This is a genomic window from Mycolicibacterium flavescens, from assembly GCF_001722335.1.
GTDB classification, from domain to species: Bacteria; Actinomycetota; Actinomycetes; order Mycobacteriales; family Mycobacteriaceae; genus Mycobacterium; species Mycobacterium flavescens.
Genome location: NZ_MIHA01000012.1, coordinates 57672 through 170598 on the forward strand (window position 1 = coordinate 57672; position 112927 = coordinate 170598).

105 protein-coding genes (2 of these 105 only partly in view) are annotated in these 112927 nt (G+C 69.4%); 52 read left to right on the forward strand and 53 right to left on the reverse strand.

Going from position 1 to position 112927, the window contains the following annotated elements; genetic code table 11:
• The 4 genes in view from BHQ18_RS16845 to BHQ18_RS16860 are tightly spaced (at most 55 nt apart) and all read right to left on the reverse strand, a layout consistent with a single transcriptional unit that may run on beyond the window.
• Positions 1-70: the 5' end (the start) of a bifunctional glycosyltransferase family 2/GtrA family protein gene (locus tag BHQ18_RS16845; RefSeq protein ID WP_069414898.1), read on the reverse strand. 1184 nt of this gene lie to the left of the window's left edge; only the first 70 of its 1254 coding nucleotides appear in the window; its start codon is at positions 68-70; its stop codon lies off the left edge, out of view.
• 55 nt (positions 71-125) lie between these two features.
• On the reverse strand, positions 126-1985 hold the full coding sequence (locus BHQ18_RS16850; RefSeq protein WP_069414787.1) for an ArnT family glycosyltransferase: 1860 nt from the start codon (positions 1983-1985) through the stop codon (positions 126-128).
• Entirely contained in the window at positions 1982-3556 is a 1575-nt protein-coding gene (locus tag BHQ18_RS16855) for a sensor histidine kinase (RefSeq protein WP_069414788.1), read from the reverse strand. The genes BHQ18_RS16850 and BHQ18_RS16855 overlap by 4 nt, the downstream gene beginning before the upstream one ends.
• Positions 3534-4238, reverse strand: coding sequence for a response regulator transcription factor (locus tag BHQ18_RS16860; RefSeq protein ID WP_069414899.1), 705 nt, complete (start codon positions 4236-4238; stop codon positions 3534-3536). Before BHQ18_RS16860 ends, BHQ18_RS16855 begins: the two co-directional genes overlap by 23 nt.
• Before the next feature lie 185 nt (positions 4239-4423).
• On the opposite strand from BHQ18_RS16860, the gene BHQ18_RS16865 reads away from it, so the two are divergent.
• Positions 4424-4888: a hypothetical protein gene (locus BHQ18_RS16865; protein WP_069414900.1), complete on the forward strand. Its 465-nt coding sequence runs from the start codon at positions 4424-4426 to the stop codon at positions 4886-4888.
• Positions 4889-4890: 2 nt separating this feature from the next.
• On the opposite strand, the gene BHQ18_RS16870 is transcribed toward BHQ18_RS16865, so the two are convergent.
• The 3 genes from BHQ18_RS16870 to BHQ18_RS16880 all read right to left on the reverse strand — a co-directional run bounded on the left by BHQ18_RS16870 (position 4891) and on the right by BHQ18_RS16880 (position 5800).
• The gene (locus BHQ18_RS16870) at positions 4891-5127 is read right to left on the reverse strand and encodes a hypothetical protein (RefSeq protein WP_069414789.1); all 237 of its coding nucleotides are present in this window, start codon (positions 5125-5127) and stop codon (positions 4891-4893) included.
• 14 nt (positions 5128-5141) lie between these two features.
• Positions 5142-5402, reverse strand: coding sequence for a hypothetical protein (locus BHQ18_RS16875; RefSeq protein WP_234794208.1), 261 nt, complete (start codon positions 5400-5402; stop codon positions 5142-5144).
• 131 nt (positions 5403-5533) lie between these two features.
• Positions 5534-5800: a hypothetical protein gene (locus BHQ18_RS16880; RefSeq protein ID WP_069414902.1), complete on the reverse strand. Its 267-nt coding sequence runs from the start codon at positions 5798-5800 to the stop codon at positions 5534-5536.
• Positions 5801-5977: 177 nt separating this feature from the next.
• Here BHQ18_RS16880 and BHQ18_RS16885 point away from each other — a divergent pair, with 177 nt between their 5' ends.
• From BHQ18_RS16885 to BHQ18_RS16915, 7 genes are all read left to right on the forward strand, one after another.
• Entirely contained in the window at positions 5978-6955 is a 978-nt protein-coding gene (locus tag BHQ18_RS16885; RefSeq protein WP_069414790.1) for an oligopeptide ABC transporter permease OppB, read from the forward strand.
• Positions 6952-7875: an oligopeptide ABC transporter permease OppC gene (locus tag BHQ18_RS16890; RefSeq protein WP_069414791.1), complete on the forward strand. Its 924-nt coding sequence runs from the start codon at positions 6952-6954 to the stop codon at positions 7873-7875. Before BHQ18_RS16885 ends, BHQ18_RS16890 begins: the two co-directional genes overlap by 4 nt.
• On the forward strand, positions 7872-9707 hold the full coding sequence (locus BHQ18_RS16895) for an oligopeptide ABC transporter ATP-binding protein OppD (protein WP_069414792.1): 1836 nt from the start codon (positions 7872-7874) through the stop codon (positions 9705-9707). The genes BHQ18_RS16890 and BHQ18_RS16895 overlap by 4 nt, the downstream gene beginning before the upstream one ends.
• A gap of 11 nt (positions 9708-9718) precedes the next feature.
• A complete protein-coding gene (locus BHQ18_RS16900) occupies positions 9719-11386 on the forward strand; it encodes an oligopeptide ABC transporter substrate-binding protein OppA (RefSeq protein ID WP_069414793.1) in 1668 nt (555 codons plus the stop codon).
• Positions 11387-11485: 99 nt separating this feature from the next.
• Complete coding sequence (locus tag BHQ18_RS16905) at positions 11486-12835, forward strand: wax ester/triacylglycerol synthase domain-containing protein (protein ID WP_069414794.1); 1350 nt, start codon at positions 11486-11488, stop codon at positions 12833-12835.
• Between the two features lie 64 nt (positions 12836-12899).
• Positions 12900-14114, forward strand: a complete 1215-nt coding sequence (locus BHQ18_RS16910; RefSeq protein WP_069414795.1) for an acyl-CoA dehydrogenase family protein — start codon at positions 12900-12902, stop codon at positions 14112-14114.
• Positions 14115-14196: 82 nt separating this feature from the next.
• On the forward strand, positions 14197-15552 hold the full coding sequence (locus BHQ18_RS16915) for an LLM class flavin-dependent oxidoreductase (protein WP_069414796.1): 1356 nt from the start codon (positions 14197-14199) through the stop codon (positions 15550-15552).
• On the opposite strand, the gene BHQ18_RS16920 is transcribed toward BHQ18_RS16915, so the two are convergent.
• From BHQ18_RS16920 to BHQ18_RS16935, 4 genes are all read right to left on the reverse strand, one after another.
• On the reverse strand, positions 15549-16016 hold the full coding sequence (locus tag BHQ18_RS16920) for a DUF309 domain-containing protein (RefSeq protein ID WP_069414903.1): 468 nt from the start codon (positions 16014-16016) through the stop codon (positions 15549-15551). The genes BHQ18_RS16915 and BHQ18_RS16920 overlap by 4 nt on opposite strands.
• Positions 16017-16089: 73 nt before the next feature.
• Positions 16090-17637 carry a GMC family oxidoreductase gene (locus tag BHQ18_RS16925; RefSeq protein WP_069414797.1) on the reverse strand — a complete coding sequence of 516 codons (1548 nt, stop codon included), beginning with the start codon at positions 17635-17637 and terminating at the stop codon, positions 16090-16092.
• A gap of 106 nt (positions 17638-17743) precedes the next feature.
• On the reverse strand, positions 17744-20365 hold the full coding sequence (locus BHQ18_RS16930; RefSeq protein WP_069414798.1) for an AAA family ATPase: 2622 nt from the start codon (positions 20363-20365) through the stop codon (positions 17744-17746).
• A complete protein-coding gene (locus tag BHQ18_RS16935) occupies positions 20362-21510 on the reverse strand; it encodes a metallophosphoesterase family protein (RefSeq protein ID WP_069414799.1) in 1149 nt (382 codons plus the stop codon). Before BHQ18_RS16935 ends, BHQ18_RS16930 begins: the two co-directional genes overlap by 4 nt.
• A 127-nt stretch (positions 21511-21637) precedes the next feature.
• Here BHQ18_RS16935 and BHQ18_RS16940 point away from each other — a divergent pair, with 127 nt between their 5' ends.
• Positions 21638-22126, forward strand: coding sequence for a SixA phosphatase family protein (locus BHQ18_RS16940; RefSeq protein WP_069414904.1), 489 nt, complete (start codon positions 21638-21640; stop codon positions 22124-22126).
• Positions 22127-22149: 23 nt separating this feature from the next.
• Here the strand turns inward: BHQ18_RS16940 and BHQ18_RS16945 are convergent, their stop codons facing one another.
• Both BHQ18_RS16945 and BHQ18_RS16950 read right to left on the reverse strand, forming a co-directional pair.
• Positions 22150-22710: a DUF3558 domain-containing protein gene (locus tag BHQ18_RS16945; RefSeq protein WP_069414800.1), complete on the reverse strand. Its 561-nt coding sequence runs from the start codon at positions 22708-22710 to the stop codon at positions 22150-22152.
• Positions 22707-23270, reverse strand: coding sequence for a DUF3558 domain-containing protein (locus tag BHQ18_RS16950; protein ID WP_069414801.1), 564 nt, complete (start codon positions 23268-23270; stop codon positions 22707-22709). Before BHQ18_RS16950 ends, BHQ18_RS16945 begins: the two co-directional genes overlap by 4 nt.
• Positions 23271-23384: 114 nt before the next feature.
• Here BHQ18_RS16950 and BHQ18_RS16955 point away from each other — a divergent pair, with 114 nt between their 5' ends.
• From BHQ18_RS16955 to BHQ18_RS16965, 3 genes are read left to right on the forward strand one after another with little or no spacing between them, the layout of a single operon-like run.
• The gene (locus BHQ18_RS16955; RefSeq protein ID WP_069414905.1) at positions 23385-25115 is read left to right on the forward strand and encodes an ABC transporter ATP-binding protein; all 1731 of its coding nucleotides are present in this window, start codon (positions 23385-23387) and stop codon (positions 25113-25115) included.
• 29 nt (positions 25116-25144) lie between these two features.
• Positions 25145-27022, forward strand: coding sequence for an ABC transporter ATP-binding protein (locus BHQ18_RS16960; protein WP_069414906.1), 1878 nt, complete (start codon positions 25145-25147; stop codon positions 27020-27022).
• Positions 27023-27040: 18 nt separating this feature from the next.
• Positions 27041-29230 (forward strand): molybdopterin-containing oxidoreductase family protein, encoded by a 2190-nt coding sequence (locus BHQ18_RS16965; protein WP_069414802.1) that lies wholly within the window; start codon positions 27041-27043, stop codon positions 29228-29230.
• Here BHQ18_RS16965 and BHQ18_RS16970 read toward each other — a convergent pair.
• Both BHQ18_RS16970 and BHQ18_RS16975 read right to left on the reverse strand, forming a co-directional pair.
• Positions 29227-29790 (reverse strand): ATP-binding transcription factor AbmR, encoded by a 564-nt coding sequence (locus BHQ18_RS16970; RefSeq protein WP_069414803.1) that lies wholly within the window; start codon positions 29788-29790, stop codon positions 29227-29229. The two genes, BHQ18_RS16965 and BHQ18_RS16970, sit on opposite strands and share 4 nt — an antisense overlap.
• Positions 29791-29808: 18 nt before the next feature.
• Positions 29809-30858 carry an aldo/keto reductase gene (locus BHQ18_RS16975; RefSeq protein WP_069414907.1) on the reverse strand — a complete coding sequence of 350 codons (1050 nt, stop codon included), beginning with the start codon at positions 30856-30858 and terminating at the stop codon, positions 29809-29811.
• Between the two features lie 79 nt (positions 30859-30937).
• Between BHQ18_RS16975 and BHQ18_RS16980 the strand changes: the two genes are divergently transcribed.
• Together BHQ18_RS16980 and BHQ18_RS16985 are read left to right on the forward strand one after the other, a co-directional pair.
• Positions 30938-31555: a TetR-like C-terminal domain-containing protein gene (locus BHQ18_RS16980; RefSeq protein WP_069414804.1), complete on the forward strand. Its 618-nt coding sequence runs from the start codon at positions 30938-30940 to the stop codon at positions 31553-31555.
• Positions 31556-31589: 34 nt separating this feature from the next.
• Positions 31590-32042, forward strand: a complete 453-nt coding sequence (locus BHQ18_RS16985) for an SgcJ/EcaC family oxidoreductase (protein WP_069414805.1) — start codon at positions 31590-31592, stop codon at positions 32040-32042.
• Here the strand turns inward: BHQ18_RS16985 and BHQ18_RS16990 are convergent.
• The gene (locus tag BHQ18_RS16990; RefSeq protein WP_069414806.1) at positions 32039-32239 is read right to left on the reverse strand and encodes a hypothetical protein; all 201 of its coding nucleotides are present in this window, start codon (positions 32237-32239) and stop codon (positions 32039-32041) included. The genes BHQ18_RS16985 and BHQ18_RS16990 overlap by 4 nt on opposite strands.
• A 38-nt stretch (positions 32240-32277) precedes the next feature.
• Here BHQ18_RS16990 and BHQ18_RS16995 point away from each other — a divergent pair, with 38 nt between their 5' ends.
• Positions 32278-33126: an AIM24 family protein gene (locus BHQ18_RS16995; RefSeq protein WP_069414807.1), complete on the forward strand. Its 849-nt coding sequence runs from the start codon at positions 32278-32280 to the stop codon at positions 33124-33126.
• Here the strand turns inward: BHQ18_RS16995 and dtd are convergent, their stop codons facing one another.
• Positions 33127-33558, reverse strand: coding sequence for a D-aminoacyl-tRNA deacylase (gene dtd, locus BHQ18_RS17000; protein WP_069414908.1), 432 nt, complete (start codon positions 33556-33558; stop codon positions 33127-33129).
• 90 nt (positions 33559-33648) lie between these two features.
• On the opposite strand from dtd, the gene BHQ18_RS17005 reads away from it, so the two are divergent.
• Genes BHQ18_RS17005 through BHQ18_RS17015 form a run of 3 tightly spaced genes read left to right on the forward strand, consistent with a single transcriptional unit; the run spans position 33649 to position 36969 of the window.
• On the forward strand, positions 33649-33855 hold the full coding sequence (locus BHQ18_RS17005; protein ID WP_069414808.1) for a heavy-metal-associated domain-containing protein: 207 nt from the start codon (positions 33649-33651) through the stop codon (positions 33853-33855).
• Entirely contained in the window at positions 33855-34757 is a 903-nt protein-coding gene (locus tag BHQ18_RS17010; RefSeq protein ID WP_069414809.1) for a DUF8832 domain-containing protein, read from the forward strand. The genes BHQ18_RS17005 and BHQ18_RS17010 overlap by 1 nt, the downstream gene beginning before the upstream one ends.
• Complete coding sequence (locus BHQ18_RS17015) at positions 34747-36969, forward strand: heavy metal translocating P-type ATPase (RefSeq protein ID WP_069414810.1); 2223 nt, start codon at positions 34747-34749, stop codon at positions 36967-36969. Before BHQ18_RS17010 ends, BHQ18_RS17015 begins: the two co-directional genes overlap by 11 nt.
• Here the strand turns inward: BHQ18_RS17015 and BHQ18_RS17020 are convergent.
• Positions 36953-37363: a hypothetical protein gene (locus tag BHQ18_RS17020; RefSeq protein ID WP_069414811.1), complete on the reverse strand. Its 411-nt coding sequence runs from the start codon at positions 37361-37363 to the stop codon at positions 36953-36955. The genes BHQ18_RS17015 and BHQ18_RS17020 overlap by 17 nt on opposite strands.
• A gap of 14 nt (positions 37364-37377) precedes the next feature.
• Positions 37378-38529, reverse strand: coding sequence for an adenylate/guanylate cyclase domain-containing protein (locus tag BHQ18_RS17025; protein WP_084294116.1), 1152 nt, complete (start codon positions 38527-38529; stop codon positions 37378-37380).
• A gap of 1 nt (position 38530) precedes the next feature.
• Between BHQ18_RS17025 and BHQ18_RS17030 the strand changes: the two genes are divergently transcribed.
• On the forward strand, positions 38531-39019 hold the full coding sequence (locus BHQ18_RS17030; protein ID WP_069414812.1) for a DNA-deoxyinosine glycosylase: 489 nt from the start codon (positions 38531-38533) through the stop codon (positions 39017-39019).
• Here the strand turns inward: BHQ18_RS17030 and BHQ18_RS17035 are convergent.
• Positions 39016-39870, reverse strand: a complete 855-nt coding sequence (locus BHQ18_RS17035; protein WP_069414813.1) for a helix-turn-helix domain-containing protein — start codon at positions 39868-39870, stop codon at positions 39016-39018. The genes BHQ18_RS17030 and BHQ18_RS17035 overlap by 4 nt on opposite strands.
• 653 nt (positions 39871-40523) lie before the next feature.
• Here BHQ18_RS17035 and BHQ18_RS17040 point away from each other — a divergent pair.
• The 5 genes from BHQ18_RS17040 (at position 40524) to BHQ18_RS17060 (ending at position 44506) form a co-directional block, all read left to right on the forward strand.
• Entirely contained in the window at positions 40524-41930 is a 1407-nt protein-coding gene (locus BHQ18_RS17040) for a hypothetical protein (protein WP_131815703.1), read from the forward strand.
• Positions 41931-42075: 145 nt separating this feature from the next.
• Positions 42076-43032 (forward strand): hypothetical protein, encoded by a 957-nt coding sequence (locus BHQ18_RS17045; RefSeq protein WP_069414815.1) that lies wholly within the window; start codon positions 42076-42078, stop codon positions 43030-43032.
• 89 nt (positions 43033-43121) lie between these two features.
• Positions 43122-43595, forward strand: coding sequence for a VOC family protein (locus BHQ18_RS17050; RefSeq protein WP_069414816.1), 474 nt, complete (start codon positions 43122-43124; stop codon positions 43593-43595).
• Positions 43596-43611: 16 nt separating this feature from the next.
• On the forward strand, positions 43612-44049 hold the full coding sequence (locus BHQ18_RS17055; RefSeq protein WP_069414817.1) for an HIT family protein: 438 nt from the start codon (positions 43612-43614) through the stop codon (positions 44047-44049).
• A gap of 10 nt (positions 44050-44059) precedes the next feature.
• On the forward strand, positions 44060-44506 hold the full coding sequence (locus tag BHQ18_RS17060) for a nitroreductase family deazaflavin-dependent oxidoreductase (RefSeq protein WP_084294117.1): 447 nt from the start codon (positions 44060-44062) through the stop codon (positions 44504-44506).
• On the opposite strand, the gene BHQ18_RS17065 is transcribed toward BHQ18_RS17060, so the two are convergent.
• Positions 44503-45540, reverse strand: coding sequence for an LLM class flavin-dependent oxidoreductase (locus tag BHQ18_RS17065; protein ID WP_069414819.1), 1038 nt, complete (start codon positions 45538-45540; stop codon positions 44503-44505). The two genes, BHQ18_RS17060 and BHQ18_RS17065, sit on opposite strands and share 4 nt — an antisense overlap.
• Positions 45541-45545: 5 nt before the next feature.
• The gene (locus BHQ18_RS17070; protein ID WP_069414820.1) at positions 45546-46778 is read right to left on the reverse strand and encodes an FAD-dependent oxidoreductase; all 1233 of its coding nucleotides are present in this window, start codon (positions 46776-46778) and stop codon (positions 45546-45548) included.
• Between the two features lie 52 nt (positions 46779-46830).
• Between BHQ18_RS17070 and BHQ18_RS17075 the strand changes: the two genes are divergently transcribed.
• On the forward strand, positions 46831-47442 hold the full coding sequence (locus BHQ18_RS17075) for a TetR/AcrR family transcriptional regulator (protein ID WP_131815704.1): 612 nt from the start codon (positions 46831-46833) through the stop codon (positions 47440-47442).
• Here BHQ18_RS17075 and BHQ18_RS17080 read toward each other — a convergent pair.
• Positions 47372-48250 carry a uracil-DNA glycosylase gene (locus tag BHQ18_RS17080; RefSeq protein ID WP_069414822.1) on the reverse strand — a complete coding sequence of 293 codons (879 nt, stop codon included), beginning with the start codon at positions 48248-48250 and terminating at the stop codon, positions 47372-47374. The genes BHQ18_RS17075 and BHQ18_RS17080 overlap by 71 nt on opposite strands.
• A 75-nt stretch (positions 48251-48325) precedes the next feature.
• Here BHQ18_RS17080 and tap point away from each other — a divergent pair, with 75 nt between their 5' ends.
• Positions 48326-49561, forward strand: a complete 1236-nt coding sequence (gene tap, locus BHQ18_RS17085) for a multidrug efflux MFS transporter Tap (protein WP_069414823.1) — start codon at positions 48326-48328, stop codon at positions 49559-49561.
• On the opposite strand, the gene BHQ18_RS17090 is transcribed toward tap, so the two are convergent.
• Positions 49555-52164: an AAA family ATPase gene (locus BHQ18_RS17090; RefSeq protein WP_069414824.1), complete on the reverse strand. Its 2610-nt coding sequence runs from the start codon at positions 52162-52164 to the stop codon at positions 49555-49557. The genes tap and BHQ18_RS17090 overlap by 7 nt on opposite strands.
• Before the next feature lie 87 nt (positions 52165-52251).
• On the opposite strand from BHQ18_RS17090, the gene BHQ18_RS17095 reads away from it, so the two are divergent.
• The 3 genes from BHQ18_RS17095 (at position 52252) to BHQ18_RS17105 (ending at position 55563) form a co-directional block, all read left to right on the forward strand.
• Positions 52252-53616: an FAD-binding oxidoreductase gene (locus BHQ18_RS17095; RefSeq protein WP_069414825.1), complete on the forward strand. Its 1365-nt coding sequence runs from the start codon at positions 52252-52254 to the stop codon at positions 53614-53616.
• Positions 53617-53725: 109 nt separating this feature from the next.
• A complete protein-coding gene (locus BHQ18_RS17100; protein WP_069414826.1) occupies positions 53726-54979 on the forward strand; it encodes a cytochrome P450 in 1254 nt (417 codons plus the stop codon).
• Positions 54979-55563 carry a TetR/AcrR family transcriptional regulator gene (locus BHQ18_RS17105; protein WP_069414827.1) on the forward strand — a complete coding sequence of 195 codons (585 nt, stop codon included), beginning with the start codon at positions 54979-54981 and terminating at the stop codon, positions 55561-55563. Before BHQ18_RS17100 ends, BHQ18_RS17105 begins: the two co-directional genes overlap by 1 nt.
• On the opposite strand, the gene BHQ18_RS17110 is transcribed toward BHQ18_RS17105, so the two are convergent.
• Together BHQ18_RS17110 and tcuA are read right to left on the reverse strand one after the other, a co-directional pair.
• Complete coding sequence (locus tag BHQ18_RS17110; RefSeq protein WP_205866128.1) at positions 55560-56195, reverse strand: GntR family transcriptional regulator; 636 nt, start codon at positions 56193-56195, stop codon at positions 55560-55562. The genes BHQ18_RS17105 and BHQ18_RS17110 overlap by 4 nt on opposite strands.
• Before the next feature lie 16 nt (positions 56196-56211).
• Complete coding sequence (gene tcuA, locus BHQ18_RS17115) at positions 56212-57678, reverse strand: FAD-dependent tricarballylate dehydrogenase TcuA (protein ID WP_069414828.1); 1467 nt, start codon at positions 57676-57678, stop codon at positions 56212-56214.
• 80 nt (positions 57679-57758) lie between these two features.
• On the opposite strand from tcuA, the gene BHQ18_RS17120 reads away from it, so the two are divergent.
• From BHQ18_RS17120 to BHQ18_RS17130, 3 genes are read left to right on the forward strand one after another with little or no spacing between them, the layout of a single operon-like run.
• Entirely contained in the window at positions 57759-58745 is a 987-nt protein-coding gene (locus tag BHQ18_RS17120) for a Bug family tripartite tricarboxylate transporter substrate binding protein (protein WP_069414829.1), read from the forward strand.
• Positions 58746-58751: 6 nt separating this feature from the next.
• Positions 58752-59261, forward strand: coding sequence for a tripartite tricarboxylate transporter TctB family protein (locus BHQ18_RS17125; protein ID WP_069414830.1), 510 nt, complete (start codon positions 58752-58754; stop codon positions 59259-59261).
• 1 nt (position 59262) lies between these two features.
• Entirely contained in the window at positions 59263-60783 is a 1521-nt protein-coding gene (locus BHQ18_RS17130; RefSeq protein ID WP_069414831.1) for a tripartite tricarboxylate transporter permease, read from the forward strand.
• A gap of 6 nt (positions 60784-60789) precedes the next feature.
• Here BHQ18_RS17130 and BHQ18_RS17135 read toward each other — a convergent pair whose 3' ends face one another.
• From BHQ18_RS17135 to BHQ18_RS17145, 3 genes are all read right to left on the reverse strand, one after another.
• Complete coding sequence (locus tag BHQ18_RS17135) at positions 60790-61506, reverse strand: siderophore-interacting protein (protein ID WP_069414832.1); 717 nt, start codon at positions 61504-61506, stop codon at positions 60790-60792.
• Positions 61507-61582: 76 nt separating this feature from the next.
• Entirely contained in the window at positions 61583-62728 is a 1146-nt protein-coding gene (locus tag BHQ18_RS17140; protein WP_069414833.1) for an acyltransferase family protein, read from the reverse strand.
• Positions 62725-64416: a DEAD/DEAH box helicase gene (locus BHQ18_RS17145; protein ID WP_069414834.1), complete on the reverse strand. Its 1692-nt coding sequence runs from the start codon at positions 64414-64416 to the stop codon at positions 62725-62727. Before BHQ18_RS17145 ends, BHQ18_RS17140 begins: the two co-directional genes overlap by 4 nt.
• Before the next feature lie 121 nt (positions 64417-64537).
• Here BHQ18_RS17145 and BHQ18_RS17150 point away from each other — a divergent pair, with 121 nt between their 5' ends.
• Positions 64538-65092 carry an LppP/LprE family lipoprotein gene (locus BHQ18_RS17150; RefSeq protein WP_069414911.1) on the forward strand — a complete coding sequence of 185 codons (555 nt, stop codon included), beginning with the start codon at positions 64538-64540 and terminating at the stop codon, positions 65090-65092.
• Positions 65093-65164: 72 nt separating this feature from the next.
• On the opposite strand, the gene BHQ18_RS17155 is transcribed toward BHQ18_RS17150, so the two are convergent.
• The gene (locus tag BHQ18_RS17155) at positions 65165-66073 is read right to left on the reverse strand and encodes a type IV toxin-antitoxin system AbiEi family antitoxin (protein ID WP_069414835.1); all 909 of its coding nucleotides are present in this window, start codon (positions 66071-66073) and stop codon (positions 65165-65167) included.
• Between the two features lie 212 nt (positions 66074-66285).
• Here BHQ18_RS17155 and BHQ18_RS17160 point away from each other — a divergent pair, with 212 nt between their 5' ends.
• Both BHQ18_RS17160 and BHQ18_RS17165 read left to right on the forward strand, forming a co-directional pair.
• Complete coding sequence (locus BHQ18_RS17160) at positions 66286-69696, forward strand: TM0106 family RecB-like putative nuclease (protein WP_069414836.1); 3411 nt, start codon at positions 66286-66288, stop codon at positions 69694-69696.
• Entirely contained in the window at positions 69693-71045 is a 1353-nt protein-coding gene (locus BHQ18_RS17165; protein ID WP_069414837.1) for an FAD-binding oxidoreductase, read from the forward strand. Before BHQ18_RS17160 ends, BHQ18_RS17165 begins: the two co-directional genes overlap by 4 nt.
• A gap of 3 nt (positions 71046-71048) precedes the next feature.
• Here BHQ18_RS17165 and BHQ18_RS17170 read toward each other — a convergent pair whose 3' ends face one another.
• The gene (locus BHQ18_RS17170) at positions 71049-72914 is read right to left on the reverse strand and encodes an MFS transporter (RefSeq protein WP_069414838.1); all 1866 of its coding nucleotides are present in this window, start codon (positions 72912-72914) and stop codon (positions 71049-71051) included.
• Positions 72915-72992: 78 nt separating this feature from the next.
• The gene (locus tag BHQ18_RS17175; RefSeq protein ID WP_069414839.1) at positions 72993-74273 is read right to left on the reverse strand and encodes a multidrug effflux MFS transporter; all 1281 of its coding nucleotides are present in this window, start codon (positions 74271-74273) and stop codon (positions 72993-72995) included.
• A gap of 142 nt (positions 74274-74415) precedes the next feature.
• Here BHQ18_RS17175 and BHQ18_RS17180 point away from each other — a divergent pair, with 142 nt between their 5' ends.
• The 3 genes from BHQ18_RS17180 (at position 74416) to BHQ18_RS17190 (ending at position 80171) form a co-directional block, all read left to right on the forward strand.
• Positions 74416-75162 (forward strand): hypothetical protein, encoded by a 747-nt coding sequence (locus tag BHQ18_RS17180; protein ID WP_069414840.1) that lies wholly within the window; start codon positions 74416-74418, stop codon positions 75160-75162.
• A gap of 220 nt (positions 75163-75382) precedes the next feature.
• Positions 75383-79135, forward strand: a complete 3753-nt coding sequence (locus tag BHQ18_RS17185) for a multifunctional oxoglutarate decarboxylase/oxoglutarate dehydrogenase thiamine pyrophosphate-binding subunit/dihydrolipoyllysine-residue succinyltransferase subunit (RefSeq protein WP_234794212.1) — start codon at positions 75383-75385, stop codon at positions 79133-79135.
• A gap of 205 nt (positions 79136-79340) precedes the next feature.
• Positions 79341-80171: an SDR family NAD(P)-dependent oxidoreductase gene (locus tag BHQ18_RS17190; protein ID WP_069414842.1), complete on the forward strand. Its 831-nt coding sequence runs from the start codon at positions 79341-79343 to the stop codon at positions 80169-80171.
• On the opposite strand, the gene BHQ18_RS17195 is transcribed toward BHQ18_RS17190, so the two are convergent.
• The 3 genes from BHQ18_RS17195 to BHQ18_RS17205 are packed head-to-tail and all read right to left on the reverse strand — an operon-like array spanning position 80168 to position 83244.
• Complete coding sequence (locus BHQ18_RS17195) at positions 80168-81007, reverse strand: glycine betaine ABC transporter substrate-binding protein (protein WP_069414843.1); 840 nt, start codon at positions 81005-81007, stop codon at positions 80168-80170. The genes BHQ18_RS17190 and BHQ18_RS17195 overlap by 4 nt on opposite strands.
• A 7-nt stretch (positions 81008-81014) precedes the next feature.
• On the reverse strand, positions 81015-82199 hold the full coding sequence (locus BHQ18_RS17200; protein ID WP_372516623.1) for an NAD(P)-dependent malic enzyme: 1185 nt from the start codon (positions 82197-82199) through the stop codon (positions 81015-81017).
• A gap of 55 nt (positions 82200-82254) precedes the next feature.
• Positions 82255-83244, reverse strand: coding sequence for a malate dehydrogenase (locus BHQ18_RS17205; protein ID WP_069414844.1), 990 nt, complete (start codon positions 83242-83244; stop codon positions 82255-82257).
• 151 nt (positions 83245-83395) lie between these two features.
• On the opposite strand from BHQ18_RS17205, the gene corA reads away from it, so the two are divergent.
• Positions 83396-84463, forward strand: a complete 1068-nt coding sequence (corA, locus tag BHQ18_RS17210; RefSeq protein WP_069414845.1) for a magnesium/cobalt transporter CorA — start codon at positions 83396-83398, stop codon at positions 84461-84463.
• A 19-nt stretch (positions 84464-84482) separates the two neighbouring features.
• Here the strand turns inward: corA and BHQ18_RS17215 are convergent, their stop codons facing one another.
• From BHQ18_RS17215 to BHQ18_RS17240, 6 genes are all read right to left on the reverse strand, one after another.
• Positions 84483-85076 (reverse strand): suppressor of fused domain protein, encoded by a 594-nt coding sequence (locus tag BHQ18_RS17215; RefSeq protein ID WP_069414846.1) that lies wholly within the window; start codon positions 85074-85076, stop codon positions 84483-84485.
• Positions 85073-86263 (reverse strand): ABC transporter ATP-binding protein, encoded by a 1191-nt coding sequence (locus BHQ18_RS17220; protein ID WP_069414847.1) that lies wholly within the window; start codon positions 86261-86263, stop codon positions 85073-85075. The genes BHQ18_RS17215 and BHQ18_RS17220 overlap by 4 nt, the downstream gene beginning before the upstream one ends.
• A gap of 4 nt (positions 86264-86267) precedes the next feature.
• Positions 86268-87104 (reverse strand): carbohydrate ABC transporter permease, encoded by an 837-nt coding sequence (locus tag BHQ18_RS17225; RefSeq protein ID WP_069414848.1) that lies wholly within the window; start codon positions 87102-87104, stop codon positions 86268-86270.
• Positions 87104-88030 carry a carbohydrate ABC transporter permease gene (locus BHQ18_RS17230; RefSeq protein ID WP_069414849.1) on the reverse strand — a complete coding sequence of 309 codons (927 nt, stop codon included), beginning with the start codon at positions 88028-88030 and terminating at the stop codon, positions 87104-87106. The genes BHQ18_RS17225 and BHQ18_RS17230 overlap by 1 nt, the downstream gene beginning before the upstream one ends.
• Complete coding sequence (locus BHQ18_RS17235; protein ID WP_069414913.1) at positions 88027-89424, reverse strand: ABC transporter substrate-binding protein; 1398 nt, start codon at positions 89422-89424, stop codon at positions 88027-88029. Before BHQ18_RS17235 ends, BHQ18_RS17230 begins: the two co-directional genes overlap by 4 nt.
• 218 nt (positions 89425-89642) lie before the next feature.
• A complete protein-coding gene (locus BHQ18_RS17240; RefSeq protein ID WP_069414850.1) occupies positions 89643-90167 on the reverse strand; it encodes a YflT domain-containing protein in 525 nt (174 codons plus the stop codon).
• 106 nt (positions 90168-90273) lie between these two features.
• Here BHQ18_RS17240 and BHQ18_RS17245 point away from each other — a divergent pair, with 106 nt between their 5' ends.
• Complete coding sequence (locus BHQ18_RS17245) at positions 90274-91008, forward strand: DUF4190 domain-containing protein (protein WP_069414851.1); 735 nt, start codon at positions 90274-90276, stop codon at positions 91006-91008.
• 4 nt (positions 91009-91012) lie between these two features.
• A complete protein-coding gene (locus BHQ18_RS17250; protein ID WP_069414852.1) occupies positions 91013-91417 on the forward strand; it encodes a DUF4190 domain-containing protein in 405 nt (134 codons plus the stop codon).
• Positions 91418-91424: 7 nt separating this feature from the next.
• On the opposite strand, the gene BHQ18_RS17255 is transcribed toward BHQ18_RS17250, so the two are convergent.
• Positions 91425-92381, reverse strand: coding sequence for an HpcH/HpaI aldolase/citrate lyase family protein (locus BHQ18_RS17255; protein WP_109789325.1), 957 nt, complete (start codon positions 92379-92381; stop codon positions 91425-91427).
• A 25-nt stretch (positions 92382-92406) separates the two neighbouring features.
• On the opposite strand from BHQ18_RS17255, the gene BHQ18_RS17260 reads away from it, so the two are divergent.
• The 5 genes from BHQ18_RS17260 to BHQ18_RS17280 all read left to right on the forward strand — a co-directional run bounded on the left by BHQ18_RS17260 (position 92407) and on the right by BHQ18_RS17280 (position 97640).
• The gene (locus tag BHQ18_RS17260; RefSeq protein ID WP_069414853.1) at positions 92407-93699 is read left to right on the forward strand and encodes a magnesium transporter MgtE N-terminal domain-containing protein; all 1293 of its coding nucleotides are present in this window, start codon (positions 92407-92409) and stop codon (positions 93697-93699) included.
• Complete coding sequence (locus BHQ18_RS17265) at positions 93696-94232, forward strand: DUF1003 domain-containing protein (RefSeq protein ID WP_069414854.1); 537 nt, start codon at positions 93696-93698, stop codon at positions 94230-94232. The genes BHQ18_RS17260 and BHQ18_RS17265 overlap by 4 nt, the downstream gene beginning before the upstream one ends.
• A gap of 104 nt (positions 94233-94336) precedes the next feature.
• Positions 94337-95749 (forward strand): lytic transglycosylase domain-containing protein, encoded by a 1413-nt coding sequence (locus BHQ18_RS17270; protein WP_069414855.1) that lies wholly within the window; start codon positions 94337-94339, stop codon positions 95747-95749.
• Between the two features lie 45 nt (positions 95750-95794).
• Positions 95795-96937 carry an Mrp/NBP35 family ATP-binding protein gene (locus BHQ18_RS17275; protein WP_069414856.1) on the forward strand — a complete coding sequence of 381 codons (1143 nt, stop codon included), beginning with the start codon at positions 95795-95797 and terminating at the stop codon, positions 96935-96937.
• Positions 96938-97001: 64 nt separating this feature from the next.
• A complete protein-coding gene (locus BHQ18_RS17280; RefSeq protein ID WP_069414915.1) occupies positions 97002-97640 on the forward strand; it encodes a VldE C-terminal domain-containing protein in 639 nt (212 codons plus the stop codon).
• A gap of 12 nt (positions 97641-97652) precedes the next feature.
• On the opposite strand, the gene tatB is transcribed toward BHQ18_RS17280, so the two are convergent.
• The 4 genes from tatB to sigE all read right to left on the reverse strand — a co-directional run bounded on the left by tatB (position 97653) and on the right by sigE (position 100875).
• Positions 97653-98054 (reverse strand): Sec-independent protein translocase protein TatB, encoded by a 402-nt coding sequence (gene tatB, locus BHQ18_RS17285; protein ID WP_069414857.1) that lies wholly within the window; start codon positions 98052-98054, stop codon positions 97653-97655.
• A gap of 3 nt (positions 98055-98057) precedes the next feature.
• Positions 98058-99548, reverse strand: a complete 1491-nt coding sequence (gene htrA / locus BHQ18_RS17290; protein ID WP_069414858.1) for a serine protease HtrA — start codon at positions 99546-99548, stop codon at positions 98058-98060.
• Between the two features lie 63 nt (positions 99549-99611).
• On the reverse strand, positions 99612-100007 hold the full coding sequence (gene rseA / locus BHQ18_RS17295; RefSeq protein ID WP_069414859.1) for an anti-sigma E factor RseA: 396 nt from the start codon (positions 100005-100007) through the stop codon (positions 99612-99614).
• A gap of 94 nt (positions 100008-100101) precedes the next feature.
• The gene (sigE, locus tag BHQ18_RS17300; protein WP_109789326.1) at positions 100102-100875 is read right to left on the reverse strand and encodes an RNA polymerase sigma factor SigE; all 774 of its coding nucleotides are present in this window, start codon (positions 100873-100875) and stop codon (positions 100102-100104) included.
• 146 nt (positions 100876-101021) lie between these two features.
• On the opposite strand from sigE, the gene BHQ18_RS17305 reads away from it, so the two are divergent.
• The 5 genes from BHQ18_RS17305 (at position 101022) to BHQ18_RS17325 (ending at position 105650) form a co-directional block, all read left to right on the forward strand.
• The gene (locus tag BHQ18_RS17305) at positions 101022-101681 is read left to right on the forward strand and encodes an O-methyltransferase (RefSeq protein ID WP_069414860.1); all 660 of its coding nucleotides are present in this window, start codon (positions 101022-101024) and stop codon (positions 101679-101681) included.
• 115 nt (positions 101682-101796) lie between these two features.
• Complete coding sequence (locus BHQ18_RS17310; protein WP_069414861.1) at positions 101797-102483, forward strand: TetR/AcrR family transcriptional regulator; 687 nt, start codon at positions 101797-101799, stop codon at positions 102481-102483.
• On the forward strand, positions 102455-103378 hold the full coding sequence (locus BHQ18_RS17315; RefSeq protein WP_069414862.1) for an ABC transporter ATP-binding protein: 924 nt from the start codon (positions 102455-102457) through the stop codon (positions 103376-103378). The genes BHQ18_RS17310 and BHQ18_RS17315 overlap by 29 nt, the downstream gene beginning before the upstream one ends.
• Positions 103375-104964 (forward strand): ABC transporter permease, encoded by a 1590-nt coding sequence (locus BHQ18_RS17320; RefSeq protein ID WP_069414863.1) that lies wholly within the window; start codon positions 103375-103377, stop codon positions 104962-104964. The genes BHQ18_RS17315 and BHQ18_RS17320 overlap by 4 nt, the downstream gene beginning before the upstream one ends.
• Positions 104965-104975: 11 nt before the next feature.
• Complete coding sequence (locus tag BHQ18_RS17325; RefSeq protein ID WP_069414864.1) at positions 104976-105650, forward strand: methyltransferase family protein; 675 nt, start codon at positions 104976-104978, stop codon at positions 105648-105650.
• A 115-nt stretch (positions 105651-105765) separates the two neighbouring features.
• Here the strand turns inward: BHQ18_RS17325 and glgC are convergent, their stop codons facing one another.
• Positions 105766-106980 carry a glucose-1-phosphate adenylyltransferase gene (gene glgC / locus BHQ18_RS17330; protein WP_069414865.1) on the reverse strand — a complete coding sequence of 405 codons (1215 nt, stop codon included), beginning with the start codon at positions 106978-106980 and terminating at the stop codon, positions 105766-105768.
• 140 nt (positions 106981-107120) lie between these two features.
• Here glgC and glgA point away from each other — a divergent pair, with 140 nt between their 5' ends.
• Positions 107121-108284, forward strand: coding sequence for a glycogen synthase (gene glgA, locus BHQ18_RS17335; RefSeq protein ID WP_069414866.1), 1164 nt, complete (start codon positions 107121-107123; stop codon positions 108282-108284).
• An 18-nt stretch (positions 108285-108302) separates the two neighbouring features.
• Here the strand turns inward: glgA and BHQ18_RS17340 are convergent, their stop codons facing one another.
• The 6 genes from BHQ18_RS17340 to fadD6 form a co-directional block, all read right to left on the reverse strand.
• Entirely contained in the window at positions 108303-108470 is a 168-nt protein-coding gene (locus tag BHQ18_RS17340; protein ID WP_066857137.1) for a DUF3117 domain-containing protein, read from the reverse strand.
• A 148-nt stretch (positions 108471-108618) separates the two neighbouring features.
• Positions 108619-109224 (reverse strand): DNA-3-methyladenine glycosylase I, encoded by a 606-nt coding sequence (locus BHQ18_RS17345; protein ID WP_069414867.1) that lies wholly within the window; start codon positions 109222-109224, stop codon positions 108619-108621.
• Positions 109221-109601, reverse strand: coding sequence for a DivIVA domain-containing protein (locus BHQ18_RS17350; RefSeq protein WP_069414868.1), 381 nt, complete (start codon positions 109599-109601; stop codon positions 109221-109223). Before BHQ18_RS17350 ends, BHQ18_RS17345 begins: the two co-directional genes overlap by 4 nt.
• Before the next feature lie 49 nt (positions 109602-109650).
• On the reverse strand, positions 109651-110598 hold the full coding sequence (locus BHQ18_RS17355; RefSeq protein ID WP_069414869.1) for a glucosyl-3-phosphoglycerate synthase: 948 nt from the start codon (positions 110596-110598) through the stop codon (positions 109651-109653).
• On the reverse strand, positions 110595-111425 hold the full coding sequence (gene folP, locus BHQ18_RS17360; protein ID WP_234794215.1) for a dihydropteroate synthase: 831 nt from the start codon (positions 111423-111425) through the stop codon (positions 110595-110597). The genes BHQ18_RS17355 and folP overlap by 4 nt, the downstream gene beginning before the upstream one ends.
• Positions 111426-111498: 73 nt before the next feature.
• Positions 111499-112927, reverse strand: partial view of a long-chain-acyl-CoA synthetase FadD6 gene (fadD6, locus tag BHQ18_RS17365; protein ID WP_069414871.1) — the 3' portion only. It continues 383 nt past the right edge of the window; 1429 of the gene's 1812 nt are visible here — the last part of the coding sequence; its start codon lies beyond the right edge, outside the window; it ends in the stop codon at positions 111499-111501.

Below are 112927 nucleotides of genomic sequence, written 5' to 3' on the forward strand. Positions count from 1 at the left end.
CCGCGGCGTTGGGCCGGGATTCGAAGCGCGCCCGCTCGGGGGCCCCTCGGTCGAGGGCGATGTCTGTCATGAACACATCGTCGAGCTGCACGTTGTGCGCCCCGTTGGCCCAACCTGTGTCTGGGCTATGAGTTTGTCGGCGGCCGTGTGAGGTCGTACACAACGACGTCGTCGATGACCGAAGGCGCGAAGTGGGTCTCGACGTAGTCGGCGATGTCGGCGTCGGCACGGCTGCCGCTGGACTGCGCGACCCAACGGCCGGTCATCATGTGCGAGCGGATGAAGTAGTGGATGCGGTGCTGTGCGACCAGCTCCTGGAACTGCGCGAGTGTCGGCGCTGGATCGGTCCCGTTGAATCCGCCGACCGCCATCACCGGCACCCCGCCTGCCAGTTGATAGCCCGCGGCGTTGTTGGACCCGACCACCGCCGCCGCCCAGGTGTAGCGGTCGGCGTCGTGGGCGAGTGCGGCCGACAGCGCAGGGCCCGGTTCCGGAGAGTCGAGCAATCCGCCCGGACCGGTGAAACCGCTGTGGCGCGACGGGCCCACCGACGGGATGGCGCCACGGTGGGGTGCGGCCGCGGTCGCGATCGCGTACGCCGTCGGTGCCGCCAGACACGCGGTGAGCGCGAGCACCGCGACAGCGCCGACGACGGGGCGGGTCAGCCGGTGCACAACGAGCAGGAGCACCGTGGCGCCCACTCCCCCGACTCCCACCACCGCCCGCAGCCACGGCTGCCAGTCGGGGTTGCGTGCCAGCAACACCGCCGCGAGGGTCACCGTGACCAGCACCGTCGCGGCCATCGCTGTGCGGGAACGGACATCAAAGCGGTTCTGCCACAACAGGTTCGCGCCGACGCCGAGGCAGGCCCCGAGAGCGGGGGCCAGCGCGACCGTGTAGTAGGAGTGCACGATTCCGTTGGCGAAGCTGAACACCAGCGCGGTCACGACGAGCCAGCCGCCCCACAGGATCAGCGCCGCCCGCGTGGGATCGGTCCGCGGCCTGCGCGCGGTGATGACCAGACCCGCCGCCAGGAAGATCAGGGCGGCGAGCAGGAGCCAGGCAATGTCGAGGCCCATGCCGGCGCCGAACAGCCTGCCCCAGCCGACGTCGTGGTTGAGGTTGCCGAGGCCGCCGGGTTCGTCACCGGTGAGTCGGCCGAACCCGTTGTAGCCCAAAGTCAGTTCGAGGATGCTGTCGTGCTGCGAGCCGCCGATGTAGGGGCGCGACGACGGCGGCCACAGCTCGACGAGCAGCAGATACCAGCCACCCGAGACGACGACGGCCGCGGCGGCGCCCAGCAGGTCCAGCACCCGTCGCCGCCACGGTCGGTGCCCGGCGATCCCGTAGGCAGCGACAAATCCGGGCAGCACCAGGAACGCCTGCATCATCTTGGCCAGGAAACCGAAGCCGACCGCGACGCCCGCGCCGATCAGCCACCACCGGCTCGCGTCCGCCTCACAGGCCCGTTGCACACAATAGGCTGCAACGACCAGCAGCAGGACGAGCAGCGCGTCCGGGTTGTTGAAGCGAAAGATCAACGCCGCCACCGGAGTCAGGGCCAGGACGGCACCGGCCAGCAGCGCGGCACCGGATCCGCTGACCCGCCGGACCGCCGCATAGAGAAGCGCCACCGCCGCGACGCCCTCGAGCGCCTGCGGGACCAGCACGCTCCACGGGTTGAGCCCGAACAATCGCACCGAGACATCCATCACCCACAGCGCCGCCGGCGTCTTGTCGACGGTGATCGCGTTGGCCGCGTCGCTGGACCCGAACAGCATCGCCGTCCAGTCACTCGCCCCGGCTTGCGCCGCGGCCGAGTAAAAAGCGTTGGCCCATCCGCTCGCCGACAGGTTCCACACGTACAGCACCGCGGTCGCCGCGAGCAGGACCACCAATCCCGCCCGCGAGCAGACGCGAACTGTCCACATTTCGCGGGTTTTCGGGCCAGTTTGCGTCTGCTCGCCGGAAATGGCGACGGTCATCGCGGCAATGTCACCACGAAGCGGGTGTCGCCGGGACCGCTGTGCACCTCGATGGTCCCGGCGTGCGCCCGCACCACGGCAGCGACGATCGCCAGACCCAGACCGGTGCTGCCGCCGCGGCGGGACCGCGACGAGTCGCCGCGCGCGAACCTCTCGAAGATCTCGGGCTGCAGCCAGGCCGGGATGCCGGGTCCGTCGTCGGCGACGGTCAGCACCACCGCCCCGTCAGCGCCGACGGCCAACGACGTCGTCACCGTCGTGCCGGGCGGGGTGTGCGTGCGCGCGTTGGCGAGCAGGTTGCCGAGCACCTGGTGTAGCCGCGCCTCGTCGCCGATCACGACGACCGGCTCCTCGGGCAGGTCCAGCGACCACTTGTACTCGGGACCCGCGATATGGGCGTCGCTGACGGTGTCGACGATCAACCGCGACAGATCGACCGGCTCGCGCTCCAGCGGCCGCCCCGTGTCGAGACGGGCCAACAGCAACATGTCCTCCACCAGCTGCGTCATCCGTTCGGTCTCCGACTCGACCCGGCTCATCGCATGCGCCACGTCCTCGGGTACGTCGTCGCGTTTCCGTTGCGCCAGTTCGGTATAGCCGCGGATCGCGGCCAGCGGCGTGCGCAGCTCATGGCTGGCATCAGCGACGAACTGGCGGACCCGCGTCTCGCTGGCGTGGCGGGCCGACAGCGCCGACGCGATCCGGTCGAGCATCCGGTTCAACGCTGACCCCAGCTGTCCCACCTCGGTGTGCGCGCCGGCCGGGTCGACCTTGACGATCGGGGTGGGCAGCCGCACCTCACCGCGGTCCAGTTCCAGGTCGGCCACCTGGCGCGCCGCGTCGGAAACCCTTGACAGCGGCGCGAGTTGACGACGAATGATGAACAGGCCGGCCGTCGTCGCGGCGATCAGCGCCGTCGCGCCCACGACGCAGAAGATGACTGCGACGGTGAGCAGCGTGTCGTCGACGTCGGAGGTGGGCAGCCCCGTCACGATCACGTCGCCCTGGGACCGCCGCGTAGGCAGAGCGATCACCCGGTAATCGCCGAGCCCGTCGAGATCCACGGTGACCGGCGTGTCGGTCGGTTCGACGCGAGCCAGCTGTTCGGCTGCGGCCGCGCCGATCTCGCTACGCGTGCCGTCGGCGGTGATCACCCCGGCGTCCACCGTCCTGCCGCGCGAGACCACCGCGCCGACCGTGCGCGCCGCCTGCCCCGGCGCGTTGAGGAACGCCGGACCCGGCCCGAGGTCGTCGCGGATGATCACGCGGCGCGGCGGCCGACGCTCGAAACCGGGCGGCGTCATCTGGTCGAAACCGGGCGGCGGATCGAAATCCGGCGGCAGCGGCGGCGGCCCGAACTCGAACAGGCCCGCCGACCGTTTGACCGTCTCGGCCAACCGGTCATCGAGCTGGTGCATCAAAAAGTGTTGCAGCGCAAGCTCCGTACCGACCCCGACGGCCGCGCATACCAGTGCCAACAGCACGATCTGCGACGTCAACAGCCTCGCCCGCAGTGACCAGGTCCGAGGCGACCGGATCCGCGGGCCGTCAGCGCGCGGGTTTGAGGACATATCCGGCGCCGCGCAACGTGTGGATCATCGGCTCGCGGCCACTGTCGATCTTCTTGCGCAGATACGAGACGTACAGCTCGACGATGTTGGACCGGCCGCCGAAGTCGTAGCTCCACACCCGGTCGAGGATCTGCGCCTTGCTCAGCACCCGCTTGGAGTTGCGCATCATGAACCGCAGCAACTCGAACTCGGTGGCGGTCAACGTGATCAGGTCTCCCCCGCGGGTCACCTCGTGGCTGTCCTCGTCGAGCACCAGATCACCGACGACGATCTTGGTGCCACCCGATTCGCTGGCCACCCCGGTCCGCCGCAGCAGTGCCCGCAGGCGCAGCACCACCTCTTCGATGCTGAACGGTTTGGTGACGTAGTCGTCGCCGCCGGCGGTCAACCCGGCGATCCGGTCCTCCACCGAGTCCTTGGCGGTCAGCAGCAGCAGGGGCAGACCGGGGATCTGTTCGCGCAGCCGGCGCAGCACGTCGAGCCCGCTCATGTCCGGCAACATGACGTCGAGCACGACGACGTCGGGCGGAGTCTCCCGAGCCGACGCGATGGCGCTTGCCCCGTCGCCCGCGGTAGCGATCTCCCAGCCTTCGTACCGCAGCGCCATCGATACCAGTTCGGCGAGCACGGGTTCGTCGTCGACGACGAGCACGTGGATCGGCTTGCCGTCGGCGCGGCGCATCACCACACGCGCGGAGTCCTGCTCGCTCACGCCGGGAGATTGGGAGGGAGCCACGACTCCATTATTGGCGGAGCGATGGGCCGGACCTGTGCGCTTCCTATGCGCAGGCTGTGAAAGGGTCGCGCACATCGAGCGCTGACCGGTCGCACAGCCCGCACACATCTACCCGGTTCACAGTGGACGCCATGACGTCGACCTGGGGAGCACCTGTTCCGGACCAGCCCCGCTGGGGTTGGCGCGAAACCGTCGTCGCCGTCGGTGTCGCGGCGGTGATCGCCGGCGCCGGTGGCGCCGCGATTCACGCCGCCACCGACAGCAGCGCGGCATTTCACCCGGGTGGACCCGGTTCCGGCGGCCCGCCTGGCGCGTTCGGCGGCGGTCCACCGCCCGGGATGTGCGCCCCGGGGTTGCACGGCGAGTTCGTCACCGGCGAGGCGGCGACCGGCTTCGTCACCGCACTGAGCCAGACGGGAACGGTCACCGCGGCCTCGCCGACGTCGATCACGATCCGCAGCGCCGACGGCTTCACGCAGACCTACACGCTGCCCGCGGACCACGCACCCGTCGCGGTCAACGACGAGGTGCAAGTCCGCGGTATCCGCACCGGCGACACGGCGCAGGCCAGCAGCGTCAGTATCGAACGGCGCTGACGCTACGGCGTCGGCGCGGGTTCGGCGGTCACCTCGGGGGTGGCCACCGGCGTCTCGACCTCCGTCGCCGCCGTGGTCGACGTGGTGGTCTCGGGCAACGTCATCGTCGGTTCCTCGTCCTGGCTGAGGACCTGCGCCGGTGCCGGCTGCGGCGCCTCGGCCAGAACGGCGCCCAGCGCGCCCATCGCGACCACGGCGCCGACACCGACGCCACCGGCGACCAGTTTCATGTTCAGCATCGTCTCTGCCCCGTTCAGCCGACTTCGGCGGTCGTGATCGTGGACGGCGGCGTGGTGATCGGCGGCGTCGCGGCCGTCGTCTCCGGTGCCTCCGGCGCCACCGTCTCGGTGACCGTCTCTCCGGTGGTGATCTCCGAGGTCGTCACCGGGCCCGGGGGCACCGGCTCTTCCTCCTCCTGCGCGGCGGTCGTCGACGCGACCGAGAACGCGCCCATCGCCAGCAGGGCGCTCGCGCCGACGGACGCCGACAACAGCTTCATCCGCTTCGAATTCACGTTGACCACTCCATTCGGTCTCTGCTGGCCGGCACCGAGCAAAGGCGTCGACCGTCAAACAGCGCTTCGGGGGTCCTCGTCGACCCTTACCGGTGCTGGATAACCGGACGGGCAGCAGCCGAAACGGACGGCTACTTGGCGGCTTGTTCCTCCGACGGCAGCGCCGCCGGGCCCTTCCTGCCCGGTACCGCTACGCCGACCGCGGGCGCGTTCGGCGGCGTGGTCTGGGTGCTGGTGGCGCCGACGGTCATGTCCGACCTAGCGACCGGTGCACTCCCGGGGCTTTCGGCGCCGGCCGCGCCCACTGCGGCCAACACGATCAGACCCGATCCGCCGATTACTGCCGCGGCCGTCCTGACCGGATTTTTCGGGGTGGGTTCTGCCCTGTGACGTGCCATGTTCTCGCATCCCATCCGTCGGTTCTCGTCGATCTCTTCACAAAACGCGACGAACCCGGCGGCCCGCTGAGCAGCGGCTGCGAGTTCGCCAGAGCCGTCGCCCACGCGCGTCGAGCAACCCGGCGGAACCGACATCTCCTAACCTGAGCGCATGCAGCCGAGGCGCGGACCCATCGCATGACGCGGTTCCTGATACGCCGGCTGGCGAACTATCTCGTGCTGCTGGCGCTGGCGTCGTTCCTGGTGTTCCTGCTGGCGTCGTCGCAGTTCAACCCGCTGGAAACCCTGGAGAGCCGCAACCCGCGCCCGCCGCAGGCCGTCATCGACGCCAAGCGCGTCGAACTCGGCCTGGACAAGCCGGTGCTGCAGCAGTACCTGAGCTGGGCCGGCGGAGCGGTGCGCGGTGACTTCGGGGTCACCATCGGCGGGCAACCGGTCAGCGAGGAACTGTGGCGCCGGGTCGGGGTGAGCCTGCGGCTGCTGGTGATCGGCTCGGTCCTCGGCACCGTGATCGGCGTGGTGGCCGGCGCGTGGGGCGCGGTCCGGCAGTACCGGCTCAGCGACCGGGTGGTCACCGTGCTGTCGCTGCTGGTGATCAGCACGCCGACGTTCGTGCTGGCCAACCTGTTCATCCTGGCCGCGCTGGGGGTCAACAACGTGCTCGGCGTGCGGCTGTTCGAGTACACCGGCGAGACCTCGCCCGACGCGATCGGCGGCGCGTGGAACCAGTTCGTCGACCGCATCCAGCATCTGGTGCTGCCGTCGATGACGCTGGCGCTGGGTTCGATCGCGATCTACAGCCGCTACCAGCGCAACGCGATGCTCGACGTGCTCGGCCAGGACTTCATCCGCACCGCGCGGGCCAAGGGCCTGACCCGCCGTCAGGCGCTGTTCAAACACGGGCTGCGCACCGCGCTGATCCCGATGGCGACGCTGTTCGCCTACAGCGTCGCCGGTCTGGTCACCGGGGCGGTGTTCACCGAGAAGATCTTCGGCTGGCACGGCGTCGGCGAATGGATCATCACCGGCATCGGCACCCAGGACATCAACATCGTCGCCGCGATCACCGTGCTGTCGGCGGTGATGATCCTGCTGGCGGGGCTGCTGTCGGACGTGGTGTATGCCGCCCTGGACCCGAGAGTGCGGGTGTCATGACCGAAACCGGGCAGACCCAGTCGGCGACCAGCGCCCAGTCCGGCGTCAGCACCGCGGGCTTCGCCTCGCGGCGCACCCTGGTGTTCCGCCGGTTCCTGCGCAACAAAGCGGCGGTGATCTCGCTGGCCCTGCTGCTGGCCATGTTCATCGGCTGCTACGTGCTGCCGCCGTTGTTGCCGTACAGCTACAGCGATCTCGACTTCTACGCGCTGCAGCAGCCGCCCAGCCCGAAGCACTGGTTCGGCACCAACGCCCTCGGCCAGGATCTGCTCGCCCAGACGCTGCGGGGCATGCAGAAATCCCTGTTGATCGGCGTCTGCGTCGCGTTCATCTCGACGATCATCGCCGCGACCGTCGGCACCATCGCCGGCTACTTCCTGGACTGGCGCGACCCGGTTCTGATGTGGCTGGTCGACCTGATGCTGGTGGTGCCGAGCTTTCTGCTGATCTCAATCGTGGTGCAGCGCACCAAAGGTGACATCGTCTGGATGATCGTGCTGCTGTCGCTGTTCAGCTGGATGGTCAGCTCCCGCATCGTGCGCGGGATGACGATGAGCCTGCGCGACCGCGAATTCGTCGCCGCCGCACGGTATATGGGGGTGCGCGACGGGCGCATCATCGTGCGCCACATCCTGCCCAACGTCGCGTCGATCATCATCATCGACACCGCGCTCAACGTGGGGGTCGCGGTGCTGGCCGAAACCGGGCTCAGCTTCCTGGGATTCGGCATCCAGCCGCCCGACGTGTCACTGGGCACGCTGATCGCCGACGGCACCAAATCGGCGACGACGTTCCCGTGGCTGTTCCTGTTCCCGGCGGGGGTGCTGGTGCTGATCATCCTGTGCGCCAACCTCGTCGGCGACGGCCTGCGCGACGCGCTGGACCCGAGCGCGCGCGGCCTTCGGAGGCGGGCCCGATGAGCCTGCTCGACGTGCGCGACCTGACCGTCGCGTTCCCGACCGACACCGTGCCGGTCAACGCGGTGCGCGGGATGAACTTCACCGTCGACAAAGGTGAGGTCGTCGCGTTGGTCGGCGAGTCGGGGGCGGGCAAGTCGGCCAGCGCGATGGCCGTCGTCGGCCTGCTGCCCGAGTACGCGGAGGTGAGCGGGTCGATCCGGCTGCACGGCGACGAGCTGATCGGGCTGTCGGATCAGCGGATGTCGGCGATCCGCGGCAGGGCGATCGGCACCGTGTTCCAGGACCCGATGTCGGCGCTGACGCCGGTCTACACCGTCGGCGACCAGATCGCCGAGGCGATCGAGATCCATCAGCGCGGCATCGGCAAGCAGGCGGCCGCCAAGCGCGCGGTCGAACTGCTCGAACTGGTCGGCATCGCCCAGCCCGAGCGCCGCGCCAAATCCTTCCCGCACGAACTGTCCGGCGGCGAACGCCAACGCGTGGTGATCGCGATCGCGATCGCCAACGACCCCGATCTGCTGATCTGCGACGAGCCGACCACCGCGCTGGACGTCACCGTGCAGGCGCAGATCCTCGAGGTGCTCAAGACGGCGCGCGACGTGACGGGCGCCGGCGTGCTGATCATCACCCACGACCTCGGTGTCGTCGCCGAGTTCGCCGACCGCGCACTGGTGATGTACGCCGGGCGGGCCGTCGAGGTGGCGTCGGTGCCGACGCTGTACGCCGACCGCCGGATGCCCTACACCGTCGGGCTGCTCGGCTCGGTGCCCCGGCTCGACGCGGCCCAGGGCGCGCGGCTGGTGCCGATCCCGGGCGCGCCACCGTCGATGGCCGCGCTGCCGCCGGGCTGCCCGTTCGCGCCGCGCTGCCCGCTGGCCGTCGACGACTGCCGCGCCGCCGAGCCGGACCTGCTCGAGATCGGGGCGGGCCACCGCGCGGCCTGCATCCGCACCGAGCACGTCGCCGGCCGCAGCGCCGCCGACATCTACGGGGTGTCGACCGCGCCGCCCGACACACCGGTCGCCGACGACGCACCCGCGGTGCTCGAGGTGCGCGATCTGGTCAAGACCTACCAGCTGACCAAGGGCGTGGTGTTCCGCCGGCGGGTCGGCGAGGTGCGCGCGGTCGACGGCGTCAGCTTCGATCTGCCCAGAGGCCAGACGTTGGGCATCGTCGGTGAGTCCGGTTCCGGCAAGTCGACGACGCTGCATCAGATCCTGGGGCTGACCGCGCCGCAGTCCGGTTCGATCGCGGTGCTCGGTCAGAACGTGGCGAAGCTGGACCGGCGCGGCCGCCGCGCGCTGCGGGGAGACCTGCAGGTGGTGTTCCAGGATCCGGTCGCCTCGCTGGACCCGCGGCTGCCGGTGTTCGAGGTGCTCGCAGAGCCGTTGCAGGCCAACGGGTTCGACAAGCAGGGTATCGACGACAGGGTGGCCGAGCTGCTCGGTATCGTCGGGTTGCGCCGCGAGGACGCGGCCCGCTACCCCGCGGAGTTCTCCGGCGGTCAGAAGCAGCGGATCGGCATCGCGCGGGCGCTGGCGTTGCAGCCGAAGATCCTGGCGCTCGACGAACCGGTGTCGGCGCTGGATGTGTCGATCCAGGCCGGCATCATCAACCTGCTCCTGGACCTGCAGCAACGCTTCGACCTGTCGTATCTGTTCGTGTCGCACGACCTGTCGGTGGTGCGCCACCTGGCGCACCGGGTGGTGGTGATGCACAAAGGCAAGGTCGTCGAACAGGGCGAGGCGGACCAGGTGTTCGGCAGCCCCCGCGACGACTACACCCGACGGCTGCTCGCTGCGGTCCCGCAACCCGAGGTGCATCGCAGCTAAAGTCGAGCGGCATGAGGATTCGACGCCTGCTCGCGGGCACTGTGATCGCCGCGCTGACCCTGACCGCGTGCTCGGGCGGCTCCGACGAAGCCCCCTCCGCGGGTGGGTCCGCAGAAGTCGGCACCACCAACGACGTCAACCCGCAGGACGTCGCGAACCTCAAGAACGGCGGCAATCTGCGCCTGGCGCTGGGCGAGCTGCCGCCGAACTTCAACTCCCTGCACATCGACGGCAACACCGGCGACAACGCGTCGCTGATGCGGCCGACGTTGCCGCGCGCGTTCCGCATCGCCGCCGACGGGTCGGCCAGCGTCAACACCGACTACTTCACCAGCGTCGAACTCACCAGCACCGACCCGCAGGTCGTCACCTACACCATCAATCCGGAGGCGGTGTGGAGCGACGGCACCCCGATCACGTGGGAGGACCTGCAGTCGCAGATCAACGCGACCAGCGGTAAGAACAAGGACTTCGCGATCGCGGCGACCAACGGCAGCGACCGTGTCGAGAAGGTCGAGCGCGGCGTCGACGACCGGCAGGCGGTGATCACGTTCGCCAAGCCGTGGGCGGACTGGCGCGGCATGTTCGCCGGCAGCACGATGCTGCTGCCGAAGAGCTCGACGGCGACGCCCGAGGCGTTCAACCGGTCTCAACTCAACGCCCCCGGCCCGTCGGCCGGACCGTTCATCGTCTCCAACATCGACCGGGGCGCCAAGCGGATCACGTTGACCCGCAACCCGAAATGGTGGGGTGAGCCGCCGCTACTGGACAGCATCACCTACCTCGTGCTCGACGACGCCGCGCGTATCCCGGCGCTGCAGAACAACACGATCGACGCGACGGGCCTCGCGACGCTCGACGAGATGGAGATCGCGCGCCGCACCGACGGCGTCACCATCCGGCGCGCGCCCGGGCTGTCCTGGTACCACTTCACGTTCAACGGCGCGCCGGGAACAATCCTGGCCGACCCCGCGCTGCGCCGGGCGATCGCCAAGGGCATCGACCGCAAGACCATCGCCGAAGTCACCCAGCGCGGTCTCGCCGACAACCCGACGCCGCTGAACAACCACATCTACGTCGCCGGTCAGGAGGGCTACCGGGACAACAGCGGCGCCGTCGCGTTCGACCCGGAGAAGGCCAAGGCCGAACTCGACGCGCTCGGCTGGCGGCTCAACGGGCAGTTCCGCGAGAAGGACGGCCGCCAGCTGGTGATCCGCGACGTGCTGTTCGACTCGTTGGGCACCCGCCAGTACGGGCAGATCGCGCAGAACAACCTCGCGCAGATCGGGGTCAAGCTCGAACTCGACATCCGGCCCGCGGCGGGCTTCTTCACCGACTACATCACCGTCGGCAACTTCGACATCGCCCAGTTCGCCTGGAGCGGTGACGCTTTCCCGCTGTCGAGCCTGACGCAGATCTACCGGACCGGCGCCGAGAGCAACTTCGGCCAGATCAGCAGCCCCGAGATCGACGCGAAGATCGAGGAGACGGTCAGCGAACTGGACCCGACCCGGGCGCGTGAGCTGGCCAACGAGTTGGACAAGCTGCTGTTCGACGAGGTGTTCAGCCTGCCGTTGACGCAGTCGACCGGAAACATCGCGGTGCGAAGCACTCTGGCGAACTTCGGGGCATTCGGCCTGGCGGACGCGGACTACACGAAGATCGGTTTCATGCCGTAGCCGCCGAGCCGCAAAGTGACCTTTGTGAACCGCCGCAGGGCACAAGGTCTCTGACGTCACCGGGGCGCACGCTCGTAGCGTCTCCCCTGGGAGGCTGCGATGACCGAATTGATGCGCAATACCGACGCTTTTACCTGGGCGATGGAAAGCGATCCCCGGCTTCGCTCCACCGTCGTCACCGTGGTGTTACTCGACAGATGCCCCAACTGGGAGGAGCTGCGGCGGCGTATCGACCTGCTCACCAGGCGGTTGCCAATGTTTCGTCAGCGGGTCGCGCCGTCACTGCCGCCGGCACCGCCACGTTGGGAGACGGCGCCCGATTTCGATCTCGATTTCCATCTACGCAGGGTGACAGCCCCCGTACCGGCCGATCTGGACGTGGTGCTGGAAATGGCGCGGCTGGCGCATATGTCGGACTTCGACCGTGCGCGTCCGCTGTGGGAGGTCACCTTGGTCGACGGGCTGCGCGATGGCGGTACCGCGCTGTTGTGCAAGTTCCACCACGCACTCACCGACGGGGTCGGAGGCGTCCAAATCGGGATGACGTTATTCGACCTCGACCAGACGCCTACGGCGCCGGCGCTGCCGCCGGTCCCGACCGTTCCCGCGAGGGCGTGGCACTCCGACTACAGCGACGTGGCGCGTTACGACGTCCGACTTGCCGCCGCGACCGTGACTGCCGCCACCGGCATGCTGACCGACGGTATCCGGCACCCGCGCTCATCATTGGCGGCCGTTTGCGCGACAGCCGCGTCGGTCTACCGCACCGTACGCCCCATCGGCGGCACCGGCTCACCGCTTATGAAGCAGCGCGGTTTGGGCCGGCGGCTCGGAACCCATGACGTTCCGCTTTCCCGACTCCGAGAAGCCGCACACCGCAGCGACGGCGCCCTCAACGACGCATTCGTAGCGGGCGTACTCGGCGGGATCCGCCGGTACCACGAGAAGCACGGCGCCGCCGTCGACACCGTCCACCTCACAATGCCGATCAGCCTCCGCACCGCCTCCGACGCTATGGGCGGCAATCGAATCACGTTGATGCGCTTCGACGTGCCCACCGGAACCGCCGACCCCGCGTGTCGCATCCGGGAGGTCCATGCCCGAGCCGCCCAGGTGCGTAGCGAACGGTCGCTGCCGTACACGCAGGTGATCGCCGGAGCGCTGAACCTGATGCCGCGCTGGTACATCGGATCGGTACTGCGACATGTCGACGTCGTGGCCAGCGACGTGCCGGGCATACCGGTTCCGGTCCACCTCGGCGGGGCGCGGCTGCGCGCCCAGTACGCCTTCGGCCCTACCATCGGCGCAGCAGTCAACGTGACACTGCTGAGCTACCAAGACACCTGCCACTTCGGCATCAATGTCGACACCGCCGCGATACCCGATTACGACACCTTCCACGACTGCCTGGTACAGGGCTTCGAGGAGGTACTCAGCGTCGCGGACTGACGCCTTAGGTTCGGCGTGATCCAAAGCAGTGCCATGGGTCGTCGGGCCCACTACAACTGGTGCCATGACAACCGTCGATCACCCGACACGCGTGCTGCCCGGCTCACCGGAGTGGACTGAACTTCTCGCCCGTATCGCGTCGGGCGCCAGTGACCGAGACCTCAACGACGAGAACCCTTTCGATCAGGTCGCGGCGCTCAAGCGCGCGGGGTTCGGGACGCTGCGGCTGCCCGAATCTTCCGGTGGCGCCGGTTTCACCGTGCCGCAGCTGTTCTCGGCCGTCATCGACGTCGCGCACGCCGACCCGATCGTCGCGCACATCTTCCGGACCCACTTCTGGTTCGTCGAGGAACGGCTGCGCCTGTCGACCGATCCTCGGTCACAGCAGTGGCTTGGCCAGGTGGCCGCGGGCAAGATCTTCGGAAACGCGTTCAGCGAGAAGGGTTCGCTGGCCGTCGGAAGTCTGGTGTTCAACACCCGGCTGCTGCCCGACCCCGCCGGCGGCTACCGCCTCAACGGCGAGAAGTTCTACAGCACCGGGACCCTGTTCTCCGACTACCTCACCGTGACGGCCACCACCGAACACGACTCGGTGGCCACCGTCATCGTCCCGGCCGACCGCGCCGGGGTGCAGTTGATCGACGACTGGGACGGCTTCGGTCAGCGCCGCACCGGCACCGGCACAACGGTGTTCACCGACGTGCACGTCGCCGCCGACGAGGTGTTGACCGACACGCCGTATGACGCCGAGCCCGAGCCGACCGTGCAGTACGCGTCGCTGCAGCTGTTCATCCACGCGGTGGTGGCCGGTGTGTTGGAGTCGGTGGTCGACGACGGCATCGCGCTGCTGCGCTCGCGCGACCGCAGCTTCAGCCACGCGATCGCCGATCGGCCCAGCGACGACCCGCTGTACCAGAAGCTGCTCGGCGACCTGGCCAGCACCGCCTATGTCGCCCGGGCCGCGGTGCTCGACGCCGCCGAGGCCATCGCCGCCGCAACGACTTCCGAAGTGGACGGGGTCCCCGACGCCGACCTGGCCACCGAGGCGCAGCTGAAGGTCGCCAAAGTCAAGGTGCACCTCGACAACATCGCGCCCGAAGCGGCCACCCGGCTGCTCGAGCTCGGCGGGGCCAGCGCCGCCAGCCGCAAACGCAACCTCGACCGGCACTGGCGCAACATCCGCACGATCACGCTGCACAATCCGGTGGTCTACAAGGCGAAGGTGATCGGCGAACACCTGCTGCACGGCACCCCCGTTCCCGCGAACGCCTACTTCTGACCCCTGTCCATGGCGTTTGTGAGTGATTCCGATCGCGTCGCGAACGTTTTCACTCACAAACCGCAGTCAAGGAGCCCCACACGTGACTCGTCAACTTCACCTGGGCGGTTTTCAGATCGCCTCGCAGGTCACCCATTCACACGCCGCGTGGCGCCACCCCGGCAGCGACACCGGGTTCACCACGCCGGAGTACTACCACCGGATCGGGCGCATCCTGGAACGGGGCAAGTTCGACTTCGTGTTCTTCGCGGATCTGCTCGCGGCGCCGATCCGGTTCGGCGACGACATCACCGAGCCGCTGCGCCGCGGCACACAGGCCACCGCGACGCTGGACCCGTCGATCGTGGCGGCCAGCATCGGGGCAGTCACCTCGAAGCTCGGTGTCGCGATCACCAAGTCCGCGACCTACTTTCATCCCTACGAGCTGGCGCGGATTTTCGCCAGCCTGGACCACATCACCCGCGGGCGGGTGGCGTGGAACATCGTCACCTCGTTGACTCAGAGCGAGGCGCACAACTTCGGCCACGACAACCACCTGGACCACGAGTTGCGCTATGAGCGCGCCGACGAGTTCGTCCGCACCACGCTGGAACTGTGGTCGAGTTGGGACCCGGACGCGCTGGTCCTCGACAAGCAGGGCGGGGTGTTCGCCGATCCGTCGCGAGTCCGCGCCGTCGACCACGACGGGCAGTTCTTCAAGACGCGCGGGCCGCTCAACGTCCCGCACTCGCCGCAGGGCCGTCCCGTGCTGATCCAGGCGGGCTCGTCGAGCACCGGCCGCGATTTCGCGGCCAGGTGGGCCGAGGCGATCTTCGAGATCGACCCCACCCCGGAGGGTAGGCGTGCCTACTACGACGACATCAAGTCCCGCGCATCGGATTTCGGGCGTGACCCGGATCAGGTGCTGATCTTCCCGGCGTTCGTCCCGTTCATCGGGGAGACCGAAGCGATCGCCCGCGAGAAGCAGGCGTTCCACAACGAACTGGCCGACCCGATCTCGGGGCTGATCACCCTGTCGGTGCACACCGACCACGACTTCTCGGTCTACGACCTCGACGCGCCGGTCGAAGACGTCCAGGTGACCGGGACGCAGGGCTTGTTCGACACCGCACGGCGGGTGGCCAACCGCGACAACCTGACTTTGCGCGACATCGGCAAGTGGTACGCACAAGGCGTGTTGCTGCCCCAGTTCGTCGGCACCGCCGAGCAGGTCGCCGACCAGATCGAGGCGTCGTTCACCGCGGGTGAGGCCGACGGGTTCATGGTGTCGGCCGCACAGACACCCGGCACGTTCAACGACTTCGTCGACTACGTGGTGCCCGAACTGCAGCGGCGCGGACTGTTCCGCACCGAGTACACCGGTTCGACGTTGCGCGACCACCTCGGGCTCGACGCTGCGACGTTCGCGTCGCCGCAGCGGCTGCAGTCTGTGAGCTAGATCGTCAGCCTCGGCTTGAGCCGTTCCGGCGCGACATCGCGCCCGGCGGCGAGATCGGCGGCCAGCGCGTCGGCGTGCTCGAGCAGACCCGCGACGTCGACGCCGTGGCGTGCCGGCTCGTCGGCCAGCCGTTCGGACGCCCGACGCAGAAGACCCACCGCACCGCTGAGGTTGCCGCGCTGGACGTGGGTGATGCCCACGGCCAGCTGGGCCAGGCCCTGCCAGAAGTCGCGTTCGTCGTCCGGGCCGTTCTTCCACGCCGCCTCGAGCACTTCGTGCGCGTGGAACGCCATGCCGCTGTCGAGGAGTTCCTGGGCGTAGGTGAGCGATTCGTGTGGCGGCAGGTCGAGGTCGTCGGGGATCCGCGCGACGCCCTCGCTTCCGTGCGGCAGCGGCCGCCCGAGCGCGTCGCGGGGCCGGGTGTTGCGGGGCCGCCCGGTTTCGTCGCGGTCCCGATCAGCCATACCGTCCATCTTGGCACTTGTTGGTCGCCTCAGGATGGCGAGCAGACGCAAAGTGCCCCTCTTTCGCGGTTTTTCAGGGCACTTTGCGACTGTTCACGCCAAGGAGTTCAGCGGCCTTCTCCCCGATCAGCACACTCGGCGCGTGGGTATGGCCGCGGATGATCGTCGGCATCACCGACGCGTCGGCCACCCGGAGCCCGTCGGCCCCGCGCACGCGCAGGTCGGGGTCGACCACGCTGGCGTCGTCACGGCCCATCCGGCACGTGCCGGTCGGGTGGTAAAGCGTGTGCGACACGGTGGCCAGCGCGCGCTCCAGCGTGTGGTCGTCGAGCGTCGTCGCCTCGAGCGGCCGGGCGATCCTGCCGATCACACCTTCGAGCGCCGGCGCCCTGGCGATCGTCGCGCACATCCGCAACCCGGACATCAGCGCCGCGCGGTCGGCGGGATCGGTGAGGTAGCGCGGGTCGATGATCGGCTTGTCCCGCGGATCGGCCGAGCGCAGTTCGATGGCGCCGGTGCTGGCCGGCTTGACCAGGATCGCGCCCAGCACGACGGCGTGCGTGTCGTACGGGTCGCCGATGCCCTCCTCGAAGTACGGCGCCGGCGCGAACAGCAACTCCAGGTCGGGCAGCGCGAGGTCGGGGCGGCTGCGCACAAAACCGTAAGCCTCCCCCACGTTGGACGTCAGCATGCCGCGTCGGCGCAGCAGGTAGTTCAGCAGCTGCAGTGGTTTCTCGGCGGCGAACAGCGAGTCGTTGGGCACGTCGAAACCGAGCGCGGCGATGAAGTGGTCGGCCAGGTTGGCGCCGACCTGCGGTGCGTGCACAAGTGTCGGGATGCCGTGCTCGGCGAGCCGCTCGCCGTCGCCGATTCCGGAGAGCATGAGCAGCTGCGGGCTGTTGATAGCCCCGCCGCACAGCACGACCTCCCGTCGCGCGCGGATGACGCGTCGGCTGCCCTGCTGCTCGACCTCGACGCCGACGGCGCGGTGGCCGTCGAAGACGATCCTGGTGGCCAGCGCCTCGGTCTCGAGCGTGAGGTTGCGGCGTTTGAGGGCCGGTTTGAGGTATGCGTCGGCCGCGCTCCAGCGGGCACCGCGGCGCTGGGTGACGAGAGTTTCGCAAAAGCCTTCGGGCGCTGCCTGATTGGGCTTCTCGACGCGGTAGCCGCACTGCTGCACCGCTTCCAGCCATTTGGCCGTCGAGCTGCGGGGGCTGCGCTGCGCGGTGATCGACAGCGGACCGGCTTCGATCCGGCGCAGGTACGGCTCGAGGTGGGCGTAGTTCCACTGTTCGCCGGCGGCCTCGCCCCACTCGTCGTAGTCGGCGGCAAACCCGCGCACCCACATCATCGCGTTCATCGAGGACGATCCGCCGACCATTTTGCCTCGCGGCCAGTAGATTTCGCGACCGTCGAGTTCCTTCTGCGGCTCGGTGTAGTACTCCCAGTCCATCGGTCCGCGGAACAGCTTGGCGAACCCGGCGGGAATGCGCACGAACCGGCTCTTGTCGTGTGGACCCGCTTCGAGGGCGATCACTTGCACCGACGGGTCGGCGCTCAGGCGCGCGGCGATCACCGATCCGGCGGACCCGGTGCCCACGACGATGTAGTCGGCTTCCATTGACCGGAGTGTAGTTTTCCGTTGCGCGAGCAGACGTGAAATGCCCTCAAATGGCGCGAAAGTAGGGCATTTTGCGTCTGCTCGCCGGAGAAGGTGCTCGCCGGAGTTAGCCGGCCAGCTCGATGTGGTGGGCGTCGTCGACCGCGGCATACCGCTGCGGGCTGCAGGTCAGCACGATCACCTGGCCGTCGCCGCCGACGGCGTTGAACACCGACCCCATCTTCACCAGCCGCTCGGGGTCGGTGAAGCCCAGCGCATCGTCGATCACGACGGGCACGCTGTCCTCCTTGGCCACCAGCGCCGCGCTGGCCAGCCGCGCGACGATCCCGAGTTGCTCCTTGGCACCACCGGACAGCGACTCGTAGGGCACCGTCCGACCGGCCAGCGTCCGGCTGCAGATCCGCAGCGAGCTGTCCACCTCGACCTCGAAGCTCTCCCCGAAAACGATGCGCCCCAACCGCTGGACCTCACCGCGGAACGGCTCGACGTACCGCAGCCGGGTGGCCTCACGGTGCCGCGTGAACACCGACCGCAGCAGCTCGGCCGCCTGCGCCCTGCGCTGGACGCGCCCGTACTCCGCGAGTGCGTGCTCGCGCTCGGTCTCGGCTTCGTCGAGCCGGCCCTTGCGCCCCTCGGTGCCGTACACCTTGAGCTGGGTGCCCACGTCGCGCAGCGCGTCGGCCATCTCGGCGTGCCGGGCCGCCAGCGCGGTCGCGCGGCGTTCGGCCTCCTCGAACGTCGCGGCCACCTCATCGGGCGCCGTGCGGGCCAGCTCCTCGGACAGCGTGGTCACCACACCGGCCACCCGCGCCGCCTCGTCGGCGTGCGCCTGCGCCGTCACCATCAGCTCGTCATCCCCGACTGTCTCGCGCTGCACCTGCAGCCGGTCACGCGCCTGAGCCAGCTCCACGCCTGCACCCGTGAGCTTTTCGCGCAGCACCGTCAGCTGGGTCTGCCGCTCGGTCAGCTTCCGACCCGCGGCCTCGGCGACCTTGCGGCGCTTCTCGCAGTCGGCGATGGCCTGCTTGTGGGCGGCCGCAGCGGTCTCCAGCGCGGCGCGCGCGGTGTCGGCGTCGACTTCGAACAGGTCGGCGGTCTGGGGCTGGCGCCCGGTCAGGCCGGCGAGCCGGGCCCGCAGCCGGTCGGCGGACTCGTCACCGGTGAGCGCCTCGCCGGCGGCCCGCAGCCGGTCCCGCCGGGCCACCAGCTCCCGGCGCCGCTGGTCGAGTTCGCGGGCCGCGACCACATCGGCGACCCCACACTTGCGCAGCGCCGAGGCCAGCGCCTCGCGCGCCGCGTCCAACTTGGCCTGCATGTCCGACGCCGGCGTGCCCGGCACCAACCGGATGCTCAGCAGCTCGGGCAGCTCGAGATCGGTTGCGGCGCTGATCGTCTGGGACCATGACTGGCCTGCGGTCAGCGTCAGCACCTCGCCGCCGACACGCACCTCCACATCGGCGGCCGCGGCCAGCTCGACCCGCGCCGCGGCGAACTCCACCTGGCCGAGCGCGACGTCGACCGCGGCGGCCGCGGCCTCGATGGCCCGCATGTCCTCGGCCGTCATCGTGATCGTCGCGAGCTCATCGGTGACCCGCGCCAGGTCGCGGTCGGTGGCGTCGATCTTCGCCAGGCGCGCGGCGATCCGGTCGACCTCTTCCCGCTCGACCAACTGCTGCACGGTCTCGCGGGCGGCATCAACCCGGATCTGACTGTCCTCGAGCACCTTTCGCGCCTGCTCGGCGGCCGCTTCGGCGGACTCGGCGACCTCGGCGGCGGTCGAGTGGTCTTCGGCGGCCGCGGCGACCGCGGCCTCGAGTTCCCCGATGGCCGCGGAGCGGGCCTCGATGTCGGTGCGCAGCCGACGCCGTTCGTCGGCCGCGGCGCGCGAAGCCCCAGCCCTGTCCCGCGCCGCCCCGGCGAGCAGCTCGGCCTCCTTGAGCTGCGCACGCACGGCGGCCACCGCTTCCGCTGCGGCCCGCGCGGTGTCGAGGGCCTTGGCCGCCTCCTGGCGTCGCGCCGTCAGCTCGGCCAGTTCCTCGGTCAGCATCGCGTGCCTGCGCACCGCCTCGTCGACCTGCGCGACGGCGGCGGCGGCCTCGGCGACCGCCTCTTCGGCGGCGCGCAACCGGGTGGTCGCGGCCGCCCACTCGCCGGTCGGCCTGCCGGTGCGGGTGAAGTACCGCAGGTACTCGTCCTCGACGCGGTCGATGAGCAGCGGCTCGGTGCCCGACAGCGCGACGGCCTCACCGGCGGAGACGTCGAGCGCGCGGGAAAGCGCGTCGCAGCCGGAGAGGTCGACCACCGCCGTCGACGACGACTGCAGCACCCGCTGCGCCTGCCACAGGCAGGTGTCGACGGTCTCGTCGAGCATGGCCCGGACCCGTTCGTGCGCCTCGTCACCGGTGAGCTGTTCACGCTGCGGGGCCAGCACGGTCAGCTCGGTCTCACACCGCTTGTGAAAGCGCTTGCGGTACACGAACCGGTAAGGGCCGGTGGAGATCTCGGCGGTGACCTCGGCACCCACGTCGGCGTGCGTCGGCTTGACCTCCTTGACCTCCTTCTTCGACGACCGGTCCTTGGCCTCGAGCAGCAGGTCGAGCGCCTCGATCATCGACGACTTGCCGATCTCGTTGGCGCCACTGACCACGACGACACCGTGGTCGGGAAACTCGATCTCGCGGTGGGTGATTCCGCGGTAGTTGGTCAACACCATCCGGTGCAGTTTCATGCGACACCTCGATCCGCCAGCCGCAGCAACAACGCCAGCGCCGCGCGCGCGTTCTCCGCGTCCGCGCCCTCGGTGCGCGCGGTCGCGACCAGTTCGTCGACGGCGGTCGCCGCGAAACCGCCGATGCCGAGGTCGTCGAACTCGCCGTCGGCGGGCAGCACCGCGATCTCGGACTGCTTCTCGTCGACCCGCAGCGCCGCGAACAACCGCGCGTACCGGTCCAGGCAGGCGTCGAGTGCGGCCTTGTCGGTGACCGTCAGGGAACCGGTCAGCACGAGCCGCACCACGGTGCGTTCCTTGTCGGGCATCAGGTCGAGATTGAGGTCCAGATCGGCGATGTCACGGTCGTCGTCGACCCCGCGGCGCAGCGTCACGAACCGCCAGCGGCCCACCTTCTGCGGTTCGACCCGCACCGGGTGCGCCGGGTCGGCCTCGTCGAGGTCGACGATCAGCACGTGCCCGGGATCGGCCTCGATGTCGTCGTAGTTGGTGACCTCCGGCGACCCGGAGTACCACACCCGCCCCGTGGCCCCCACCTGCATGCGGGAGTGCTTGTCGCCCAACGCCACATAGTGCACGGCGCCGCGATCGATCGCGGCCTCCAGCGCCGCCAGCCGGACCAGCGACGGCCGGTCCTTGTCGGGCACGAAGATGTCGACCCCGCCGTGGCCGACGACGACCCGCGTCACCCCGTCGGCGGGCAGATTCTCGAGCACACCCGCGACGGGGTCCGACGACGGCGCCTTCGACGTCCACGGTGCGGCCACCAGTTCGACACCCGGGCGCACCTGGTGCACGCCGGGCCGGTCGAGCACCGTGACGTTGTCCGGGCGTTCGGCGGTGAACAACGCGCTGGTGTACACCGACGAGGCGTCGAGCGGATCGTGGTTGCCGGGCAGCAGGTACACCGGCACGCCGATGCCGCGCATCGCCTCCAGCGACTGGCTGACCTCGCGCGGGGCGAGTTGGTTGTGTTCGAAGACATCGCCGGCGACGACAACGAACTCGGCGCCCGCCTCGGCCGCCACCTTCCCGAGTGCGCTCACCGCGTCGCGCCGCGCGGCCGAATAACGGGGCTGCGCCTCGCCATTGAGGAAGTATCGGGTCATGCCGAGTTGCCAGTCGGCGGTGTGCACGAATCGCATCGCAGCCGTCCCCTTCCCCCTGGTCGTTTGCCGGGCATGGCGAGTCTAGGGCGGGGCCCCGACAAGTCCCGGGAGGCGCACGGCATGGCCTACCGTTACGGGGGTGAGTGAGCGCACGCTGCTGTTGATGCGGCACGGCAAGTCCGACTATCCGCCCGGGGTGGCCGACCACGACCGTCCGCTGGCTGCGCGCGGTGTGCGCGAGGCCGGGTTGGCCGGCGACTGGTTACGCGGGCACGCCCCGACGATCGACGCGGTGCTGTGCTCCACGGCGACCCGCACCCGCCAGACGCTGGACCGCACCCGCGTCACCGCGCCCGTCGAATACCTCGAACGCCTCTACGATGCGACACCCGGCACCGTGATCGACGAGATCAACCGCGCGCAGACCCGCTTCGACGTCGAGGTGCGCACGCTGCTGGTGATCGGCCACGAACCCGCGATGTCGGCGGTGTCCCTCGGACTGGCCACCGCGCAGGACAGCAATGCCGCAGCAGCCGAGGACATCTCGACGAAGTATCCGACGTCGGCGATCGCGGTGCTGCGCGCCGACACGCCGTGGGACCGGTGGGCGCTCGACGGCGCCGCGCTGGTCGCCTTCCACGTGCCGCGTTAGCTTTCACCGAGCGCGCGTCGCCGTCAGGCGCGGGTGGCGAGCGTCAGCTCCATCAGCTTGACCGCCATCCCGCAGGCGTCGATCCCGGGTGCCTGCGGGTTGATCCACCAGCCGACCACACCGGCCGCGTCGCTGGCCACCCCGCACGCCCCGTTGGGGTCGTTGGGTTTCATCACGATCGATTCGATGCCGGCCACCGAGCGGTTCTCGATCTGGTAGTCCAACCGCTGCGCGACTTCGCGTTCGTTGTCGAGAGAGCCCTGCTCGAACCAGAACCGGGTGATGTCCACCAGGCCCGCCGGATTGGCCGCCTGCCAGCGGCACACCGCGCCGACGAACGTGCTCTGGATGTCGAGCGGGTCGGCGCCGACGGTCTCGGCGAGGATGTCCTCGGTCAGCACGTCGCACTCTTTGAGCAGGTTCGGGTACTGCCGCTCGGAGTCCTCGTTGCGGGGGCCTGGACCGGAACCCGACTTGGCCGCCGTCCCGTCGACCGTCTGGGTGCACCCGGTGAGCAGCGTGAGCGCCGCCGTCAGCGCGACGAGGCCGGCGCTGAGGCGACTGGTGAGCGGGCGGCGGGTCATTCGGAGTTCACAATCGATTGGCGGGTCAGTTCCTTGGCCACTTCACAGGGGTCCGGGAACGGCTGGGAGGTGTAGCTGATCGACCACTCGATGAAGTCGTCGCCGAACTGGATCCCGATCTCGCACAGGTTGGTGCCGAGCGTCGGATCGTCGCTGATGCCCATGAAGCCGTCGTGGCCCTCGATCTCGATGTCCTCGACGCTGGTCCGGGACAGCTCCATCGTCTTGCGCTCGCGCCCGATCGGGCTGCCGCGGAACCAGGTGAACGAGAAGTGCGGGCCCAGGATGCTGCCGCCGGCCAACCACTGGCAGCCGACCGAGGTCTTGGCGGTGTTGACCAGTCCGGGGACCCGGGTCTGCTTGATGACCTCCTGGTCGCTGATGCCGCCGCATTCGGGGAAGAACGGTCCGTGCGCGACATCCTGTGACGGTGCGGGGGTGTCCTGGGGTACCTGCGGGCCGCTGGGCGCGTCCTCCGAGCAGGCGGCCAGCGGGATGACCACTGCGGCCGCGAGGGTCAGGCAGCGGATCGCGCGCATCCTGTGGGTCACGCCATGCACTGTAGCGGCAGGTCAGGGCGTCAACCACCGACATGCCGGTTGACCTGCTGATTTCTGGGACACGGCGGGGTTGCTCGACGACGGTGCGCCGACGCGGTGTGCGACAGTATCGGGATGCTTTGGGCGCTGCTGCGACGGTATGCGCGGCCGTACCGGGGCCTGCTCGCCGTCGTCGCCGCGTTGCAGGTGATCAGCACCCTGGCATCGCTGTACCTGCCGACGGTCAACGCCGCGATCATCGACGACGGGGTCGCGGTCGGCGATCTGCGCAGGATCGTCGAACTGGGCGGGGTGATGCTGGCGGTCACCGGGCTGCAGGTGGTGTGCGCGATCGGCGCGGTCTACTTCGGGTCGCGCGCCGGCATGGGCTTCGGCCGGGATCTGCGCTCGGCGATCTTTCACCACGTCACCGGGTTCTCCGCCGAGGACACCGCACGTTTCGGTGCGCCGTCGCTGCTGACCCGCACCACCAACGACGTCCAGCAGATCCAGCTGCTCGTGCAGCTGACCTGCACGATGCTGATCACCGCGCCGATCATGTCCGTCGGCGGCATCGTGATGGCCATCCATCAGGACGCGGGGCTGTCGTGGCTGCTGCTGGTCAGCGTGCCGGTGCTGGCGGCCGCCAACTACTGGATCGTGCGCCACCTGCTGCCGATCTTCCGCCGGCTGCAGCGCCAGATCGACGGCATCAACCGGGTGATGCGCGAACAGCTCGCCGGGCTGCGGGTGATCCGCGCGTTCGCGCGAGAACCGTTCGAGCGCACCCGGTTCGGGCAGGCCAACGCGGCGCTGTCGGGCACCGCGCTGGAGGCGGGCCGCTGGCAGGCCCTGATGCTTCCGGTCACCACGCTGGTCATCAACGTCTCGAGCGTGGCGCTGATCTGGTTCGGCGGGTTGCGCATCGACGCCGGCCAGATGCAGGTCGGTTCGCTGATCGCGTTCCTGGCCTACTTCATGCAGATCCTGATGGCCGTGCTGCTGGCGACGTTCATGCTCGTCATCATTCCGCGCGCCTCGGTGTGCGCCGAGCGGATCGGCGAGGTGTTCGCGACGGTGCCGCAGATCAGCAGCCCGGAGCACCCGGTGCGGCCGGACCGGATCACAGGCGAGGTGCGCCTGGAGGCGGCGACGTTCTGCTACCCGGGGGCCGAACAGCCGGTGCTGCAGCATGTCTCGCTGACCGCGCGTCCGGGGACGACGACGGCGGTCGTCGGCTCCACCGGCTCCGGGAAGTCGACGCTGATCGCGCTGATCTGCCGGATGTACGACGCGACAACGGGTTCGGTGCTCGTGGACGGCGTCGACGTCCGCGAATACGACCCGGAGCACCTGTGGTCGGTGATCGGGCTGGTGCCCCAACGCGGATATCTGTTCTCCGGGACGGTCGCCGACAACCTGCGCTACGGGAAAGCCGACGCGGCCGAGGACGAGATGTGGGAGGCGTTGCGGGTCGCGGCCGCCGACGACTTCGTGCGCGCTCACCCGGAGGGTCTGGGGATGCGGGTGGCCCAAGGCGGCGCGAACTTTTCCGGCGGGCAGCGGCAACGGCTGGCGATCGCGCGGGCGGTGATCCGACGGCCCGCGGTGTACCTGTTCGACGACGCGTTCTCCGCGCTCGACGTGCACACCGACGCGCGGGTCCGTTCGGCGCTGCGCGAGGTCTCGGCCGAGTCCACGGTCATTGTTGTCGCCCAGCGGATCTCGACGGTGATGCGGGCCGATCAGATCGTCGTGATCGACGACGGCCGTGTCGTCGGCACCGGCACCCATGAGACCCTGCTGGCCGACTGCCCGCAGTACGCCGAGTTCGCCGACTCACAGTCGCTGGGGGTCGCGCGGTGAGTGCGCCGGCCGGCCCGCCGATCCGCGGCATGGTGCAGGGACCCACGCAACGGTCCCGCGACTTCACCGGTTCGGCGGTGCGGCTGGTCAAACGGCTGACTCCCGAGCGCGGGCTGGCCGCGGCCGTCATCCTGCTCGGTGTCGGCGGCATCGCGATCAGCGTGCTCGGCCCGCGGATCCTCGGGCACGCCACCGACCTTCTGTTCAACGGTGTGATCGGTCGTCAGCTGCCCGCGGGCCTGACCAAGGAGCAGGCGATCGAGGCGGCGCGGGCCCGCGGTGACAACACGTTCGCCGACCTGCTGTCGGGGATGAACGTGGTGCCCGGCACCGGGGTCGACTTCGGCGCGGTCGCGCGCACCCTGCTGCTCGCCCTGGGCCTCTACCTGATCGCCGCGCTGCTGGTGTGGGTGCAGGCGCGGCTGCTCAACGTCGTCGTGCAGCGCACCGTCATGCGGCTGCGCGCAGAGGTCGAGGACAAGCTGTACCGGATGCCGCTGTCCTACTTCGACTCCCGGCAGCGCGGTGAAGTGCTCAGCCGGGTCACCAACGATGTCGACAATGTCCAGACGTCGCTGTCGATGACGATCAGCCAGCTGATGAGCTCGGTGCTGACGGTGCTGGCGGTCGTGGTGATGATGCTGACGATCTCGCCGCTGCTCACGCTGCTGGCCGTGGTCACCGTGCCGTTGTCGCTGTGGGCGACCCGGGTGATCGCGCGGCGGTCGCAGCGGTTGTTCGTCGCGCAGTGGGCCAACACCGGTCGGCTCAACGCCCACATCGAGGAGACCTACAGCGGGTTTACGATCGTCAAGACATTCGGTCACCGCGCGGCGGCCACCGAGAAGTTCCGCGAGTACAACGACGACGTGTATCACGCCAGCTTCGGCGCGCAGTTCTTTTCCGGGCTGGTCTCGCCGGCCACCACGTTCATCGGCAACCTGAGCTACGTCGCGGTGGCCGTCGTGGGCGGCCTGCAGGTGGCCACCGGACAGATCACGCTCGGCAGCATCCAGGCGTTCATCCAGTACGTCCGCCAGTTCAACCAGCCGCTGACCCAGGTGGCGGGCATGTACAACACGCTGCAGTCCGGGGTGGCCAGCGCCGAACGGGTTTTCGAACTGCTCGACGCCGAGGAGGAAACCCCCGATCCGCCCGCCCGGCTGCCCGCTCCGGCCGCCGACGGGCCGACCGGGCGCGTCGAGTTCGAACACGTCACGTTCGGCTACCACCCGGACACCCCGGTGATCGAGGACCTGTCGCTGGTCGCCGAACCGGGCAGCACGGTGGCGATCGTCGGCCCGACCGGTGCGGGCAAGACGACGCTGGTGAACCTGCTGATGCGGTTCTACGACGTCGATTCCGGGCGCATTCTGGTTGACGGCGTGGACATCTCGACGGTGAGCCGGGAGTCGCTGCGGTCGCGGATCGGGATGGTGCTGCAGGACACCTGGCTGTTCGGCGGCACCATCTACGACAACATCGCCTACGGCCGACCGGACGCCGGCGAGGACGAGGTGATCGCGGCCGCGACGGCCGCCTACGTCGACCGGTTCGTGCACATGCTGCCCAACGGCTACCAGACCGTCGTCGGCGACGACGGCGGGGCGATCAGCGCGGGCGAGAAGCAGCTCATCACGATCGCCCGCGCGGTGCTGGCGCGGCCCCGGCTGTTGATCCTCGACGAGGCGACCAGTTCGGTCGACACCCGCACCGAGCTGCTGATCGCCCAGGCGATGGCCGAGTTGCGCCGCGACCGGACGAGTTTCATCATCGCGCACCGTCTGTCGACGATCCGCGACGCCGATGTCATCGTCGTGATGGACGGCGGCCGGATCGTCGAACGGGGCAGCCACGCCGAACTTTCGGCTAAGCGTGGCGCTTACTGGTCCATGACACAGGCCTGAGCGCCGTACGCTCAGCGCATGAGCCCGACGGCGGAGTCCGGACCGGTGACCACGGTCTACACGTTCTGCAGGTACTGCCTGGCCTCGTGCGGCCTGGAGGTCACCGTGGCGGACAACCGCGTCACCAAGATCGCTCCGGACAAGCAGAACCCGCACACCTGGCAGGACTTCTGCGCCAAGGGCCGCACCGCGAATCAACTGGTCGAGCATCCCCGCCGCATCCTCAACCCGATGCGCCGCGTCGGCGACAGCTACGTCGAGGCGAGCTGGGACGAGGCGATCGCCGACATCGCCGCGCGGATGACCGCGGCGATCGAGGCGGGCGGCCCCGACGCGGTCGGCGTGTACTACGGCAACCCCGCCGGGTTCTCGTCGTCGAACATCATCTTCATGAACGGCTGGCTCGACGCCGTCGGCACGCACAGCCGCTACTTCGTCGGCTCGGTTGACCAGAACGCGATGCACGTTGTCGCACAGGCGATGTACGGCTCGATCCTGATGGCACCGGTCTCCGACGTCGACAACTGCGACTACTTCCTGCTGGTCGGCACCAATCCGGCGGTCAGCGCGTGGAACTGGCTCGAGACGGTGCCCGGCGGGTGGCGCCGCGCGCTGGCCCGGCAGAAGCAGGGTGCGACGATCGTCGTCGTCGACCCGCTGCGCACCGAATCCGCCGCCAAGGCCGACGTTCACCTGGCGGTGCGCCCGGGACAGGACTGGGCGCTGCTGCTGGCGATGGTCAAGGTCATCCTCGACGAGGGCCTCGAACATGCCCGGGACTGCGCCGATCTCGCCACCGGCGTCGACGAGCTGCGGGCGCTGGTCGCCGACGCGGACCTCGACGACCTGGCCGCGCGCTGTGACATCGCCCGCGCGGACATCGAGCGGGTGGCCCGCGACTTCGCCACCGCGCGCGCGGCGATGGTCGTCACGCGGACCGGGGTGTCGCTGCACACGACGGGCACGATCGCCGAATGGCTGGGCCACGTGCTCAACGTGATCACCGGCCGGATGGACCGCCCCGGTGGGCGCCGCTACGAACCCGGGTACGTCGACGCGATCCGGATGTCGGCGATGGTCAAGGCCAAACCGCACTACAGCCGGCTCGCCGGGCGCGAAATGGTCGCCGGCGCGCACGCGCTCAGCGAGTTGCCCGACGAGATCACCACACCCGGGCCCGGCCAGATCCGCGCGATGCTGATCAACTGCGGTAACCCGGTCGTCTCCGGACCCGACGGCGCGAAACTCGACGCCGCGCTGGCCGACCTGGATCTGCTGGTCGCGATCGACTTCGTGCAGCGCGAGAGCCACCGGCACGCCCACTGGTTGCTGCCTGCCACGCACTGGTTGGAGCGCGACGATCTGCTCGCGTTCACCAGCAATATGCACGACGAGCCCTACCTGCAGTACGGCGCAAAGGCCGTGGAGCCGCCTCCTGGCGCGCGGCAGGAGTGGCGGATCTTCACCGACCTGGCGCTCGCGATGAACAAACCGCTGTTCGGCGCCAGGGGGCTCAACGGTTTCATCCGGGCCAGCCGGGCGGCGGCGCGGGTGACCCGTCGGCCCGCGGTGGAGTTCGGTCCGCACTGGATCGACCGGCTGGTCGTGGCCACGGGGCGAAAGTTCAACGGCCGCAGGATCAAATGGCGTGACGTCAAGGCGCACCGGCACGGTTGGGTGCTGGGTCCGCGCGAGTTCGGTCACTTCCGGGAGGCCCTGCGCACCGACGACAAGAGGGTGCACGCCGCGCCGCCGCAGTTCCTCGACCGCACCCGCGAACTGCTCGCCGAGCCGCACCCGCAGCCGCCGGCCGGCTATCCGTTCCAGTTGTCCAACCGCAGGCACCGGCACTCGATGAACTCGTGGCTCAACGACCTGCCCGGCCTGCATCCGGCCGGTAAGGGCAACGATGTGGTGATCCACCCCAAGGACGCGGCCGCGCTGGGCGTCTGCGACGGCGACGTGGTCCGGGTGTTCTCCCCCGTCGGCGCCATCGAACTGCCCGCCACGGTGAGCGAAGCGCCCCGCGAAGGTGTGGTGATTGTCGACCACGGCTGGGGCTCAGCGGTTTTCGACCCACGCGGCGGTGGCGATCCGGTCAGCTTCGGGGCCAACCGCAACCTGCTGATCGACGCCGGACCGGTCGACCCGCTGTCGCAGACGGCGGCGCTCAGTTCGGGCTTCGTCGGTGTCGAGCGGGTGGGTTAGAGCCGCGGGCCCTCGGCGCGCAGATCGTCGACGTTGCGCATCGCCTCGCGCAGCTTGTCCAGCCACTCCTCGGCGTGCTCGCCGACCAGCCGCACCGACCACGCCAGCGCGTCCGAGCGGGACCGCGCCACGCCCGCGGCGACCAGGGTGTCCAGTACCTGGCGTTCGGGTTGGCGCAACCGCGTCATGACCGGCACCGCGAGATGGGTGAACAGGATCCGCTCGGTCTGATCCGGCGCGCCGATCTCCACGCCCCAGGCCACTTTTCGGCCGTACCGCGCCTCGGCCTCGTCGGCGATGCGCATGCGTTCGGAGCGGGTGTCCTCGCGGAACCGCGCCGCCCGGCCCGAGGCCCGCGCCTCGCTCTCGGTGCCGTCCGCCGCCTGGGGTAACCGCCCGATGACGGTGATCTCCTCGCGGTCGACGACGACGGTCGGGTCGCCGTCGAACCAGTCCTCGGGTAGCCGGCCGGCGAACCAGTCGGCCGCGTCCCCGGCATCGGGTTGGGCCGCTTCCTGCCAGCCGCCGTGTCGGCGCCGGCCGTGATGGTGAGTTCTCATGATTACATGATTACACCTTTACAGATCCGGGGTAAGTGTGTTCGCCATCGGCGGATTGAGCCTCGCGAAGCCCTCCTGGCGGTGATAGGGGAAGTACGGGTAGGGCGCCTCGACCCGGCTGACCGCGTCGAGTGCGGCGACGTGCTCGGCGTCCAGTCGCCAGCCGACCGCACCGAGGTTCTCCGCCAGTTGCCGTTCATCGCGGGCGCCGACGATCACCGACGCTACGGTGGGCCTGCGCAACAGCCAGTTCAGTGCGATCTGCGGCACCGATCTGCCGGTCCGCGCCGCGATGCCGTCGAGCACCTCCACGATGGAGAACAGCCGCTCCTCGTCGACCGGCGGTCCGGCGTCGGCCGTGGCGTGAAGCCGGCTGCCGTCCGGCAGGGGGCTGCCGCGCCGGATCCTGCCCGTCAACCGCCCCCAGCCCAGCGGGCTCCAGACGAGTGCGCCGACACCCTCCGTCGCGGCCAGTGGCATCAGTTCCCACTCGTAATCGCGGCCGACGAGCGAGTAGTACACCTGGTGTGCGACGTAACGCGGCGCCCGGTGCCGGTCGGCCACCGCCAGCGACTTCATCAGCTGCCACCCGCTGAAGTTCGACGCCCCGAGGTAGCGGATTTTACCCGCTGCGACAAGGGTTTCCAGTGTCGAGACAACTTCGTCGATCGGCACCGAGGCATCGAAGCCGTGCAGCTGGAACAGGTCGATGCGGTCGGTCTGCAGCCGGCGCAGCGCCGCGTCGACAGCGCGCAGCAACCGTGTCCGCGATGTTCCCCAGTCGTCGTCACCGGTGGGCAGCGCCGCCTTGGTCGAGATGACGACGTCGTCGCGGTGGGGACGCAATGCGGCACCGAGCACCTCTTCGGACGCTCCGTCAGAGTAGACGTCGGCGGTGTCGAACAGCGTGACGCCGGCCTGCAGGCACATGTCGACGATGCGCCGGGCACCGTCAACGTCGGTCTTCCCCCAGGCTCCGAAGAACTCGCCGACACCACCGAACGTCGCTGCCCCGAAGCCGAGTTCGGACACTCTCAGCCCGGACGCACCGACATGCCGATATTCCATGACCGCTCCCTTGATTCGCCGGATGAACGGTCCGAGCAACAGCACTTAATGGGAACATATTCCTGTTAAGGTGCGTCACGTGGTTGAGCAGGCGAAGCATCGCCCCGGTGGTCGCACGGCGGCGGTGCGCGCCGCGGTTCTGCGCGCCACCGAGAACCTGCTGATCGACGCCGGGCTCGGCGGGATCGAACTGCCCACGGTCGCCGTGCGCGCAGGCGTCGGCACGTCGACCGTCTACCGGCGGTGGGGCAGCGTGCCGGCTCTGGTCACCGACATGCTGCACGACATGGCCGAACGATCGGTGCCGCGCGCCGATACCGGATCGCTGCGCGGGGACCTTCGCGCCAACGCGGCCCTGGTGCGCCGGACTCTGTCCGCGCCGCGCGAGGGCAGGCTGTTTCGGGCGGTCATCGCCGCCGCGGCGAGCGACGAGGCCACCGCACGGGCGCTGGCGGTGTTCTACGACCGTCGGGTCGCCGAGTGGGCAGAGTGCATCCACGACGCAGTCGTGCGCGGCGAAGCGCCCGAGCGAACCGATGCCGAAGCCGTCATCCGCCAGGTGTCAGCGCCGCTGTACTACCAGTTCCTCACCACCACAGCGCCTTTGACTTCCCGGGATGCGACACGGGCCGCCGACGCGGCACTGGCCGCCGTCGCCGCCGGCGTGTACAGCCCAGCGCGTAGACGACGCTCTTGACCTCAACTGAAGTTGAGGTCTTAGCGTCGCGGCCATGACCCGACCGACCCTGTCCGACGACGAGCGGCGACTGCGCGACGCACACCACGCCGTCGACGCGTTCGTCGCCGCACTGCAGACCGCCATCGACCGCGGCGACGCCGCCCTCTACAACGCCCACTTCGCCGACGACGTGCTCTGGGGCAGTCCCTTCGGCGCGACGGTCTCCGGCTACGACACCCTGCACGCCATCCACCGGCGCCTGCTCGCCGCCGCGGTCGCCGGACCGCGGTCGCGCTACGAAAAGGTCGCGGTCAGCGCGCCGGCGCCCGATGTCGCGGTCGCCCAGGTGCGCAGGACGGCGTTGCATGCCGACGGCACACCGGTTCCCGTCGAGCAGCCGAGTCCGTTCTCTGAAGTGGCGCTCTACGTGCTGGTGCGTCGCGACGGCCACTGGTGGCTGTCGGCCGGACAGAACACCGTCGTGCGGCCGAGCGATCGGCGTTAGCGCTTCCGCAACAGCAGTGCCCCGCCGGCCACCACTGCGCCGATCAACAGCAGCACCGCCAACGTCGGGCTGACCAGCCACCACACCAGTGCGACCCCGATCAGCACCGGCGAGGCGAGGAACAGCACCATGCCCGGATGCTGCTTGACAACAGCGACGGCGCTCCGCGCGCGCACCCGGTCGATTTCCTTTGCCATGGCCCAAGAATGCCAGTTCGTCGCTTACTTTGGAGGCCATGACCGCACCGAACAACGGAAGCTGGCGGCCCGACCCCGAGGGCCGCTACGAGTACCGCTGGTGGGACGGCACCCAGTGGACGGATCAGGTGTCACACCAGGGGCAGATGGGCCGCGCGCCGCTGACCCCGCCGAGCGGACCGGCGCCGCAACCAGCTCAGCCGCAAGGTGACGGGTTCGCGGGCATCACCGGTGATCTGGTCGACGGCCGGTTCAGTGAGAAGGAAGCCAAGGCGATCGCCAACCAGAACACCAAGCTGTTACGGGTGCGCCTTGGCGAACCGTTCATGGCCCGGCAGGGTTCGATGGTGGCCTACCAGGGCAACGTCGACTTCGCGTTCGAGGGCGGCGGGGCGTCGAAGTTCCTCAAGAAGGCGCTCACCGGGGAGGGTCTTCCGTTGATGCGGTGCCAGGGGCAGGGCGACGTCTTCCTCGCCGACCGCGCCTACGACGTCCACCTGTTGCAGCTGGCCAATTCCGGGCTGTCGATCAGCGGCAAGAACGTGCTCGCGTTCTCGTCGAGTTTGAACTGGAACATCGAGCGGGTGAAGGGCGGCAGCATCGCGACCGGCGGCCTGTTCAACACCACGCTGCGCGGCACCGGTTGGGTGGCGCTGACCACCGACGGGCCGCCGGTGGTGCTCAACGCCGCCGAGGCGCCGACGTTCGCCGACACCAACGCGGTGGTGGCCTGGTCGGCCAACCTGCAGACCCAGCTCAAGACCAGCTTCAAGGCCGGGGCGCTGATCGGGCGCGGCTCAGGTGAAGCCGTGCAGGTGTCGTTCCACGGGCCGGGCTTTGTGATCGTGCAACCGTCCGAGGGAATTCCGCCGGTCGCCACGCAGTGATCACATCTCGAGCAGCACGGTCACCGGGCCGTCGTTGACGAGTTCGACCTGCATGTACGCGCCGAAGAGACCGGTCTGCACGTGCGCGCCGAGTCCGCGCAGCGCCTCGGCGAACGCGGTCACCAGCGGTTCGGCGACCGCACGCGGGGCGGCGGCATTCCACGCCGGCCGCCGACCTTTGGCCGTGTTGGCGTAGAGCGTGAACTGGCTGACCACCAGAATCGGCGCCGAAACGTCCGACGCCGATTTCTCGTCGTCGAGAATCCTTAGTTGCCAGAGCTTTTCGGCCATCCGCTGCGCCTTGGCCGGGTCGTCGTCGTGGGTGACGCCGACGAGCGCGAGCAGCCCCTGGCCGTCGGGGTGGATGGCGCCGACGACCTCGCCGTCCACCGTCACGGCCGCCGACGTCACCCGCTGGGCGAGAACACGCATGCCCACAGATGCTGCCATGCGGGCGGAAACGTAGACCCGTGACCCGACCCGGGTTGAATACCCCTAGGGGGTATCTGTAGGCTGGGCTTCATGACCACCACCACCGTCACTGTCACCGGCATGACCTGCGACCACTGCGCCGCCTCGGTTCGCGAGGAGATCGGCGAGATCAGCGGCGTGACCGCCGTCGACGTGGACGTCGCGTCCGGCAAGGTGACCATTGACAGCGAAGCGCCGGTCCAAACCGACGCGATCGCGACCGCCGTGGAAGAAGCGGGCTACCGCTTGGCCGGCTGATGAGCACCACCGCCCGGATCACCTCGTTCGTCGCCGCGCTCGCGGTGGTGTTCGCGGTGTCGGTCTGGGTGGGCCGGTCGTACGGGCCCGCCCCCGTCGCTGCCGGGCACTCCCACCCACCGAGCGCGTCGGCCGCCGCGTCACCCGGCGGACTGCAGGTGACCCAGAGCGGTTACACGCTCGACCTGATGCAACCGCTGCAGAGCGCGCGCGGCAACGCACCGTTTCAGTTCCGCATCCTCGGGCCCGACGGCGCACCGGTGGAACACTTCACCGAGACACACGAGAAACTGATGCACTTCATCGTGGTCCGCAACGATCTGGCGGTGTTCGAGCACCTGCATCCACACCTCGACGAGGACGGCGTCTGGCGGGTTCCGATCGACTTCCGGCGCGCGGGCGACTACCGCGTATACGCCGACTTCGTACCCGCCGGCGGGCCCGCGCTGACGCTGGGCGCCAACGTCCATGTGGCAGGTGACTACCGACCGCGCCCACTGCCCGCGCCCGCCGAGACCTCGGTCGTCGACGACTACACGGTCACTCTGAGCGGGGTGGCACCGGCCGGCGCCGAGACGACGTTGACCCTGTCGGTGCAACGCGGCCGCACCCCGGTCGACGATCTGCAGCCGTACCTGGGCGCCTACGGCCATCTGGTCGCCGTGCGCGCCGCGGACCTCGGATATCTGCATGTACATCCGGTGGGTGCCCGCAGCGGCCCGACGATCGAGTTCCGCACCGCCTTCCCCAGCGCCGGCGACTACCGGCTGTTCCTGGACTTCGCGCATCGCGACACGGTCCGCACGGCGGCGTTCACGGTGTCGGTTCCGGCGGGGCCGACGCAGAGTCCCGACCATCCAGACGGACATCGAGACGGATCCGGAGACGGTCATGGCCACTGACACCATCGAGCTCTCGATCGACGGCATGACATGCGCGTCGTGCGCGAACCGGATCGAGCGCAAGCTCAACAAGCTCGACGGTGTGACGGCGACGGTCAACTACGCGACCGAGAAGGCCCGCGTCGAGTACGGCGACGGCGTCACACCGGAGGCGCTGGTCGCCACGGTCCACGACGCCGGGTATCAGGCGCACCTGCCTGCCAGCGAGCCGGTCGAGGACTCGAGCGCATTCGAGGATCCGACCGCCGCTCTGCGGCAACGCCTTCTGGTGTCCCTGTGTCTGACCGTCCCGGTGATCGCGATGGCGATGATCCCGGCGCTGCAGTTCACCAACTGGCAGTGGTTGTCGCTGACGCTGACGGCACCGGTCGTGGTGTGGGGCGCGTGGCCCTTCCACCGCGCCGCGTGGGCGAACCTGCGCCACGGCAGCACCACCATGGACACGCTGATCTCGATGGGCACGCTCGCCGCGTTGGGCTGGTCGGTGTACGCGCTGTTCTGGGGCACCGCGGGCACGCCCGGCATGACGCACGGGTTCGAGCTGACGCTGACGCGCACCGACGGATCCGGCAGCGTCTACTTCGAGGTGGCCGCCGGGGTGACGACGTTCATCCTGGCCGGACGCTACTTCGAGGTGCGGTCCAAGCGGCGCGCCGGCGCCGCGCTGCGCGCGCTGCTCGAACTCGGCGCACGAGACGTCGTGGTGCGCAAAGACGGCGCCGAACAACGTGTTCCGATCGAAGCGCTCGCCGTCGGCGACGAATTCGTGGTGCGGCCCGGCGAGAAGATCGCCACCGACGGCGTCGTCGTCGAGGGCCGCTCGGCGGTCGACGCGTCGATGCTGACCGGTGAGCCGGTGCCCGTCGACGTGGAGCCGGGCGACACGGTGGTCGGGGCCACGGTCAATGTCGACGGACGGCTGGTGGTGCGCGCCAACCGGATCGGCAGCGACACCCAGATCGCGCAGATGGCGCGGCTAGTCGAAGAGGCCCAGAGCGGGAAGGCCCCCGCGCAGCGGCTCGCCGACCGGATCTCGGGGGTCTTCGTGCCGATCGTCATCGCGCTGGCGGTGGCCACCCTCGGATTCTGGCTCGGCACAGGCGGTTCCGTGGCGTTCGCGTTCACCGCGGCGGTGGCGGTGCTGATCATCGCGTGCCCGTGCGCGCTGGGGTTGGCGACGCCGACCGCGCTGATGGTGGGCACCGGGCGGGGCGCGCAACTGGGCATCCTGATCAAGGGCCCGGAAGTGCTGGAGTCGACGCGGCGCACCGACACGATCGTGCTCGACAAGACCGGCACCATCACCACCGGCGCCATGACGCTGGTCGACGTCGTGACCGCCGACGGCATCGACGACGCCGACGTCCTGCGCTTCGCAGGCGCGGTCGAGTCCGGATCGGAGCATCCGATCGCGCGGGCGATCGTCGCGGGTGCCCGGGACCAGGTCGGTGAACTGCCCGCCGTCGGGGAATTCGAGAACGAACGCGGCCTCGGGGTTCGCGGTGTCGTCGACGGCCGCGAGATCGTCGTCGGGCGGCGGCGGATGCTGACCACCTACGAACTTCCCGACCAGCTGAAAACCGCGCTGCAGAAGGCGGAGTCGCAGGGCCGCACCGCCGTCACGGTCGGCTGGGACGGCGCGGTCCGTGGGGTGCTGGTCGTGTCGGACACCGTCAAACCGACCTCCGCGCAGGCCATTTCCCGGCTGCGCGCGCTCGGGCTGAAACCGGTGATGGTGACCGGCGACAACGAGGCGGCCGCACGCACGATCGCGCGGCAGGTCGGCATCGACGAGGTGGTGGCCGAGGTGCTACCGCAGGACAAGGTCGACGCGGTCAAGCGGTTACAGGCCGACGGCAAGGTGGTGGCGATGGTCGGCGACGGCGTCAACGACGCTGCCGCGCTGGCGCAGGCCGACCTCGGGTTGGCGATGGGCAGCGGCACCGACGTCGCGATCGAGGCCAGCGACGTCACGCTGGTGCGCGACGATCTCAACGCGGTGCCCGATGCGATCCGCTTGTCGCGCAGGACGCTGGCGACGATCAAGGGCAACCTGTTCTGGGCGTTCGCCTACAACGTCGCCGCGCTGCCGCTGGCGGCCGCCGGGCTGCTCAACCCGATGATCGCCGGCGCGGCAATGGCGTTCAGCTCGGTTTTCGTGGTGAGCAACAGCCTGCGGTTGCGCCGCTTCGCGGCTACAGCGTCACGTTGACCGGGCCGAGCATCTGGCAGTTCGGTTCGAGCGCGTCCTCGAAGACCTTGCCGCAGCCGCGTCCGCCGGCGATGTAGGTCGCACCCGGCTGATAGGGCTCGAAGTACACCTGCGCGGCGCCGGGTCCGCGCGCCTGGGTGCACTGGCCCTGCGAACCGGGCCCGGCCAGATGCACGCAGGCCACACTCATCGCCGGCCGGAACGGACCCGTGCACCCGACGAACGACACCGTCGCGGTGACCCGGGCGGTCCCGTCGGTGTGCACCACCTGCGGCGGTGACAACGAGTAGGTGCACGCCGGCGGCAGCGGCTGCGCGTGTGCGGACCCGATTCCGGCCAGCGCCGACCCCGCGACAAGCAGCCCGACGAGCACACCATGGACGATCCGGCTCATGGGTGGATGTTAGATCAGGGCTCCGCGCGGCGGACGCGGAACAGTTTGACGTCGGACTTGATGTTCTTGAGGCGGCGCGCGCCGGCGAAGGAGAACGTGAACCGGTCGTCGTCGATCGCGTCGCGGGTGGACTCCGACACCAGCACCGAGCCGGGCCGGGCGGCTCCGGTGACACGGCTGGCCAGGTTGACCGACCCGCCGAACCAGTCCCCTGTTCGGCTGACCGCCATCCCGGTCGCCATCCCGACCCGCAGACGGGGGAAGTCGTCGTCGTCGTTGGTCTGCTCGACCAGTGTCAGCACGGCTTCCAGCAGCGGCACCGGCTCGGGGCTGACCAGCATCACCTCGTCGCCGATGGTTTTGACGAACCGGACCGGCGCCACCGCCACCTCGTGTGCGAGGTCGGACAACCGCTGCGCCAGCCGCTCCAGATCCTCGGGCGGCACCGCCTCACCCAACCGGGTGAAGCCGACCAGGTCGGCGAACGCGATGGTGACGAGCCGCGCGCCGGGCAACCGCTGCCCGTCGGCGCGTTCGGATGCAGTGATCGCCTCGGTCTCCATCAGGTGCCGCAGCTGCAGGCGCAGCATCTCCTGGATCATCGGCCCGAGCAGCGGCGCCGCCGTGTCCACCAGCGCTGCGGCGTTCTGGGCGATGACGAGTTCGGACGCGCCGGGTTCGATCACCGAGGCCAGCCCGACGTAGCGCATCACCTCGGCGGCCTTCGACAACCCGTCGGTGAGGACCCGGGTGACCTGCACGAGTTGCTCCGGGTCGATTCCGAGCTCGAGGAACTCTTTGGTGAACCTCGCGACCTCGGCGTCGGCTCGTAGGTAGACCGCGGCGTCGGGATCCTCCACCGCCGGCAGCCCCATCGCCCGCTGGACGCGTTGCAGCAGCTCAAGATCCAACCCCAACTTCTCGCTGGTCTCGCGGGCCGACACGTAGACGCCGTCATCGCCGAGGGCCTGTCGCGCGCCGAGCAGCATCGGCAGGAAGGCATGGCGGATCTCCTCGACCGTGATGCCCTTTCCGAGCAGCCACGGGATCAGTTCCGCGCGTTCGGCGCGCGCCTTCGCGTCGAGGCCGTCGAGCAGCCCGGAGGTCTCGATGTCGAAGGGGTCGTCCGGCACGGGCCCAACGTATACCGCGTGGGATAGTCCCATCATGGGTTCGCCGCTGCTGTACAGCTTGCCGCCCATCGTGGGCGCCGGGCCGCACACGTTGATCCTCGGCAACATGCCCAGCGTGATGTCGCTGACCGCGCAGCGGTACTACGACAACCCGCGCAACGCGTTCTGGCGGATCATGGGCGAGGTGTTCGGGTTCGACGTCGATGCCCCCTACCCCGCGCGGTGCGCCGAATTGACCCGGCACGGAATCGCGGTGTGGGACGTGTTGTGGTCGTGTCGGCGGGTCGGCAGCCTGGATTCGGCAGTGGAGCCGAACAGCATGGCGCCCAACGACTTCGACGGCTTCTTCGCCCGGCATCCGGGCGTTGCGACGGTGTTGTTCAACGGTGCGGCCGCCGAGAAGAACTTCCTGCGCCTCGTCACCGGGCCCGAGTTGCGCTATCGGCGGCTGCCGTCGACCAGCCCCGCGCAGACGATGCCGTACCGCGACAAGCTCGCCGCCTGGCGCGAAGCGCTCGGCTAGGGGTGATGCAGCGGGGACACCGGCGGGCGATGCCGGGCCGCGTACTCGCCGGGCGTCTCCCCCAGCATCGAACGGAAGTCGTTGATGAAGTGCGCCTGGTCGTACCAGCCGAGCCGGACGGCCAGGTCGGCGAAGTCGACGTCGGGCATGGTCTCGATGTCCAGCGCGGCCTGCTGCAGGCGGTACCGGCACAGCACCCACTTCACCGGGACCCCGATGTAGCGGCGAAAGATCCGCTGCGTGGTGCGCAGACCCCACGGCGACACTTGCATCACCTGCTCGACGCGGTGTAACCGGTCGTCGTCACGAATCCGGTCGACGAGTGCGGTCAGCGCGGTGTACGTCGGATCTGGGGGCCCCTGGTGGGCGGCCACCAGAGCGTCCAGAGCCGCTGCGGCCGGCTCGATGTCGTCGTCGAATTCGACAGCGGCGCCCAGCATTGCCGGATCGGCCGGACGAACCTGGCCGGTCAGCGACGACGCGTCGCATCCGAAGCGTGCGGTGAATCCGCCGGGCCGGAACCGGGCGCCGACCACAGCGCCGACCCCGTCGATCGTCGTGCGGAAGACCCGCTCGACGACGCCGTGCACCAGCGTGTTCGGCAGCGGCAGACCATGACGTGAGCCGCCGTCGCCCCATTCGCGGGTGAGATGGACCGACGGGAACGTGATCACCGTGCTGTCGAACGGCGCGCTGCCGCGAAGATCCCACCGCACCGACCAGTAGTTGTCGACGTAGCGCGCCGACGCCCCCGACGGGTTCCACCGCTTCAGGTCGAAGACCGATGCGCTCGCGGCGCGCCCGACGACTCCGCGGGTCGGGCCGGCCGGTGCCGAGATGTCATCTGGCATGACGAAAGACTACGAATGCGGCCATTCTTCGACCATTTCGGCCGGCGTGTTCCCACCGCGCCGCGGCGTGTCCACGATGCTGCGCGCAGGCACGGGCCGTCGACCCACCTCGCGAGCGTCGAATTGGCGTCGTAGGCGCTCGAATACCGCGTTGCGAGTTACCGCGAGAAAAGGCGGCGGCACGGTGCGCCTCGGCCGACGCTGCGGCGGATCCGAGGGGCGAACGACAAGCCGCGCGGCATAACGCCACGTCCGCGGGTGTGTGCGAGGGAGCCCGACACCGGCGGTGTGCGCGGCTACCGATACCTGCACGATCGAACGATTTCAGTTAATAGCCAGCACGATAATTTTGATCTTATCGGCAAAAAACTTGCGTCGCCGTAATATTTGCGCCCTTCGCAGACGTCAATTCATTACCCATCCGACTGACCTCAGGGCATACCGAGGAGTATCGATATCTTTCCACTTCACGGCACCTAATTCGTCGGCATCGGACTGCACGCCGCCCATCAATCCCCGCCCCCGATCCTTTGCCATAAATGCCTGTCTACAACAAATACAGATGCACTGTGATGCTTGACACAGCTGCTAGCAAAGTTCTACTGTCCTGCCCAAGTGGTACGGCCGGTCTGCGACCTGGAGGGGAGACGTCGATGAACCCGGATCTCGGTGACGCTGGCCGGCGCCGGCGTAAACGATCGGGAACCCACCGCAAGGGCCGCAGAGCCCGCTCGTGGTTCACGCGATCGGTGGCGGTGGGCGGCGCGGCGATGTGCATCGGCGCCGCCTACGACCTGAGCACCCCGACGGCCGATGCGCTGTCGATCCTGCTTCCCGGCCGCACGGTCGACGGCGTGGCCAACACGACCCGGATCAACATCTTCGAAGGCAACATCTTCAACCCGCAGTTCGGTCTCGAGGGCGGGAACACGAGCAACAACAGAACCATCGGCAACGTCGTGATGAACATGGGCAACAACATCATCAACCAGTTGCTGTCCGCCCAGATCAACCTCGCCGGAACGACCGGCAACGGCAACACGACCCAGATCAACATCTTCTCGTACAACATCTTCAACCCGCAGTTCAGCCTGTTCGGCGGCGCGAACATCAGCAACAACACCACGGTGTCCAACGTCGCGATCAACAACGGGAACAACAGCAGCACCTCGGTGAGCACCGACTCCGGGATGCTGCCGTGGTTCGGCGGAATGGTGGGCAACGGCAACACCGTTCAGTTCTCGTTCGGGTCGGGCAACATCTTCAACCCGCAGTTCAGCATCTTCGGCGGCAACATCAGCAACAACACCGCGGTGACGAACGTGGCGATGAACAACGGCAACTTCAGCCAGACGACCGTCGGCCTGGGCGGCTGGTTCGGGACGTTCCTGTTCGGCGGCGGCAACGGCAACACGCTGCAGTTCGGGTTCTTCGTCTCCAACATCTGGAACCCGCAGTTCAGCTTCGGCGGCGGGAACATCAGCTACAACACCGCGGCGTCGAACACCGCCAGCGGAAACGGCAACAACAGCTCGACCGACGTGTCGGGCAACGGCAACACCGTCGTCGGCGGCACCAGCGGAAACGGTAACTCCAACCAGGGGGCGGTCGGCTCGGGCAACATCTCCAACGATCAGGTCAACATCGGCCCCGGCTCCACGAACACCACCACCACCAACCCGCCGGACCCGATCGAAGAACTCCTGAATTCCCAGATCACCGCCGCCAGAACGCAACTCGACCAGGGCGCCGCCGACTCCAACACAAACCTGCGCCACGACACGGGCGCCGGAGACGAGGATCCCGGCGACACCACCACCGCGCTCAACGGCGTGTCCACATCGCGCATGAACACCGACGACGGCTCCGCCACAAGCGTTCAGACATCGAGCACGCCAACAGGTTCCGGTACACCGGGCGGCGGCCCGGCACCGGCGGACGGAGACGACCCGACCAGCCCGGGCCAACCCGGTGGCGGGCAGAGTCCCGGGACGGGCGAGGGCACCGACAACGACGGTGGCGGCAACGGCGCTGGCGGCAACGACGGTTCCGCCAACTGAAGTCATGGAACGGGGGCCGTGGGAGGTGGCAATGAAGTGACAGCGGACAGCAGTGTTGCGCGATGTCGCACTGCCGCCAACTCAACGAATCAGCCGACAGCGAATCAACTAGGAAGAACATCAATTGCGAGGGAGCTCAACGGAAATGAACGCTAGCAAGACACTACTGAGCCGCACCGTGGCGGCCGGCGCGATCGCCGGTTGCGCCGTCGGGTTCGGGGTGCTGGCCGGAGCCGGCACCGCGAACGCCCAAGACGACTGCGTCGACTCAGGTTTCGCCTGCGGGTGGTTCAGCGGAATCCTCAACGGCAACAGCCTGCAGATCGGCAGCAACGGCAACGGTGTGACCAACCAGTTCGGCGCCGCCAACGGCAACATCGCCAACGGTCAGCTCAACGTGCCGATCCTGAGCCCGGTCATCGCCGGCGGCAACGCGATCAACGCCGCGCCCACGCTCGGTGGGGCCGCGCTCGGCGGCGCGGCCACCAGCCTGGCCGCCGACGTCGACGTGCCGGTCGCCGGGGCGGCGCTCGGGTTGAACCCCGCGCTCGGCGGCATCGGTGTGGGCGGCTCGAACCTGGGCGCCGCGCTGGGCGGGCTCGGGATCGGCGGCTGGGGCCTGGGCACCGCGATCCCGGTATCGACCGGTGGCGTCGCGATCCCGGTCGACGCCGGCGTGCAGCTCGGCGTCGGCGGTGTGGGACTCGGCGCGCTCGACGGCACCGGCACCGGCGGCGCAGGCACCGGGGCGCAGACCGTCGGCGGTGGAACCACCACCGCCGGTGGCGGGAGCAGCACCGCGAACGCCGCGGCCAACGGTGGCGACGCCGACGGCGGCGACGCCACCAACGACCAGGACGCCGGTGACGGCGAGGGCGGCACGGCGAACAGCCGCGGCAACATCACCCGCGGAGGCAACGCCACCAGCACGGGGTCGGCCACCAGTGGCCCGGCCAACGGCGGCACCGCCACCGGAGGCGGTGCGCGCAGCAGCGCCAACGCCAACGCCGGCGGCAATCAGTCGAACAACAACTCGTCGAACAACTCGTCGAGCAATAACGGCAACAACTCCAACAACAGCACCGGCGGCAACAACAACTGACCGGTCGCGCGGCGCCGCCCTGCCACCCGGGGCGGCGCCGTCGCGTTTTTCCAATAGCGCGCACCGCGCCGCGCGACAGACTCTGCGGTATGAGCGCACAACCGATACCCGCCGGCTACACCAGCCTGACCCCGTTCCTGTGCATCGACGGCGCTGCCGCCGCGATCGATTTCTACACAACGGTTTTCGGTGCAGAACTCGTCGAGCGCATGGACGGCCCGGACGGCACCGTCGCGCACGCCGAACTCGATTTCGGCGCCGGACGCCTGCAGGTCGCAGATCCGTCACCGGCCTACCAGATCGCCGCCCCCGACCCGGCACGTCCGGCCACGCATTCGATCGCCCTGTACTGCGGCGACGTCGATGCCGTCCTCGAACGGGCGCAACGGGCCGGGGCCACGGTGCGCGAACCGGCGCAGACCTTCGTCACCGGCGACCGGTTCGCCTCGATCGTCGACCCGTTCGGCACCCGCTGGTCGGTGATGACCCGCGTCGGGGACGTCTCACCGGAAGAACGCGACCGGCGCCTGGCCGACTGGGCGGAACAGAACGTGGGCAGCTGACCGCTACGGTGGCGGGATGTCGTGTGTTTTCTGCGCCATCGTCGCCGGGGAGGCGCCGGCCATCCGCATCTACGAGGACGACGACTACCTCGCGCTCCTCGACATCCGCCCGTTCACCCGCGGCCACACCCTGGTCATCCCCAAACAGCACACGGTCGATCTGACCGACACCCCGCCGGAAACGGTCGCCGCGATGGTCCGCATCGGGCAGCGCATCGCCCGGGCCGCGCGCATCTCCGGATTGCACGCCGACGGCAACAACGTCGTGATCAACGACGGCAAGGCGGCCTTTCAGACCGTGTTCCACATCCACCTTCATGTGCTGCCGCGGCGCAATGGCGACAAGCTGTCCTTCGCCAAGAACATGCTGTTGCGCCGCGACCCCGACCGCGAGGAGTCCGGGCGTCTGCTGCGCGAGGCCCTGGCGCAACTGGACTCGGCTGCGCAAGACTGAGCCCATGAGCATGCCCTGGTACGAGAAGTACATCGGTTACCCGATGCTGTTGTTGCACGACAAGCTCTACAAGGGCACCAACGGCGGCATCGGCCACACGATCCCGGGCGCACCACCGATGCTGATCCTGCATACGGTGGGGGCGAAAACCGGTCTGCAGCGGTCGAATTCACTCGCCTATGCCCGCGACGGAGACGACTACCTGGTGGTCGCGTCCAAGGGCGGCGAGCCGAAAGCCCCCGGGTGGTATCACAACCTCAAGGCCAACCCCGCCGTCGAGATCAACGTCGGACCCAGGCGCATCAAGGTGACGGCGACCCCCGTCACCCAAGACGATCCCGACTTCCCGCGGCTGTGGCGGATCGTCAACGACATGCGCGGCAACAAGGACCGCTACATCGGCTACCAGAAGCGGACGTCGCGTCCGATCCCGGTGGTCAGGCTGACGCCGGTCTAGAACAACTCCTTGGCCAGCAGTTCCAACGTCGTCTCGCGGGCCGGTGCGGTCGCCGGATCGGTGCCGCGACGGGCCGAAGCCACCGGGTTGACCATCACCTCGTCGACGTCGAACCGCTGCGCCAGCGCACGCACCTGCTCGGCGGCCTCGGTCGGGTCACCGACGACCGCGCGCCCGAACGCGGCCTCGGCGATGCGTTGCGCCTGCGGTGCGAGTTCCTGCTGCTGGGCGTCCTCGACCAGATCCAGCGGCCCCAGCGGCTGCCCGGTGCGCAGCCGCGCCATCATCTGCAGGTTCGGTAACGCCAAAGCCGTTGCCTCGTCGCGGGTTTCGGCAACAACCGCGTTGACGGTCAGGAAGGTGACGGGTTCGGGGGCCAGCTCGCTTGGCCGGAATTCGGAGCGGTAGACCTGCAGCGCCTCGGCGGTGCCCTGGCCGGAGAAATGGTGGGCGAACACGTACGGCAGACCCTTGGCGGCGGCCAGGTGCGCCGAGTACATCGACGAGCCGAGCAGCCACAGCTTCGGTTCGCTGACCGCGGCCGGGGTGGCCTTGAGGATGTAGCGCTGGTTGGGGATCGGCACCCGCACGCCGCGGGTGCTCATCAGCGAGACCACGTCGTCGAGATAGTCGGGGAAGGCCTCGATGTCGCGGTCGTCGCGGCCGGCCGCGCCGCGCAGCGCCATCGACGTGACGGGGTCCGAGCCGGGTGCGCGCCCGATGCCGAGGTCGATGCGGCCCGGGTGGGCGGCCTCGAGCAGCGCGAACTGCTCGGCGACGGCCAGCGGCGCGTGGTTGGGCAGCATCACCCCGCCCGAGCCCAGCCGCAGCTGGGAGGTGTGCGCGGCCAGATGGGCGATCACCACCGGCGGGCTGGTGGCCGCGACCGAGGGCATGTTGTGGTGCTCGGCGACCCAGTAGCGGGTGTAGCCGAGGCGGTCGGCGGTCTGCGCGAGCCGCGTCGAGGCCGCCAGCGCATCGGAGGTGGACTGGTCGGTGCGCACCGGGACGAGGTCGAGGACGGAAAGCCGCATGGCACTCACAACGCTCTACTGCCGGCCGACGTTCCCACCAGGGACTCGGGGTCGGGTTGCTCGCGCAGCAACCGCTGGATGGGACGAAGCGCGCGTTCGACGCTGATGACGCGCATCGCGAGCTCACGCGCCACGGCCGGCAGCCGACCTCGGCGCAGCATCATGGTGGCCAGTTGCCGCGAATTGTCTTGCGCTGCCTCGACGCGGGGCCGCTGCGCCCGCTCGTAGGCCGCCAACAGTTCGGCGAGCCCCGCCCGGTCGGCGTGGCGCAGCATCCGGGCCAGCACCCATGCCGACTCCATCGCCATGCCGGCCCCGACACCGGCGGTGGGCAGGAAGCCGGCGGCGGCGTCGCCGAGCAGCACCGTGCGCCCCGTCGTCCACCGCGGCGCGCGGCAGTCGGTCAGCGCCCAGTAGTACGGGTCCGGATCGGTCGCGACGGCCGCCATCGCGCCGTCCAGGCGGGCATCGACGGTGGTGAGCCGGCGTCGTAGCGCGGTGACGAACGCGGCCGGTCCGGCCGCGGTGTCGGTGCGCGGGCCGCCGAGGAACACCCCGAGCGCGCCGGCCACCGGGTACATCGCGACGATGGCACCCGCACCCCACAGTTCGGCGCCGAGGTCGCTGTCGGGGTCGTCGTCGGCCCACACCACCCAGCCGCCCCAGCCGGTGTCGACTCCTTCGACGCCGTCGACCACGAACTCCCTTGTCGTGGAGTGCATTCCGTCGGCGATCAGGACGAGATCGAAGGTGAACTGCTGCGCGACGCCGCCGACCTGGACGCTCACGTCGACCCCGTCGGGGGTCTCCAGCAGGTCGGCGACGACAGCGTCGTAGGTCACCGGACACCGCTCGCCGCCGAGCACGTCGAGCAGGCGGCCGCGCGAGATGCCGCGGTAGTCACCGAACTGCGACATCAGGTCCTCGGTGGAATCGACGCGCAGCCGACGCCCGGTGTGTCCGTGCACGGCGTAACGCTTCAGCGCCACCCCGGCGGTGCGATACGCCTCGCGTACGCCGAGATCGTCGAGTGCGGCGTCCACCATCGGCATCAGCGCGAGCATGTAACCCTGCGCCGCGGCGCCGGCCGTGCGTTCGATCAGCACCGGGTGCCGGCCGTATCGGCGGAGCAGTTGCGCCGCGGTCACCCCGGCGACACCGGCGCCGACCACCAGAATTCGCAGTTCGTCCGCGGCCGCCCGGTCGTATTGCGTTTCGAGGCTTTCGGGACTGAACATACCGCCACCGTACCATTCTGTGGACCACCCGGTCCACTGTAGAGTGGCTGACGTGCCCACCGGACGGCTTTCCCGCATGCCCGCCGAGCGACGGCGCCACCTGGTCGAGGTGGCGACAGCCGAATTCTCCAGCGCCGGTTATGAATCAGCGTCGCTCAACCGCATCATCGAGCAGTGCGGGATGAGCAAGAGCTCGTTCTACTACGTGCTGTCCTCGAAGGCGCAGTTGTATGAATTCGTCGTCGACGAATTACTCGCCGATGTCAAGGAGATATTCCCCGTTGTCGCGCCCGGGGAATTCTCGGGCGACCAATTCTGGGACCAGCTACAGGGGTATTACGCGGCGGTTGTGCGCGTTCTCGAGCGGGAACCGCGGTTCCTGCTGCTCGGGCGGATGTTCTATCTGCCGGCGCCGGAAGCCGCCGCCGTCGGTGGTGTCCTCGATGCGGTGCGCGACTGGGTGCGCGACGTGCTTCGGGTGGGCCGCGGGTGCGGTGCCGTCCGCACCGATCTGCCCGAATCCCTGCAGGGCGAACTGGTGTTCCGCATCCTGCAGGTCTTCGACCAGTGGACGGTCCACCACTACGACGACATCACCGCCGCCGCGCGGACCGACCTCGCGGACGCCCAGTTCGCGACGATCCGGCGGACGCTCGCGCCTTAGCCCGCCGGAACACGTCGTCGAACATCTCCGGCGTCAGCTTTCCGGTGAACGTGTTCTGCTGGCTCGGGTGGTAGCAGCCGATCAGCGCGACACCGTCGAGTTCGGCGGTGGCGCCGTGACCGAATTTCGGCGCGGGCGAGGGCACCGTCACTCCCCCGGTACGCAACATCTGCAGCGCCGCGCGCCAGGCGAACCCGCCGAGCGCGACCACTACCCGCACATGCGGTGCGGTCAGCCGCCACTCGGCGTCCAACCACGGCGCGCAGGTGGCGCGTTCGGCCGGTGTCGGGGCGTTGCCCGGCGGTGCGCAGCGCACCGCAGCAGCCACCCGGGTTTCGTTGAGCGCCAGTCCGTCTGCGGCGTCGACACACAGTGCCTGGTTGGCCAGACCCACCCGGTGCAGCGACGCGTAGAGGAAGTCGCCCGAACGGTCCCCGGTGAACACCCGGCCCGTGCGGTTGGCGCCGTGCGCGGCGGGCGCCAACCCGACGATCAGCACCTTCGGCTGCGCCGAGCCCCAGCCGGTCGCCGGACGACCCCAATAGGGCTCGCCGATATAGGACTTGCGCTTGACGACGGCCACCTCCTCGCGCCACTCCACCAGGCGCGGGCAGGCCCGGCAGACCGACACCTCGGCGTCGAGTTCGTCGAGCGAGCGGGCGGCGTCGGCCATCGCCGCCACCTGGGCGGCCGTCGTCGCGACCGCGGTGCGCGGGGTGGCGGGGTCACCGGGCCAACCGGCGCCCGCGGGCACCGGGGACTCGAACAGCTTCCCGGTCCGCGGATGAGGCAGCTCGACACCAGGCACGTCACCACTGTGCCTGGGCGCGGAAATCGAGTACCCGCCGGGCCGTGCCGCTGTTAGATTCTGCCGCGATAACTCATGACGAACAGCAGGCGCGGCCCTCTCCTTCTGGTTCTGTTCGCCGCGCTGACGGCCGGTGCCGGCAACGGCATCACGCTGGTGGCGTTTCCGTGGCTGGTGTTGCAGCGCAACGGGTCCGCGTTCGAGGCGTCGATCGTGGCGATGGCGGGCACGCTGCCGCTGCTGGTGGCCACGCTGATCGCCGGCGCCGCGGTCGACTACCTGGGGCGGCGGCGGGTGTCGATGATCTCGGACGCGCTGTCTGCGCTGTCGGTGGCGGCGGTGCCGGTGCTGGCGCTGACCTTCGGGACCGAGGTGGTCAACGTCGCGGTGCTGTCGGTGCTCGCCGCGCTGGGCGCATTCTTCGACCCGGCGGGCATGACCGCGCGCGAGACGATGCTGCCCGAGGCCGCGGTCCGGGCCGGCTGGACCCTCGATCGCGCCAACAGCGTCTACGAGGCGGTGTTCAACCTGGCCTACATCGTGGGGCCCGGCATCGGCGGCCTGCTCATCGCGACGCTGGGCGGCGTCGACACGATGTGGGTCACGGCGTTCCTGTTCGGGCTGTCGATCGTGGCGATCGCGGGGTTGCAACTGGAAGGCGCCGGCGTCCCCGACCGTGACGCGCTGCCGGACCGGGTGCTGGCCGGGATCATCGAGGGTCTGCGGTTCGTCTGGCACCACAAGGTGCTGCGCACGCTGGCGATCGTCGACCTCGTCGCCACCGGCCTGTACATGCCGATGGAGTCGGTGCTGTTCCCGAAGTACTTCACCGATCGCAACGAACCCGCGCAGCTGGGCTGGGTGCTGATGGCGCTGAGCGTCGGCGGCCTGGTCGGCGCTTTGGGCTACGCGGTGCTGGTCAACCACATGAGCCGGCGCGCCACGATGCTGACCGCGGTGCTGACGCTTGGCGCGGCCATGACGGTGATCGCGTTCCTGCCGCCGCTGCCGTGGATCCTGGCGCTGAGCGCGGTCGTCGGGCTGGTGTACGGCCCGATCGCGCCGATCTACAACTACGTCATGCAGACCCGGGCGCCGCAGCACCTGCGCGGCCGGGTGGTAGGGGTGATGGGGTCGCTGGCCTACGCGGCGGGACCGCTGGGGCTGATCGTGGCGGGTCCGTTGGCCGACACCGCGGGGCTGCCCGCCACGTTCCTCGCGCTGGCGCTGCCGATGCTGCTGCTCGGTGTGGTCGCGATCTTCCTGCCCGCCTTGCGCGAGCTCGACCACCCGCCGGCGCAGCCTCAGTGAGGCGCCGGCCCGCGGCGGGCGATCGCGGCGAGCTCCTCGCGGGAGCTGGCCCCGACGCGCTGGCACGCCCGGTAGATGTGCCCCTCGACGCTGCGCACCGACATCACCAGGCGGGTGGCGATCTCGCGGTTGGACAGCCCGGCCACCACGAACTCGACGATCTCGCGCTGCCGACCGGTCAGCGGCTGGCTGGCGGGCACCCGCAGTGCGGGTGTGCACAGCCCGCCGCAGGCGTCGCTGAGTTCCTTGGCCACCGCGGCGGCGTACAGGCCGCGTTTGCGTTGCTGGCCGGCGGTGAACGCCACCGCGGCCTGAGCGGCGGCGTCCGCGGCGGCGGCCCGGTCACCGAGCGCGCGGTACTCGTCGCAGGCCAGCAGCAACTGCTCGCCGTCGCCGGCGGCCAGCGACTCGGCGTGGCGGGCGACGGCGTCGGCCAGCGGCAGATGCAACCGGCCGGCGAGCTCACGCGCCCGCCCCGCCCGTGACGCATCGCCCCACTGCGCGGCCACCTGCAGGCACCACAGCTCGTGGGTCGGCTGGTCACGCTCACACGCCTGCGACGCCGCCTCGAGCACGCCGTGCACGGCATCGCCGACGCATCCGTTCGCGGCCTGCGCCCAGCCGGTGGCGATGCTGTGGGCGGTCTGCATGAACAAAAAGTCCTGCGGGACACCGCATTCGGCGATTGCCTCATCGGCCGGTCCCGGCTCACCCAGTTTCGCGTGGGCCTCGGCCAGCGCGAAGCACGTCGCGGGCCGCAGTCCTGTTGTCACACCGTGCCGTTCGACACCGGCGAGCGCCTCGTGCAGCAGCTGGACCGCGTCGCGGATGTCGCCGCGCATCAGCGCGGACCCGCCGAGCAGCGACGCCAGGTTCGCGTAGGCCAGGCTCGGCACCTCGTGCGCCGAGTCGGCGAGACGCTGCGCCATCGCGGCGCATTCGTCGATCCGACCGGTCAGCCGGCAGGCCCGCGCGTACACGCTGGCGTACCAGAACCGCATGTGCGACGCCTGAAACGACGTCATCGCCCGCTCCAGCGAGGACTCCGCGACCGAGATGAGGTCGTCGGCGCGGCCCAGCGCGCCCAGCGCCATCGTCAGCGCCACCGAGGCCATCATCGCGTGAAAGTCGGTGAGCTGACCGGAGTTCAGCGCCTCCGACGCCTTGGCCGCGGCGGTTTCGCACCGCGCCGAAATCGCATCGACGCAGGCCTCGACCGCGAGGCGCGCGAACCGGTCGGCGGGGGTCCGCGCATCCAGGGACTCGAGGATCGCGGCGGCATCGCGGACCCGGCCCAGCATCCAGATCAGGTTGGCCGCGCGCAGCGTCGACCACTGAGCGGCACCGTCGTCGCCGGCGGTGTCTCGTTGGAGGTCGCGCAGCACCTCTTCGGTCTGCGCGCCCCGGCCCAGCAGCAGCAGGTTCAGCGCGCGCACCTCCGCGGCCTCCGGGGCGCCGGCATCGGCCGCCGCGCTCGCGAACCGGTCGGCGAGTTCGAGGTCGAGCAGCGTCATCGCATGCTGCGCCGACTGCAGGAACAACGGCGGATCGGCGGGCAGATCGGACTCGAGGGTGAGCAGCCCGCGCCGCACCGTGGCCTGCATGTCGGGGTCGGGGTCCTTGGCGAGCCGCTCGGCCAGCCGGCCGCGGATCTTGGACAGGTACATCTCCCCCGCCGCGGCCCGGCGCAGCTCCCCGAACAGCGGGTGGCCCAGCCGTGCCACGAGTTGCCCGCCGCTGCGTTCGACGGTCACCAGCCGCATCTGCTCGGCGGCTTCGAGGTCGGCCACGTCGACCAGGTCGCTCAGCACGTCGACCGGCAGCGGTTCGCACTGCGACAACGTGTCGACGACCAGCGCGATGTCCGGGGTCAGCGAGCGCACCTGCCTGCCGACCATGTCGCTGATGCTCTGCGAGACCGCGACGTCGCCGTCCCACATCCACACCCGGGCGGTCAGCCGCATCCGCCCCGCGTCGACCTGGTCCTTGACGAGCTGGTGCAGGAACAGCGGGTTCCCGCCGGTGAGGTTCCAGAACCGGCGCGCGCTGCGCGCGTCCACCGCGGCTCCGAGCGCTTCCTCGATCATCGCGCGGGTCGCGTCGACCGACAGCGGCGCGAGGTCCAGCCGGGCCAGCAGCCCGTCCTTCCACAGCGCGGTGATCGCGTCGGGTTCCTCGGCGCCCGCGCGCACCGTGACGACCAGGCGGGTGGCCCGGTTCTGCGCGAGCTGGTGCACCACGTGCGCCGACAGCCCGTCGAGCAGATGCGCGTCGTCGACGCCGATCAGCACCCGGCCCTGTCGTTGTTGTGCGACAAAGGATTTGATGAGTTGCCGGATGTTGGGCCACGGATCGGCGCCGACGTCGCTGAGCAGCGCGGCGAACGCGCCGAGCGGCAGCGCCTTGGCCGACTCGGTGCCGACGATCCAGCTGGTGTGTTCACCGGCGCGCTCGGCGAGGCGCAGCACCTCGCGGGCGAGCCGTGTCTTGCCGACCCCCGCAGCCCCGACGATCACGACGCCGGACGTGTTCCCCCCGCTGAACGTGCGGCGAATCCTGGTCAGTTCGCCGTCACGTCCCGCCAGCGGATCCCCGCTGATCACGGCGGAACTATATCCCGCGGTACGTGCGGGCGCGCGGATTTTGTGCGCCAGGAATGCTCGTACGATTGCCGTGTGGATGCAGGGCATGTGAGCGGCGCACTGGGCGACCTGATCGCCGCACTGCCCGACGGCACCGTCGTCACCGATCCGGACGTGCTGGGCTCCTACCGCCACGACCGCGCCTTCGACCCGGGCGCAGGCACGCCGCTGGCGGTGGTGCGGCCGCGCGCGACCGAACACGTCCAGGCCGCGCTGCGGTGGGCGAGCACCCACAAGGTCGCGGTGGTGCCGCGGGGTATGGGCACCGGGCTGTCCGGTGGGGCGTCGGCGCTAGACGGTGCGATCGTGCTGACGACCGAGAAGATGCGCGAGATCACCGTCGACCCGGTGACCCGCACCGCGGTTGTGCAGCCCGGGCTGCTCAACGCCGAGGTGAAGAAGGCCGTCGCCGAGTACGGGCTGTGGTATCCGCCAGACCCGTCGTCGTTCGAGATCTGCAGCATCGGCGGCAATGTCGCGACCAACGCCGGCGGGTTGTGTTGCGTGAAGTACGGCGTCACCACCGACTACGTGCTCGGCTTGGAGGTGGTGCTCGCCGACGGCACCGCGGTGCGGCTCGGCGGCCCGCGGCTCAAGGACGTCGCCGGGCTGTCGCTGACCAAGCTGTTCGTCGGCAGCGAGGGCACGCTCGGGGTGGTGACCGAGGCGACGCTGAAACTCCTTCCCGCACAACCGGCGGCGTGCACCGTCGTGGCGAGCTTCGGATCGGTCGAAGCGGCCGCCCGGGCCGTCGTCGCGATCACCGGCAAGATCCGCCCGTCGATGCTCGAGTTCATGGACGCGGTGGCGATCAACGCCGTCGAGGACAAGCTGAAGATGGGCCTGGACCGCGGCGCGGCCGCGATGCTGGTGGCCGCCTCCGACGCCCGGGGGCCCGCGGGCCATTCCGACGCGCAGTTCATGGCTGATGTGTTCACCGAACACGGTGCCGCTGAAGTGTTTTCGACCTCGGACCCGGAGGAGGGCGAAGCGTTCGTCGCCGCGCGCCGGTTCTGCATCCCGGCGGTCGAGCTGAAGGGTTCGCTGCTTCTGGAGGATGTCGGCGTGCCGCTGCCCGCACTGGCCGACCTGGTCGGCGGGATCGCGAAGATCGCGGCCAACCACGAACTGCTGATCTCGGTGATCGCGCACGCCGGCGACGGCAACACCCACCCGCTGATCGTCTACGACCCCGCCGACGCGGCGATGACCGAACGCGCGCACCTGGCGTTCGGCGAGATCATGGATCTGGCGGTCGGCCTCGGCGGCACGATCACCGGCGAGCACGGTGTCGGCCGACTCAAGCGGCCGTGGCTCGCGGGGCAGATCGGACCCGAGGCGATGGAGCTCAACCGGCGGATCAAGCAGGCGTTGGACCCGGACAACATCCTCAACCCGGGCGCGGCTTTCTAGGCCGAGCAGACGCAAAATGCCCCTTTTCGCGGCACTTTTAGGGCATTTTGCGTCTGCTCGCCAGGGAACGTGCTTGACACAGATCTGGGGAATGTCGTACCAATGAGACATGACAGCTGCTCTGTCTCACGGTTCGCCGGTGCGGTTCCAACTGGCCGGGGCTGACACCTGGGCCGACCCGTGGCCGATGTACACGGCGCTGCGCGACCACGACCCGGTCCACCACGTGGTCCCCGACGACCGGCCCGACAGTGCCGAACCCGGGGACTACTACGTGATGAGCCGGCACGCCGACATCTGGGCCGCCGCGCGCGACCACGAAACCTTCTCCTCGGCGCAGGGGCTGACGGTCAACTACGGCGAACTCGACCTGATCGGGCTGGCCGACAACCCGCCGATGGTCATGCAGGACCCGCCGGTGCACACCGAGTTCCGCAAGCTGGTGTCCCGGGGCTTCACGCCGCGCCAGGTCGAGGCCGTCGAACCCAAGGTGCGCGAGTACGTCGTCGAACGGATCGAACGGCTGCGCGCCGACGGCGGCGGCGACATCGTCGCCGAACTGTTCAAACCGCTGCCGTCCATGGTCGTCGCGCACTATCTCGGCGTACCCGAAGCCGACCGCGGCAAGTTCGACGGCTGGACCGACGCGATCGTCGCGGCCAACACCACCGAAGGCGGGCTGGGCGGCGCGCTGGAGACCCTTGGCGACAAGCTCGGCGAGATGATGGCGTACTTCACCGCGCTGATCGAGAAGCGGCGCACCGAACCGGAGGACGACACGGTCTCGCACCTGGTGGCCGCCGGCGTCGGCGCCGACGGCGACATCGCGGGCGTGCTGTCGATCCTCGCGTTCACGTTCACCATGGTCACCGGCGGCAACGACACCACCACCGGAATGCTCGGCGGCTCCGTGCAACTGCTGCACCAGCGGCCCGACCAACGCCGGCTGCTGACCTCGAACCCGTCGTTGATCCCGGACTCGGTCGACGAGTTCCTGCGGCTGACGTCGCCGGTGCAGATGCTGGGCCGCACCGTGACCCGCGACGTCACGGTCGAAGGTGTGACGATCCCCGAAGGCCGGCGCGTCATGTTCCTCTACGGGTCCGGCAACCGCGACGAGCGCCAATTCGGCGACGATGCAGGCGAACTCGACGTCACCCGCAAGCCTCGCAACATCCTGACATTCAGCCACGGCGCGCACCACTGCCTGGGTGCGGCGGCCGCCCGCATGCAGTCGCGGGTGGCGCTGACCGAACTGCTCACCCGGATACCCGATTTCGAGGTCGACGAGGACGGCATCGTCTGGTCCGGCGGCAGCTACGTGCGCCGGCCGCTGTCGGTGCCGATGACGGTGATCCGCTGATGGCCGGTGACTGGCTGGCGGCGAGGCGCACCGAGGTGGCCGCCGACCGCATCCTCGACGCCGCGGGCGAACTGTTCGCCGAGAAGGAGGCGGCGACCGTCGGGATGCACGAGATCGCCTCGGCGGCCGGGTGTTCGCGGGCCACGCTGTACCGCTACTTCGAGAACCGCGACGCGCTCTACACCGCCTACGTGCACCGCGAGAGCTACCGGCTCTACCGCGAGATGACCGAGCAGATCAACGCGGTCACCGATCCGCGTGACCGGCTGATCGAGGGCATGCTGGCCTCGCTGCGCAACGTCCGCGAAAGCCCCGCGCTGGCATCGTGGTTCGCCACCAGCCAGCGACCGATCGGCGCCGAGATGGCCGAACAGTCCGAGGTGATCAAGGCGCTGACCGAAGCGTTCATCATCTCGCTGGGCCCCGACGAACCGGATCTGGTGGGACACCGCGCCCGGTGGCTGGTGCGGGTGATGACCTCACTGTTCCTGTTCCCGGGCCACGACGAGGAGGACGAGCGCGCGATGCTCGAGGAGTTCGTCGTGCCGATCGTGCTGCCGGGCGCGCGCGAGGCCACCGCCTAGTTCTCGGGGTGCTCCCCGGCGGCGTACATGCGCAGCCGCACCTCGCGTGCCCCGAACATGTGGTGCTCGGCGATACGGCGCGCGGACTCCCCGTCGCCGGCCTCGATCGCGCCGAGCAGTTCCTCGTGCTCGCGCAGCACCGCATCCCACCGGTCGCCGTGGGTGAGCGTGGTGGTGGGATACCGGACCAGGTGAATGTTGAGCCGGCGCAACAGATCCACCAGCGTCGGGTTGTGGCTGGCCGTCCACACCGCTTCGTGGAAGCGGCGGTTGGCGGCCGCTTTCGCCTCGGGGGTGTCCTCGGCGTCGATCATCGCCTGCTGCGCCGACCGCAGCCGCGTGCGGTCCAGTTCGGTCGCCCGCTCGGCCGCCGCCTTGGCCGCCGCCCCCTCCAGCGTGATCCGCACCTCGTAGATGTCGAGGATCTCCTCGGGCGAGGACGTCCGCACCCGGACCCCGCGCGGCGCCCGTTCGACGAGCGCCTCGATCTCCAGGCGGTGCAATGCTTCCCACACCGGTGTGCGGCTGCGACCGAACTCGGCGGCCAACGCGTTCTCCGACAGCACCTGCCCCGGGGCGAACCGCCCGGTGAGGATCGCCTCGCGCAGTTCGTCGTACAGACTCGTGGCCACCGTCCGTCCTCTCGCGCTAGGCCAGGCGGCCGGCGCGCCGACCGAACACCATACCCGCGGCCAGTCCCGACCCACCCGGGTAGTTGCCGCTGAACAGCCCGCCGAGGGCCTCACCGCACACCAGCAGGCCGGGGATCGGGTCACCGGAGGTGTCGAGCACGCGGCCGTCGACGTCGCCCTTGAGCCCGCCGAAGGTGAACGTGATCCCGCATGTGACCGGGTAGGCGTAGAACGGCGGCGTCTGAAGTGGCGTGGCCCAGTTGCTCTTCGGCGGGTCCACCCGTGCCGCGCGGCCGTCCTTGACGGTGGGGTCGAACGGGATGGACGTGTCGATCGACGCGTTGTACTCGGTGATCGTCGCGACGAACTGGCGCTCGTCGACGTCGAGCGCACGCCCCAGTTCCTCGAGCGAGTCGGCCTGCACCACGCTGATGCCCGGCATGTCGTACTCCTCGCTGCGCAGCATCGGGCGCAGCGTCGCGTCGAAGACCTGGTAGGCGATCGAGCCCGGCTGTTTGAGGATCCGCTCGCCGTACTTCGCGTAGGTGTAGTTGCGGAAGTCGGCACCCTCGTCGACGAACCGCTTCCCGTCGCGGTTGACGATCACGCCCAGCGGATAGCTCTGGCGGGTGAGCCGGTTGGTGAGTTCGCGGTTGGACTCGTTGTCCGGTGTGAACGCATCCCACTGGACGCTGTGCGCCGTCGACCAGTCGCCGCCCTCGGCCGCGCCGATCGCCAACGCCGCCGCAATCATGTCGCCCGTGTTGTACGGCGTGCCACGGACTTTGGCGTTACCCCAGCCCGGGCCCAGGAACTGCTCGCGCCACTGCGGGTTGGATTCGAAACCGCCCGAGGCCAGGACCACGCTGTCGGCGGTCAACCGTGCCTGCCCCGCGTCCTGCTCGACGTCCACCCCGACGACGCGGCCGTTGTCGACCACCAGACCCGTCGCGCGGCACCCGTAGCGGACCTCGGTGCCGAGTTCGGCCGCGACGCGGGTGTGGTCGGCGATCAGTCCCTCACCGCCCCCGACGTTGCCGACGTGCAGCCCGCCCCAGAACAGGTAGCTGCCGTCCGGGCGCGCGTAGGCCTGGCGCTCGTACATCAGCCGGTAGCGCAGCCCCAGTGAGTGCAGCCAGCGCACCGCGTCCTGCGCCTCGGTGACCAGCACACCGGCCAGCTCGGCGTCGGTGCGGCCCTCGGTGACCTTCACCAGGTCGGCGAGATACTCCTGGGAGCTGTAGGGCGGCACCTCGGTGCGGTCGTGGCGCTCGTCGGGTTCGATGAAGTCGAGGAGGTCGGGCAAACCCGCGTGGTTGATCCGGGTCGCTCCGGCAGTGAAAAAGCTGTTGCCCCCGGCCATTTCGGCGGTGCCGCGCTCGAGCAGCACGACACGTCTGCCGCGCTGGGCGGCCGCGTGGGCCGCCGAGAACCCGGCGTTGCCGCCGCCGACCACGACGACGTCGTACGCGGCTGCAGTCATGGCCGCCCCTCCCGAAACCTTGTGCCGAACGACCACGAGTGTATACATTTGCATACGCACGTCGACCAAAGGTTGTTTCGATGACACTTCTACGTCGGTGGGTACCGGCCGTGGTCGCGGTTGCGGCCACCGTGGCGATCGTGGTGACGGCGCCCAACGACGACGCGACCGCGGAGAACCCCCTGGGCGGTCAGCAGCTGCGGATCATGGCTCCCGCGTCGCCCGGCGGCGGGTGGGACCAGACTGCGCGGGCCATGCAGGAGTCGCTGCGCGAAATCGTCGGGCGCACCGAGGTTTACAACGTCTCCGGCGCTGGCGGCACGATCGGCCTCAGCCAGTTCGTCCGCTTCGACGGCGACCCGTCACAGCTGATGGCCACCGGCTTGATCATGGTCGGCGCGGTCGTCGCCAACCACTCCCCGTACTCGCTGGACGACACCACCCCGCTGGCCCGGCTGACCACCGACTACCAGATCATCGTCGTGCCCAAGGACTCGCCGCTGACCACGCTGGCCGACGTCGCCGACGCCATGCGGGCCGATCTGCGCGCGGTCTCGATCGCGGGCGGTTCGGCCGGCGGCGCCGAGCAGATCCTCGCCGGCCTGATGGCCAACGCGGTCGGAGCCGATCCGTCGCAGCTTTCCTACGTGGCCCATTCCGGCGGCGGCGAGATGCTCAGCACCCTGCTGTCCGGCCGGTCGACGCTGGCCATCTCGGGCGTCTCGGAGATCCAGCCGCAGATCGACTCCGGCGAGGTTCGGGCGCTGGCGGTCTCCAGCCCCGAACGGTTGGACGGGCTACCCGACGTGCCGACGATGCGCGAGGCCGGCATGGACGTCGAACTGCAGAACTGGCGCGGTGTCGTCGCGCCCAAGGGAATCACCGACGAGCAGGAGTCCGCATTGGAGACGGCGCTGGTCGACATGACGAAAACCCAGACATGGCAGGACATCCTGGCCGACCGCGGCTGGGGTGAGGCGACGCTGGCAGGTGAGGAGTTCGAGGTCTTCGTGCGCGAGGAGCAGGCCCGGGTCAAGCAGGTGCTCGACGAGATCGGCTTGGGGTGATCGGAAATGACTGACACACAGCAGGACTCCGAGGCCGAGGCGTCCGGCCAAGACGACCGCGCCACCGTGCTGGCGTCGGCGGCGTTCGGCGCGCTGATGGTGATCGCGGCCGTCCTGGTGATCGTCGACGCCGCCCGGCTCCCGGAGACGAACGCCGCGGTCGGGCCCGCGGTGGTACCGCTGCCGGTGGGCGCGCTGCTCGGCGTGATCGGCGCCGCGCTGCTGGTGCAGTCGCGGATGAAGTGGGCGCAGGCCGAGACCGGTCGGCCCTATCAGGCGCGGGCCGGTCTGCGGCTGCTCGCGATGGTCGCCGCGCTGGTGCTCTTCGCGGTGCTGCTACCGGTTCTCGGCTATGTGGTCAGCTCCGCGGCGCTGTTCGTCGCCGCGGCGATGCTGCTCGGCGCACCGGCGTTCTGGCAAACCGTCGCCTACGGCTGGGCGCTGGCCGCGATCGTGTTCCTGGTCTTCGACCGGCTGATCGGGCTCACCCTGCCCGCCGGGCCGTGGGGGTTCTGACGTGGACGCGCTGACCCTGCTCCTCGACGGATTCGCCACCGCGATCACACCCAGCCATCTGCTGTGGGCGCTGCTCGGCGTCACGATCGGCACCGCGGTCGGCGTCCTGCCCGGCATCGGTCCCGCGCTGACCGTCGCGCTGCTGCTGCCGATCACGTTCCGGCTCGACCCGGCCAGCGCGCTGATCCTGTTCGCCGGGATCTACTACGGCGGCATGTACGGCGGGTCGACCACCGCGATCCTGCTCAACGTGCCCGGCGAGAGCGCGTCGATGGTGACGGCCTTGGAGGGCAACAAGATGGCGCGCGCCGGGCGGGCGGCCTCGGCGCTGGCGACCGCGGCGATCGGCAGCTTCGTCGCGGCCACCATCGGCACCATCGCGCTGACGTTCGTCGCGCCTGCCGTCGCCGACTTCGCGACCAGCTTCGGCCCGCCCGAGTACGTCGCGCTGATGGCCGTCGCGTTCGTGACCGTCAGCGCGCTGCTGGGCGACAACCTGATCAAGGGCGGCGCCAGCCTGCTCGTCGGTGTGACGATCGGCCTGATCGGCATCGACAGCCAGACCGGGCAGCCGCGGCTGACGTTCGGGATCGACTCGCTGCTCGACGGCATCGACGTGGTGATCGTGGTGATCGCGCTGTTCGCGCTCGGCGAGGCGTTCCGCCATCTGCTCACCGGCTCCGGCGGCACCACCGTCGAACCGCTGCGCGGACGGGCGCTGCTGACCCGCGAGGATTTCCGGCGGTCGTGGCCGGCGTGGCTGCGCGGCACCGCCTACGGCTTCCCGATCGGCGCGCTGCCCGCCGGCGGCGCCGAGGTGCCGACCTTCCTCAGCTACGCCACCGAGAAACGGCTGAGCAAGCACCCCGAGGAGTTCGGTCACGGCGCCATCGAGGGCGTCGCCGGACCGGAAGCGGCCAACAACGCCGCCGCCGCCGGTGTGCTGGTGCCGCTGCTGACCATCGGGTTGCCGACCTCGGCCACCGCCGCGGTCATCCTGGTCGCGTTCCAGTCGTACGGGCTGCAGCCCGGCCCCGAACTGTTCAGCGAGTCCGGGCCGCTGGTGTGGGCGCTGATCGCCAGCCTCTACATCGGCAACGTGATGCTGCTGGTGCTCAACCTGCCGCTGGCCAAGGTGTGGGCGCGGCTGCTGACGGTGCCCGCCTACGGTATCTACGCCGGTGTGCTGGTGTTCGCGACGCTGGGCACGTTCGCCACCGGCGGCACGACGTTCGACCTGCTGATCCTGTGCGCCATAGGTCTTCTCGGACTGCTGATGATGCAGGCGAAGATCCCGGTGGCGCCCGCGGTCGTCGGCCTGATCCTCGGCCCGCTGGCCGAACAGCAGCTGCGCCGCGCGCTCACGCTGTCCGAGGGCGATCCGTCGATCCTGGTGTCCGGGCCGATCACCATCGTGCTGTGGGCCACCGTCGTGATCGCGCTGGTGGCGTCGATGGCGGTGCCGCTGATACGTCGTCGGCTCGGCGACCGGCAGGCTGTGCGCCGCCAGGTCACCCGCTGACCCGGGTCAGGCCACCCAGTACGCCTGCGCCTTGATCGACTTCTTGCCGATCTTGTAGTCCTCGCGCAGTACCTTGGCCACCGCGCGGGTGGTGCGGTTGTCGCACGCCACCCAGCCGAAGTGGTCGGAGGCGTCGAACGCGGCGGCGCGGACCGCCTCCACCAGCGCCTCGCCGGCGTTCTTGCGGTCCACCCACACCACGTCGCGGCTGCGGGCCACCGGCAGTTGCTTGTCGTCGTCGTAGCCGGCCTCCAGGAACACCCGCGCCGGGGCGTCACCGATCGCGGTCAGCAGCGAGTTGATCGCCGGCAGCGACGCGGTGTCACCGACGATCACGTACCCGGCGGGCGGCGGCTCGGGCAGCGTGAAATTGCTGCCCAGCACGGTCACCTCGATGGTGTCGCCGGGCTGCGCGTTCTGCGCCCAGTTCGACGCCACACCGTCGTGTATCGCGAACTCGATGTCCACGGTGTCGGCGGCCGGGTTCGGGTCGACCAGCGTGTAGCCGCGCTGATGCTGCTTCTCACCGTCGGCGAACCACATGCGGATCCACATCGTCGGGTGCAGCGGCCGGTCGGCGAGCATGCCGCCGGCATCGAAACTCAGCCGCAGATAGTGCGGGCTGATCTCGCGCCTGCCCGTCACCGTGAGCTGGTAGTCACCCGCGCGCAGCAGTTTGAGCACCGCGCCCTGGAAACCGCGCGTTGGTTTCTTGTCCGACATAAGTGCCTCTCCGTATCGGGTGTGCCAGTTAGGCTACCCTAATTCGGATTGGCGGCCAGAGGTGCGCCCGCGTCGGTCAGCCGGGTTTGACCCGGGTGAAGCGGTGCAGCAGCCACGACAGCGGCACGGTCACCACGAACGTGATCGCGAACAGCCAGAAGAACGATCCGGTGTAGATCGGGTAGTGCAGGACCTCGACCATCACCAACTCCATCGTCACGAGGTGGATCAGGAAGATCTCGTAGGAGATCTCACCCAGGAACACCATCGGCCGGCTGGCCAGGAACCGGTTGTACAGGCCCGCACCGGCCGGCAGTGCGAGCGGCGCCACCACCAGCGTCGCGATCACCGCGTAGAACATCGCCTTGACCAGCGCCTCGCTCAGCCCCGCCGGCGACGTGGTCGGCTCCCCCGCGATCGGCGTCGAGGCGATGAAGTACGAGACCACCGCCAGCGGAACGCACACCAGCGCATACGCCCGCACCCCGAGCGGTTTCAGCGCCGCCAGCAGCATCCCGCCGACGAACCAGGCGAGGTAGCCCGGCAGCCACAGCCGGGCGCCGTCGGGCAGAAAAGTGGTGGTGTGCACCAGGATCAGCCACGCCGGGGTGAGCGCCGCCAACCCGAGCAGACCGGCGATCAGCAGACTCGGCCGCCACTGCCGTCGGCACAACACCGCCAGCAGCAACCACGCCAGCAGCGGCAGCACGACGTAGAACGCGACCTCGACCGCCAGGCTCCACATCTGCGTAAGACCCTGGTGCAGATACGAATACAGATAGTTGTCGGTGTAGATCTGGGTGTGAGTGAGGTTGCGGAACAACCCCTCCCAGGTGTGCCCGGGGTTCGGGCCCGCGGTGCGGAAGTGGTACACGAGGTAGGCCGCCAGCACGGTGACGACGTAGGCGGGCATGATGCGGCGTACCCGGCGCCAGGCGTAGCGGCGCACCGACGGCGCCGACCGGCCGGACGCGGCGGCCGACACCCACGGCGAGAACAGCAGAAAACCGCTGAGCACGAAGAAGATCGGGACGCCGATCTCCATCCGGGAGTAGACCAGCCCGACGTAGCCCTGCGGATACTTGCCGACCGTGTAGGCCGCGTGGGTGGCCATCACCAGCAGCGCGGCCACCGCGCGCACCCCGGTGAGCGAGGCGACCCGTCCGGGGGTGACCGACTCCAGCCCGCCGCTGACGTCGACGCCCCGGTCGGACACCGTCACTTCGACTTGTACTTCCCCCGGTGCGGTTTGGGCCCGCGATCGGGTTCGAGGTTGATCAGCTGTCCCTGAATCCTGGTGTTCTCCAACGCCTTCAGCGTCTTATTCGGAAGCTTGGCGGGCAGTTCGACCAGGGAGTAGTCCAGTTTGATCGCGATGTGGCCGAAGTCGCTGCGGTGCAGGCCGCCCTCGTTGGCGATGGCGCCGACGATCGCGCCGGGAGCCACCTTGTGCCGCTTGCCGACCGCGATGCGGTAGGTCGCCAGATCGCTGCGCCGCTCACGGGGTTTGCGCGGGCCGCGGTCGTCGGTGTCGCGCTTGTCGCGTCGCTCCTTGCGCTTCTCCGGCGGCGGCTCGGTCATCAGGAACTCTTCGCCGTCGCGGCTCTGCAGCGCCAGCGCGGCGGCGATGTCGGCCATCGGCACGTCGTGGTCGCGTTCGTAGGCCTCGATCAGCGTGCGGAACAGGTCGATCCCCGGCGACGCCAGCGCCGCGGTGATCGAGTCGCGGAACTTGGCGACCCGCTTCTCGTTGACGTCATCGACGGTCGGCAGGTCGGTCTCGCTGAGCTTCTGGCGGGTCACCCGCTCGATCGCGTTGAGCAGGTGGCGTTCGCGCGGGGTGACGAACAGCAGCGCGGCCCCCGAACGCCCGGCCCGGCCGGTCCGCCCGATCCGGTGCACGTAGGACTCGGGGTCGTGCGGGATGTCGTAGTTCAGCACATGCGAGATGCGTTCGACGTCCAGACCGCGGGCGGCGACGTCGGTGGCGATCAGGATGTCGATGGAGCCGTCCTTGAGCGCGTTGATGGTGCGCTCCCGGACCGCCTGCGGGATGTCGCCGTTGATGGCGGCGGCCGCGAAACCGCGCGCCTTGAGCCGGTCGGCGACCTCCTCGGTGGCCTGTTTGGTCCGGACGAACACGATCATCGCCTCGAACGGTTCGACCTCGAGCAGCCGGGTCAGGGCGTCCATCTTGCGGGCCCCGGCGACCTGGACGTAGCGCTGCGTGATGTTCTCGGCGGTCTGCGTCCTGGCCTTGACCGTGACCTCGACCGGGTCGTGCAGGTACTTGGTGGTGATCTTGCGGATCGCCGGCGGCATCGTCGCGGAGAACAACGCGACCTGCTTGTACTCGGGGGTGTCGGCGAGGATGCGTTCGACTTCCTCGGCGAAGCCCATGGTCAGCATCTCGTCGGCCTCGTCGAGCACCAGGTAGTCCAGTCGGGACAGGTCGAGACGACCCTTCTCGAGGTGGTCGATCACCCGGCCGGGGGTGCCGACGACGACCTGCGCACCCCGCTTGAGGCCGGCCAGCTGCGGGCCGTAGGACGAGCCGCCGTAGATCGGCAACACGTTGACGTCGGGCAGGTGGGCGCCGTAGCGGCCGAACGCCTCGGCGACCTGCAACGCCAGCTCGCGGGTCGGTGCGAGGACCAGCGCCTGGGTGGCCCGGCTCGCGGTGTCGATCTTGGACAGGATCGGGATCGCGAACGCGGCGGTCTTGCCGGTGCCGGTCTGCGCCAGGCCGACGACGTCGGAGCCCGCCATCATCGCGGGGATCGTGGCGGCCTGGATCGGCGACGGGGTCTCGTATCCGACGTCACGAACCGCCTGCAGGACCGACGGGTGAATCTGCAGGTCATCAAAGGTGCGATCGGCGTTGGCCGGGTCCGGCTCGGAGGACGTCATCGGGAACTGAGTCTAGTGCCCCCGGGCGCGCTCGCCCGCCACGCACGCCGCAGGGCGCTCGCTCGGCGGCGCGCGGTGTGTCGGCGCGACGTGTCCGGCGTGATTTGCAAGGGTGGCTCAGGTGAAACGCACCCTTCGGTTCTCCAGCGCGATCGGGGTCGCGGCGATCCTTGTCGCCGGGTGCGGCTCCGGTGACTCCACGGTGTCCAAGACCCCGGACGCGGCGCCGCCGCCCGCGTCTTCTGCTGCGGCTCCGGCACCGACCGTCGCGGCGCCCGGTCCCGCGGCGGGGTCCGACCCGTGCGCGGTCAACCTCGCCGCGCCCGAGATCGCCCGCGCCGTGGCCGAGCTGCCCCGCGATCCGCGCAGCGATCAGGCCTGGAACCCCGAGCCGATCGCCGGGAACTACAACGAGTGCGCGCCGCTGTCGGTCGTCATCGTCAAGGCCAACACCAACGCCGAGAACCCCAACACCCGCGCGGTGATGTTCCACCTCGGCAAGTTCATCCCGAGCGGCGTGCCGGACACCTACGGCTTCAACGGGATCGACGAGACCGTGAGCACCGGCGACACGATCGCGCTGCGGTACTCCAACGGCATCCCGGGGCTCGACAGCGTGGTGAAGTTCCGCTGGAACGGCAACGGCGTGGAGCTGATCGGCAACACGGGCTCTTGAAGTCGGCCGAACGTGGGTTACCCGCACGCCTTCGCGGCTCGAGGCGTGTATTGAGCCCACACTCGGCGGACCTCAGCGTGGGTTGAGCCAGGACACTCGCGCGTCGAGCCGAATCCGGTCCGCGTGCGGCCATCCCCGCGACTGCATGGCGTCGCGCACCCGGGCCAGGAAGACGTGCGGCCGGTAGCGCAGCAGGTCCTTGCTGACCCGGATGATCAGCCACCCGGCGGCGGCCAGCCCGGCGAGCCGGTCGATGTCGCGGGCATGCTGATCGGGGTCATCCCAGTGCTGCGGACCGTCATACTCGACGCCGACCTTGAATTCGTCCCAGCCCATGTCGACGCGGCCGACGAGCAGACCGTATTCGTCGACGACGAGAATCTGCGTCCGCGGCCGCGGGAACCCGGCGGCGATCAGCAGCAGGCGGGTGCGGGTTTCCTGCGTCGACTCGGCGCCGCCGTCCATCAGGTCCACCACCCGCCGCAGTTGGACGATGCCGCGGGCGCCGCGACGGGTCTCGGCCAGGCGTTCGACCTCGACCGCCTTGAGACCGGTGGCGTTGGCGAGCGCGTCGACCCGGACGATCGCGCGCTCGAGCCCGGGTCGGCGCCCGATGTCGAAGGCGGTGCGCGCCGGCGTCGTCACCGGCATCCCACCGACGGCGCCGACCTCGTCGTCGCGCAGTTTCGCCCGGTGGATGAGGATTCCGTCGACCGCGCAGGCCTCGGGGCGGATCAGCTCGGCGGGGAGCTGCGGGCGGATCCATTTCGATCCGTACAGCGCCGCGGCCGACATTCCGGCGAGCGTGGCGTGGCGTCCGGACCACAACCACGCGGCCCGGGCGCGCAGTTCGGCGGTCAGCTCGACGCCCTTGGGCACGTAGACGTTGCGATAGATCATGTCGTGGCGGCTGACCAGCGTCCGGCGGGTCACCAGTCCGGACGCCACCGCTTCGGTTCCGATGAACGGTTCTGTGAGCATGCGACGACTGTCGACCCGCGATCGCACCGATTGCCGGTGACGACGGTTCGTACGGCGAATTTGTGGATGGACGCGGTGTTGGGGATAGAGCGCTGGTGCGGGCCGAGTGTGGGCTCGCGTCACGCAAAAGTCGCCGATGGCGTGCGGGTAACCCACGTTCGCGCCAAGAAAGGCAAGAGGGTGGTGTCGCAGGGCTCACCTACAGTTGCGACATGTTCGTCGCCTCCGACCGGGTGATATACAGCGCGTCCGACCTCGCCGCCGCCGCCCGCTGCGAGTACGCGCTGCTGCGCTCGTTCGACGCCAAACTCGGTCGCGGCCCGGCCGTCTCGGTGGAAGACGAATTGCTCGCCCGCACGGCCGGTCTCGGCGACGAGCACGAGCGTCGTCACCTCGACGAGCTCCGCGAAACCGCCGACATCACCGTCATCGGCCGCCCCGCCTACACCGTCGACGGGCTCACCGCCGCCGCCGAGCAGACCATGCGGGCGGCCGAGCGCCGCGCCCCCGTCATCTACCAGGCCGCGATGTTCGACGGCCGCTTCGCCGGGTTCGCCGACTTCCTGATCCTCGACGGCGACCGCTACCGGCTGCGGGACACCAAACTCGCACGCTCGGTCAAGGTCGAGGCGCTGCTGCAATTGGCCGCCTACGCCGAAACCCTGACCGCGGCCGGTGTTCCGGTCGCCGACGATGTCGAACTGGTCCTCGGCGACGGCGCCACCGCCAGCTACCGCGTCGACGAACTCCTCGCGGTGTACCACCCCCGCCGCGCGGCCCTGCAGCGCCTGCTCGACGACCACTACGCCTCCGGCGCACCGGTCGACTGGGCCGACGAGTCCGTGCGCGCCTGCTTCCGCTGCCCCGAATGCGACACCCAGGTCCGCGCGAACGACGACCTGCTACTGGTCGCCGGGATGCGGGTCAGCCAGCGGGCCCGGCTGCACGACGCCGGCATCACCACCGTCGCCGAACTCGCCCGCCACGACGGCCCCGTACCCGAACTCCCCGCGCGCACCGTCACCGCGCTGACCGCCCAGGCCCGGCTGCAGATCGCCCCGCGCGTCGACGGCAAACCGCCGTATGAGGTCGTCGACCCGCAGCCGCTGAACCTGCTGCCCGACCCCGACAGGGGCGACCTGTTCTTCGACTTCGAAGGCGATCCGCTGTGGACCGTCAACGGTCACGAGTGGGGCCTGGAGTACCTGTGGGGCGTGCTCGAGGCCGGCGGCACCTTCCGGCCGCTGTGGGCACACGACCGCGCCGAGGAGCGCCGCGCCCTCGTCGACTTCCTCAAGCTCGTGCGCCAGCGCCGCCGCAAGTACCCGAAGATGCACGTCTACCACTACGCGCCCTACGAGAAGACCGCGCTGCTGCGGCTGGCCGGCCGCTACGGTGTCGGCGAAGACGAGGTCGACGAGCTGCTGCGCAGCGGCGTGCTGGTCGACCTGTACCCGTTGGTGCGCAAGACCATTCGCGTCGGCACCGAGAACTACAGCCTCAAGTCGCTCGAACCGCTCTACATGGGCAACGAGCTCCGCACCGGCGAGGTCACCACCGCCACCGAGTCGATCACCCAGTACGCGCGGTTCGCCGAACTGCGCGCCGACGGCCGCGACGACGACGCCGCGACCCTGCTCAAGCAGATCGAGGACTACAACCGCTACGACTGCCGCTCGACCCACCGGCTGCGGGACTGGCTGGTCAAGATCGCGATCGAGTCCAGCGTCCCGCCGCTGGGCCCCCAGCCGGTCACCGACGGCGTCACCGTCGAGGACACCGACGACCTGGCCCGTACGCTGATGAACTTCGCCGGCGACGGCGTCGAACCGCGCAGCGCCGAACAGACCGCGGTGGCGCTGGTCGCCGCCGCCCGCGGGTACCACCGCCGCGAGGACAAGCCGTTCTGGTGGGCGCACTTCGACCGGCTCAACAACCCCGTCGACGAATGGGGCGACACCTCCGACGTGTTCCTGGTCGACACCGCGGAGGTCATCCAGGACTGGCATCTGCCGTCGAACCGCGCGCGCAAACAGCAGCGCTGGGTGCGGCTGACCGGCGCGCTGGACAGCGGCGCCCTCAACAGCGACGTGTTCGCGCTCTACGAACCGCCCTCGCCGGCCGGCATGGCCGACAACGCCGACCGGCGCGCCGCGGGCAACGCCGAGGTCCGCGAGGTCGACGACGACGCCGTGCCGACCGAAGTCGTGATCTGCGAACGCGAAACGACCGAAGGCACTTTCGACCAGCTGCCGTTCGCGCTGGCCCCGCGCTCGATCATCGGGACCAAGAAACTGCGTGAGGCCATCGACGCCGCGGCCGCCGAGATCGCCGCCACTCTGCCGGATCTGCCGCACAACGCCGTCGTCGACCTGCTGCTGCGCCGGCCCCCGCGCACCCGCAGCGGCGCCCCGCTGCCCCGCCCCGGCGCCGACGACACCGCGCGGGTGATCACCGACGCGGTGCTGGACCTGGATTCGTCGTACCTGGCCGTGCACGGGCCGCCCGGCACCGGCAAGACCTACACCGCGGCGCGCATCATCGCCGCGCTGGTGACCGAGCACCAGTGGCGGGTCGGGGTGGTCGCGCAGTCACATGCGGTGGTGGAGAACCTGTTTCGCGGGCTCGTCACAGCGGGCGTCGACCCGGCCCGGATCGCGAAGAAGAACTGCCCCGACGACGTCGGCTGCCAGGCGATCGACAAGGACGAGTACGCGTCGTTCATCGCCGACCACCCGGGCTGTGTGATCGGCGGTACCGCATGGGATTTCGCGAACGACGCGCGCGTCGAAGCGAAGAGCCTGGACCTGCTGGTGATCGAGGAGGCCGGCCAGTTCTGCCTGGCCAACACGATCGCCGTGGCCAGGGCCGCCGACAACCTGATGCTGCTCGGCGATCCGCAGCAGCTGCCACAGGTCAGTCAGGGACACCACCCCGAACCCGTCGACGCCTCGGCGCTGGGCTGGCTCGTCGGTGAACACCACACGCTGCCCGAAGAACTCGGCTACTTCCTGGACCGCTCCTTCCGGATGCATCCGGCCGTCTGCGCGCCGGTGTCGCGGCTGGCCTACGAGGGGCGGCTGCTGCCCGCCGAGGGCAAGCCGGCCGCCCGCCGACTGCACGGCCACGAGCCCGGGGTGCGGATGCTCACCGTCGCCCACGACGGCAACTCCACGGCCAGCCCGGAAGAGGCGGAGGCGATCGTCGCGGCGACCACCACGCTGCTGGGCACCGACTGGACCGACGAGAACGGCACCCGTCCGCTGACCCAGTCCGACGTGCTGGTGGTCGCGCCCTACAACGCGCAGGTGATGCTGCTGGGTGACCACTTCGCGGCGGCGGGGTTGCCCGAGGTTCCGGTCGGGACCGTCGACAAGTTCCAGGGCAGGCAGGCGCCGGTGGTGTTCGTGTCGATGACGGCGTCCTCCATCGACGATGTGCCGCGCGGAATCTCGTTCCTGCTCAACAGGAACCGTCTCAACGTCGCGATCAGCCGGGCCCAGTACCTCAGCGTCGTCGTGCGCTCGGAAACGCTCACCGAGTATCTGCCCGGCACCCCCGACCGGCTGATCGAACTGGGCGCGTTCCTGTCGCTGGCCCCGTGTGATACACCGTCGGGATGACCGTCACCGAGCGACTGGCGCAGGTCGTCGGCGAGACCTACGTCAGCACCGATCCCGATGTGCTCGCCGGGCGCAGCGTCGACCACACCGGACGGTACCGGGGCCGGGCCGGCGCGCTGGTGCGGCCCGGTTCGGCCGACGAGGTGGCCGCGGTGCTGGCGGCGTGCCGGCAGGCGGGCGCCTACGTCACCGTCCAGGGCGGACGTACCTCGCTGGTGGCCGGCACCGTGCCCGAGCACGACGATGTGCTGCTGTCCACCGAGCGGCTGCACGAGATCGGCGAGGTCGACGCGACCGAGCGGCGGATCTCGGTGGGCGCGGGCGTGACCCTGGCCGAGGTGCAGCGCGCAGCCGCCGCGGCGGGGCTGGTGTTCGGCGTCGACCTCGCCGCCCGCGACACCGCGACCGTCGGCGGGATGGCCTCGACCAACGCCGGCGGGCTGCGCACCGTGCGCTACGGGAACATGGGCGAACAGGTCATCGGGCTCGACGTCGCGCTGCCCGACGGTTCGGTGGTGCGACGGCACAGCCGGGTGCGGATGGACAACACCGGCTACGACCTGGCCTCGCTGTTCGTCGGCGCCGAAGGCACCCTCGGCGTCATCACCGCGCTCGACCTGCGTCTGCACCCGGCGCCGCCGCACCGCGTCACGGCGGTGTGCGGGTTCGCCGACCTGGCCGCGCTGGTGGCCGCCGGCCGGGTGTTCCGCGACCTCGACGGGATCGCCGCGCTGGAGATGATCGACGGGCGCGCCGGCACGCTGACCGCCGAGCACGCCGGGGTGCCCGCACCGGTCGACGGCGCCTGGCTGCTGCTGGTGGAACTGGCCGGCGACTCCGATCAGACCGAGCGGCTGGCCGACGCGATCGAGACCGTCGACCTGTGCGGTGAGCCCGCGGTCGGGGTCGACCCGACCGCCCAGCAGCGGCTCTGGCAGGTCCGCGAAGCCGTCGCCGAAGTTCTCGGCGTGTACGGTCCGCCGCTGAAATTCGATGTATCGCTTCCGCTTTCATCCATCCCGGGTTTCGCCGACGACGCCGTCGCCCTCGTCGGTGAGCACGCCGAGGAGGCGATCCCGGTGCTGTTCGGCCACATCGGCGAGGGCAACCTGCACCTGAACCTGGTGCGCTGCACGCTCGACGGGGCACGCGAGCATGCGCTGTACGCGGCGATGATGGAGCTGATCGCCACCCACGGCGGCAACGTCAGCTCCGAGCACGGCGTCGGCACGAAGAAGCGTGACTACGTGACGATGTCGCGCAGCGACGCCGACATCGCCGCGATGCGCACCGTCAAAGCCGCGTTCGACCCGACCGGATACCTCAACCCCGCGGTGCTGTTCGGCTGACCGTCAGGCCTGCCACGGCCGAGAGTGCCTGCCGCGCCGCGGCGCCTCGCCCTCGCGCGTGTGCTTTCCGGGTGAGTCGAACCAGAACTGGCGCGGCACCCGCTGCAGGGGAGCCTCGTCGTCGACATGTAAACCGTTGTGCGCCAGCCCGATCGGCTCGGGTGCGGACTTCGCGGGCGGCGGTGGCGGCAGGTCGGCGAGCAGCTGGTCGAGGATCGCGCGCCACGAATCGCCGGCCTCCTTGGGCAGCGGCTCGTCGCCGCCCTGCACCGCCAGCGGTTCGGTCGCCGGCTCCGGTGGCCGGGCGGGCCCGGGATCGTGCCACTCGACCGTGTACTCGACGTAGTCGTCGTAGTCGTCCGAGTAATCATCGTCGGCGGCGGCGCGGCTTCCGCCGGGCCCGGGTTCGGCCAGCGGCCGACGCGCGTAGCCGAGCAGGAAGATCGCGGCCACCACACCGAACAGCGCGAAGAACGCCGACAGCAGCAGCGCCTGCGACATCGCCGCCGAGAACGGCGCCTGCAGCACCGGCGGCAACTGGCGCACCCCGGCGTCGCCGGCACCGGAACCCGCGGCCCACGGCGGCATCTCGTCGTTGATCCGCCAGGTCATGAACGCGGCCATGCTGGCGCTGCCGAGCACCGCCCCGATCTGGCGGGTGGTGTTGTACACGCCCGAACCGGACCCGGCGTACTGCGGCGGCAGGTTGCGGGTCGCGGTGGCGGCCAGCGGCGACCAGATGAACGCCATCCCGATGCCGGTCGCCGTCAGCGGCACCACCACCCGCCAGATCGGCGTGGTCGGCGTCATCTCGATCGACAACCACGTCGTCGCGATCGCCAGCACCGCGAACCCGAACCCGATCACCGAACGCGGGTGCGCCCGGTCGACCAGGCGCCCCACATACGGCGCCAGGACGCCGGTGGCGACCGCCATCGGCGCGGTCAGCAACGCCGAGCGCGTCGGCGAAAGTCCGCACACCGCTTGGGCGTAAAACATGACCGGCACCATCATCCCGGTCACCACGAACCCGATGGTGGCGACGCCGAGGTTCGACAACGAGAAGTCGCGGTCGCGGAAGATCACCAGCGGGATCAGCGGGTCGCGGGGGTTGACCGCCTGCCAGAACAGGAAGGCCGCGATGAACCCGGTGCCCAGCGCCAGCAGGCCCCACACCCAGTGCGTCCACGCGTTGGCCTGGCCCTCCTGCAGCGCGAACACGATCAGAAACATCCCGACGCCCGACAGCAGCACGCCCAGCATGTCGAACGTCTGCCGGTGGGTGGGCAGTTGGGGCACCAGCCGGAGCGCCAGGGCGACCCCGACCACACCGATCGGCACGTTGACGAAGAAGATCCACTGCCAGCCGAGGGCGTCGACGAGGATGCCGCCGGCCAACGGGCCGACCAGCGTCGCGACCCCGGCCGTCGCGCCCCACACGCTCATCGCCACGCCGCGGCGTTCGGCCGGGAAGATCCGGGTGATGGTCGACAGCGTCTGCGGTGTCAACAGGGCCGCCCCGACGCCCTGCAACACGCGCGCGGCGACCAGCATCCCGAGGGTGTCCGACAGACCGCACCACAGCGACGCGACCGTGAACACCGCCAAGCCGAGCAGGTACAGGTTCCTGGGGCCGAAGCGGTCGCCGAGCCGGCCGGAGACCAGCAGCGGCACCGCGTAGGCGAGCAGGTAGGCGCTGGTCACCCACAGCACCGCGTCGTAGTCGACCCCGAGTTGATCCATGATCGACGGGTTGGCGACCGACACGATCGTCGCGTCGACGAGGATCATGAAGAAACCGACCATCATCGCCCACAGCGCGTGCCACGGGTTCGAAGAGGTCTGCCGGGGGATCAGAGTGGAAAACATCTCGGGTTGACTAGTTCTCGGCGATCCGCCCGACGCTACGGAGCTTCACTGGTCCCGACAAGTCGAGACCTACGGGCGTCAGGCCGGTTCGGGGACGGCGTCGACGATGACGTCGTCTTCGGAGTCGTCCGCGCTCTCCGACGCCGAACGGGCCTGGGTGCGCAGCGTCAGGCAGAGCGCGAGCAACGCGATCACCATACCCACCGTCATCACCGAGGCCAGTGCGAACTCGTCGTTGCCGAGGGCCCCGACCAGCGGCGCGATCGCCGCGCCGAGACCGAACTGACCGGCCCCGAGCAGCGCCGCGGCCGTGCCCGCCGCATCGGGGTGCCGGGTCAACGCCACCGCCGGCGCGTTGGGGATCACCAGACCCATCGCGGTCAGCACGACGAACACCGGCACGAGGAAGCCCGACAGGCCGCCGAAGCCGGTCACCGCCAGCACGACGAACGCCGCCCCGGCGACCGACCCGACCACCAGGGCCCACACCACGATGTTCTGCGGGGCGAAGCGGCGCAGCAGCACCACGTTGCCCTGGGTGGCGCCGATCAGCGCGATCGCACCCGCGGCGAACACCAGCGCGAACATCTGCTGATCGAGCCCGTAGCGGTCCTGCAGCACGAACGGCGCGGCGGAGATGTAGGCGAACAGACCCGACATGCCCAGCGCCGCGACCAGCACCAGCACCACGAAGCGGGTGTCACGCAGCAACTCGAGGTAGGTCGCGGCGATACCGCGCACCTTCAACGGCCGTCGATGCGACACGGGCAGCGTCTCGGGCAGCGCGGTCGCGGCCACCAGCAGCAGCACCCCGGCGATCAGCACCAGCGCGGCGAACACCCAGTGCCACGACGCCTTGAGCAGCACTGCGGCGCCCAGCGACGGCGCCAGCACCGGCGCCACCCCGAGCACCAGCATCAGCCGCGACATCACCGTCGCCGCGGTGTTGCCGGTGAACAGGTCACCGACCACGGCCAGCGCCACCACCGCTCCGGCCGCCGCGCCCATGCCCTGCAGCCCTCGCGCGATGCCGAGCACCTCGATGTTCGGTGCGAACAGGCACAGCAGTGAGGCCAGCATGTGCAGCACGATCCCGGCCATCAGCGGCCGACGGCGGCCCAGCGAGTCCGACAGCGGCCCGATCACCAGCTGGCCCAGCGCCAGTCCGGCGAGCGTGCCGGTCAGCGTCAACTGGGCGACAGACGAGGACACCCCGAGTTCGTCGGCGATGTTCGGCAACGCGGGCAGGTACATGTCGATGGTCAGCGGACCCAAGGCGACCATGACCCCCAGCACGGCGATCACCCGGAGACGGCTCGGCGGTTGGGCGGTCAGGTCCACAGCCGGTGATAGTGCCATGGGAATGGTTAGCGTCGCTTCTCAATAATTTCTTCCCGATCCTGCAGACCGTGAGCGCGATCACGGGCGGGCACCCGCGGTCCTCGTCGTTCGTTAACAACGCGTTAGCCTGGTGGGAGTCGTTCGGGACAGGAGGCGTCATATGAGTGCCCGGTCGAAGGCGAAAAACCTGCCGGCGGTCAACGGACCGACCGAAGATCCGAGCGCGGCCGCCAAGGTCCTGTCCCACATCCTCGAGCGGGGCACCCGGGTGCAGGGGCCCGCGGTACGCGCCTATGTCGACCGCCTGCGCAAGCAGAATCCCGACGCGTCACCGGCTGAGATCGTCAAGAAACTCGAGAAGTACTACCTGGCCGCGGTGATGGCCAGCGGTGCGGCGGTCGGTTCGGCCGCAGCGTTCCCGGGGATCGGCACGCTGGCGGCGATGTCGGCCGTCGCCGGGGAGACCGTGGTGTTCCTGGAGGCGACGGCCGTGTACGCGCTGGCCGTCGCGGAGGTGCACGCGATTCCCGCCGAGCACCGGGAACGCCGGCGCGCGCTGGTGCTGGCGGTGCTGGTCGGCGAGGACAGCAAGCGTGCGATCGCCGACCTGCTCGGGCCGGGCCGCACCAAGGGCGGCTGGGTCGCCGACGGCGCGGCGACGCTGCCACTGCCTGCGGTCTCACAACTGAATTCCCGGCTGCTGAAGTACTTCGTCAAGCGCTACACGCTCAAGCGCGGGGCGATCGCGTTCGGCAAGCTGCTGCCGGTCGGCATCGGAGCCGTCGTCGGCGGCGTGGGAAATCGCCTGATGGGCAAGCGCATCGTGGCCAATGCGCGCGGCGCGTTCGGTGACCCGCCGCCGCGGTGGCCGACGACCCTGCACGTGTTGCCGGCGCCGCAGCACTGATGGTGTGGTGTGCGGCGGTGCGAGGACAGCGACCACAACGCCGTTGTCGTGGTCTGGCCGTGCCTTCGGCGTTAGCCTTTAGGCGGCGGAAATGCGGGTAACCGCGAGTTAACCCCGGCGAGTGCGGCGAACGCGCTCGCGTGAAACGAAGGAATCGAGGCGAGTAGCTACCGTGAGCTCACCTTCACCATTCGGTCAGAACGAGTGGTTGGTCGAGGAGATGTACCGCAAGTTCCGCGAGGACCCCTCGTCGGTCGATCCGAGTTGGCATGAATTTCTGGTCGACTACTCCCCCGAGCCGACCTCCCGCAGCCAGGTCGGTGGCGGTAACGGGCAGCGGGGCGCCGGGCCGGTGAGCCCGCCCGAGCCCGCACCCGCTCCGCCGCCCAAGCAGAGCGACAGCAACGGCGCCGCGCAGGCCACCAAGCCCGCGCCGGAGAAGAAGTCTTCCGAAAAGAAGCCCGAGCAGAAGGCTCCCGAGAAGAAGGCTCCCGAAAAGAAGGCTCCCGAGAAGAAGCCGGCCGCTGAGAAGAAGCCCGAACCCAAGCCGGCGAAGGCCGACGCGGGTAAGGAAAAGGCTGCGGGCGACGGCGAAGAGTCCCAGGTGCTGCGCGGCGCGGCCGCCGCCGTGGTTCGGAACATGGAGGCCTCGCTTGAGGTGCCGACCGCCACCAGCGTGCGCGCGGTCCCGGCCAAGGTGATGATCGACAACCGCATCGTCATCAACAACCATCTCAAACGCACACGCGGCGGCAAGATTTCGTTCACCCACCTGATCGGCTACGCGGTGGTGCAGGCGGTCAAGCAGTTCCCGAACATGAACCGTCACTTCGCCGAGGTGGACGGCAAGCCGCACGCGGTGACACCCGAACACGTCAACTTCGGCCTGGCGATCGACCTGCAGGGCAAGGGCGGCAGCCGCCAACTCGTCGTCGCCGGGATCAAGGCCGCCGAGGAGATGTCGTTCGGTCAGTTCATCGCCGCCTACGAGGACATCGTCCGGCGGGCGCGCGACGGTAAGCTGACCGCCGAAGACTTTGCCGGCGTGACGATTTCGCTGACCAACCCCGGCACCATCGGCACCGTGCACTCGGTGCCGCGGCTGATGCGGGGCCAAGGCGCGATCATCGGTGTGGGCGCGATGGAGTACCCCGCGGAGTTCCAGGGCGCCAGCGACGAACGCATCGCCGATCTGGGCGTCGGCAAGCTGGTCACGCTCTCGTCGACGTACGACCACCGCATCATCCAGGGTGCGGAGTCCGGCGACTTCCTGCGCGTGGTGCACCAGCTGCTGCTCGACGACGACTTCTACGACGAGACGTTCCGCGAGCTGGGCATCCCGTATGAGCCGGTGCGGTGGCGCACCGACAACCCGGATTCGATCGAGGACAAGAACGCCCGGGTTATCGAGCTGATCGCCGCCTACCGCAACCGCGGTCACCTGATGGCCGACATCGACCCGCTGCGCCTGGACAAGAACCGGTTCCGCAGCCACCCGGACCTCGATGTGCTGACCCACGGGTTGACGCTGTGGGACCTGGACCGCGAGTTCAAGGTCAACGGGTTCTCCGGCGCCGAGCACAAGAAGCTGCGCGACGTGCTGGGGCTGCTGCGCGACTCGTACTGTCGGCACATCGGCGTGGAGTACACCCACATCCTCGAGCCCGAGCAGCAGCAGTGGCTGCAGGACCGGATCGAGGTCAAGCACGAGAAGCCGACGGTCGCCGAGCAGAAGTACATTCTGAGCAAGCTCAACGCCGCCGAGGCGTTCGAGACGTTCCTGCAGACCAAATACGTTGGGCAGAAGCGGTTCTCGCTCGAAGGCGCCGAGACGGTGATCCCGACGATGGACGCCGTCATCGACCAGTGCGCCGAGCACGCGCTCGACGAGGTCGTGATCGCGATGCCGCACCGCGGCCGGCTCAACGTGCTGGCCAACATCGTCGGCAAGCCCTACTCGCAGATCTTCAGCGAGTTCGAGGGCAACCTGAACCCGTCGCAGGCGCACGGTTCCGGCGACGTCAAGTACCACCTCGGCGCGAACGGCACCTACATCCAGATGTTCGGCGACAACGACATCGAGGTGTCGCTGGTCGCCAACCCGTCGCACCTGGAAGCCGTCGACCCGGTGCTCGAGGGCCTGGTGCGGGCCAAGCAGGACCTGCTGGCCAAGGGCGACGGCGAGGACGCGTTCACCGTCGTACCGCTGATGCTGCACGGTGACGCGGCGTTCGCCGGTCAGGGTGTGGTCGCCGAGACGCTGAACCTGGCGCTGCTGCGCGGGTACGGCGTCGGCGGCACCATTCACATCATCGTCAACAACCAGATCGGTTTCACCACATCACCTTCGGACGCCAAGTCCTCGGAGTACTGCACCGATGTGGCCAAGATGGTGGGGGCGCCGATCTTCCACGTCAACGGCGACGATCCCGAGGCCGCGGCCTGGGTGGCCCGCCTGGCGGTCGACTTCCGGCAGAAGTTCAAGAAGGACGTCGTCATCGACATGCTGTGCTACCGCCGACGCGGGCACAACGAGGGTGATGACCCGTCGATGACCCAGCCGGCCATGTACGACGCGATCGACGTCAAACGCGGTGTGCGCAAGAGCTACACCGAAGCGCTGATCGGCCGCGGCGACATCTCGATGAAGGAAGCCGAGGACGCCCTGCGCGACTACCAGGGCCAACTCGAGCGGGTGTTCAACGAGGTCCGCGATCTGGAGAAGCACGAGATCGAGCCCAGCGCGTCGGTCGAGGCCGACCAGATGGTGCCGGCCGGGATGAACACCGCGGTGGACAAGTCGCTGCTGGCCCGCATCGGCGACGCGCATCTGGCGCTGCCCGAGGGCTTCAATGTGCATCCGCGTGTCAAGCCGGTGCTCGAGAAGCGCCGCGAGATGGCCTACGAGGGCAAGGTCGACTGGGCGTTCGCCGAACTGCTGGCGCTCGGTTCGCTGATCGCCGAGGGCAAGACCGTGCGGCTGTCCGGCCAGGACACCCGGCGCGGGACGTTCACCCAACGGCACTCGGTGATCATCGACCGCACGACCGGTCAGGAGTTCACCCCGCTGGATCTGCTGACCGTCGACCAGGACGGCAACCCGACCGGCGGACGGTTCATGGTGTACGACTCGCCGCTGTCGGAGTTCGCGGCCGTCGGCTTCGAATACGGGTACTCGGTGGGCAACCCCGAGGCACTTGTGTTGTGGGAGGCGCAGTTCGGCGACTTCGTCAACGGCGCGCAGTCGATCATCGACGAGTTCATCAGCTCCGGTGAGGCCAAGTGGGGCCAGTTGTCCGATGTGGTGCTGCTGCTGCCGCACGGTCACGAGGGTCAGGGTCCCGACCACACGTCGGGCCGCATCGAGCGGTTCCTGCTGCTGTGGGCCGAGGGGTCGATGACGATCGCGATGCCGTCGACGCCGGCGAACTACTTCCACCTGCTGCGGCGCCACGCCCTCGACGGCATCCACCGGCCGCTGATCGTGTTCACGCCGAAGTCGATGCTGCGCAACAAGGCCGCGGTCAGCGACATCCGCGACTTCACCGAGCAGAAGTTCCGTTCGGTGCTCGAGGAGCCGACGTACACCGACGGCGACGGCGACCGCGGCGGGGTCAAGCGGGTGCTGATGACCAGCGGCAAGATCTACTACGAGCTGGCCGCCCGCAAGAACAAGGAGGAGCGCGACGACGTCGCGATCGTGCGCGTCGAGCAGCTCGCTCCGCTGCCGCGGCGCCGGCTGGCCGAGACGCTCGACCGGTATCCGAACGCCGAGGAGTTCTTCTGGGTGCAGGAGGAGCCGGCCAACCAGGGGGCGTGGCCGATCTTCGGGTTGACGCTGCCGGAGGTGCTGCCGGAGAAGCTGACCGGTATCCGCCGGGTGTCGCGGCGGGCCATGTCGGCGCCGTCGTCGGGTTCGTCGAAGGTGCATGCGGTCGAGCAGCAGGAGATCATCGACGAGGCGTTCGCCTGAGGTACGAAGGCGGACGCCGAGGAGACGACAACCGGCGCGAGGCGTTCGCCTGAAGTCCGCCGCTCACTCGAAACCGACGTAATGGTCGATCAAGGGCCTCGTAATCGACCATTACGTCGGTCTCAGCGATCGGGCGACGAACCCGTTAGTGGGCGGACCGCCGGTACCGGCTAACCTCGTCACCACAACGAGCGAGGGAGTGACTATGGAGGGCTTCGCCGGGAAGGTCGCGGTCGTGACGGGCGCCGGGTCGGGCATCGGACAGGCGCTGGCGATCGAGCTGGCCAGGTCGGGCGCCAGCGTGGCGATCAGCGACGTCGACACCGAGGGCCTGGCCGCGACCGAGGAGCGCATCAAGGCGATCGGCGCCGCGGTCAAGGTGGACCGCCTCGACGTGACCGAGCGCGAGGCGTTCGAGCTGTACGCCGACGCCGTCGTCGAGCACTTCGGCAAGGTCAACCAGATCTACAACAACGCAGGCATCGCGTACGTCGGCGACGTCCTGGTCACGCCGTACAAGGACATCGAACGGGTGATGGACGTCGACTTCTGGGGCGTCGTCAACGGCACGAAAGCGTTCCTGCCGCACCTGATCGCCTCCGGCGACGGGCACGTCGTCAACGTCTCCAGCCTGTTCGGCATCTTCTCGGTGCCGGGTCAGGCGGCGTACAACTCGGCGAAGTTCGCGGTACGCGGGTTCACCGAGGCGCTGCGGCAGGAGATGCAGGCCGCCGGTCATCCGGTCAAGGTCACGACGATCCACCCCGGCGGCATCAAGACCGCGATCATGCGCAATTCGACCGCCGCCGAGGGCGTCGACCGCGAGGGCCTGACCAAGACGTTCGACACCAAGCTGACCCGCACCACCCCCGAGCAGGCCGCCAAGATCATCCTCGACGGCGTCCGCAAGAACCGGGCGCGGGTGCTGGTCGGCGCCGACGCGAAGGTGCTCGACGTGATCGTGCGGCTCACCGGTTCGGGCTACCAGAAGCTGTTCCTGACCGCGGTCAAGCGGCTGGTCCCGAACGCGCACTAGTCGCCGAGGGGGTGCTCGGCCAGGAACGCGTCGGCGACGTGTCCCGGGTCGGCGCCGTCGGCGACCTCGGCTCGCATCTCGGCGAACGCCGCGGTATCGAGCACCCCGGCGACCTCGTTGAGCGCGAGCACCTGCGACTCGCTCAGTTCGTTGCGCCGGTACAGCGGGACCAGGTTCTCGGCGCGGATCAGCGAGGTGCGGTCCGAGAGCGTCAGCAGCTCGGACGGGATGCCCGGCGCCGCGGTCGTCGTCCACGCCGCCTTCGCCCGCCCGGTCCGCACCGCGTCGAATGCCTTTGCCGCATCCGGTGATTCGATGATCTTCGGGGTGCAGGTGCCGATCGTCTCGGGCCGCGGCGCGTCGGCGGCGGCCGCCACCGTCAGCGTCTCGCAGTTGCGCACGGCCGCGGTGACGTCGCGTCCGTCCCACGCCTCGGCGGTGGCCTCGGTGACCGCGAGCGCGGGTTTGTCCTCGGCCGACGTCGTGTAGTCGCCGGCGGCCACGCCCTCCGGCAGAGCCGACATCATCTCGCGGTACACCTGCGCGGCCGCGCGCGCGGTGGCGTCGGGATCGAACCGGCGCAGCAGGCGCCCGGTGAATCCGGGGACGACGCGAAGCTCGCCGGAGTCCAGTCCGAGCAGCGGGTCCTCGCGGTTTTCGACATGGGCGGCGCTGCCGTAGGACCGCAGCGCGGCGGCATACAGGTGCGCGAGCAGCGAGTCCTCGGGATGCGGCGTCGAACCGACCGGGATCGACGGCGGGGGCGCTGACCCGCCGCACGCCGCGGTGCCCGCCACGATCAGCGCGACGAGCGCCAGCGCCAGCGGCCGGCTCACCGGCGACCTAGTCGTCGGACGCCGCGGCGACCGCCTGCGCCACCGCGGGCGACACGCGCGGGTCGAGCACGCTCGGCACGATGCAGTCGGCGGCCAGGTCGTCACCGACGACCGAGAAGATCGCCTCGGCGGCAGCGACTTTCATCCGCTCGGTGATCCGGCGGGCGCCGGCGTCGAGCGCCCCGCGGAACACGCCGGGGAAGGCCAGCACGTTGTTGATCTGGTTCGGGAAGTCGCTGCGGCCGGTGGCGACGACGGCGGCGTACTTGCTCGCCTCGTCGGGGTGGATCTCCGGGTCCGGGTTCGACAGCGCGAACACGATCGCGTTCGGCGCCATCGACTCGATCAGCTCACCGGGCACCACCCCGCCGGACAGTCCGAGGAACACGTCGGCGCCGGCGAGCGCCTCGGCCATCCCACCCGTGAGCCCGCGCGGATTGCTGATACCGGCCATCTCGGCCTTGTGCTCGTTGAGGCCGTCGCGGTCCTTGTGCAGGATGCCCTGCCGGTCCAGCAGCGTGATGTCGCCGACCCCGGCGGCGATCAGGATCTTCGCGCACGCCACCCCGGCCGCGCCGGCGCCGGAGACCACGACCCGCAGCGACGCCATGTCGCGGCCGACGACCTTGGCCGCCCCGAGCAGAGCCGCCAGCACGACGATCGCGGTGCCGTGCTGGTCGTCGTGCATGACCGGGCAGTCCAGCGCCTCGACCAGGCGACGCTCGATCTCGAAGCAGCGCGGCGCGGAGATGTCCTCGAGGTTGACCGCCCCGAACGTCGGCCGCAGCCGGATCAGGGTCTCGACGATCTCGTCGGGATCCTTGGTGTCGAGCACGATCGGGATCGAGTCGAGGTCGGCGAACGCCTTGAACAGCGCGCTCTTGCCCTCCATCACCGGCAGCGACGCGGCGGCGCCGATGTCCCCGAGGCCGAGCACCGCGCTGCCGTCGCTGACGACGGCCACCAGCCGGTTGGCCCAGGTGTAGCGGGCGGCCAGGGTGTGGTCGGCCGCGATGGCGCGGCTGACCTGGGCCACCCCCGGCGTGTAGGCGATCGACAGCGCCTGTTCGGTGTCAAGCGGCGACTTGAGCGCCATCGAGAGCTTGCCGCCCGCGTGGGCCGCGAAAATCTCCTCGTCGCTGACGACGATCTGGGATCTGGTCACCTTAGGGTCTCTCAACGCTTGCGACACGGCGCCCAGGTTAACGACGAACTGGTAGGTAACCTAATCGCCTCCGGCAGGAATTTCAGATCAAACCGAGGTCGGTGACCGCCGTCCGCTCGTCGGCGAGTTCGGCGGTCGACTTGTCGATGCGGCCGCGGGAGAAGTCGTCGATTTCCAGCCCCTGCACGATCGACCAGTTGCCGTCTTTGGTGGTCACCGGGAACGACGAGATCAGGCCTTCGGGCACACCGTAGGAGCCGTCGGAGACCACCGCCATCGACACCCAGTTGTCGGCCGGGGTGCCCAGCAGCCAGTCGCGGGCGGCGTCGACGGTGGCCGACGCGGCCGAGGCCGCCGACGACGCACCGCGGGCGTCGATGATCGCGGCGCCGCGCTTGGCGACCGTCGGGATGAAGTCGTTCTCGATCCAGGCCTGGTCGTTGACCACCTCGGCGGCGTTCTTGCCGCCGACCTCGGCGTGGAAGATGTCGGGGTACTGGGTGGCCGAGTGGTTGCCCCAGATCGTCATCTTCTTGATGTCGGTGACCTTGGCGCCGGTCTTGCGGGCCAGCTGGCTGATCGCCCGGTTGTGGTCCAGGCGGGTCAGCGCCGAGAACCGCTCCTTCGGGATGTCGGGGGCGTTGGTCATCGCGATCAGCGCATTGGTGTTGGCCGGGTTACCGGTCACCCCGATGCGCACGTCATCGGCGGCCACCTCGTTGAGCGCCTTGCCCTGGGCGGTGAAGATCGCGCCGTTGGCCTCGAGCAGGTCGCTGCGCTCCATGCCCGGGCCGCGCGGCCGGGCGCCGACCAGCAGCGCGAGGTTCACGCCGTTGAAGATCTTGTTCGCGTCGGAGCCGATCTCGACACCGGACAGCAGCGGGAACGCGCAGTCGTCGAGCTCCATGACGACACCCTCGAGCGCCTTGAGCGCCGGCTCGATCTCGAGCAGCCGCAGCTCGATCGGCCGGTCCGGGCCCAGCAGCGAACCGCTGGCCAGGCGGAACAACAGGCTGTAGCCGATCTGACCGGCGGCACCGGTGACGGCGACCTTGAGGGGAGTTTTGCTCACGTCGATGCTCCTTGGACCGCATACTCATGCCCGCACCGCGGGCGCGTCTGGTTTCCGGGACGAAACTAGCAGGCAGCCGACACGGGCAGCCGCGTAGCATCGACCAGGCCCCATAACCGGGGGCGACGTCGTCTCGGGGAGAGGGAAGTCGATGCCGTCGTTTCGCCCGTCGACCAAGGCCGCGCCCGCCCCGGTCCGCGTGCCGGTGGCCCGCGCGACGGTCGACTGCGGCATCTACTGCGACGGCACCCGCCTGCCCGGCCACTACACCCACAACGCCGCCCAGGAGAAGGTGGGCGAGCTGCGTCAGCAGGGCCGCAACGCGTTCGTCTGGATCGGGCTCCACGAGCCCGACGAAGGCCAGATGCAAACCGTGGCAGACGTGTTCGGGCTGCACCCGCTCGCCGTCGAGGACGCTGTGCACGCACACCAGCGGCCGAAATTGGAACGCTACGACGACACCCTGTTCATGGTGCTCAAGACCGTCACCTACGTGGAGCACGAGTCGATCGCCTACGCCCGCGAGATCGTCGAGTCCGGCGAGGTCATGGTGTTCGTCGGCGCCGATTTCGTGGTGACCGTCCGGCACGGTGAGCACGGCGGCCTGGCCGGCGTCCGCAAGCATCTCGACGCCTCACCGCAACTGTTGGCGCTCGGCCCCTACGCGGTGATGCACGCGATCGCCGACCACGTCGTCGACGGCTACCTGGAAGTCACCGACTCGATCGAGACCGACATCGACGCGATGGAGGAGGACGTCTTCTCGCCGACCAAGCGGACCGACATCGAGTGCATCTATCTGCTCAAGCGCGAGGTCGTCGAACTGCGCCGCGCCGTCGGCCCGCTGGCAACCGACTTGCAGCGGCTGGGCTCCGAGCACGCCGACCTGGTCTCGGTGGAGATCCTCCAGTACATGGGTGACGTGCTCGACCACGCGATCAAGGCCTCCGATCGCATCGCCAGCTACGACGAGGTGCTCAGCTCGCTGGTGCAGGCGGCGGTCGGCAAGGTGGCCATGCAGCAGAACACCGACATGCGCAAGATCTCGGCCTATGTTGCGATCGCCGCGGTGCCGACGGCGATCGCGGGGATCTACGGCATGAACTTCGCGCACATGCCCGAACTTTCGTGGACGTGGGGCTACCCCGCGGTGCTGATGCTGATGGTGGTCATCTGCGGGCTGCTGTTCCGCGCGTTCCGCCGCAACGACTGGCTGTAGGCCGCTCCGGTTGCGCTGATCAGCTCGGTCTGGCGGCGCGGCGGGCGGGGTCGAGCACGTCGACGCCGTCGTCCGACCACGCTTCGCGCATCGCGTCGGCGCCCTTGAGCCGCACCCACGCGGCCTCCGTCGGGGTGATCGGGGTCGCCGAGAGCACTTTCACGGGTTGCAGCGGATCCGTCAGCGCGACGTCGTCGATCTCGCTGGGGCTCAACAGGAATGCGGTGAACGGTGCGGCCTCCCACAGCGGCGACTCGAGGTCGATCAGGGCGTCGGGTTCCAGCACCAGCCCCTCGACGGCGGGCGCGGCGGCGACGATCGCGATCGACCGCGACAAGCCCTTCGGCGACGGGCCGCGCAACGCGACGCTGACCTCGGCCCGCGGGCCGTGCAGCGCGTCGGTCACCATCTCGGTCGGGTCGAACATCGGGTGCCGCGAACACCCCAGCGACACATAGTGCGCGAGGCCCGCGGGGTCGGGTCCAAAGCGCAGCACGTCGATGGTCTCGGTGCCCAGGAACGTGACGCTGGCCTTGTCGGGTTCGGCGGTCACCCCGGCGCGGGCGAAATGCTCGCGCACGTGGGCGCGGACCGCGGCCAGGACGTCGATCACTCGGTGGAGGTGGACGGTTCGCCGTCGGGCAGCGTCAGGTTCTTGCCGGTCTCCGGATCGAACACCACCAACTTCGACGTGTCGAAGGCGAGTTGCACCGTGTCACCCTGGCGGGCCGCCGACTCGACGGAAACCCTTGCCACGAACTCGTTCTCGCCGACACCCGACTCGGCGGCCAGCTCCTCGAGCTGAGCGGAGCGGGCGCCGGCGCCCTCGATCTTGAAGTGCAGATACTTGTCGGCGCCCAGCGACTCGATCAGATCCACCTTCACCTCGAACGTCAGCGCGCGGATCCGTGCGTACCCGTCGAGCACGGCGGCGTCCTCGAAGTGCTCGGGACGGATGCCGACGATCAGGTTCTTGGGCACATTCTGGCGCGAAAGCCGTTCGTGCAGTTCCGATGTCAGCGTCACTTCGCCGAACGGCAGGCGCAACCCGATGTCGGTGAGCGTGGCCGGGAAGAAGTTCATCGCCGGTGAGCCGATGAACCCGGCGACGAACAGGTTGGCCGGCCGGCTGTAGAGCTCGTCGGGGGTGCCGATCTGCTGCGCGATGCCGGCGAGCAGGACGACGACCCGGTCCCCCAGCGTCATCGCCTCGGTCTGGTCGTGGGTGACGTAGACCGTCGTGGTGCCCAACCGGTCCTGCAGACGCGCGATCTCCGAACGCATCTGCACGCGCAGCTTGGCGTCGAGGTTCGACAGCGGTTCGTCCATCAGGAACGCCTTGGGATTACGCACGATCGCGCGGCCCATCGCCACCCGCTGCCGCTGCCCGCCCGACAGTTGCGCCGGCCTGCGGTCCAGCAACTCGGACAGGTCGAGGATCTTGGCGGCCTCCTCGACCTTGCTGGCGATCTCGTCCTTGCGCATCTTGGCCAGCGTCAGCGGGAACGCGATGTTCTGCCGCACGGTCATATGCGGGTACAGCGCGTAGGACTGGAAGACCATTGCGATGTCGCGGTCCTTGGGCGCCTTCTCGTTGACCCGCTCACCGCCGATGCGCAGCTCACCCGAGGTGATGTCCTCGAGACCGGCAATCATGTTGAGCGTGGTCGATTTTCCGCATCCGGACGGGCCGACGAGGATGATGAACTCGCCGTCGGCGATCGTCATCGACAGTTCGTGCACGGCCGTCGCGCCATTGGGGTAACTCTTGGTCACCCGGTCCAACACAATTTCGGCCATGGATCTACCCCTTCACCGCGCCGGATGTCAGGCCGGCGACGATCCGTCGTTGGAAAATGAGGACAAAGATGATGATCGGGATCGTGATGACCATCGCGCCGGCGGCGATCGATCCGGTCGGCTCCTCGAACTGAGAGCTCCCGGTGAAGTTCGCGATCGCCACCGGGGCGGTGATCGCGCGTTCGGTCGCGGTCAGCGACAGCGCGAGCAGCAGGTCGTTCCAGGCGAAGATGAACACCAGGATCGCGGCGGTGACGATGCCCGGCGCTGCCAGCGGCGCGATCACCCGGCGGAACGCCTGCGCCGGTGTGGCGCCGTCCATCTTCGCGGCTTTCTCCAGATCCCACGGGATCTCGCGGAAGAACGCCGAGAGCGTGTAGATCGCCAGCGGCAGCGCGAACGTGATGTAGGGGATGATCAGGCCGGCCCAGGTGTCGAACAGCCCCAGCGCGCGTTCGATGTTGAAGATCGGGGTGACCAGCGAGATGTGCGGGAACATCGCGATCAGCAGCGCGACGCCGATCAGCAGCTGCTTACCCGGGAAGTCCAGGCGGGCCACCGCGTAGGCCGCCATACCGCCGATCACCACCGCGATGACCGTCGTGATCAGCCCGACGCCGATCGAGTTGATCAACGCCGAGGAGAAGAAGTTGCCCTGGAAGATCGCCTTGTAGTTGTCGAAGGTGATCTCGGCCGGAATCAGCTTGCCGTCCTTGACACTTGACGTCGGTTTCAGCGACAGCGACAGAATCCACAGCACCGGGAACAGGGCGTAGACGATCACCAGGATGTTGATGACCGTCCAGCCCGCCGCGCGCGACGCGCCCGCCCGCTCGGCCATCAGCGGCCCTCCTCTGCGGCACCGGGCGCGGCTGCGCCGAAGATCTTGATGAAGATGAACGCGATGATCGCCACGCACAGGAAGATCAGCACGCTGATCGCCGACCCCAACCCGACGTTGAACGCCTTGAACAGGTTGTTGTAGCCCAGGATCGACACCGAGCCGGTGTTGTTCGCCCCGCCGGTCAGGATGTAGATGTTGTCGAAGATGCGGAACGCGTCGAGCGTGCGGAACAGCAGCGCCACCAGGATCGCCGGTTTGATCAGCGGCAGGATCACTTTGACCAGACGCTTCCACGCCCCGGCCCCGTCCATCTGGGCGGCGTTGAGCAGATCCTGCGGCACCAGCGCCAGGCCGGCCAGCAGCAGCAGCGCCATGAACGGTGTCGTCTTCCACACCTCGGCGAGCACCACGATCGCCAGCGACGGAAGCTGTTCGGTCAGCGGCGCGCTGCCCTCCGGCAGCAGGTTGGCCAGATAGCCGGTGCTCGGCGTCCAGGCGTAGTACCAGCTGTACGACGCGGCCACGGTGACGATGCCGTACGGGATCAGCACCGCGGTGCGGATCACGCCCTTGCCGAAGATGGTGCGGTGCATGACAAGTGCCAGGGCCATGCCGAGCACGAACTCGATGGCCACCGATACGACGGTGATGCCGAGGGTGACGAAAAACGCTGTCCACCAGTACTGGTCGCTCAGGATGGTGATGTAGTTGTCCAGCCCGACGAACGCGGTGTCATCGGGTGCGGCCATGTTGTTGCGCTGCAGGCTCAGCCAGACCGCATACGCGATGGGGTAGCCGGTGACGGCCAGCATCAGCACCACCGCGGGCGCGATCAACAGGTACGCCAGCCGGCGCTCGGAACGCTTGTCGTCGCTTCCTCTTGTGGGCGGTGCCGGCGTGTCGACGGCCGGTGCAGCGGTCACGGGATCAGCCCCTTACCTTCGATGGCCTTCTGCACCTGCTCGGTCAACTCGTCGGCGGTGCGCTCGGGGTCGATGTCGGTGATCGGCGCCAGCGTGGCCGACATGCGGGTCGACACCGCCTGGTAGACGGGTGTGGCGGGGCGCACCGCGGCGTTGACGAGCTGTTCGCGGATGATCTCGTACTGCGGATACTTCTTCTGGAATTCCGGATCGTCGTACAGCGACGCGCGCACTGCGGGCAGCCCGCCTTCGACCGAGGTGTAGCGCTGGTTCTCCACATTGCGCAGGCAGCGGATCGCCTCGAACGCCTCGGCCTTGTGCCGGGTGGTCTTGGCGACCGCGAGGTTGAGCCCGCCCAACGTCACCTTCGCGGGTTCGCCGGGCGAAACGCCGGGGTAGTTCGCGAAACCGAACACCTTCTTGCTCGCCTCGAACGCGGCCTCGAACTGCTCGTCGGTCGGCGAGAACGTACCGGCCTCGCCGATGCTGTCGGCCAGCGCCGGGTCCTCGTTCAGCGGCAGGAACGACACCCCGCCCTTGACCGCGTTCTCCAGCAGCGACGGCAGCACGTACGGCCAGTTCACCTCGAGCGCCGCATTGCCCTGCTCGAGCGCCAGGCGCGCGGTGGTCTCGTCGGTCTGGGTCACCGACGGGTCCGCCCCCGGGGCGGTGGCCACGGACTTGATGATCTGCAGCGCCTTGACCGTGGCGGCGCGGTGTTCGGGTGTGTCGGTCAGCGTGACCGTCTCACCGTCCTCGGAAAGCACCTGTCCGCCCGCGCTTTCCAGCAACGTGTTGAACCACACGACCAGGCCCTCGTACTGCTTACCTTGCACCGCAATCCAGCTGGGCCCACCCTCGGCGTGCAGGCGGGTGGCCTCGGCCACCATGTCGTCCCACGTTGCGGGCGGCTCTGGCATCAAATCAGCGCGATACCACAGCAATTGGGTATTCGTGGTGATCGGCGAGGCATACAGCTGGTCCTGCCACCTGGCGGTTTCCAACGGGCCCGGCAGCGTGTTCGAGGTGGCGTCGGCTTCGGCAAGGCCGGCCGGATCATCCGACAGCGGCAACGCCCAACCGGCCTCGGCGAACTCCGCGGTCCACACCACGTCGAGCGCCATCACGTCGAGGGTCGTGTCGTTTCCGGTCAGCCGCCTGGCCAGCTGCAGCCGCTGATCGTCGGCGCCCTTGGGCAGGCTGACCTGCCGGATGGTGAACCGGCCGCCGAGTTCGTCGTTGCACCGTTCGGCGACGGCGGTGAAGGTCTGCGCCTCGTTCGCCGGCGTGTAGTAGTTGATGACGATTCCGCCGCCGCTGGATCCACACGCCGTCAGCATCGACGCCGTCGTCAGCGCAGCCATCGCCGCGGCACCTAGCCGACGAGGACGCACCACCGCCTCCATCCGCCTTCGCAAGCGCCGCCGGGGCGGCGCAGATTCTGATGTCGCCGCCGAGGCGGCTCTGGTGCGGGAACTCCCCGCGCGCAAACCGTATTGCGCCGACCGCGTGATACGCAACACTTCGGGTGCGCGCGTCGCACACCGTTACGCAATTGCTAACGTGCACAAACTGCCCAGAATCGCGGCCGGTGCGCCTCTGACTCGGCGGCTCAGATGGTCAAGCGCGCCAGCAAATCCCGGCCACGCTCGGCGCTCTGCGGATCGCAGAGCACGTCGTAGCGACCTGCGACCAGCTGCAGTGTCGAGCTGAAATCTCTTGTGCCACGCGCCATCGCGTAGGGGATCGCGGAGGTGATCAGGCCGAAGAACACACCGGCGACCAACCCGGTGACCAGCGCACCCCACGGGCTGGGGCTGAAAAACCCGAGAATCAGGCCGATGAACAGACCGAGCCACGCGCCGGTCAGCACACCGCCGCCGAGCACCTTCGGCCATGTCAACCGCCCGGTCACGCGTTCGACCTGCATCAAGTCCACGCCGACGATCGTGACCTGCTGTACCGGGAATTCGTGATCAGACAGGTAGTCGACCGCGCGTTGCGCCTCGGCGTAGGTCGGGTAGGAACCGATCGGCCATCCTTTCGGCGGTGTGGGCAGACTGGCGGGTCCGCGCCTGGCGTTCGCGCCGCCCGGCGTTGCACCGGGGTTGGCGCCTGGTTGAAACGGGCTGGTCATCGCTTCAGTATCCCTTCTCGTGCGCGCTCGATCAGGTTGCTGCTCTTACCTGGACCAACGTTCGTGCGGCCATTTGGGTGCCCGGTCCGTGCGCTAGGTTGCAAGCATGACAAATCCAGAGGAGGACGCGGCACGAACGGCATCATCCGACCCCGCCGACGGTGCGTCCGAGTCGTCGAGCGCGCACGAAGCGCCGCCGATCGAGGACGTCCGCGAGGAGACCTCTGAACCCGGTGATCAGACCTCGCAGGCGGACCGACCCGACCTCACCGACCCGACGGCCTCGACGCCCGCCTACGGCGCCTACGACCCGAATTTCCCGCCGGCGTATCCGCCGCCCGGATACCCCCAGGGCGGGTATCCCCCACCACCGCAGGGCGGCATGCAGCCCCCGCCGCCGGGCGCCTATCCCCCGCCCCCTGGCGCCTACCCCCCGCCGCAGGGCGCCTACCCCCCGCCGCAGGGCGGCTATCCGCCGCCGCCTGGCGCTTACCCGCCGCCCTACGGCGATCCCGCCGGGTTCGGGGCGGCCCAGTATCTGCCGCCGCCGTACGGGGCACCACCGTCCTACGGGACGTACCCGGCGCCCGGCTTCCCGGCGCCGGAGACCAAGACCAACTTCCTGGCGATCGCCTCGCTGGTCGCGTCGCTGATCGGGGTGATCCCGTTCTTCTGCGGCATCGCCTCCATCATCGGCATCGTGCTGGGTGTCGTGGCCTTGAACCAGATCAAGGACAGCGGTGAGGGTGGCCGCTCGCTGGCGATCGCGGGTATCGCCGTCGGTGCTGCGACGTTCTTCTTCAGCGTCCTGATCGGCATCGTCATGTTGAGTACGGGTTGAGCCGGTGACCGCCACCGGCGGCGAACCTCCCGACGGCAGCCAACCGTTCGCGCCCGTCGACTATCCCGAGGACGCCGCGCTACCGCCGCCGGTGCCGCAGTGGTGGGGCTATCCGCCGGCGAGCCCCTACGGCTACGCCGGCTACCCGCCGGCGAAACCGCCGGGCACCAACGGCAAGGCGATCGGCGCGCTGGTCGCCTCGGCGCTGGGCATCGTGTGTTGCGGGATGAGCGCGATCGCCGGGGTGATCCTCGGCATCGTCGCGATGCGCGAAACCAGACGCAGCGGGCAGGACGGGTTCGGAATCGCGTTGGCGGCCACCATCATCGGCGGGCTGGCGGTCCTCGGCTACCTGCTGTACCTGCTGCTCTACGTCGCGGTGTTCGCCAGCGGATGGCAGTGGACCTGACCGGTCCTCACTGAGGCGGCCGGAACGGCTCACCCTGCCGCTGCATGCCTGCGGCGCGGCCCTTTCCGGCGATCACCAAGGCCATCTTGCGGCTGGCCTCGTCGATCATCTCGTCGCCCAGCATCACCGCCCCTCTCGCGCCGCCCGCTCGCGAGGTGTGCCACTCGTAGGCCTCGAGAATCAACTCCGCGTGGTCGTAGTCCTTCTGGCGCGGGCTGAAAATCTCGTTGCCCGCGGCGATCTGGTCCGGATGCAGCACCCATTTGCCGTCATAGCCGAGCGCCGCCGAGCGGCCCGCCACCCGCCGGAACCCGTCGACGTCGCGCACCTTGAGGTAGGGGCCGTCGATCGCGAGCACACCGTGGGTGCGCGCGGCGATCAGGATCCGCATCAGCACGTGGTGATGCGCGTCGCCGACGTCGTACCCCTCGGGCTGCTCCCCCACTTCGAGGGTGCGCATGTTGAGGCTGGCCGCCATGTCGGCGGGCCCGAGCACCAGAGCCTGCACCCGAGGCGCCGCGGCGATCGCATCAATGTTGGTGAGCCCCTGCGCATTTTCGATCTGCGCCTCGATACCGATGCGACCCACCGGCAGGCCGTGCGTCGTCTCGAGCTGGTTGAGCAACAGGTGCAGCGCCTCGATGTGCGAGACGTCGGTCACCTTCGGCAGCACCACGATGTCGATCGAGGCTCCTGCGGTGGAAACAACCTCGATGATGTCGGCGTAGGTCCACGGTGTGGTCCAGTCGTTGACGCGGACGCCGCGAAGCTGTCCGGCCCAGCCCGGTTCGGCGAGCGCGGTGGCCACCCGGGTGCGGGCCTCGGCCTTGGCGTCCGGCGCGACGGCGTCCTCGAGGTCGAGGAACACCTCGTCGGCGGTCAGTGTTTTCGCCTTCTCGACCATCTTGGCGCTGCTCCCGGGAACGGAAAGCACTGTTCGGCGGGGTCGATATCGGTTTTCCACGCTTATAGTCTTTACCCTTTCAGTCATGGCGGCGGTGAACAGGGTCTATGCGGCCCGACTCGCGAGGATGGTGGTGCTCGGCCCCGACGGCGAGTCCATCGGACGTGTCCGCGACGTCGTGATCAGTATCAGCATCGTGCGCCAACAACCGCGAGTCCTCGGCCTTGTCGTCGAGTTGCTCACGCGGCGAAGGATTTTCGTGCCGATTCTGCGTGTGACGTCGATCGAGCCCGGCGCGGTGACGCTGGCCACCGGCAGCGTTTCGCTGCGCCGGTTCGCCCAGCGCCCCGGTGAAGTGCTGGTGCTGGGGCAGGTGATCGAGACCCAGGTGCGCGTCGACGACCCCGACCTGCCCGAGCTCAAGGACGCCGACCTGATCGTCGTCGACCTCGGAATCGAACAGACCCGTACGCGGGACTGGATGGTGACCAAGGTGGCGGTGCGGCAGCACCGGCGGCTCGGGCGGCGCAGCAATGTGCACGCCGTCGACTGGCATCACGTCCACGGCCTGACCCCGTCCGGGCTGGCGATGCCCGACCAGGGGGTGGCGCAGCTGCTCGAGCAGTTCGTCGGGCAGCGGGCGATCGAAGTGGCCGACGCGATCCGGGAGCTGCCGTCCAAGAGGCGCTACGAGGTGGTCAAGGCCCTCGACGACGAGCGGCTCGCCGACGTGCTGCAGGAGCTGCCCGAGGACGACCAGACCGACGTCCTCAAACGCCTGCCGGCCGACCGCGCCGCCGACGTGCTCGAGGCCATGGACCCCGACGACGCGGCCGACCTGCTGGGCTCGATGACGCCGTCGGACGCCGAGCAGTTCCTGCGCCGCATGGACCCCGAAGACTCCGAGGACGTGCGACGGCTGCTGTCGCATTCACCGGACACCGCGGGCGGTCTGATGACCTCCGAACCGGTGATCCTGGCCCCCGACACCACGGTCGCCGAGGCCCTCGCCCGGGTGCGCGACCCGGACCTGACGCCGGCGCTGGCGTCGCTGGTGTTCGTCGTGCGCCCGCCGACCGCCACCCCGACCGGCCGCTACCTGGGCTGCGTGCACCTGCAGCGGCTGCTGCGTGAACCGCCCGCCGATCTGGTCAGCGGCATCGTCGACACCGACCTGCCCAACCTCGCTCCCGAGGATTCCCTGTCCGCGGTGACCCGCTACTTCGCCGCCTACAACCTGGTGTGCGGGGCGGTGGTCGACGAGGAGAACCATCTGCTGGGCGCGGTGTCCGTCGACGACGTGCTCGACCACCTACTGCCGGAGGACTGGCGCGAAACCGAGGAGCCCGACCTGACCGCCACCGAGGGGGCCCTGTGACCGACCGCAGCCGGCTCGACACGCCGCTGACCAGTCGGCGGCGGTTCAACTTCAACTTCGACACCGAGGCGGTCGGTCAGTTCAGCGAATCCATTGCCCGGTTCCTGGGCACCGGGCGGTACCTGGCGTGGCAGACCATCCTGGTGATCGTCTGGATCGTGCTGAACCTGTTCGCGGTCAGCCTGCGGTGGGATCCCTATCCGTTCATCCTGCTCAACCTGGCGTTCTCCACCCAGGCGGCGTACGCGGCGCCGCTGATCCTGCTGGCCCAGAACCGGCAGGAGAACCGGGACCGGGTAGCGCTCGACGAGGACCGCAGGCGGGCCCTGCAGACCAAGGCCGACACCGAGTACCTGGCGCGTGAGCTGGCCGCGCTGCGGTTGGCCGTCGGCGAGGTGGTGACCCGCGACTACCTGCGCCGCGAACTCGAGGAGCTGCGCGACATGCTCACCCAGTTGCAGTCCGCGCCCCCCGACGACGCGGCCGACAGCACCGCCCGCCATGAGCCCGGCGAGCGCAAACCGAAAAAGTAGCAAAATGCCGAACCGGGCGAGTCCACCCCATTGCTGTTACGCGTGTGTTATCGAGTAGGTATGGTGACTTGGTTCACAAGCAATCACAAGCCAAGGACGGTTGAGTGCACATAAGGGGGAAGGCCGCCCTCGATGCCGTGCGGCGCGGAGCGGGTCGCCTGAAGCGCACACCCGGATCCGTCGAGGATCAGGCCTCGCCGTCGCCCCGCATGCGGGCGGGTCTCGGTGTTGCGATCATCGCCCCGATCGTGCTCGCCGGCGGGGTCGGAGCCGCCCCCGCCGTACGCACCCCCATCAGCGACGCCGCCGTCACCCCGCTGGCCGCGGTCGAGCCCAGCCCGGACACCCGGTCGGGCGCGTCGGTCGTCGCGGTCACCAAGACGCCGTCGGCGTTCCACATCGCCGCCTCCACGGTCTCGTCCCCGCCGCCTGCTGCTGTAGTGAATTCGCCTGGCGCGCTGGGCATTCCGGCGATGGCGCTGGCGGCCTACCGCAACGCCGAGCGGATGATGGCCTCGGCCTACCCGGGCTGCGGGCTGAGCTGGAACCTGCTCGCCGGAATCGGCCGGATCGAGTCGATGCACGCCAACGGCGGTGCCACCGACTCCCGAGGCACCGCGGTGCGGCCCATCTACGGGCCCGCGCTGGACGGCACCCTGCCCGGCAACGAGGTCATCGTGCAGAGCCGCACCGCCGACCGCGTCACCTATGCGCGCGCCATGGGCCCCATGCAGTTCCTGCCGGGCACCTGGTCGCGCTACGCCTCCGACGGCGACGGCGACGGCAAGGCCGACGTACAGAACCTCTACGACTCGACGCTGGCCGCCGCGCGCTACCTGTGCAGCGGCAACATGAACCTGCGCGACCCGTCGCACGTGATGTCGGCGATCCTGCGCTACAACAACTCGGTGGCCTACGCCCGCAACGTGCTGGGATGGGCCGCGGCCTACGCCACCGGGGTGGTCCCGATGGACCTGCCGCCCATCACCGGCGAAGTACCGACCCTGGCGGGCACCGACGACATCCATCTCACCGAGTTGAGCAGCTACGAGGGCCTCGGCCCCGGCTTGCCGCTCAACGTGCTCGGGCTGCCGGCCAACGACCCGCTGGCGCTGATGCCGGTGCTGGAGCGCGACGCGGTCGCCAGCCAGATGGGCACGATGCCGGGCCTGGCCCCCGGACAACGACTCGGCCCGCTGCCCGGACCCGCTCCGCAGGCGCCCGCGACGCCCGAGGCTCCGCCGCCGTGGACACCTCCGTGGATGCAAGCCCCGCCGAAGCCCAGGCCCGAGTGCGCGGTGTTCTGCATCCAGGACAACCCGGCCCCGCCACCGCTGCAACCGGCGCTGGGCGCCCCGGCCGAAGCCCAGCAACTGGTGCCGCCGCCGGGCGCACCCGCGCCGGGTCCCGTCGCGCCGCCGGCCCCACCACCCGGTCCGGGTCTACCGCCCGGCCCCGCGCAGCCGGTGCCGCCGCTCGGCGTCGCCCCGGGTCCCGCACCCGGTCCGGTCGCGTAGCGGCCGGTTCAAGGCGTCCGCCGGGTCGGCCTAGACTCGACGGTGATGTCTGAATCTTCTACCGAGCTGCAAGCCGCCATTCGTCGCGCGCTGGCCAAAGTGATCGACCCTGAGCTGCGACGGCCGATCACCGAGCTCGGCATGGTCAAGGACGTGACCGTCGAACACGACGGCGCGGTGCACGTCGAGGTGTACCTGACCACCGCGGCCTGCCCGAAGAAGACCGAGATCTCCGAACAGGTCAGCCGAGCGGTCGCCGACGTGCCGGGCACCGGCGCCGTGCGCGTCAGCCTCGACGTGATGAACGACGACCAGCGCGCCGAACTGCGCAAGCAGCTGCGCGGCGACTCCCGCGAGCCCGTCATCCCGTTCGCCCAGCCCGGTTCGCTCACCCGCGTCTACGCGGTGGCCTCCGGCAAGGGCGGCGTCGGCAAGTCCAGCGTCACGGTGAACCTGGCCGCCGCGATGGCGGCGCGCGGCCTGTCGGTCGGCGTCCTCGACGCCGACATCTACGGCCACTCGGTGCCGCGGATGATGGGCACCACCGACCGGCCCACCCAGGTCGACGCGATGATCGTGCCGCCCATCGCCCACGACGTCCGGGTCATCTCGATCGCGATGTTCACCCAGGGCAACACCCCGGTGGTGTGGCGCGGACCGATGCTGCACCGCGCGCTTCAGCAGTTCCTGGCCGACGTGTACTGGGGTGATCTGGACGTACTGCTGCTCGACCTGCCGCCCGGCACCGGCGACGTCGCGATCTCGGTGGCGCAGCTGATCCCCGGCGCGGAGATCCTCGTGGTCACCACCCCGCAACTGGCGGCCGCCGAGGTCGCCGAGCGGGCCGGCGCGATCGCCCTGCAGACCCGCCAGCGCATCGTCGGCGTGGTGGAGAACATGTCCGGGCTGACGCTGCCCGACGGCACCACGATGCAGATCTTCGGCGAGGGCGGCGGACAGCAGGTCGCCGAACGCCTGTCGCGCTCCATCGGCGCCGACGTGCCGCTGCTCGGCCAGGTGCCGCTCGAACCGGCGTTGGTGACGGCGGGCGATTCCGGCGTCCCGCTGGTGCTCTCGGCGCCGGACTCGCCGGCCGGTAAGGAGCTGCGCAGCATCGCCGACGCGTTGTCGAGCCGCAAGCGCGGCCTGGCGGGTATGTCGCTGGGACTCGACCCCGCCGGTCGATAACGTCACCGGTGTCGCGGGCCGAAGATCGTCACACCTTGTAGGACAAGGCGTTACAGTGCTGTTCGTGGGAAAGAAGTCGACAGCCAGCGGCCGGCGCCGGTTGCTGGCGTTGATCGGCTCGATCGTGCTGTCCGCCGGGCTGTTCTACGCCCAGGCCGCCACCCCGCCCGCGCACCCGCCCGTCGCACCGCAGCCGGCGGCGGCCCCGTCCGAGGCTGCGCGCGCGCCGGTGAAGGCGATGCCGACCGAAGCCGAGTTGCTCGCCGCCAGCGCCCCGGTCTCCAGTGCGGCGGTCACGTTCGCGCTGCCTGCCGGCGTCGCCCCCGAGAACGGGCTGCAGAAACACACCATCCGCGTCGCGCGGGCGATCAGCGTGCTGTTCCCCGAGATCAAGACGATCGGCGGCTTCCGCCAAGACCCGCTCAGATGGCATCCCAACGGCCTGGCGATCGACGTGATGATCCCGAACCACGGCTCCGAAGAGGGCATCGCGCTGGGCAACCAGATCGCCGGGTATGCGCTGGCCAACGCGAAACGCTGGGGCGTCATTCACGTGATCTGGCGGCAGGGCTTCTATCCGGGGGTGGGCGCCCCGAGCTGGACGGCCGACTACGGCAACGAGACCGCCAACCACTTCGACCACATCCACATCGCCACCAACGGCGGCGGCTACCCGAGCGGCGACGAGGAGTACTTCATCTGACCGCTCCGACCGCTACGTCGCGTCGGTGTCGAACGGGGTGCCCCCGGACGGCGGGACCTGCGGGGTGGGCGCCGGTGAGCTGACCGGCTTGTCGCTTTTCGCGCCGTTGCCGGCGGGCGCGTCGAAGTTGCCGGTGAAGATCGAGTCGTCGCCGTCGAGCAGGTGTTTGGTCAGCGCGGCGCGCGGGGTCATCCCGCGCAGCTTGTTCAGCTCGCTGAGCGGCTGGCGCAGGTCGTCGAACTCCGGTCCCAGATCCTCGCGCAGTTGGCTGGTCGCGCCGCTGATGTAGTCGCGGGCCTGGCGCACCGCTCCGGTGGTCCAGCGGATGGCCCCGGGCAGCCGTTCCGGTCCCAGGATCACCAGCCCGGCGATCACCAGGATCAGCATCTCGCCCCAGCCGACGTTGGCGAACATCGGCTACACGGTGTTGTCGGGACCGGGGTTGACGGTCAACGTCACCCGCCGGCCGTCGCGCACCACCTCGATCGGCGCGTCCTGACCGATCTTGAGCTGGCGGACCGCGACGACGAACTCGTCGGCGTCGGCCACGGTGCGGTCGCCGACCTTGACCACGACGTCGTTCTCGAGGATCCCGGCCTTCTCCGCCGGGCTGCCCGCCTTGACGTTGGCGACCTGCGCGCCGGAGGCGATCTCGTTGCTGACCGAACGTGCGGTCAGGCCCAGGGTGGGGTGGGCGATCTTGCCGTCGCGGATCAACGAGTCGACCACGACCTTGACCTCGTTGATCGGGATCGCGAACCCGAGGCCGCTGGCGCTCTCCGACAGCGACTTGCCCGCGGTGTTGATGCCGATGACGTTGCCGTTCATGTCGATCAGCGGGCCGCCGGAGTTGCCGTGGTTGATCGGCGCATCGGTCTGCAGGCCGTCGATGACGGTGTCGGTGTCCGAACCGTCGCCCGACAGCGGCACCGGGCGGTGCAGCGCACTGATGATTCCGGCGGTGACGGTGCTGCGCAGACCCAGCGGGGCGCCCGCCGCGATCACCTCGTCACCGACGCGCAAATTGTCCGAGTCGCCCATCTTGGCCACGGTGAGGTTGTCGACGTTGTCGACCTTGAGCACCGCGAGGTCGGTCTTGGGGTCGCGGCCGACGAGGTTGGCGGGCACTTCCTTGCCGTCGTTGAAGACGATCTTCATCTTGTACTTGCTCGGGTTGAGCGCGGCCTCGGAGATCACGTGGTTGTTGGTGACGATGTAGCCGCGGCCGTCGATGACGACGCCGGAGCCCTGCGAACCCTCCTGGTCGCTGGTCGCCTCCACCGTCACCACCGAATCGGCAACCGCGGCAGCGACTTTGGCGATGTGACCCTCGGGCGGCGGGCCGGTGTCGGAAGTGTCGAGCGTGACCTTCGAGGTGGTGAACGCTTCGACCACCTCGGCGGTCTTGCGGCCGACCCAGCCGCCGGCCAGGCCGATCACCAACGCGATGATCGCCAGCGAGGCCAGCGCCACGTACGACACCCGGCCGCCGAACAGCACGTCGCGCACACCGAGTTTCCCGCTCGGCACGTTCGTCGGGGCCCGGGGCGGTTCCTGCACGGCCGGGGTGCCCAGCGACGCGGGCGCCGACGGGTCGCGCCACGGGTCGGCGGCCTGATCCGGTTCGTCGCCGAGACGTTCGGCGTCCAGAGCGCCGGCGTCGGCGGGGTGGCGCTGCAGCGTCTCGGACACCTCGGCGGGCTTCCCGAACGCCTCGGCCAACACCGGATCCGGCGACTGGTTGGTCGGCGTGTACTCGCCCTGGTCGCGGTACTTGTCGAGGCCCACGAACGAGCCCTGCACACCGTCGGGCCTGCCGAAGGCACGCTGCTCGGCCGGGTTCACCGGTGGCCGCGAGACGGGGCGCGGTTCCAGGCGCTCACGCCCGGTCTGGTCGATATTGGTCACCCGTTCATCACCCTTATTGTGAATGGCCCGGTCAATACCGGCGCAGATCGTCTTCGCACTACCCTACCGGCGTTTACGTCGGGATCGCCCGGCATCCTCAGCAAACTGTGGCGGCTGCGACTCAGCGGGCGGCTCGGGCGGCGCATGATGCGGGATCTCGGACAACAGCCCGAGCAACGAGCTGGGGACAACGATGGGACAGGAGTCCCGCAACGCCGCACGGGCCTGACGCTGGGCGTTGACCTCGGCCGCGCACTGCGGACACTGCGACAGATGATTGGCGGCGCGCAGGTGCGGGGTGAGCCGCAGTTCGCCGTCGACGAAGGCCGCGATGGCCTCGGTCGAGAGGTGCTCGGTGGAACCGAACTGCCGCGGCCCGACCGGCGCGTCACTCTGCGACGCGAACTGGGCAGGCAACCACGAAAACGCCCGGCGGAAGACGTGTCCCCGGTCGGTCATCACCCAGGCTCCTTCCCGACGGTGCTCGCTCAAATACGGTGCTCACTCGAATGTAGCGCGGCCCGCCGTGCTGACCGCCGCGAACTCGGCCGGTTCAGGCCGTTTTGGCGGTCGCGGCCTCAGCGTCGCCGTGCTTGGCCAGGTAGTCGCGCAGGGCCTGCCTGCCGCGGTGGATGCGGCTGCGGACGGTGCCCAGTTTGACGTCGAGCGTGGCGCCGATCTCCTCGTAGGACAGACCTTCGATGTCGCACAGCACCACGGCGGCGCGGAACTCCGGCGGCAGCGAGTCGAGCGCGGCCTGCAGGTCCGGGCCCAGCCGCGAATCGTGGTAGATCTGCTCGGGGTTGGGGTCATCGGCGGGCACCCGGTCGTAGTCCTCGGGCAGCGCCTCCATGCGGATGCGGCCGCGCCTGCGCACCATGTCGAGGAACAGGTTCGTGGTGATGCGGTGCAGCCAGCCCTCGAACGTGCCGGGCTGGTAGTTCTGCAGCGACCGGAACACCCGGATGAACGTCTCCTGGGTGAGGTCCTCGGCGTCGTGCTGATTGCCCGACAGCCGGTAGGCCAACCGGTACACCCGGTCGGCGTGTTGACGCACCAGCTCGTCCCACGACGGCATGGTCGCCTTGTCACCGGTCGCGTCGAACACCGCGGTGCCGGTCAGTTCCTCGGTGGGTTCGACCCACTCGCCATCGGTGAACTGCTCGAGATGAGCCATCGAGACGGGTGCAGCCTGCGCTGTTTGTGCCTTGATAGTCGTCAGATCCTCCTGGTCACAGCCGTCAGCGGACAGCGGCGTATCGCTACTGACCGCAACATGCAGGTCCAACTCGGTATTCCCGGAGTGCCAGCGTCCGCCATCTTCCATGGACATACCGTCGCCGAACGTGCCGTGCTTGGCATATGAGCTAACTGAACATTTCCTGAGAACTTTTCTCTACCCGTTTTCGTAGGGGCCAACCGGCGACGGGCGTGTCGCGATGTCGAGCGGTACCGGTTGGCTACGCTGCGGGCATGGCCGGCACCGACGACGTCATCGGACCGCACAGCCGTGCCGAGTCCATCGTCGCGCACGCCGAGCAGTCCATCTCCGAAGACGCGATCGTCGCCGCCGCGCGCGATCGCGCCGTCGACATCGGCGCCGGCGCCATCACCCCGGCCGTCGGCGCCCTGTTGTGCGTGTTCGCCAAGCTCACCGGCGCCAAGGCCGTCGTCGAGGTCGGAACCGGCGCCGGCGTGAGCGGGCTGTGGCTGCTGTCCGGCATGCGCGAGGACGGCGTGCTGACCACGATCGACGTCGAACCCGAGCACCAGCGGATCGCCAAGCAGGCGTTCACCGAGGCCGGTATCGGCCCGGGCCGGACGCGGCTGATCAGCGGCCGGGCCCAGGAAGTGCTCACCCGGCTGGCCGACGAGTCCTACGACCTGGTGTTCATCGACGCCGATCCCATCGACCAGCCGCAGTTCGTCGAAGAGGCTGTGCGGCTGCTGCGTTCCGGCGGAGCGATCGTGCTGCACCGGGCCGCGCTCGGCGGCCGGGCCGGCGATGCCACCGCCAACGACGCGGAGGTGGCCGCGGTGCGCGACGCCACCCGGCTGATCGCCGAGGACGAACGGCTGACCCCGGTGCTCGTTCCGCTCGGCGACGGCCTGCTCGCCGCCGCCCGCGACTGACTTTCTGCGCCGAGCAGACACAGAATCGCGTATTTCCGCGGCTTTTCGTGCGATTCCGCGTCTGCTCGCCATGGAAGCTTGACCGCCGGCTGAACGCGCGTTTAGTGTATTGAACATGCGTTCAGCACTCGATGATCGCACCGCCGCCGCCCGAATCCGCGACGCGGCGATCGACCAGTGGGGGCAGCGCGGCTTCGATGTCGGACTGCGCGCAATCGCCGACGCGGCGGGCGTCTCGGCGGCCCTGGTCATCCACCACTTCGGTTCCAAGGACGGCCTGCGGCGGGCGTGCGACGACCACGTCACCGGGGCGATCCGCGAAGCGAAGTCCGAACAGATGCAGACCCCGGACCCGGCGGCGTGGTTCGCCCAGATGGCCGAGATCGAGTCGTACGCCCCGCTGATGGCCTACCTGGTGCGCAGCCTGCAGTCCGGTAACCAGTTGGCCCGCGACTTCTGGCAGCAGATGATGGCCAACGCCGAGGCCTACATCGACGAGGGGGTGCGGTCGGGACTGCTCAAGCCCAGCCGCGACCCACACGCGCGGGCGCGCTACCTGGCGATGGCCAGCGGCGGCAGCTTCCTGCTCTACCTGCAACTGCACCAGTCCCCCGACCTGCGCCAGGTGCTGCGCGACTACGCCGAGGAGATGGTGCTCCCGGCGCTCGAGGTCTACACCCAGGGCCTGATGGTCGATTCGACGATGTACGACGCGTTCCTGGCGCGCCGTGAGGAAGGCATCCCGTTCAGCTCAGCGGCACAAGGAGATGACGATGACGGCTCAGACGATGCGACACCGTGAGGACCGGCCGGCGGTCGAAATCCACGGCCTGACAAAGACGTTCGGACGCACCCGGGCGCTCGACGGCCTCGATTTGGTGGTGGCGCCCGGTCAGATCACCGGTTTCCTCGGCCCCAACGGCGCCGGCAAATCCACCGCCATCCGTGTGCTGCTCGGACTGCTGCGCGCCGAATCGGGCACGGTCCGACTGCTCGGCGGCGACCCCTGGCACGACGCGGTGGCGTTGCACCGTCAGATCGCCTACGTGCCCGGCGATGTGACGTTGTGGCCCAACCTGACCGGACAGCAGACGATCGACTTTCTGGCCCGGCTGCGCGGCGGTGATGTCGACACCGCGCGACGCGATCAACTCATCGAGCGCTTCGAACTCGACCCGCACAAGAAGGCCCGCACCTACTCGAAGGGCAACCGGCAGAAGGTCGCGATCGTCGCGGCCTTCGCCACCGACGCCGAACTCTATCTGCTCGACGAACCCACATCGGGCCTGGACCCGTTGATGGAGAAGGCGTTTCAGCAGTGCGTCAACGAGGTGGCCGAACGCGGCGCGGCGGTCCTGCTGTCCAGCCACATCCTGGCCGAAGTGGAGAAGGTCTGCGACAGCGTGACGATCATCCGGGCCGGGCGCAGTGTGCGGTCGGGGTCGCTCGACGAACTCCGTCACCTGATGCGCACGACGGTCACCGTCCGCACCAGCCACGACGGCCGGCGGCTGGAGAGCGCCCCGTTCACACACGAATTCGCGGTCAGGGACGGTCATTACGTGTTCTCGGTCGACCGCGGCGACCTCGATCACGCCATGGCGCAGCTCACGGAGCTCGGGATACTGGATCTCACCGTGACGCCGGCTTCGCTAGAGGACCTGTTCCTTCGCGAGTATCAGGAGACCGCCCGGTGACCGCGCCGGTTTTGTCGCCGGCGGTGTGGACGGGTACGACAACGCTGTTGCGCCTGGCGCTGATCCGCGACCGGGTCCGGCTCGGCATCTGGTTCGCGGTGCTGACGTCGATGATGGTGTACGCCCCCAACGCCGTCCGGCTCGCTTATCCCGAAGAGGCGCAGCGCCTCGCACGCGTCGACCTGATGAAGACCCCCGCCGGCATCATGATGAGCGGACCGATGTTCGGCGGCAATGAGACCGATCTCGGCGCGATGCTGGCCAACGAGCTGATGCTCACGTTGATCGTCGCGACGTCGATCCTGGCCGTGCTCACCGTCATCAGGCATACCCGGGCCGAAGAGGAAAGCGGCGCAGCTGAACTCGTGCTGTCATCGGTCGTCGGCCGCTACGCCCGAACCACCGCCGCGCTGGTTCTGGTCGCCGGTGTCAACGCGGCGCTGGCCGTGTCGATGACGGTGGCGATGGCCGCCTCCGGATTCGCTGTCGCCGACACCGCGGCGATGTGTCTCGGCGTGACCGCGGTGGCGATGGTGTTCGGGGCGGTCGCTGCGGTGACCGCGCAGCTGTGGCGCCAAGCCCGCACCGCGACGGGGGCCGCGATGGCCGCGCTGGCGGTCGCGGCCGTCGTGCGCGGGGTCGGCGACGTCATCGACAACTCGGGCAGCGCGCTGAGTTGGTTCTCTCCGATCGCCTGGGCCCAGCAGATGCGCCCGTTCGTGGACCTGCGCTGGTGGCCGCTGGCGATGCTGGTGGTCCTTACCGTCGCGCTGACTGCGCTGGCCGCGCTACTGGAGGGGCGGCGCCAGTACGACGCGGGCACGATCCCGTCGACCGGTGAACACCCCGGCGCCCGGCCGATCCGCGGTGTGCTCGCGTTGCACCTGACGCTGCAGCGCGGCCAGATCGTCGGCTGGACAGTGGGCCTGTTCCTCGGCGGCCTCGCCTTCGGGTCGATGACGAAGTCGCTGCTGGATGCCGCGGAGGACAACGAAATGATCCAGCGGGTCATCGCCGCGCAGGGGACCGACAGCGTGTACACGACCATGACGCAGTTCCTGGCCGCGGCGGCCAGCGCCTTCGTCGTGGCCGCGGTGCTGCGGGTCTACACCGACGAGGAGAAGGGGCTCACCGAGGCGGTGCTGGCCGGGTCGGTTTCGCGGTGGCGGTGGTTGGTGACCGCGGTCGTCGCCGCGCTGTTGGGCTCCGTCGTGCTGATGACGGCGGCCGGCCTGGGCAACGGACTGGGCGCGGGCTTCGCCGTCGGCGACCCCGCGACCGTCGCGCGGCTGACGGTGGCGGCGCTGGCGTTCCTCCCGGCGCTGGTGGTGATGGCGGCTGTCGCGGCGCTGGCCGTGGCGGTGCGCAGACCCTGGCTGGGCTGGCTGGCGGTCGCGTTCGTGGTGGTCTCGCTGTATCTGGGTGCGCTGCTGCGGCTGCCGCAGTGGTTGATCGACCTGTCGCCGGTCAGCCGGACCACCGCGCCGATGGACTATCCGGTGACGGCGTTGATCGTTATGGTCGTCGTCGGGGCGGGTGGGACGGCAGTCGCCGGTGCGCTCTACCGGCGACGGGACGTGCTCTGATCGGGGGGGCCGTGAAACTTATTGTGCAGCTGGTGATTTCGAGTGTCTTCGGAATCGTGTTCGTGGGCGCGCTGCTGTTCGGGCCGGCAGGGACGTTCGACTACTGGCAGGCGTGGGTCTTCCTGGCCATCTTCAGCGCGCTGACGACGGTGCCCAACCTTTATCTGGCGCGACGCCGCCCGGAGGTGTTACGGCGCCGGATGCGGGCCGGCCCCACCGCCGAGCGTCGACCCGCCCAGCGGTTCGCCAGCATCGGGTACCTGTCGGTGTTCGTGCTCGTGGCGGTGATCAGCGCACTCGACCACCGCCTCGGATGGTCGACGGTGCCGACGGCCGTGGTGCTGCTCGGGCAGGTGCTCGTCGCGGTCGGGTTGGGCATCGCGATGTCGGTGATACTGCTCAACCGCTATGCCGCCGCCACCGTCACCATCGAGTCCGACCAGCAGCTGGTCTCCACCGGTTGGTACGCCGTCGTGCGGCACCCGATGTATTTCGGGGTGCTGATCATGTTCGTCGGATCTCCGCTCGCGCTGGACTCGCTGTGGGGGCTGGCGGTGCTGGTGCCCGGGTTGGTGGTGTTCGCGGTCCGCATCCTCGACGAGGAGAAGCTGCTGCGTGAGGAGCTGTCCGGATATCGCGAGTACACCGAGAAGGTGCGCTACCGGTTGCTGCCCTACGTGTGGTGACGGGAGTGACCGGACTGCCCGGACCGCGCGGACTGCCCGCCGAGTGGCCACTTACTGAGCGGAAATGCGCCCCAGACGCGCGACAACTGGCCACTCGCCAAAGAGGGTGAGCCAGCTAGATCCAGACGCCCTTGCCGACCGCGACCACTCCCCCGGCGCTGATCGCGAATCGCTCGCGGTCCTTGTCGAGGTCGACGCCGACCATCTCGCCCGGCCCGACGACGACGTTCTTGTCCAGGATCGCGTGACGCACCACCGCGCCGCGACCGATCCGGGCGCCGGGCATGATCACGCTGCCCTCGACGATCGCCCCCTCGTCGACGACGACGTTCGACGACAGCACCGAGTTGCGCACAGACGCCGCCGAAATGATGCTGCCCGCGCCGACCACCGACTCCTGCGCCGAACCGCCGTTGACGAACTTCGCGGGGGCCAGCATCTCGGACTCGCCGCGGATCGGCCAGCGCTTGTTGTACAGGTTGAACACCGGGTGCACCGACACCAGATCCATGTGCGCGTCGTAGAACGCGTCGAGGGTCCCGACGTCGCGCCAGTAACCGTGGTCGCGCTCGGTGGCGCCGGGGACCTCGTTGTTGTTGAAGTCGTAGACCGCGGCCATCCCGTCGTCGACCAGCCGCGGGATGATGTCGCCGCCCATGTCGTGGTCGGAGTGGTCGTCGTCGGCGTCCGCGCGGATCGCGTCGATGAGCACCTTCGTGGTGAAGATGTAGTTGCCCATCGACACGAACGCCTCGTCGGGATTGTCCGGCGTGCCCGGCGGGTCGGCCGGTTTCTCGATGAAGCTGCGGATGCGGCCGGACTCGTCGGCGTCGATCACCCCGAACGCGGTGGCCTCCCGGCGCGGCACCCGGATGCCCGCGACCGTCGCGCCCGCACCGCTTTCGATGTGGAACTGGACCATCTGCTCGGGGTCCATCCGGTACACGTGGTCGGCGCCGAACACCACGATGTAGTCGGGGTCCTCGTCGTAGATCAGGTTCAGCGACTGGTAGATCGCGTCGGCCGAACCGGTGTACCAGCGTGGCCCGAGCCGCTGCTGGGCGGGCACCGGGGTGATGTACTCGCCGGCCAGGCCCGACAGCCGCCAGTTCTGCGAGATGTGCCGGTCCAGCGAATGCGACTTGTACTGGGTGAGTACGCAGATGCGCAGGTATCGGGCGTTCACCAGGTTCGACAGCACGAAGTCGATGAGCCGGTAGGCGCCGCCGAAGGGAACCGCGGGTTTGGCCCGGTCCGCGGTCAGCGGGTAGAGCCGCTTACCCTCGCCGCCGGCCAGAACGATGCCCAGCACGTGTGGCAGTTCCCTCATGACACAAACCTATCGGCAGGTTCAGCAGTCGGCTAGGCATTGACGCCACGAGTCAAGGTGATTGGGAGGTATCGCACGTTCGGACGGGCTCGCCGGACAACGACCTGCGCCCGCTTGTCGGCGTCACTATCGTCGGGACCATGCGGGTGGCGATGATGACTCGGGAGTATCCACCCGAGGTGTACGGCGGGGCCGGAGTGCACGTCACCGAGCTGGTCGCGCAGTTGCGCCGCCTGTGCGAGGTCGACGTGCACTGCATGGGAGCGCCGCGACCCGACGCGATCGTCGCGGCGCCCGATCCCGCGCTCGTCGGCGCCAACGCCGCGCTGACGATGCTCTCGGCCGACCTGAACATGGTCAACGCCGCCGCGCATGCCGGCGTCGTGCATTCGCACACCTGGTACACCGGGCTCGCCGGCCATCTCGCCGCGCTGCTGTACGGCGTTCCGCATGTGCTGACCGCGCACTCGCTGGAACCGATGCGGCCGTGGAAGGCCGAGCAGCTCGGCGGGGGCTACCGGGTGTCGTCGTGGGTGGAGAAGACGGCGGTCGAGGCGGCCGACGCGGTGATCGCGGTGAGCTCCGGGATGCGTGAGGACGTGCTGCGCACCTACCCGGCGCTGGACCCGAACCGGGTGCACGTGGTGCGCAACGGGATCGACACCGACGTCTGGTACCCGGCGGAGCCGGAGCCGGGCGAGTCCGTGCTGGCCGAACTCGGTGTCGACCGCAGCCGTCCGGTCGTGGCGTTCGTCGGCCGGATCACCCGGCAGAAGGGCGTCGCGCACCTGGTGGCCGCCGCGCACCAGTTCGCACCCGAGGTTCAGCTGGTGTTGTGCGCGGGTGCGCCCGACACCCCGGAGATCGCCGCCGAGGTCACCGAGGCGGTGCAGCAGCTGGCCCGAGCCCGCACCGGCGTGTACTGGGTGCGCGAGATGCTGCCGATCGTCAAGATTCGAGAAATCCTCAGCGCAGCAACTGTTTTCGTATGCCCGTCGGTGTATGAGCCGCTGGGCATCGTGAACCTGGAGGCGATGGCCTGCGCGACGGCGGTGGTCGCCTCGGATGTGGGAGGTATCCCCGAGGTGGTGGCCGAGGGGCAGACCGGGCGGCTGGTGCACTACGACGCTGCGGACGCGGCCGGCTACGAGAGCCGATTGGCCGCCGCGGTCAACGAACTGGTGGCCGACCCGGCGCTGGCGCGGCAGTACGGCACCGCAGGCAGGCAGCGCTGTATCGAGGAGTTCTCCTGGGCACACATCGCCGAGCAGACCCTCGAGATCTACCGCAAGGTTTCGATCTAGGCGCGACCGGCCGGCTCGCTAGCTGGTGACGTTCTTGAGTTCCTCGCCCAGCGCGGCGGCTTCGTCCGGGGTGAGTTCGACGACCAGCCGGCCACCGCCTTCCAGTGGTACCCGCATCACGATGCCGCGCCCCTCCTTGGTTGCTTCCAAAGGACCGTCGCCGGTCCGGGGCTTCATCGCCGCCATCGAGTGCTCCCTCCACATGAGCCGGCCCGTCAGGGCCCGGTCGGGGCCGGGGGCCGCCCACCCGTTTGACAGCACCCGGTACTGAACTGCAACTGAACTTCCCCTATTGTTCCCTATCCGCGAGGTTTGGTGTGCAAAGACCCGGCTATCACCGCCGCGGCGGGTCCGCCGAGGCCACCGGAACCCAGCAGTCGGCGGTGTGATCGTCGACCATTCCGGTCGCCTGCATCAGCGCGTAGGCCGTCGTCGGCCCGACGAACCGGAACCCGCGGCGCTTGAGTTCCTTGGCCATCGCGGTGGACTCCGGCGTGACGGCCGGGATCAGCCCGAACTCCGCGGGCCGGGGCCGCGGCGGCGGCGCGAACGACCACAGCAGCTCGCCCAGGTCGACGCCGGCATCGGCCAGCTCGGCGGCCGCGCGGGCGTTGGCGATGGTGGCCTCGATCTTCGCGCGGTTGCGCACGATTCCCGCGTCGCTCATCAGCCGGGTGACGTCGCGGTCGGTGTAGCGGGCGATGCGCTCGACGTCGAAATTGTCGAACGCCTGCCGGAAGTTGTCCCGCTTGCGCAGGATGATCAGCCACGACAAGCCGCTCTGGAAAGCCTCGAGCGTGATCCGCTCGAACAGGGCCTGCGAATCGCGCAGCGGCCGGCCCCACTCGGTGTCGTGGTAGTCGCGGTAGAGCTCGAAATCGGCAGGCGCCAGCCGGGATTCGTCGATCCAGGCGCAGCGCACCCGACCGTCAGCGGTCACGCTTCGCTCCGGCTGTCGGCCGTCTCGTCGTCGTCTTGGAGCGCGTGGGCGGGCTGCTCGGCGACCGTGTCGTCGGGATCCTCGATGCCGTACGCGGCGCGCAGCGTGTCCAGCTGGCCGCGCAGCTGGTCGAGTTCGGCGCCCAGCCGGTCAAGCACCCAGTCCACCTCGCTGGTCTTGTAGCCGCGCAGCGTCTGCGCGAATTTGATCGCGTCGACGTCGGCGCCCGTCACACCGGAGGCCGGCAGCACGGTGGCCGTGGTGTCGCGCGGCAGCGGTGGCAACGGTTCGCCGCGCCCGAACAGCACACTGCCCAACGCGAACAGCACCACCGCGATCAGAACCAGCACGACCAGATACAGCAGAACCAGCGTCACGGCATCGATACTGCCTCAGCGCGCCGACAACCGCGCCGCCTGTCGGCACCTAGCGCGGGCGCAGCGTGCTCATCGGCGGCCGGTCGGCCAGCGACACCGTCGACGTGCGCAGGGTGTAGTCGTCGCCGTCGGCGTAGAACTGGGTCAGCCCGACCCCGGAGTCGGGAACCCCGCACCGCGACAGCAGGGTCGCGATGACCTGCCTGCTCATCGAGGCCAGCTCGGTCAGCGGCCGGTTGCGGTGGGTCCGCACGCCGAGGTTGACCTGGGCGATCCCGTCGAGCCCCAGCCGGTCGTAGGCGTCGATGAGCAGCCCGATCTCCACGCCGTAGCCGGGCGCGAACGGCACCGACGTCAACAGCTCACGGGTGCCGGCGTACTCCCCGCCCAGCGGCTGCAGGATGCAGGACAGTTCGGGTCGCAGCGACGCCAACAGCGGGCGGGCCACCAGTTCGGTGACGCGGCCGCCGCCGGTGGCGTCCTGGCTGCCGCTGACCTTGAGCGGGCGGCGGTAGAACCCCTTGACGAAGTGCACGCCGTCGGTGGTGAGCAGCGGGCCCAGGAGCTTGGGCACGAACATCGGATCGGGGTCGATCAGGTCGGAGTCGACGAACACGATCAGGTCGCCGGTCGTCGCGGCCAGCGAGCGCCACAGCACCTCGCCCTTGCCGGGCTGCGTCGCCACCTCCGGTAGCGCGACCTCGCGGCTGACCACCCGGGCGCCGGCGGCGACCGCGCGGATCTCGGTGTCGTCGGTGGATCCGGAGTCCAGCACGATCAGCTCGTCGACGAGCCCGCCGAGCAGCGGGGTGATCGTCTCGACCACGCTGCCGACGGTCTCCTCCTCGTTGAGCGCCGGCAGCACCACCGAGACGGTGCGGCCCTTCTTGGCGGCTTCGAGTTCGGCGATCGTCCAGGTCGGCCGGCTCCAGCTGTGGTCGGCCAGCCACCGGGCGGTGACGACCTCGGTCGTTGGCAATTCGGGTGTGAGTGTCATGCCAGTCCCCTCACCGTGCGCGTCGGCGGCCGTCCGCCCTGGATCGACGCGACCATCTCCAGAACGCGTCGTGTCGGCCCGACCTCGTGCACCCGAAACATCGAGGCCCCGTCGGCGGCCGCCAAGGCGGTGGCTGCCAGGGTGCCCTCGAGGCGCTCGGTCAAACCCACACCCAGAGTCTCCCCGACAAAATCTTTGTTGCTCAGCGCCATCAGGACAGGCCATCCAGTTTTTACAAGCTCTTTTACGTGGCGCAACAAAGTAAGACCGTGGTAAGTGTTCTTGCCGAAATCGTGGGTCGGGTCGATCAGCACGGCGTCGCGCGCCACCCCGGCCGCGACCGCGCGTTCGGCGGCGGCGGTCACCTCGGCGATCACGTCGTCGACGACGCCGCGTTCAGTGATCCCGTAGTTGACCCGGAACGGGCGGGTCCGCGGCTGCGCGCCGCCGGTGTGTGAGCAGACCAGTCCGGCGCCGAACTCGGCGGCCACCTCGGGCAGCGCCGGATCGTGTCCGGCCCAAGTGTCGTTGATCAGGTCCGCGCCGGCCGCGCAGGCCGCTTTGGCCACCGACGCGCGCCAGGTGTCGACGCTGATCAGCTGGTCGGGGTAGGCGTCGCGGAGCCACTCGATGAACGGGACGACGCGCGCGACCTCCTCGTCGGCGTCGACCAGCGTGCCCGGACCGGCCTTCACCCCGCCGACGTCGACGACGTCGGCGCCGTCCTCGATGACCCGGTGTGCAGCGGCCTTGGCGGCCTCGTCGGTGAACGCGGCGCCGCGGTCGTAGAACGAGTCCGGGGTCCGGTTCACGATCGCCATGATCATCGCCCGGTCGCCGGCGACCGGCCGCCCCAGGAACGTCGACTGCACGCCTACCAGGCTACGGTCCTGCGGAGGCTCAGTTTTTGGGCCTCTTGCCGTCGGCGACTTCCTTCGGGTAGTCGTCGTAGAACTCGACGTAGCCTTCGTCGCGGCCGGCCAGCACGTAGATCGGGTCCTCGATCTCCCCGGCGTCCTCGTCGCCCTCGCCGGTGTTACCGCCGTAGCCGTCCTTGCGCAGGTCGACCTTCTGGCTCTTGAACGTCGAGGTGTGCGCGATCTCCTCGACGACCCGCACGAACAGCGGTACCGCGTAGCTGGGCAGCTTGTCGTAGGCGGCCTTGGCCAGCGCCTTGCCGTCGAACTGCTCGCCGTCCTTGAGCTGGATGGCCGCCATCCCGGCGCGCCCGCCGGCACCCTCGACCTCGACCCCGAAGACCGTCGCCTCCTCGACCTGCGGGTCGGTCGACAGCGCCGCCTCCACCTCGGTGGTCGCGACGTTCTCGCCCTTCCACCGGAAGGTGTCGCCGAGCCGGTCGGTGAACGCGGCGTGTCCGAAGCCCTGCGAACGCATCAGGTCGCCGGTGTTGAACCACACGTCGCCGTCTTTGAAAGCGTTGCGCACCAACTTCTTTTCCGACTCTTTCTCGTCGGTGTAGCCGTCGAACGGCTGGAAGTTGCTCACCTTCGACAGCAGCAGGCCGGGGGTGCCGCGCTTGACCCTCTTGACCCGGCCGTCGTCGTCGCGCAGCGGTTCACCGGTGTCGGCGTCGTACTCGACGAACGCCACCGGCGTCGGGCAGATGCCGGTGGTCTTGTCGAGGTTGAAGAAGTTGACGAACGCGGTGTTGCCCTCGCTGGCGGCGTAGAACTCGCAGACCCGGTCGATGCCGAACCGCTCGGTGAAGTCGTCCCAGATCGCCGGGCGCAGACCGTTGCCGCCGATCACCCGCACCTTGTGCTTGCGGTCGGTGTCCTTGGGCGGCTGGTTGAGCAGGTAGGTGCAGATCTCGCCGATGTAGACGAACGCGGTCGCGTCGTAGCGGATGACCTCGTCCCAGAATTTCGACGCCGAGAACGACTTGCCCAGCGCCAGCGTCGCACCCGAGTTCAGCACCGACGACAGCGCGACGGTCAGCGCGTTGTTGTGGTAGAGCGGCAGGCAGCAGTACAGGGTGTCGCTGCTGTTCAACCGCATGCCCATGCCGCCGAAACCGGCCAGCGCCCGCAGCCACCGGTAGTGCGTCATCACGCTGGCCTTCGGCATCCCGGTGGTGCCGGAGGTGAAGATGTAGAACGCCTTGTCCTTGGCCAGCACCGCCTCGGTGGTCGCCGGGTTGCCGGTGGGCGCGGTCGCCGACAGGCGCTGGAGTTCGTCGACGGTGATCAGCCCGTTGGTGTCGGCGCCGGATTCGGTGATCGGTTCGACGAAGTCGGTTTCGGCGACGACGACGGCGGCGTCGAGCAGACCCAGGCTGTGGCTGAGCACGTCGCCGCGCTGGTGATAG

Coding starts and splice junctions, on each gene's coding strand:
- BHQ18_RS16850 (WP_069414787.1), bottom strand. CDS start 1,985: ATGACCGTCGCCATTTCCGGCGAGCAGACGCAAACTGGCCCGAAAACC.
- BHQ18_RS16855 (WP_069414788.1), bottom strand. CDS start 3,556: ATGTCCTCAAACCCGCGCGCTGACGGCCCGCGGATCCGGTCGCCTCGG.
- BHQ18_RS16860 (WP_069414899.1), bottom strand. CDS start 4,238: ATGCGCCGCGCCGACGGCAAGCCGATCCACGTGCTCGTCGTCGACGAC.
- BHQ18_RS16865 (WP_069414900.1), top strand. CDS start 4,424: ATGACGTCGACCTGGGGAGCACCTGTTCCGGACCAGCCCCGCTGGGGT.
- BHQ18_RS16870 (WP_069414789.1), bottom strand. CDS start 5,127: ATGCTGAACATGAAACTGGTCGCCGGTGGCGTCGGTGTCGGCGCCGTG.
- BHQ18_RS16880 (WP_069414902.1), bottom strand. CDS start 5,800: ATGGCACGTCACAGGGCAGAACCCACCCCGAAAAATCCGGTCAGGACG.
- BHQ18_RS16885 (WP_069414790.1), top strand. CDS start 5,978: ATGACGCGGTTCCTGATACGCCGGCTGGCGAACTATCTCGTGCTGCTG.
- BHQ18_RS16890 (WP_069414791.1), top strand. CDS start 6,952: ATGACCGAAACCGGGCAGACCCAGTCGGCGACCAGCGCCCAGTCCGGC.
- BHQ18_RS16895 (WP_069414792.1), top strand. CDS start 7,872: ATGAGCCTGCTCGACGTGCGCGACCTGACCGTCGCGTTCCCGACCGAC.
- BHQ18_RS16900 (WP_069414793.1), top strand. CDS start 9,719: ATGAGGATTCGACGCCTGCTCGCGGGCACTGTGATCGCCGCGCTGACC.
- BHQ18_RS16905 (WP_069414794.1), top strand. CDS start 11,486: ATGACCGAATTGATGCGCAATACCGACGCTTTTACCTGGGCGATGGAA.
- BHQ18_RS16910 (WP_069414795.1), top strand. CDS start 12,900: ATGACAACCGTCGATCACCCGACACGCGTGCTGCCCGGCTCACCGGAG.
- BHQ18_RS16920 (WP_069414903.1), bottom strand. CDS start 16,016: ATGGCTGATCGGGACCGCGACGAAACCGGGCGGCCCCGCAACACCCGG.
- BHQ18_RS16925 (WP_069414797.1), bottom strand. CDS start 17,637: ATGGAAGCCGACTACATCGTCGTGGGCACCGGGTCCGCCGGATCGGTG.
- BHQ18_RS16930 (WP_069414798.1), bottom strand. CDS start 20,365: ATGAAACTGCACCGGATGGTGTTGACCAACTACCGCGGAATCACCCAC.
- BHQ18_RS16935 (WP_069414799.1), bottom strand. CDS start 21,510: ATGCGATTCGTGCACACCGCCGACTGGCAACTCGGCATGACCCGATAC.
- BHQ18_RS16940 (WP_069414904.1), top strand. CDS start 21,638: ATGCGGCACGGCAAGTCCGACTATCCGCCCGGGGTGGCCGACCACGAC.
- BHQ18_RS16945 (WP_069414800.1), bottom strand. CDS start 22,710: ATGACCCGCCGCCCGCTCACCAGTCGCCTCAGCGCCGGCCTCGTCGCG.
- BHQ18_RS16955 (WP_069414905.1), top strand. CDS start 23,385: ATGCTTTGGGCGCTGCTGCGACGGTATGCGCGGCCGTACCGGGGCCTG.
- BHQ18_RS16960 (WP_069414906.1), top strand. CDS start 25,145: ATGGTGCAGGGACCCACGCAACGGTCCCGCGACTTCACCGGTTCGGCG.
- BHQ18_RS16965 (WP_069414802.1), top strand. CDS start 27,041: ATGAGCCCGACGGCGGAGTCCGGACCGGTGACCACGGTCTACACGTTC.
- BHQ18_RS16970 (WP_069414803.1), bottom strand. CDS start 29,790: ATGAGAACTCACCATCACGGCCGGCGCCGACACGGCGGCTGGCAGGAA.
- BHQ18_RS16975 (WP_069414907.1), bottom strand. CDS start 30,858: ATGGAATATCGGCATGTCGGTGCGTCCGGGCTGAGAGTGTCCGAACTC.
- BHQ18_RS16985 (WP_069414805.1), top strand. CDS start 31,590: ATGACCCGACCGACCCTGTCCGACGACGAGCGGCGACTGCGCGACGCA.
- BHQ18_RS16990 (WP_069414806.1), bottom strand. CDS start 32,239: ATGGCAAAGGAAATCGACCGGGTGCGCGCGCGGAGCGCCGTCGCTGTT.
- BHQ18_RS16995 (WP_069414807.1), top strand. CDS start 32,278: ATGACCGCACCGAACAACGGAAGCTGGCGGCCCGACCCCGAGGGCCGC.
- dtd (WP_069414908.1), bottom strand. CDS start 33,558: ATGCGTGTTCTCGCCCAGCGGGTGACGTCGGCGGCCGTGACGGTGGAC.
- BHQ18_RS17005 (WP_069414808.1), top strand. CDS start 33,649: ATGACCACCACCACCGTCACTGTCACCGGCATGACCTGCGACCACTGC.
- BHQ18_RS17010 (WP_069414809.1), top strand. CDS start 33,855: ATGAGCACCACCGCCCGGATCACCTCGTTCGTCGCCGCGCTCGCGGTG.
- BHQ18_RS17015 (WP_069414810.1), top strand. CDS start 34,747: ATGGCCACTGACACCATCGAGCTCTCGATCGACGGCATGACATGCGCG.
- BHQ18_RS17020 (WP_069414811.1), bottom strand. CDS start 37,363: ATGAGCCGGATCGTCCATGGTGTGCTCGTCGGGCTGCTTGTCGCGGGG.
- BHQ18_RS17025 (WP_084294116.1), bottom strand. CDS start 38,529: ATGGGACTATCCCACGCGGTATACGTTGGGCCCGTGCCGGACGACCCC.
- BHQ18_RS17030 (WP_069414812.1), top strand. CDS start 38,531: ATGGGTTCGCCGCTGCTGTACAGCTTGCCGCCCATCGTGGGCGCCGGG.
- BHQ18_RS17035 (WP_069414813.1), bottom strand. CDS start 39,870: ATGCCAGATGACATCTCGGCACCGGCCGGCCCGACCCGCGGAGTCGTC.
- BHQ18_RS17040 (WP_131815703.1), top strand. CDS start 40,524: ATGAACCCGGATCTCGGTGACGCTGGCCGGCGCCGGCGTAAACGATCG.
- BHQ18_RS17045 (WP_069414815.1), top strand. CDS start 42,076: ATGAACGCTAGCAAGACACTACTGAGCCGCACCGTGGCGGCCGGCGCG.
- BHQ18_RS17050 (WP_069414816.1), top strand. CDS start 43,122: ATGAGCGCACAACCGATACCCGCCGGCTACACCAGCCTGACCCCGTTC.
- BHQ18_RS17055 (WP_069414817.1), top strand. CDS start 43,612: ATGTCGTGTGTTTTCTGCGCCATCGTCGCCGGGGAGGCGCCGGCCATC.
- BHQ18_RS17060 (WP_084294117.1), top strand. CDS start 44,060: ATGCCCTGGTACGAGAAGTACATCGGTTACCCGATGCTGTTGTTGCAC.
- BHQ18_RS17065 (WP_069414819.1), bottom strand. CDS start 45,540: ATGCGGCTTTCCGTCCTCGACCTCGTCCCGGTGCGCACCGACCAGTCC.
- BHQ18_RS17070 (WP_069414820.1), bottom strand. CDS start 46,778: ATGTTCAGTCCCGAAAGCCTCGAAACGCAATACGACCGGGCGGCCGCG.
- tap (WP_069414823.1), top strand. CDS start 48,326: ATGACGAACAGCAGGCGCGGCCCTCTCCTTCTGGTTCTGTTCGCCGCG.
- BHQ18_RS17100 (WP_069414826.1), top strand. CDS start 53,726: ATGACAGCTGCTCTGTCTCACGGTTCGCCGGTGCGGTTCCAACTGGCC.
- BHQ18_RS17105 (WP_069414827.1), top strand. CDS start 54,979: ATGGCCGGTGACTGGCTGGCGGCGAGGCGCACCGAGGTGGCCGCCGAC.
- tcuA (WP_069414828.1), bottom strand. CDS start 57,678: ATGACTGCAGCCGCGTACGACGTCGTCGTGGTCGGCGGCGGCAACGCC.
- BHQ18_RS17120 (WP_069414829.1), top strand. CDS start 57,759: ATGACACTTCTACGTCGGTGGGTACCGGCCGTGGTCGCGGTTGCGGCC.
- BHQ18_RS17125 (WP_069414830.1), top strand. CDS start 58,752: ATGACTGACACACAGCAGGACTCCGAGGCCGAGGCGTCCGGCCAAGAC.
- BHQ18_RS17135 (WP_069414832.1), bottom strand. CDS start 61,506: ATGTCGGACAAGAAACCAACGCGCGGTTTCCAGGGCGCGGTGCTCAAA.
- BHQ18_RS17145 (WP_069414834.1), bottom strand. CDS start 64,416: ATGACGTCCTCCGAGCCGGACCCGGCCAACGCCGATCGCACCTTTGAT.
- BHQ18_RS17155 (WP_069414835.1), bottom strand. CDS start 66,073: ATGCTCACAGAACCGTTCATCGGAACCGAAGCGGTGGCGTCCGGACTG.
- BHQ18_RS17160 (WP_069414836.1), top strand. CDS start 66,286: ATGTTCGTCGCCTCCGACCGGGTGATATACAGCGCGTCCGACCTCGCC.
- BHQ18_RS17165 (WP_069414837.1), top strand. CDS start 69,693: ATGACCGTCACCGAGCGACTGGCGCAGGTCGTCGGCGAGACCTACGTC.
- BHQ18_RS17170 (WP_069414838.1), bottom strand. CDS start 72,914: ATGTTTTCCACTCTGATCCCCCGGCAGACCTCTTCGAACCCGTGGCAC.
- BHQ18_RS17175 (WP_069414839.1), bottom strand. CDS start 74,273: ATGGCACTATCACCGGCTGTGGACCTGACCGCCCAACCGCCGAGCCGT.
- BHQ18_RS17180 (WP_069414840.1), top strand. CDS start 74,416: ATGAGTGCCCGGTCGAAGGCGAAAAACCTGCCGGCGGTCAACGGACCG.
- BHQ18_RS17185 (WP_234794212.1), top strand. CDS start 75,383: ATGTACCGCAAGTTCCGCGAGGACCCCTCGTCGGTCGATCCGAGTTGG.
- BHQ18_RS17190 (WP_069414842.1), top strand. CDS start 79,341: ATGGAGGGCTTCGCCGGGAAGGTCGCGGTCGTGACGGGCGCCGGGTCG.
- corA (WP_069414845.1), top strand. CDS start 83,396: ATGCCGTCGTTTCGCCCGTCGACCAAGGCCGCGCCCGCCCCGGTCCGC.
- BHQ18_RS17220 (WP_069414847.1), bottom strand. CDS start 86,263: ATGGCCGAAATTGTGTTGGACCGGGTGACCAAGAGTTACCCCAATGGC.
- BHQ18_RS17225 (WP_069414848.1), bottom strand. CDS start 87,104: ATGGCCGAGCGGGCGGGCGCGTCGCGCGCGGCGGGCTGGACGGTCATC.
- BHQ18_RS17240 (WP_069414850.1), bottom strand. CDS start 90,167: ATGACCAGCCCGTTTCAACCAGGCGCCAACCCCGGTGCAACGCCGGGC.
- BHQ18_RS17245 (WP_069414851.1), top strand. CDS start 90,274: ATGACAAATCCAGAGGAGGACGCGGCACGAACGGCATCATCCGACCCC.
- BHQ18_RS17260 (WP_069414853.1), top strand. CDS start 92,407: ATGGCGGCGGTGAACAGGGTCTATGCGGCCCGACTCGCGAGGATGGTG.
- BHQ18_RS17275 (WP_069414856.1), top strand. CDS start 95,795: ATGTCTGAATCTTCTACCGAGCTGCAAGCCGCCATTCGTCGCGCGCTG.
- tatB (WP_069414857.1), bottom strand. CDS start 98,054: ATGTTCGCCAACGTCGGCTGGGGCGAGATGCTGATCCTGGTGATCGCC.
- rseA (WP_069414859.1), bottom strand. CDS start 100,007: ATGACCGACCGGGGACACGTCTTCCGCCGGGCGTTTTCGTGGTTGCCT.
- sigE (WP_109789326.1), bottom strand. CDS start 100,875: ATGGAAGATGGCGGACGCTGGCACTCCGGGAATACCGAGTTGGACCTG.
- BHQ18_RS17305 (WP_069414860.1), top strand. CDS start 101,022: ATGGCCGGCACCGACGACGTCATCGGACCGCACAGCCGTGCCGAGTCC.
- BHQ18_RS17310 (WP_069414861.1), top strand. CDS start 101,797: ATGCGTTCAGCACTCGATGATCGCACCGCCGCCGCCCGAATCCGCGAC.
- BHQ18_RS17315 (WP_069414862.1), top strand. CDS start 102,455: ATGACGGCTCAGACGATGCGACACCGTGAGGACCGGCCGGCGGTCGAA.
- glgC (WP_069414865.1), bottom strand. CDS start 106,980: ATGAGGGAACTGCCACACGTGCTGGGCATCGTTCTGGCCGGCGGCGAG.
- glgA (WP_069414866.1), top strand. CDS start 107,121: ATGCGGGTGGCGATGATGACTCGGGAGTATCCACCCGAGGTGTACGGC.
- BHQ18_RS17340 (WP_066857137.1), bottom strand. CDS start 108,470: ATGGCGGCGATGAAGCCCCGGACCGGCGACGGTCCTTTGGAAGCAACC.
- BHQ18_RS17355 (WP_069414869.1), bottom strand. CDS start 110,598: ATGACACTCACACCCGAATTGCCAACGACCGAGGTCGTCACCGCCCGG.
- folP (WP_234794215.1), bottom strand. CDS start 111,425: ATGATCATGGCGATCGTGAACCGGACCCCGGACTCGTTCTACGACCGC.